The sequence below is a fragment of the Streptomyces litchfieldiae genome, assembly GCF_031845365.1.
In the GTDB taxonomy this organism is placed as follows: Bacteria; Actinomycetota; Actinomycetes; order Streptomycetales; family Streptomycetaceae; genus Streptomyces; species Streptomyces litchfieldiae.
Genome location: NZ_JAVREL010000012.1, coordinates 56858 through 170338, shown reverse-complemented (window position 1 = coordinate 170338; position 113481 = coordinate 56858). Strand labels below are relative to the sequence as shown.

At 72.2% G+C, this 113481-nt stretch carries 107 protein-coding genes, 4 tRNA genes and 1 pseudogene (2 of these 112 only partly in view); 47 read left to right on the top strand and 65 right to left on the bottom strand.

Going from position 1 to position 113481, the window contains the following annotated elements:
• Positions 1–640, bottom strand: partial view of an ABC-2 transporter permease gene (locus tag RM590_RS20935; RefSeq protein WP_394813919.1) — the 5' portion only. It extends 356 nt beyond the left edge of the window; the window shows 640 of its 996 coding nt (coding positions 1–640); its start codon is at positions 638–640; the stop codon falls past the left edge of the window.
• A gap of 71 nt (positions 641–711) precedes the next feature.
• Between RM590_RS20935 and hrpA the strand changes: the two genes are divergently transcribed.
• On the top strand, positions 712–4629 hold the full coding sequence (hrpA, locus tag RM590_RS20930) for an ATP-dependent RNA helicase HrpA (RefSeq protein ID WP_311706179.1): 3918 nt from the start codon (positions 712–714) through the stop codon (positions 4627–4629).
• A 66-nt stretch (positions 4630–4695) separates the two neighbouring features.
• Positions 4696–4770, top strand: a tRNA-Asp gene (locus tag RM590_RS20925).
• A gap of 329 nt (positions 4771–5099) precedes the next feature.
• Here RM590_RS20925 and bldC read toward each other — a convergent pair.
• Together bldC and RM590_RS20915 are read right to left on the bottom strand one after the other, a co-directional pair.
• Positions 5100–5306 carry a developmental transcriptional regulator BldC gene (gene bldC / locus RM590_RS20920; RefSeq protein ID WP_019431930.1) on the bottom strand — a complete coding sequence of 69 codons (207 nt, stop codon included), beginning with the start codon at positions 5304–5306 and terminating at the stop codon, positions 5100–5102.
• Positions 5307–5741: 435 nt separating this feature from the next.
• A complete protein-coding gene (locus tag RM590_RS20915) occupies positions 5742–6584 on the bottom strand; it encodes a hypothetical protein (RefSeq protein WP_311706178.1) in 843 nt (280 codons plus the stop codon).
• A 121-nt stretch (positions 6585–6705) separates the two neighbouring features.
• Here RM590_RS20915 and RM590_RS20910 point away from each other — a divergent pair, with 121 nt between their 5' ends.
• Positions 6706–7899 (top strand): Leu/Phe/Val dehydrogenase, encoded by a 1194-nt coding sequence (locus tag RM590_RS20910; protein ID WP_311706177.1) that lies wholly within the window; start codon positions 6706–6708, stop codon positions 7897–7899.
• A 246-nt stretch (positions 7900–8145) separates the two neighbouring features.
• Complete coding sequence (locus RM590_RS20905; RefSeq protein WP_311706176.1) at positions 8146–8412, top strand: DUF3073 domain-containing protein; 267 nt, start codon at positions 8146–8148, stop codon at positions 8410–8412.
• An 87-nt stretch (positions 8413–8499) separates the two neighbouring features.
• Here the strand turns inward: RM590_RS20905 and purM are convergent, their stop codons facing one another.
• The 3 genes from purM to RM590_RS20890 form a co-directional block, all read right to left on the bottom strand.
• On the bottom strand, positions 8500–9579 hold the full coding sequence (purM, locus tag RM590_RS20900) for a phosphoribosylformylglycinamidine cyclo-ligase (RefSeq protein ID WP_311706175.1): 1080 nt from the start codon (positions 9577–9579) through the stop codon (positions 8500–8502).
• Between the two features lie 21 nt (positions 9580–9600).
• Positions 9601–11145: an amidophosphoribosyltransferase gene (purF, locus tag RM590_RS20895; RefSeq protein WP_311706174.1), complete on the bottom strand. Its 1545-nt coding sequence runs from the start codon at positions 11143–11145 to the stop codon at positions 9601–9603.
• A 78-nt stretch (positions 11146–11223) separates the two neighbouring features.
• The gene (locus tag RM590_RS20890; protein WP_311706173.1) at positions 11224–12030 is read right to left on the bottom strand and encodes a sterol carrier family protein; all 807 of its coding nucleotides are present in this window, start codon (positions 12028–12030) and stop codon (positions 11224–11226) included.
• Between the two features lie 114 nt (positions 12031–12144).
• Here RM590_RS20890 and RM590_RS20885 point away from each other — a divergent pair, with 114 nt between their 5' ends.
• The 3 genes from RM590_RS20885 to RM590_RS20875 are packed head-to-tail and all read left to right on the top strand — an operon-like array spanning position 12145 to position 13449.
• Complete coding sequence (locus RM590_RS20885; RefSeq protein ID WP_311706172.1) at positions 12145–12597, top strand: YbhB/YbcL family Raf kinase inhibitor-like protein; 453 nt, start codon at positions 12145–12147, stop codon at positions 12595–12597.
• 14 nt (positions 12598–12611) lie between these two features.
• On the top strand, positions 12612–12929 hold the full coding sequence (locus RM590_RS20880; RefSeq protein WP_311706171.1) for a DUF2795 domain-containing protein: 318 nt from the start codon (positions 12612–12614) through the stop codon (positions 12927–12929).
• A gap of 10 nt (positions 12930–12939) precedes the next feature.
• On the top strand, positions 12940–13449 hold the full coding sequence (locus RM590_RS20875) for a hypothetical protein (protein ID WP_311706170.1): 510 nt from the start codon (positions 12940–12942) through the stop codon (positions 13447–13449).
• A gap of 13 nt (positions 13450–13462) precedes the next feature.
• On the opposite strand, the gene purL is transcribed toward RM590_RS20875, so the two are convergent.
• From purL to purS, 3 genes are read right to left on the bottom strand one after another with little or no spacing between them, the layout of a single operon-like run.
• Positions 13463–15775, bottom strand: a complete 2313-nt coding sequence (purL, locus tag RM590_RS20870) for a phosphoribosylformylglycinamidine synthase subunit PurL (RefSeq protein WP_311706169.1) — start codon at positions 15773–15775, stop codon at positions 13463–13465.
• Positions 15775–16452, bottom strand: a complete 678-nt coding sequence (gene purQ / locus RM590_RS20865) for a phosphoribosylformylglycinamidine synthase subunit PurQ (RefSeq protein ID WP_311706168.1) — start codon at positions 16450–16452, stop codon at positions 15775–15777. The genes purL and purQ overlap by 1 nt, the downstream gene beginning before the upstream one ends.
• Positions 16449–16700, bottom strand: a complete 252-nt coding sequence (gene purS / locus RM590_RS20860) for a phosphoribosylformylglycinamidine synthase subunit PurS (RefSeq protein WP_311706167.1) — start codon at positions 16698–16700, stop codon at positions 16449–16451. The genes purQ and purS overlap by 4 nt, the downstream gene beginning before the upstream one ends.
• Positions 16701–17040: 340 nt before the next feature.
• Here purS and RM590_RS20855 point away from each other — a divergent pair, with 340 nt between their 5' ends.
• From RM590_RS20855 to RM590_RS20825, 7 genes are all read left to right on the top strand, one after another.
• Entirely contained in the window at positions 17041–17370 is a 330-nt protein-coding gene (locus tag RM590_RS20855) for a histone-like nucleoid-structuring protein Lsr2 (protein WP_311706166.1), read from the top strand.
• Positions 17371–17458: 88 nt separating this feature from the next.
• A tRNA-Gly gene (locus RM590_RS20850) sits at positions 17459–17533 on the top strand.
• A 41-nt stretch (positions 17534–17574) separates the two neighbouring features.
• Positions 17575–17647: transfer RNA gene (locus RM590_RS20845), tRNA-Gly, on the top strand.
• Positions 17648–17808: 161 nt separating this feature from the next.
• Entirely contained in the window at positions 17809–18714 is a 906-nt protein-coding gene (locus RM590_RS20840; protein ID WP_394813923.1) for an ABC transporter ATP-binding protein, read from the top strand.
• On the top strand, positions 18711–19508 hold the full coding sequence (locus tag RM590_RS20835) for an ABC transporter permease (RefSeq protein WP_311706164.1): 798 nt from the start codon (positions 18711–18713) through the stop codon (positions 19506–19508). The genes RM590_RS20840 and RM590_RS20835 overlap by 4 nt, the downstream gene beginning before the upstream one ends.
• Complete coding sequence (locus RM590_RS20830) at positions 19490–20749, top strand: sensor histidine kinase (RefSeq protein WP_311706163.1); 1260 nt, start codon at positions 19490–19492, stop codon at positions 20747–20749. The genes RM590_RS20835 and RM590_RS20830 overlap by 19 nt, the downstream gene beginning before the upstream one ends.
• The gene (locus RM590_RS20825) at positions 20746–21369 is read left to right on the top strand and encodes a response regulator transcription factor (protein WP_311706162.1); all 624 of its coding nucleotides are present in this window, start codon (positions 20746–20748) and stop codon (positions 21367–21369) included. The genes RM590_RS20830 and RM590_RS20825 overlap by 4 nt, the downstream gene beginning before the upstream one ends.
• Positions 21370–21592: 223 nt before the next feature.
• On the opposite strand, the gene RM590_RS20820 is transcribed toward RM590_RS20825, so the two are convergent.
• The 5 genes from RM590_RS20820 to purD all read right to left on the bottom strand — a co-directional run bounded on the left by RM590_RS20820 (position 21593) and on the right by purD (position 28059).
• The gene (locus tag RM590_RS20820) at positions 21593–22270 is read right to left on the bottom strand and encodes a nucleotidyltransferase domain-containing protein (protein WP_311706161.1); all 678 of its coding nucleotides are present in this window, start codon (positions 22268–22270) and stop codon (positions 21593–21595) included.
• Positions 22271–22335: 65 nt separating this feature from the next.
• The gene (locus RM590_RS20815; RefSeq protein WP_311706160.1) at positions 22336–23250 is read right to left on the bottom strand and encodes a phosphoribosylaminoimidazolesuccinocarboxamide synthase; all 915 of its coding nucleotides are present in this window, start codon (positions 23248–23250) and stop codon (positions 22336–22338) included.
• Between the two features lie 92 nt (positions 23251–23342).
• Positions 23343–24875 carry a N,N-dimethylformamidase beta subunit family domain-containing protein gene (locus RM590_RS20810; protein ID WP_311706159.1) on the bottom strand — a complete coding sequence of 511 codons (1533 nt, stop codon included), beginning with the start codon at positions 24873–24875 and terminating at the stop codon, positions 23343–23345.
• A gap of 159 nt (positions 24876–25034) precedes the next feature.
• A complete protein-coding gene (locus RM590_RS20805; protein WP_311706158.1) occupies positions 25035–26567 on the bottom strand; it encodes a hypothetical protein in 1533 nt (510 codons plus the stop codon).
• Between the two features lie 205 nt (positions 26568–26772).
• A complete protein-coding gene (gene purD, locus RM590_RS20800; RefSeq protein WP_311706157.1) occupies positions 26773–28059 on the bottom strand; it encodes a phosphoribosylamine--glycine ligase in 1287 nt (428 codons plus the stop codon).
• A 237-nt stretch (positions 28060–28296) separates the two neighbouring features.
• Here purD and RM590_RS20795 point away from each other — a divergent pair, with 237 nt between their 5' ends.
• Positions 28297–28923: an SLATT domain-containing protein gene (locus tag RM590_RS20795; protein ID WP_394813918.1), complete on the top strand. Its 627-nt coding sequence runs from the start codon at positions 28297–28299 to the stop codon at positions 28921–28923.
• Positions 28924–28939: 16 nt separating this feature from the next.
• On the opposite strand, the gene RM590_RS20790 is transcribed toward RM590_RS20795, so the two are convergent.
• Positions 28940–29590 carry a hypothetical protein gene (locus RM590_RS20790; protein ID WP_311706156.1) on the bottom strand — a complete coding sequence of 217 codons (651 nt, stop codon included), beginning with the start codon at positions 29588–29590 and terminating at the stop codon, positions 28940–28942.
• Positions 29591–29645: 55 nt separating this feature from the next.
• Positions 29646–30302, bottom strand: coding sequence for a GntR family transcriptional regulator (locus RM590_RS20785; protein WP_311706252.1), 657 nt, complete (start codon positions 30300–30302; stop codon positions 29646–29648).
• A 63-nt stretch (positions 30303–30365) separates the two neighbouring features.
• On the opposite strand from RM590_RS20785, the gene RM590_RS20780 reads away from it, so the two are divergent.
• From RM590_RS20780 to RM590_RS20760, 5 genes are all read left to right on the top strand, one after another.
• Positions 30366–30977: a DJ-1/PfpI family protein gene (locus tag RM590_RS20780; RefSeq protein ID WP_311706155.1), complete on the top strand. Its 612-nt coding sequence runs from the start codon at positions 30366–30368 to the stop codon at positions 30975–30977.
• Complete coding sequence (locus tag RM590_RS20775; RefSeq protein ID WP_311706154.1) at positions 30974–31453, top strand: MarR family winged helix-turn-helix transcriptional regulator; 480 nt, start codon at positions 30974–30976, stop codon at positions 31451–31453. The genes RM590_RS20780 and RM590_RS20775 overlap by 4 nt, the downstream gene beginning before the upstream one ends.
• A 93-nt stretch (positions 31454–31546) precedes the next feature.
• Positions 31547–33307 carry a protein kinase domain-containing protein gene (locus RM590_RS20770; RefSeq protein WP_311706153.1) on the top strand — a complete coding sequence of 587 codons (1761 nt, stop codon included), beginning with the start codon at positions 31547–31549 and terminating at the stop codon, positions 33305–33307.
• A 68-nt stretch (positions 33308–33375) separates the two neighbouring features.
• The gene (locus tag RM590_RS20765) at positions 33376–35400 is read left to right on the top strand and encodes a serine/threonine protein kinase (RefSeq protein WP_311706152.1); all 2025 of its coding nucleotides are present in this window, start codon (positions 33376–33378) and stop codon (positions 35398–35400) included.
• A gap of 144 nt (positions 35401–35544) precedes the next feature.
• Entirely contained in the window at positions 35545–37755 is a 2211-nt protein-coding gene (locus tag RM590_RS20760) for a serine/threonine-protein kinase (protein WP_311706151.1), read from the top strand.
• A gap of 83 nt (positions 37756–37838) precedes the next feature.
• Here the strand turns inward: RM590_RS20760 and RM590_RS20755 are convergent, their stop codons facing one another.
• Positions 37839–39122 carry an adenylosuccinate synthase gene (locus RM590_RS20755; protein WP_311706150.1) on the bottom strand — a complete coding sequence of 428 codons (1284 nt, stop codon included), beginning with the start codon at positions 39120–39122 and terminating at the stop codon, positions 37839–37841.
• 132 nt (positions 39123–39254) lie between these two features.
• On the opposite strand from RM590_RS20755, the gene RM590_RS20750 reads away from it, so the two are divergent.
• Positions 39255–40007: a diacylglycerol kinase family protein gene (locus tag RM590_RS20750; protein ID WP_394813917.1), complete on the top strand. Its 753-nt coding sequence runs from the start codon at positions 39255–39257 to the stop codon at positions 40005–40007.
• On the opposite strand, the gene RM590_RS20745 is transcribed toward RM590_RS20750, so the two are convergent.
• Positions 40008–40490 (bottom strand): GbsR/MarR family transcriptional regulator, encoded by a 483-nt coding sequence (locus RM590_RS20745; protein ID WP_394813916.1) that lies wholly within the window; start codon positions 40488–40490, stop codon positions 40008–40010.
• Between the two features lie 127 nt (positions 40491–40617).
• Here RM590_RS20745 and RM590_RS20740 point away from each other — a divergent pair, with 127 nt between their 5' ends.
• The 4 genes from RM590_RS20740 (at position 40618) to RM590_RS20725 (ending at position 45192) form a co-directional block, all read left to right on the top strand.
• A complete protein-coding gene (locus RM590_RS20740) occupies positions 40618–41559 on the top strand; it encodes an ABC transporter ATP-binding protein (protein WP_311706149.1) in 942 nt (313 codons plus the stop codon).
• Positions 41556–43220: an ABC transporter permease gene (locus RM590_RS20735; RefSeq protein WP_311706148.1), complete on the top strand. Its 1665-nt coding sequence runs from the start codon at positions 41556–41558 to the stop codon at positions 43218–43220. The genes RM590_RS20740 and RM590_RS20735 overlap by 4 nt, the downstream gene beginning before the upstream one ends.
• Positions 43221–43406: 186 nt before the next feature.
• The gene (locus RM590_RS20730; RefSeq protein ID WP_311706147.1) at positions 43407–44009 is read left to right on the top strand and encodes a hypothetical protein; all 603 of its coding nucleotides are present in this window, start codon (positions 43407–43409) and stop codon (positions 44007–44009) included.
• A gap of 10 nt (positions 44010–44019) precedes the next feature.
• A complete protein-coding gene (locus RM590_RS20725) occupies positions 44020–45192 on the top strand; it encodes a class F sortase (RefSeq protein ID WP_311706146.1) in 1173 nt (390 codons plus the stop codon).
• On the opposite strand, the gene RM590_RS20720 is transcribed toward RM590_RS20725, so the two are convergent.
• From RM590_RS20720 to RM590_RS20675, 10 genes are all read right to left on the bottom strand, one after another.
• Positions 45114–45878, bottom strand: coding sequence for an alpha/beta fold hydrolase (locus RM590_RS20720; RefSeq protein ID WP_311706145.1), 765 nt, complete (start codon positions 45876–45878; stop codon positions 45114–45116). The genes RM590_RS20725 and RM590_RS20720 overlap by 79 nt on opposite strands.
• Positions 45875–47146, bottom strand: a complete 1272-nt coding sequence (kynU, locus tag RM590_RS20715; RefSeq protein ID WP_311706144.1) for a kynureninase — start codon at positions 47144–47146, stop codon at positions 45875–45877. The genes RM590_RS20720 and kynU overlap by 4 nt, the downstream gene beginning before the upstream one ends.
• On the bottom strand, positions 47133–47948 hold the full coding sequence (locus RM590_RS20710) for a tryptophan 2,3-dioxygenase (protein WP_311706143.1): 816 nt from the start codon (positions 47946–47948) through the stop codon (positions 47133–47135). Before RM590_RS20710 ends, kynU begins: the two co-directional genes overlap by 14 nt.
• Before the next feature lie 95 nt (positions 47949–48043).
• Positions 48044–48457: a DUF3151 domain-containing protein gene (locus RM590_RS20705; RefSeq protein ID WP_311706142.1), complete on the bottom strand. Its 414-nt coding sequence runs from the start codon at positions 48455–48457 to the stop codon at positions 48044–48046.
• Between the two features lie 55 nt (positions 48458–48512).
• Positions 48513–49535: a class II fructose-bisphosphate aldolase gene (gene fbaA / locus RM590_RS20700; protein WP_311706141.1), complete on the bottom strand. Its 1023-nt coding sequence runs from the start codon at positions 49533–49535 to the stop codon at positions 48513–48515.
• A 192-nt stretch (positions 49536–49727) separates the two neighbouring features.
• A complete protein-coding gene (gene pyrE / locus RM590_RS20695) occupies positions 49728–50270 on the bottom strand; it encodes an orotate phosphoribosyltransferase (RefSeq protein WP_311706140.1) in 543 nt (180 codons plus the stop codon).
• A gap of 11 nt (positions 50271–50281) precedes the next feature.
• Positions 50282–51097 carry an aldose epimerase family protein gene (locus RM590_RS20690; protein WP_311706139.1) on the bottom strand — a complete coding sequence of 272 codons (816 nt, stop codon included), beginning with the start codon at positions 51095–51097 and terminating at the stop codon, positions 50282–50284.
• A gap of 90 nt (positions 51098–51187) precedes the next feature.
• A complete protein-coding gene (locus RM590_RS20685; protein ID WP_311706138.1) occupies positions 51188–52111 on the bottom strand; it encodes an SRPBCC family protein in 924 nt (307 codons plus the stop codon).
• A gap of 40 nt (positions 52112–52151) precedes the next feature.
• Positions 52152–52979, bottom strand: a complete 828-nt coding sequence (locus RM590_RS20680) for a hypothetical protein (protein ID WP_394813915.1) — start codon at positions 52977–52979, stop codon at positions 52152–52154.
• On the bottom strand, positions 52976–53548 hold the full coding sequence (locus RM590_RS20675; protein ID WP_311706137.1) for a DUF2617 family protein: 573 nt from the start codon (positions 53546–53548) through the stop codon (positions 52976–52978). Before RM590_RS20675 ends, RM590_RS20680 begins: the two co-directional genes overlap by 4 nt.
• Positions 53549–53949: 401 nt before the next feature.
• Between RM590_RS20675 and RM590_RS20670 the strand changes: the two genes are divergently transcribed.
• From RM590_RS20670 to RM590_RS20650, 5 genes are all read left to right on the top strand, one after another.
• Positions 53950–55677, top strand: coding sequence for an ABC transporter family substrate-binding protein (locus RM590_RS20670; protein ID WP_311706136.1), 1728 nt, complete (start codon positions 53950–53952; stop codon positions 55675–55677).
• Positions 55678–55830: 153 nt separating this feature from the next.
• Positions 55831–57342, top strand: coding sequence for an ABC transporter permease (locus RM590_RS20665; protein ID WP_311706135.1), 1512 nt, complete (start codon positions 55831–55833; stop codon positions 57340–57342).
• A 15-nt stretch (positions 57343–57357) separates the two neighbouring features.
• Positions 57358–58335, top strand: a complete 978-nt coding sequence (locus RM590_RS20660) for an ABC transporter permease (protein ID WP_311706134.1) — start codon at positions 57358–57360, stop codon at positions 58333–58335.
• Positions 58336–59469 (top strand): ABC transporter ATP-binding protein, encoded by a 1134-nt coding sequence (locus RM590_RS20655; RefSeq protein WP_311706133.1) that lies wholly within the window; start codon positions 58336–58338, stop codon positions 59467–59469.
• Positions 59466–60500, top strand: coding sequence for an ABC transporter ATP-binding protein (locus tag RM590_RS20650; RefSeq protein ID WP_311706132.1), 1035 nt, complete (start codon positions 59466–59468; stop codon positions 60498–60500). The genes RM590_RS20655 and RM590_RS20650 overlap by 4 nt, the downstream gene beginning before the upstream one ends.
• 101 nt (positions 60501–60601) lie before the next feature.
• Here RM590_RS20650 and RM590_RS20645 read toward each other — a convergent pair whose 3' ends face one another.
• The 8 genes from RM590_RS20645 to RM590_RS20610 all read right to left on the bottom strand — a co-directional run bounded on the left by RM590_RS20645 (position 60602) and on the right by RM590_RS20610 (position 70307).
• A complete protein-coding gene (locus RM590_RS20645) occupies positions 60602–61366 on the bottom strand; it encodes an AfsR/SARP family transcriptional regulator (protein WP_311706131.1) in 765 nt (254 codons plus the stop codon).
• A gap of 103 nt (positions 61367–61469) precedes the next feature.
• Complete coding sequence (locus tag RM590_RS20640; RefSeq protein ID WP_311706130.1) at positions 61470–63407, bottom strand: TOMM precursor leader peptide-binding protein; 1938 nt, start codon at positions 63405–63407, stop codon at positions 61470–61472.
• Between the two features lie 2 nt (positions 63408–63409).
• Complete coding sequence (locus tag RM590_RS20635; protein ID WP_311706129.1) at positions 63410–65395, bottom strand: thioesterase domain-containing protein; 1986 nt, start codon at positions 65393–65395, stop codon at positions 63410–63412.
• Complete coding sequence (locus RM590_RS20630; RefSeq protein WP_311706128.1) at positions 65392–65532, bottom strand: hypothetical protein; 141 nt, start codon at positions 65530–65532, stop codon at positions 65392–65394. The genes RM590_RS20635 and RM590_RS20630 overlap by 4 nt, the downstream gene beginning before the upstream one ends.
• Positions 65533–65770: 238 nt before the next feature.
• A complete protein-coding gene (locus RM590_RS20625; RefSeq protein ID WP_311706127.1) occupies positions 65771–66085 on the bottom strand; it encodes an MTH1187 family thiamine-binding protein in 315 nt (104 codons plus the stop codon).
• Positions 66085–66672: a YbjN domain-containing protein gene (locus tag RM590_RS20620; RefSeq protein WP_311706126.1), complete on the bottom strand. Its 588-nt coding sequence runs from the start codon at positions 66670–66672 to the stop codon at positions 66085–66087. Before RM590_RS20620 ends, RM590_RS20625 begins: the two co-directional genes overlap by 1 nt.
• Positions 66673–66801: 129 nt before the next feature.
• Positions 66802–69390, bottom strand: a complete 2589-nt coding sequence (gene clpB / locus RM590_RS20615) for an ATP-dependent chaperone ClpB (protein ID WP_311706125.1) — start codon at positions 69388–69390, stop codon at positions 66802–66804.
• A gap of 122 nt (positions 69391–69512) precedes the next feature.
• Positions 69513–70307, bottom strand: a complete 795-nt coding sequence (locus tag RM590_RS20610; protein ID WP_311706124.1) for a trypsin-like serine peptidase — start codon at positions 70305–70307, stop codon at positions 69513–69515.
• 254 nt (positions 70308–70561) lie between these two features.
• On the opposite strand from RM590_RS20610, the gene RM590_RS20605 reads away from it, so the two are divergent.
• The 3 genes from RM590_RS20605 to RM590_RS20595 all read left to right on the top strand — a co-directional run bounded on the left by RM590_RS20605 (position 70562) and on the right by RM590_RS20595 (position 73847).
• Positions 70562–72559 (top strand): N-acetylmuramoyl-L-alanine amidase, encoded by a 1998-nt coding sequence (locus RM590_RS20605; RefSeq protein WP_394813914.1) that lies wholly within the window; start codon positions 70562–70564, stop codon positions 72557–72559.
• Positions 72560–72639: 80 nt separating this feature from the next.
• Complete coding sequence (locus RM590_RS20600; protein ID WP_311706122.1) at positions 72640–73197, top strand: TetR/AcrR family transcriptional regulator; 558 nt, start codon at positions 72640–72642, stop codon at positions 73195–73197.
• Positions 73197–73847 (top strand): phosphatase PAP2 family protein, encoded by a 651-nt coding sequence (locus RM590_RS20595; protein WP_311706121.1) that lies wholly within the window; start codon positions 73197–73199, stop codon positions 73845–73847. Before RM590_RS20600 ends, RM590_RS20595 begins: the two co-directional genes overlap by 1 nt.
• Here the strand turns inward: RM590_RS20595 and RM590_RS20590 are convergent.
• From RM590_RS20590 to RM590_RS20540, 11 genes are all read right to left on the bottom strand, one after another.
• On the bottom strand, positions 73825–74355 hold the full coding sequence (locus tag RM590_RS20590) for a TerD family protein (protein WP_311706120.1): 531 nt from the start codon (positions 74353–74355) through the stop codon (positions 73825–73827). The two genes, RM590_RS20595 and RM590_RS20590, sit on opposite strands and share 23 nt — an antisense overlap.
• A gap of 76 nt (positions 74356–74431) precedes the next feature.
• The gene (locus tag RM590_RS20585) at positions 74432–74890 is read right to left on the bottom strand and encodes a heat shock protein transcriptional repressor HspR (RefSeq protein ID WP_311706119.1); all 459 of its coding nucleotides are present in this window, start codon (positions 74888–74890) and stop codon (positions 74432–74434) included.
• A gap of 4 nt (positions 74891–74894) precedes the next feature.
• Complete coding sequence (gene dnaJ, locus RM590_RS20580) at positions 74895–76082, bottom strand: molecular chaperone DnaJ (RefSeq protein WP_311706118.1); 1188 nt, start codon at positions 76080–76082, stop codon at positions 74895–74897.
• A 42-nt stretch (positions 76083–76124) separates the two neighbouring features.
• A complete protein-coding gene (gene grpE, locus RM590_RS20575) occupies positions 76125–76799 on the bottom strand; it encodes a nucleotide exchange factor GrpE (RefSeq protein WP_311706117.1) in 675 nt (224 codons plus the stop codon).
• Entirely contained in the window at positions 76796–78652 is a 1857-nt protein-coding gene (gene dnaK / locus RM590_RS20570; RefSeq protein ID WP_311706116.1) for a molecular chaperone DnaK, read from the bottom strand. The genes grpE and dnaK overlap by 4 nt, the downstream gene beginning before the upstream one ends.
• 90 nt (positions 78653–78742) lie before the next feature.
• Complete coding sequence (locus RM590_RS20565) at positions 78743–79837, bottom strand: PP2C family protein-serine/threonine phosphatase (protein ID WP_311706115.1); 1095 nt, start codon at positions 79835–79837, stop codon at positions 78743–78745.
• 5 nt (positions 79838–79842) lie between these two features.
• Positions 79843–80592 (bottom strand): peptidoglycan recognition protein family protein, encoded by a 750-nt coding sequence (locus tag RM590_RS20560; RefSeq protein ID WP_311706114.1) that lies wholly within the window; start codon positions 80590–80592, stop codon positions 79843–79845.
• A 15-nt stretch (positions 80593–80607) separates the two neighbouring features.
• A complete protein-coding gene (locus RM590_RS20555) occupies positions 80608–81252 on the bottom strand; it encodes an NADPH-dependent F420 reductase (protein WP_311706113.1) in 645 nt (214 codons plus the stop codon).
• A 64-nt stretch (positions 81253–81316) separates the two neighbouring features.
• Complete coding sequence (locus tag RM590_RS20550; protein ID WP_311706112.1) at positions 81317–82306, bottom strand: LCP family protein; 990 nt, start codon at positions 82304–82306, stop codon at positions 81317–81319.
• Positions 82307–82377: 71 nt separating this feature from the next.
• A complete protein-coding gene (locus RM590_RS20545) occupies positions 82378–83868 on the bottom strand; it encodes a DHA2 family efflux MFS transporter permease subunit (protein ID WP_311706111.1) in 1491 nt (496 codons plus the stop codon).
• Positions 83865–84497, bottom strand: a complete 633-nt coding sequence (locus RM590_RS20540) for an NADPH-dependent FMN reductase (protein WP_311706110.1) — start codon at positions 84495–84497, stop codon at positions 83865–83867. Before RM590_RS20540 ends, RM590_RS20545 begins: the two co-directional genes overlap by 4 nt.
• A 221-nt stretch (positions 84498–84718) precedes the next feature.
• On the opposite strand from RM590_RS20540, the gene RM590_RS20535 reads away from it, so the two are divergent.
• Positions 84719–86875 carry a (Fe-S)-binding protein gene (locus tag RM590_RS20535; RefSeq protein WP_311706109.1) on the top strand — a complete coding sequence of 719 codons (2157 nt, stop codon included), beginning with the start codon at positions 84719–84721 and terminating at the stop codon, positions 86873–86875.
• A gap of 57 nt (positions 86876–86932) precedes the next feature.
• Positions 86933–87667 carry a Yip1 family protein gene (locus tag RM590_RS20530; protein WP_311706108.1) on the top strand — a complete coding sequence of 245 codons (735 nt, stop codon included), beginning with the start codon at positions 86933–86935 and terminating at the stop codon, positions 87665–87667.
• On the opposite strand, the gene RM590_RS20525 is transcribed toward RM590_RS20530, so the two are convergent.
• Positions 87664–88086 carry a DUF3574 domain-containing protein gene (locus RM590_RS20525; protein ID WP_311706249.1) on the bottom strand — a complete coding sequence of 141 codons (423 nt, stop codon included), beginning with the start codon at positions 88084–88086 and terminating at the stop codon, positions 87664–87666. The two genes, RM590_RS20530 and RM590_RS20525, sit on opposite strands and share 4 nt — an antisense overlap.
• Before the next feature lie 39 nt (positions 88087–88125).
• Here RM590_RS20525 and dcd point away from each other — a divergent pair, with 39 nt between their 5' ends.
• The 4 genes from dcd to RM590_RS20500 all read left to right on the top strand — a co-directional run bounded on the left by dcd (position 88126) and on the right by RM590_RS20500 (position 90309).
• Positions 88126–88701 carry a dCTP deaminase gene (gene dcd / locus RM590_RS20520; RefSeq protein ID WP_311706107.1) on the top strand — a complete coding sequence of 192 codons (576 nt, stop codon included), beginning with the start codon at positions 88126–88128 and terminating at the stop codon, positions 88699–88701.
• A gap of 290 nt (positions 88702–88991) precedes the next feature.
• Positions 88992–89065: transfer RNA gene (locus RM590_RS20510), tRNA-Gly, on the top strand.
• A 579-nt stretch (positions 89066–89644) separates the two neighbouring features.
• A complete protein-coding gene (locus tag RM590_RS20505; RefSeq protein WP_311706105.1) occupies positions 89645–90022 on the top strand; it encodes a DUF6247 family protein in 378 nt (125 codons plus the stop codon).
• Entirely contained in the window at positions 90019–90309 is a 291-nt protein-coding gene (locus RM590_RS20500) for a hypothetical protein (RefSeq protein ID WP_311706104.1), read from the top strand. The genes RM590_RS20505 and RM590_RS20500 overlap by 4 nt, the downstream gene beginning before the upstream one ends.
• Positions 90310–90578: 269 nt before the next feature.
• On the opposite strand, the gene RM590_RS20495 is transcribed toward RM590_RS20500, so the two are convergent.
• Positions 90579–90902, bottom strand: coding sequence for a helix-turn-helix domain-containing protein (locus RM590_RS20495; RefSeq protein ID WP_311706103.1), 324 nt, complete (start codon positions 90900–90902; stop codon positions 90579–90581).
• Positions 90902–91255 carry a type II toxin-antitoxin system RelE/ParE family toxin gene (locus RM590_RS20490; protein WP_311706102.1) on the bottom strand — a complete coding sequence of 118 codons (354 nt, stop codon included), beginning with the start codon at positions 91253–91255 and terminating at the stop codon, positions 90902–90904. Before RM590_RS20490 ends, RM590_RS20495 begins: the two co-directional genes overlap by 1 nt.
• Positions 91256–92047: 792 nt before the next feature.
• Between RM590_RS20490 and RM590_RS20485 the strand changes: the two genes are divergently transcribed.
• Positions 92048–92278 (top strand): FitA-like ribbon-helix-helix domain-containing protein, encoded by a 231-nt coding sequence (locus RM590_RS20485; protein WP_311706101.1) that lies wholly within the window; start codon positions 92048–92050, stop codon positions 92276–92278.
• On the top strand, positions 92275–92700 hold the full coding sequence (locus tag RM590_RS20480; protein ID WP_394813913.1) for a type II toxin-antitoxin system VapC family toxin: 426 nt from the start codon (positions 92275–92277) through the stop codon (positions 92698–92700). Before RM590_RS20485 ends, RM590_RS20480 begins: the two co-directional genes overlap by 4 nt.
• Before the next feature lie 715 nt (positions 92701–93415).
• On the opposite strand, the gene RM590_RS20475 is transcribed toward RM590_RS20480, so the two are convergent.
• The 6 genes and pseudogenes from RM590_RS20475 to RM590_RS20450 form a co-directional block, all read right to left on the bottom strand.
• Positions 93416–94057 carry an ABC transporter gene (locus RM590_RS20475; protein ID WP_311706099.1) on the bottom strand — a complete coding sequence of 214 codons (642 nt, stop codon included), beginning with the start codon at positions 94055–94057 and terminating at the stop codon, positions 93416–93418.
• Positions 94054–95565: an ABC transporter permease gene (locus RM590_RS20470; RefSeq protein WP_311706098.1), complete on the bottom strand. Its 1512-nt coding sequence runs from the start codon at positions 95563–95565 to the stop codon at positions 94054–94056. The genes RM590_RS20475 and RM590_RS20470 overlap by 4 nt, the downstream gene beginning before the upstream one ends.
• A complete protein-coding gene (locus RM590_RS20465; RefSeq protein ID WP_311706097.1) occupies positions 95562–96422 on the bottom strand; it encodes an ABC transporter ATP-binding protein in 861 nt (286 codons plus the stop codon). The genes RM590_RS20470 and RM590_RS20465 overlap by 4 nt, the downstream gene beginning before the upstream one ends.
• Positions 96419–97264, bottom strand: a complete 846-nt coding sequence (locus RM590_RS20460; RefSeq protein ID WP_311706096.1) for a cupin domain-containing protein — start codon at positions 97262–97264, stop codon at positions 96419–96421. Before RM590_RS20460 ends, RM590_RS20465 begins: the two co-directional genes overlap by 4 nt.
• Positions 97261–97812: an RNA polymerase sigma factor gene (locus RM590_RS20455; protein ID WP_311706095.1), complete on the bottom strand. Its 552-nt coding sequence runs from the start codon at positions 97810–97812 to the stop codon at positions 97261–97263. Before RM590_RS20455 ends, RM590_RS20460 begins: the two co-directional genes overlap by 4 nt.
• Positions 97813–98255: 443 nt before the next feature.
• Positions 98256–98463: pseudogene (locus RM590_RS20450) on the bottom strand (IS5/IS1182 family transposase); the annotation flags it as partial.
• A gap of 183 nt (positions 98464–98646) precedes the next feature.
• Here RM590_RS20450 and RM590_RS20445 point away from each other — a divergent pair.
• A complete protein-coding gene (locus tag RM590_RS20445) occupies positions 98647–99774 on the top strand; it encodes a beta propeller repeat protein (RefSeq protein ID WP_311706094.1) in 1128 nt (375 codons plus the stop codon).
• An 89-nt stretch (positions 99775–99863) separates the two neighbouring features.
• On the opposite strand, the gene RM590_RS20440 is transcribed toward RM590_RS20445, so the two are convergent.
• Positions 99864–100112 carry a transposase gene (locus RM590_RS20440; RefSeq protein WP_394813912.1) on the bottom strand — a complete coding sequence of 83 codons (249 nt, stop codon included), beginning with the start codon at positions 100110–100112 and terminating at the stop codon, positions 99864–99866.
• A gap of 233 nt (positions 100113–100345) precedes the next feature.
• Here RM590_RS20440 and RM590_RS20435 point away from each other — a divergent pair, with 233 nt between their 5' ends.
• Together RM590_RS20435 and RM590_RS20430 are read left to right on the top strand one after the other, a co-directional pair.
• Positions 100346–100870, top strand: a complete 525-nt coding sequence (locus tag RM590_RS20435; RefSeq protein WP_311706093.1) for a SigE family RNA polymerase sigma factor — start codon at positions 100346–100348, stop codon at positions 100868–100870.
• A 1-nt stretch (position 100871) separates the two neighbouring features.
• Complete coding sequence (locus RM590_RS20430) at positions 100872–101972, top strand: WD40 repeat domain-containing protein (RefSeq protein ID WP_311706092.1); 1101 nt, start codon at positions 100872–100874, stop codon at positions 101970–101972.
• A gap of 531 nt (positions 101973–102503) precedes the next feature.
• Here the strand turns inward: RM590_RS20430 and RM590_RS20425 are convergent.
• The 6 genes from RM590_RS20425 to RM590_RS20400 form a co-directional block, all read right to left on the bottom strand.
• Positions 102504–103493, bottom strand: coding sequence for a tetratricopeptide repeat protein (locus RM590_RS20425; RefSeq protein WP_311706091.1), 990 nt, complete (start codon positions 103491–103493; stop codon positions 102504–102506).
• A 23-nt stretch (positions 103494–103516) separates the two neighbouring features.
• Positions 103517–106015, bottom strand: coding sequence for an Hsp70 family protein (locus RM590_RS20420; RefSeq protein ID WP_311706090.1), 2499 nt, complete (start codon positions 106013–106015; stop codon positions 103517–103519).
• Between the two features lie 21 nt (positions 106016–106036).
• On the bottom strand, positions 106037–106588 hold the full coding sequence (locus tag RM590_RS20415) for a hypothetical protein (protein WP_311706089.1): 552 nt from the start codon (positions 106586–106588) through the stop codon (positions 106037–106039).
• Between the two features lies 1 nt (position 106589).
• The gene (locus RM590_RS20410) at positions 106590–107723 is read right to left on the bottom strand and encodes a hypothetical protein (protein ID WP_311706088.1); all 1134 of its coding nucleotides are present in this window, start codon (positions 107721–107723) and stop codon (positions 106590–106592) included.
• Positions 107724–107926: 203 nt separating this feature from the next.
• The gene (locus tag RM590_RS20405) at positions 107927–108994 is read right to left on the bottom strand and encodes a serine/threonine-protein kinase (RefSeq protein WP_311706087.1); all 1068 of its coding nucleotides are present in this window, start codon (positions 108992–108994) and stop codon (positions 107927–107929) included.
• Between the two features lie 26 nt (positions 108995–109020).
• Positions 109021–109776, bottom strand: a complete 756-nt coding sequence (locus tag RM590_RS20400; RefSeq protein WP_311706086.1) for an FHA domain-containing protein — start codon at positions 109774–109776, stop codon at positions 109021–109023.
• 483 nt (positions 109777–110259) lie between these two features.
• Between RM590_RS20400 and RM590_RS20395 the strand changes: the two genes are divergently transcribed.
• Both RM590_RS20395 and RM590_RS20390 read left to right on the top strand, forming a co-directional pair.
• Positions 110260–110499: a ribbon-helix-helix protein, CopG family gene (locus RM590_RS20395; RefSeq protein ID WP_311706085.1), complete on the top strand. Its 240-nt coding sequence runs from the start codon at positions 110260–110262 to the stop codon at positions 110497–110499.
• Positions 110496–110930, top strand: coding sequence for a PIN domain-containing protein (locus tag RM590_RS20390; RefSeq protein ID WP_311706084.1), 435 nt, complete (start codon positions 110496–110498; stop codon positions 110928–110930). Before RM590_RS20395 ends, RM590_RS20390 begins: the two co-directional genes overlap by 4 nt.
• Positions 110931–111393: 463 nt before the next feature.
• On the opposite strand, the gene RM590_RS20385 is transcribed toward RM590_RS20390, so the two are convergent.
• On the bottom strand, positions 111394–111804 hold the full coding sequence (locus tag RM590_RS20385) for a PIN domain-containing protein (RefSeq protein ID WP_311706083.1): 411 nt from the start codon (positions 111802–111804) through the stop codon (positions 111394–111396).
• Positions 111801–112022, bottom strand: coding sequence for a type II toxin-antitoxin system VapB family antitoxin (locus RM590_RS20380; protein WP_311706082.1), 222 nt, complete (start codon positions 112020–112022; stop codon positions 111801–111803). The genes RM590_RS20385 and RM590_RS20380 overlap by 4 nt, the downstream gene beginning before the upstream one ends.
• Positions 112023–112553: 531 nt before the next feature.
• Here RM590_RS20380 and RM590_RS20370 point away from each other — a divergent pair.
• A protein-coding gene (locus tag RM590_RS20370) for an MMPL family transporter (protein ID WP_311706081.1) crosses the window boundary here: on the top strand, positions 112554–113481 show its start. It continues 1319 nt past the right edge of the window; 928 of the gene's 2247 nt are visible here — the first part of the coding sequence; it begins with the start codon at positions 112554–112556; its stop codon lies beyond the right edge, outside the window.

Here is a 113481-nt window from a genome sequence, read left to right as displayed (position 1 = left end):
GCACCGCGTCCAGCACCCAGCCCACCACCAGCACGATGGCCAGGCCGCCCAGCAGCGCGTAGGCCGCGGTGGCCAGCGTCCGTTCCAGCGGGTTCAGGGCGGCGGCCTGGGCGCTCAACTGGACGGCGCCGAGGAAGCCGATGATCACGGCGGCGATGGAGATGTAGAACAGGGCCAGCCCCCGGGGGTCGCCGGGGTGGAGCGGCTTGAGGTCGGTGATCCGCAGATCGGTTCCGGCGGCGCGGGCGGCGGCGCGCGCGTCGCCGGTGAGCAGTTCGGCGACGGAGGCGCCGGCGGCGCTGGCGATGTCGAGCTCCGCGGCGCCGTTCCGGGTGCGCAGGATCGCGAACACCCGCTGCGCCTCCACGGCGTCCACAGCCTGTGGATAGTCCGGGTAATGGCGCGTATCGAGGGAGGCGGACAGCCGCCCGCGCAGCGCGTGGAGGAACGCCTCGTCGGGGGTGCCCACGACGGCGACAGGCAGATGGCGCGGCGTCGGCTTCGCCATCGCGTACGTGTAGGAGCCGGCGAAGAAGCCGGCCGCGGCGGCGGCGATCAGCACGATCACGGCGGCGGGCAGATAGGGGGACCGCCGGAAGGCCCGCCAGTGTCCACTCACTCGCCCACCATATGTGGACATAACACGCACAACACGCCCAGCCGGATAACGGCTCGCCGCCCCCGGTGGTGAGGTGAGACGCTTGGGTGCGTATGTCTACACACCCCTCCCCTGTATCGGACCTCGCCGAGCGCCTGCCCGGCTTGATGCTGCGCGACCAGCGGCGGCTCGGCCGGCGCCTCGACGGGGCCCGCCGCATCCGCAAGCCGGCCACGCAGTCCGCCGTGCTCGCGGAGATCGCCGAGGCCATCGAGGCCGCCGAGCTCCGCGTCGAGGCGCGCCGGTCCGTGGTGCCCAGGATCACGTATCCCGAGCAGTTGCCGGTCAGCCAGAAGAAGGACGCGATCCTGGAGGCGATACGCGATCACCAAGTGGTGATCGTCGCCGGGGAGACGGGCTCGGGCAAGACGACCCAGATCCCCAAGATCTGTCTGGAGCTGGGGCGCGGGGTGCGGGGCCTGATCGGCCACACCCAGCCGCGCCGGATCGCGGCGCGCACGGTGGCCCAGCGGGTGGCGGACGAACTGGGCGGCCCGCTCGGCGGCGTGGTCGGCTACAAGGTGCGCTTCACCGACCAGGCCGGGGACGACACCCTGGTCAAGCTGATGACGGACGGCATCCTGCTGGCGGAGATCCAGCACGACCGGGAGCTGCGCCAGTACGACACGATCATCATCGACGAGGCGCACGAGCGCAGCCTCAACATCGACTTCCTGCTGGGCTATCTCGCCCAGTTGCTGCCCCGCCGCCCGGACCTGAAGGTCGTCATCACCTCGGCGACCATCGACCCGGAGCGTTTCGCCCGCCACTTCCGGGACGGGCAGGGGCGGCCCGCCCCGATCATCGAGGTCTCCGGCCGCACCTACCCGGTGGAGGTGCGTTACCGGCCGCTGCTGGAGGAGGACGGCGAGGCGCCGGACCGGGACCAGATCACGGCGATCTGCGACGCGGTGGACGAGCTCCAGGCCGAGGGGCCGGGCGACATCCTGGTGTTCCTCTCCGGCGAGCGCGAGATCCGGGACACGGCGGACGCGCTGGAGAAGCGGAAGCTGCGGATGACGGAGGTGCTGCCGCTGTACGCGCGGCTGTCGCACGCCGAGCAGCAGCGGGTGTTCCAGGCGCATCCGGGCCGCCGGGTGGTCCTGGCGACGAACGTGGCCGAGACGTCGCTGACCGTTCCCGGCATCAAGTACGTGATCGATCCGGGCACGGCCCGCATCTCCCGATACAGCCACCGCACGAAGGTGCAGCGGCTGCCGATCGAGCCGGTGTCGCAGGCCAGCGCAAACCAGCGCAAGGGCCGCTGCGGCCGCACCAGCGACGGCATCTGCGTCCGGCTGTACTCGGAGGAGGACTTCCTCTCCCGGCCGGAGTTCACGGACGCGGAGATCCTGCGCACCAACCTGGCGTCGGTCATCCTCCAGATGAACGCGGCGGGGCTGGGCGAGATCGAGCGCTTTCCGTTCATCGACGCGCCGGACCACCGGTCGATCAAGGCGGGCGTGCAGTTGCTGGAGGAGCTGGGCGCGCTGGCCGGGGCGCGGCTGACCGACATGGGCCGCAAGCTGGCGCAGCTTCCGGTGGACCCGCGGCTGGCGCGGATGATCATGGAGGCCGACCGCAACGGCTGTGCCCGCGAGGTGATGGTGATCGCCGCGGCGCTGTCGATCCAGGACCCGCGCGAACGGCCCTCGGACAAGCAGCAGCAGGCGGACGCCAAGCACGCGCGGTTCCGGGAGGGGCCGGCCGAGGAGTCGGACTTCCTGGCGTTCCTGGCCCTGTGGACCTATGTGCGCGAGCAGCAACGGGCGCTGTCGTCCTCGGCGTTCCGGCGCATGTGCAAGACGGAGTTCCTCAACTACCTGCGGATACGCGAGTGGCAGGACATCTATGCCCAGCTCCGCTCGGTGGCGCGTTCGCTGGGCATCGAGCTGTCCGACCAGAAGGCGGATCCGACGCGGATCCATCAGTCGCTGCTGGCCGGGCTGTTGTCGCACATCGGGCTGAAGGACACCGAGAAGCACGAGTATCTGGGCGCGCGGGGCGCGAAGTTCGCGATCTTCCCGGGCTCGGCGCTGTTCAAGAAGCCGCCGCGCTGGGTGATGTCGGCGGAGCTGGTGGAGACGTCGCGGCTGTGGGCGCGGGTCAACGGGCGGATCGAGCCGGAGTGGATCGAGCCGCTGGCCGGGCATCTGGTGAAGCGCACCTACAGCGAGCCGCACTGGGAGCAGAAGCAGGCGGCGGTGATGGCGTACGAGCGGGTGACGCTCTACGGAGTGCCAATCGTGGCCCAGCGCAAGGTGAATTATGGCCGGATCGATGCGGAGACCTCGCGGGATCTCTTCATCCGGCACGCGCTCGTCGAGGGCGACTGGCGCACCCGGCACCAGTTCTTCCACGACAACAGGAAGCTGCTGGCCGAGGTCGAGGAGCTGGAGCACCGGGCCCGGCGGCGCGACATCCTGGTGGACGACGAGACGCTGTACGACTTCTACGACCAGCGCGTTCCGGAACACATCGTGTCCGGCGCCCACTTCGACTCCTGGTGGAAGAAGAAGCGCCAGGAGGAGCCGGACCTGCTCAACTTCGAGAAGTCCATGCTCATCAACGAGCAGGCGGAGGGCGTCACCAAGGCCGACTACCCGGACACCTGGGGTCAGGGGCGGCTGTCGTTCCCGGTCACGTACCAGTTCGAGCCGGGGGCGGACGCGGACGGCGTGACGGTGCACGTGCCGCTCCAGGTGCTGAACCAGGTCACGGCGGACGGGTTCGACTGGCAGATCCCGGGGCTGCGCGAGCAGTTGGTGACCGAGCTGATCCGGGCCCTGCCCAAGCCCGTGCGGCGGCACTGCGTTCCCGCGCCGAACTTCGCGCGGCGCTTCCTGGCCGAGACGCCGGAGCCGACGTCCGAGCCGCTGCGGGTGGCGCTGGCGCGCGGCCTGACGCGGATGACGGGCATCCGGGTGGCCGCGGAGGACTTCGACATGGAGCGGATCCCCGGGCATCTGCGGATCACGTTCCGGGTGGTGGACGAGCGCCGGCGGAAGCTGTCCGGGGACGCGGAGGACAAGGACCTGGAGGCGCTGCGGCAGCGGCTGCGGCCGAAGGCCCGGGAGGCGCTGGACCGGGCGTTCACCGCCACGGCCTCCGGGCTGACGGCGTGGACGATCGGAACGCTGCCACGCACGTTCGAGACGCGGCGCGGCGGGCAGCCGGTGAAGGCGTACCCGGCGCTGGTGGACGAGGGCACATCGGTCGCGGTGCGGCTGTTCGACAGCGAGGCGGAGCAGCGGGCGGCGATACGGCTGGGCACCCGGCGGCTGATCCTGCTCAACTTGCCGTCGGATCCCGGGAAGTTCGCTCAGCGGCAACTCGACAACGCGGCGAAGCTGACGCTGGCGAGCACCCCGCACGGCAGCGTGCCGGCGCTGCTGGAGGACTGTGTGACCGCGGCGGCCGACCAGTTGATCGCGGCGCACGGCGGGCCCGTGTGGGACCAGGAGGGCTTCACCAAGCTGTTCGACGCGGTGCGGACGGACATCGTCGATCTGACGCTGCGGATCGTGCGGCAGGTGCGGGAGGTGCTGACCGCCTGGCAGGCGTGCGAACGGCGGCTGGCGACGGTCACCAGCCCGGTGCTGCGCCCGGCGCGCGAGGACGTGCGCGCCCAGCTCGACGCGCTCGTGGGTCCGGGCTTCGTCACCGCGCACGGCGCGCGGCGGCTGCCCGATCTGCTGCGCTATCTGACGGCGGCGGACCGACGGTTGCAGCAGCTTCCGCATCAAGTGGAGAAGGACCGCGCCCGGATGGCGAAGATCCACGAGATGCGGGACGAGTACGCGTGGCTGCTGGAGCAGTTCCCGCCCGGCCGGCCGGTGCCGCCGGGGGCCGGGGAGATCCGCTGGCTGATCGAGGAGCTGCGGGTGAGCTACTTCGCCCACGCGCTGGGCACGTCCCAACCGGTCTCCGACAAGCGGATTCTCAAGGCCATCGACGCGCTGGTGCCCTAGGTGAACAGGGGGTTGGCGGATTGGCCTGGTGGGCGGGCGCTGGGGTAGAGTCTCGCTCGCACACTTGGTCCTGTGGAGCAGTTTGGAGTGCTCGCCACCCTGTCAAGGTGGAGGCCGCGGGTTCAAATCCCGTCAGGACCGCGCTCCGTCAGCCCGGATCCCCCACAAGGGGATCCGGGCTTTCCTGTGTGGGTAGGAAGAGAGTGACCTTGCCCACTACCGCAAGATCATCGGGGCAGGCAAGGCACGGGAGGTGTGACGGGAGTCACGGAACTTGATAGCGCGCTGAGCTCGTTCGACCCCGTAGAGACACCCGCCAATTTAATATGTGCAATTGCACGGGCCCCCGGACCGCGTTCGGGACACAAAGAGATCGCGCCGGACCCGGCGGAGTCCGACGCGATCTGAAGCCAAGCGGGCCGGGGTGGGGGCCCCGGAGCCTGGATTGTCGTGCGATTGTGCTGCGTTGCTCAGGCCTCGCCACGCTGCTGCGGGATGCCCGCGAGCAGTGCGCGCACCTCCGCTTCACGGTAGCGGCGGTGCCCACCGAGCGTGCGGATAGACGTGAGCTTGCCCGCCTTTGCCCAGCGTGTGACCGTTTTCGGGTCAACGCGGAACATCGTGGCAACCTCAGCCGGGGTCAGCAGCGGCTCGGCATCAGGGGTGCGAGCGGTCATGAGCGGCCTCCTCGGGAGAACCGAACCATCACGGTTCTTTCCTCTAAATTCTGCACCTTGACCCGCGTTGCCCGAAATGGCAGACGGGGGTCGAGTCGGTTATAGGACGAACGGCTTGTCCTCGGCACTACAACTACACCATCCGTCCAGCCGGGTCGGCCAAACCGATGGAATTGCCCTCTCAGGTGTTCAACCTCGGCGGAAGCCGACTGGACCATGCCATAGCGGACAGTCACGCGACCGTAACGATCCGTCACTCCGTGATGACTCGTCATCAGCCCCGCCAAGCAGCGCAATACCGATCTATCCCCCCTTGGCCGGACGGATAGAAGGAGCCCCTCCGAGCTCCTTGTCCTATTTTGACACGAGGAGACTACTTCTTGGCAAGAGTTCCTTACAGTGCCATCCATCACGCTTGGGGCTTTAGTCCCTTGATCAGTTGGCGAACTGGCGCTCCCTGATCGACATCCAGCGGTCGGTCAGCTCCTCGTAGAGCCTGCCCGCCCGCTCGACGTCGCCCGCGGCGAGCGCCGCGAGACCCTCGGTCACCTCGGCCACCGAGCGATCTTCCGCCAACTGGTCTTCCGGAATCGTATAGATCAATCCCCCGTAGTCCAGTTCGACAAGTGAGCGGGGGTGGAATTCCTCCAGCCACCGCCCCACGTCCGTCAGCGCCTCCCCCAGCGGCCCGTGCGGCATCGCCTCCCGGACCGCGCGCAGCCCCCGGGCCACCCGGCGCCGCGCCTGGACCATCGGCGCCCGGTAGATCAGGCTGGGCCCCGCGTCCCCGGCCGGCCCGTCCCCGGCCTTGCGCAGGATCCGTTCCTCGTCCGAGAAGAGCGCGAACCATCTCACCGGCACATGCCACAGCGCCGAACGGATCCAGGGCCGGGCGTCCGGATTCCGCTCCCGCCACGCGGCGTACTCGTCCGCCGCCCGCCGCCGCACCCCCGGCGGCAGCGCCGCGTCCAGCACCGACTCCGGCATCAGCCAGTGCCCCACCTCCGCCAGCGCCTGCCACGAGCGCAGCCGCGTCCGCCAGGGACACACGCACAGCACGCCGTCCACCCAGGCCACGAACGCGTCCGCGCTCTCCCGGGCGGGGGCCACCCGCGGCGGCACGGACAGCAGCCCCGCCAGCGCCCCGGCCACCTCGTCCTGCGCGGTGGGCAGCCGCTCGCGCCGGGCGTACTCGGCCCAGTGCGCACGCTCCGGCTCCGGGAATGCCGCGAGCGGCTCGTACACCCGCAGATACGCCGCGTACGGCACTTTCGGCACTCGACCCTCCCACTCCCGGACCACCCCGGACGCCGGCACCGGCGGTGCCACGCCCGATCGTCTCAGGGTGCCGAACCCGCGGCACCCCACCGCCCGCAATCGCCGTAGTCTCATCCCAACAATGCCCTCCCAACCCCACGGGGAGCATCCGCATCGACGTACAGGAGTCACCACCGTGACTGACGTGGGTCCCGTAGTCAGCGTCGATCACGCCGGCGAACCGGGCGTGCTCGACACCCTCTTCCGCTCCGAGCAGGGCGGCCATGAGCAGGTCGTGCTCTGCCAGGACCGGGCCACCGGCCTCAAGGCCGTGATCGCCGTCCACTCCACCGCCCTGGGCCCCGCCCTGGGCGGCACCCGTTTCCACCCCTACGCCGACGAGGCCCGGCCCGAGGAAGCCGCCCTGCGCGACGCCCTCGGCCTCGCCCGGGGCATGAGCTACAAGAACGCGCTGGCCGGCCTGGAACACGGCGGCGGCAAGGCCGTGATCATCGGCGATCCCGATCTGATCAAGACCGAGGAACTGCTGCTCGCCTACGGCCGGTTCGTGGCCGCGCTCGGCGGGCGCTATGTCACCGCCTGTGACGTGGGCACCTACGTCGCGGACATGGACGTGATCGCCCGCGCCTGCCGGTGGACCACCGGCCGCTCCCCCGAGCACGGCGGAGCCGGGGACTCCTCGGTGCTCACCGCCTTCGGCGTCTTCCAGGGCATGCGCGCCTCGGCCGCGCACCGCTGGGGCTCCCCCGACCTGGCGGGCCGCACGGTCGGCGTGGCCGGCGTCGGCAAGGTCGGCCACCTGCTGGTGGACCACCTGGTGGCGGCCGGCGCCCGCGTCGTGATCACCGACGTCCGCCCCGACGCCGTACGCCGCGTCCTGGCCGCCCACCCCGCGGTGACGGCGGTGGCGGACACCCGGGAGCTGATCACCACCGCCGGGCTGGACGTCTACGCCCCCTGCGCGCTGGGCGGCGCGCTGAACGACACCACCGTGCCGCTGCTCACCGCGGGCGTGGTCTGCGGGGCCGCCAACAACCAGCTCGCCCACCCCGGCGTGGAGAAGGACCTGGCCGACCGTGGCGTCCTCTACGCCCCGGACTACGTGGTGAACTCGGGCGGCGTGATCCAGGTCGCCGACGAGCTGAACGGTTTCGACTTCGCACGTGCGAAGGCAAAGGCGGCGGGGATCTACGACACCACGCGGCAGATCTTCGAGCGGGCGGACACCGAGGGAGTGCCCCCGGCGGTCGCCGCGGACCGGATCGCGGAGCACCGGATGGCGCAGGCGGCGGGCGCTGAACGCGCGTTTACGTAAGACATGTCACCCCCCTCGGGCGAGTCGCGCGGCGAAAGAAGGTAAAATCGCCGTTGACCAGCAAAGAGAGGTCCATCGGGTGGCGTGCGCGCGCCCCGGTCCTGCGGACGGCGTACCGTAGGCTCGCGGAAGCAGGTACGGTTGAAGGCCGATGGATCGGGCTCTCGTCCGAGGGCTCGCTCTCAATCATGAACGGATGTCAACACTCCGGGGCCGTTGCGCCCCGTCGTTGAGGGGGTCGAGCCAATGGGGCGCGGCCGGGCCAAGGCCAAGCAGACGAAGGTCGCCCGCCAGCTGAAGTACAACAGCGGCCGGACGGACCTTTCTCGCCTGGCCGAAGAGCTGGGTGCATCACCGACGCCGGACCAGCCGCCGAACGGCGAGCGGTTCGAAGACGACGATGATCTGGACGACGACCTGTACGCACGGTACGCGGAGATGTACAACGACGAGGAGGACGACGATGACGGAGAGCCGTCGTCCGACGCCTCCTCGAAACGGCGCGGCGCCTGACACGCATCTCTGACAGACGAGACAGACTCCGACCCGGTCCGGCTTCGCCGGACCGGGTTCAGTCCTGGGTGGGCCCGCACGGACGCCTCAGGCCGCATAGTCTCCGGTGAGGCCGGCGCCGCCGCCCGGCAGTCCGGGCCCGGCCTCGGCGATCTCGCCCGCCACCCAGGCGGGCAGATTCCGCTCGGCCAGCAGGGCCAGCGCCGGCGCCACGGAGTCCTGGGGCACGACGGCGACCATGCCGACCCCCATGTTGAGCGTCCGCTCCAGCTCCTCGCGCTCCACGCGTCCCACGCTCCCCACGGCGTCGAAGACCGGCGGCGGGGTCCAGCTCTCGCGCCGCACCCGGGCGTGCAGGCCGTCGGGGACGACCCGGGCCAGGTTGCCGGCCAGGCCGCCGCCCGTGACGTGCGCGAAGGCGTGCACCTCGACGGCCTCGGCGAGCGCCAGGCAGTCCAGGGAGTAGATGCGGGTGGGGTGGAGCAGCTCCTCGCCCAGCGTCCGGCCGAAGTCGGCCACGTCCCGGTCCAGCGCCCAGCCGGCCCGGTCGAAGAACACGTGGCGCACCAGTGAGTACCCATTGGAGTGAAGGCCCGAGGCGGCCATCGCGAGGACCGCGTCGCCGGGCCGGACGCGGTCGGCGCCCAGCACCCGGTCGGCCTCGACCACCCCGGTGGCGGCACCGGCCACGTCGTACTCGTCGGGCTCCAGCAGCCCGGGGTGCTCGGCGGTCTCGCCGCCGACCAGCGCGCAGCCGGCCAGCACACAGCCCTCGGCGATGCCCTTGACGATCGCGGCGACCCGTTCGGGATAGACCTTGCCTGCGCAAATGTAATCGGTCATGAACAGCGGCTCGGCGCCGCAGACCACGAGGTCGTCCACGACCATGGCCACCAGGTCCTGGCCGATGGTGTCGTGGACGTCCATCCGCTGGGCGATGGCGACCTTGGTGCCGACGCCGTCGGTGGCCGAGGCGAGCAGCGGGCGGCGGTAACGGGTGAGGGCGGAGGCGTCGAAGAGCCCGGCGAAGCCGCCGAGGCCGCCCACGCTCTCCGGCCGCTGGGCCTTGGCGACCCATTCCTTCATCAGCGTCACGGCGGTCTCGCCCGCCTCGATGTCGACGCCCGCCGCCGCGTAGCTGGCGCCGGGCGGCGTGTTCTCGGTCATGGGGAATCTCTCGCGTCGGTGTTACGGGCGGCGCAGCGCGTCGGCCGCGCCCGGGCCGGTCGTCAGCAGGGCCCGGGGGGACTCCCCCTCCGGCCGCTGCTCCAGCACGTCCTTGCCGAGGACCGCCGGGTCCGGCAGCTCCATCGGGTACACGCCGTCGAAGCAGGCGCGGCAGAGCTTGGTCTTCGGCAGCGTGGTGGCCTCGATCATCGAGTCCAGGGAGATGTAGGCCAGCGAGTCGGCGCCGAGGGAGGTGCCTATCTCCGCCACGGACAGGCCGTTGGCGATGAGCTCGGCGCGGGTGGCGAAATCTATGCCGAAGAAGCAGGGCCACTTGATGGGCGGCGAGCTGATCCTGACGTGCACCTCGGCGGCGCCCGCCTCGCGGAGCATGCGGACCAGGGCGCGCTGGGTGTTGCCCCGGACGATGGAGTCGTCGACGACGACCAGGCGCTTGCCCCGGATGACTTCCTTGAGCGGATTGAGCTTGAGCCGGATGCCGAGCTGCCGGATGGTCTGGCTGGGCTGGATGAACGTCCGGCCCACATAGGCGTTCTTCACCAGGCCGGAGCCGTAGGGGATGCCGCTGGCCTCCGCGTATCCGATGGCGGCCGGCGTCCCGGACTCCGGCGTGGGTATCACCAGATCGGCCTCGACCGGAGCCTCGGCCGCCAGCCGGCGGCCCATCTCCACCCGCGAGAGGTAAACGTTCCGCCCGGAGATGTCCGTGTCCGGCCGGGCCAGATAGACGTACTCGAAGACACAGGTCCGCTGCTTTGCTTCGGCGAACCGTGTGGAGCGCAGCCCGGCCTCGTCCACCGCGATCATCTCGCCGGGCTCGATCTCGCGGACGAGCGAGGCGCCGACGATGTCCAGGGCGGCGGTCTCGGAGGCGACCACCCAGCCGCGCTCCAGCCGGCCGAGGACCAGCGGGCGGATGCCCTGCGGGTCGCGGGCCGCGTAGAGCGTGCCCTCGTCCATGAACACGAAGCTGAACGCGCCCCGCACCCGGGGCAGCACCAGGGGCGCGGCCTCCTCGACGGTCAGCGGGGTGCCGTCGTCGCCGCGCTGCCCGGCGAGCAGCGCGGTGACCAGGTCGGTGTCGTTGGTCGCGGCGACGCGGTGGCGCGGGCCCCGGCCGCCGGGCAGGGTGGCGACGAGCTCGGCGAGCTCGGCGGTGTTGACCAGGTTCCCGTTGTGGCCGAGGGCGATCGAGCCGTGGCCGGTGGCGCGGAAGGTCGGCTGGGCGTTCTCCCAGGTGGACGCGCCGGTCGTCGAGTACCGGGCGTGGCCCACGGCGATATGGCCGCGCAGGGAGCCGAGAGAGGTTTCGTCGAAGACCTGGGAGACCAGGCCCATGTCCTTGAAGACCAGGATCTTCGAGCCGTCGCTCACAGCGATGCCCGCGGACTCCTGTCCGCGGTGCTGGAGTGCGTAGAGCCCGAAGAAGGTGAGCCTCGCGACCTCCTCGCCCGGGGCCCAGACACCGAAGACGCCGCACGCGTCCTTCGGGCCCTGCTCACCGGGGTCAAGGTCGTGGCTGAGTCGTCCGTCACCACGTGGCACGACACCGAGTCTAGGCCAGGTCCCCGGGGCGGAGAGAACCCCTGATGGTGAGACATGCCCCATACCGACCGGATGCGGTCAGCCGAGCACGGGCAGTTCCGCCGCGAGGGCGCCGACCCGCTCGCCGCTCGCCCGCAGCCGCCCGGTGGCCGTGACCGCCGCCCAGGTGGTGCGCCCGGTGGCCAGCCGCAGCCAGGTGACCGGGTCGGTCTCCACCACGTTGGGCGGGGTGCCGCGGGTGTGCCGCGGCCCGGGCAGGCACTGCACGGCGGCGAACGGCGGGACGCGCACCTCGGTGGAGGCGCCGGGCGCCTTGGCGGCGAGGGCGTCGGCCAGCACCCGGACCGTGGTGGCCAGGGCGTGCCGGTCCATCCGCACCGGGCGGCCGGTGGCGCGCGTCAGGTCGTCGCTGTGCACGGTCAGCTCGACGACGCGGGTCACCGTGAAGTCCAGCGCCCGCATCGCGCCGAACCGGTGCGGCAGCAGCACGTCCTCCCGGACCGCCGTCTCCAGCACCGCCTCCAGCTCCTCGGCGGCGGCGTCGATCGCGGCCACCGGGTCGGGCATGGCCGCGGCGTCCGCCCGGGTCCTCTCGTCCAGGTCGCCGGCGACGCCGGCGGTGGACACCGCCCAGTCGTTCAGGTCGACCGCCGCGCGGGTCACGGGCGGCGCCGGCTCGGCCAGCAGCCGCGGCAACGCGTCCATCTGGCCCGCGACATGGGCCAGCAGCGTGTGCACGTCCCAGCCCGGCAGCCCGGACGCCGCCGTTCGCTGGTCCTCCGTCAGCTCCCGCGCGGCCAGCCGTACGAACTCCACCTGCGCGAGGAGCGCGTCGCGGACCCGGTCGGGGTGGTGGGCGCGGGGCTTGCGCCGGACGGCAGACATAGCACGGAGCTTACGACGATCGACGGCCGGGGGCAGGAGCCCGGGGGGCACCGGCGCGCGGGCCGCCGGGCGGGACGGCTGAATGGGTCGGGCCGCGCCGGGTACTCCGGCGGCATGGCTGGAATCCGACTACAGAGCAGCGCATTCAACGATCACGCGCCCATCCCCGGGCGCTACGCCAAGGACGGCGACAACGTCTCGCCACCGCTGAGCTGGTCGCGTCCCCCGAGCGGCACGCGGGAGCTGGTGCTGCTGTGCGAGGACCCGGACGCGCCGTCGGGCACGTTCGTGCACTGGCTGGTCACGGACATCGATCCGAACAGTGACGGCGTGGACACGGGCAGGCCGCCGCCCGGCGGCAACCCGCACACCAACGGCTTCGGCGACCGGGGCTGGGACGGACCGCAGCCCCCGGTGGGCGACCCGGCGCACCGGTACTTCTTCCACCTGTACGCGCTCCCCGAGCACGTTCCCGTCCCGGAGGGCGCCTCGGCGGCGGAGGTGCACCGGCTGCTGGACCGCCGGCAGCTCGCCAGCGGCACCCTGATGGGGCTGCACCAGCGTTGAGGAGGTGGTGCCGCATGGCGCCGACCGATGTGAACGAGATCCTGCACGCCGTGAAGGACGTGGACTTCCCCGCCGACCGGGACGAGCTGGTCCAGGAGGCGAAGCGGGCCGGGGCCTCCGAGCCCGCGGTGAAGGCCCTGCGCGGCATCCCGCCGGAGAGCTACGCCAACCGCGCCGAGGTGGCGCGTTCCGTGCGGCTGCCCGCGGACGCCGACATGGACCTCAGCCCGGCACAGCGCGCCCAGCAGGCCCGCAAGGGCGGCCGGCGCGGACAGGCGGAGCGGCTGCGGGACGTGCGCAAGCCCCCCGTCGACGAGGAACTCGACCGATAGGAGACGTCGCATGACGAGCAAGAAGATGGAGGGCAACGTCGAGCAGCGGCGGCGCGCCGCGCTGGACGCGGAACGCGCCGGCGAGCGCCCCAGCGCGCGCGGCGCCACCACCGGCGCCTCCAAGCAGCGCACGCACCGGCCGTCCCGCTCCTCGCTCACCCACGAGGAGAAGACCGACCCGATCCACCGCGGCAAGCAGCGCCGGGAGGCCGAGGAGCGGGCCGAGGCCCGCGGGCAGCCCCCGCCGGCGCCGCCGACGGAGCCGAAGTTCCCCGGGCGCGGCAGGCCCGGTTACGGACCCGAGCACGAGCGGGTCTTCGAGGCGCTCGGCGTCGCGGAGCGGCGGCACGGCGGCGAGGGGGTGTACGCCACCGAGATCGCGCGCACGGCCAAGCTGCCCGACGAGCAGACCCGCCTGCTGCTGCGCGACCTGGTGGCCGTGCACGGCCTCGTCACCGAGCTCCAGGGCACGGACAGCCCGGACCTGGGCGCGCGGTACGAGACCAAGCCGCGGCGTTGAGCCGCTGTGCCCGTTAACCGAAGAGTCCCGGGAGCGTCCGCTCATGGGCCTCGCGGAGCTCGGCGAGCGGGATCGTGAACTGGCCCTGGAGTTCGATCGCTTCGCCGTCCACCACGCCGACGCGGGCGGCCGGCAGGCCGCGCGCCGCGCACATGTCCGTGAAGCGGACCTCCTCGCTGCGCGGCACCGCGACGATCGCGCGGCCGGCCGACTCGGAGAAGAGGAACGTGAACGGGCTCAGGCCGTCGGGAACGACCAGCCGCGCGCCCGTCCCGCCCCGCAGGCACGACTCGGCCACGGCCTGGATCAGGCCGCCGTCGGACAGGTCGTGGGCCGCGTCGATCATGCCGTCCCGGGAGGCGGCGATCAGGATCTCGGCCAGCAGCCGCTCCCGCTCCAGGTCGACCCGGGGCGGCAGCCCGCCGAGGTGGCCGTGGATCACCTGCGACCAGGCCGAGCCGCCGAACTCCTCGGCGGTGTCGCCCAGCAGGTAGATCAACTGCCCCTCGGTGCGGAACGCGATCGGCGTGCGGCGCGTGACATCGTCGATGACGCCGAGCACGCCGACCACCGGAGTCGGGTGGATCGCGGTGTCGCCGGTCTGGTTGTAGAGGGAGACGTTCCCGCCGGTGACCGGGGTGCCGAGCGTCCGGCAGGCGTCGGCCAGCCCGCGGGTGGCCTCGGCGAACTGCCACATGACGGCCGGGTCCTCGGGCGAGCCGAAGTTCAGGCAGTCGGTGACGGCGAGCGGGCGGGCGCCGGTGGCGGCCACGTTCCGGTAGGACTCGGCGAGCGCGAGCTGCGCGCCGGTGTACGGGTCGAGCTTGGCGTACCGGCCGTTGCCGTCGGTGGCGATGGCGACGCCGAGGTTGGTCTCCTCGTCGACGCGGATCATGCCGCCGTCCTCGGGCTGGGCCAGCACGGTGTTGCCCAGGACGTACCGGTCGTACTGGTCGGTGATCCAGGACTTGGCGGCCTGGTTGGGCGAGGCGGCCAGCCTCAGCACCTGCGCGCGCAGCTCGTCCGGGCCGGCCGGGCGGGGCAGCCGGGCCGGGTCGTCGGCCTGGAGCGCGTCCTGCCAGCCGGGGCGGGCGAACGGCCGCTCGTAGACCGGCCCTTCATGGGCGACGGTGCGCGGCGGCACGTCCACGATCTGCTCGCCGTGCCAGAAGATCTCCAGCCGGTCGCCGTCGGTGACCTCGCCGATGACCGTCGCGATGACGTCCCACTTGGCGCAGATCTCCAGGAAACGGTCCACCTTGTCCGGCTCGACGACGGCGCACATCCGCTCCTGCGACTCGCTCATCAGGATCTCCTCGGGGGAGAGCGAGGAGTCGCGCAGGGGAACGGTGTCCAGGTCGACCCGCATGCCGCCGGAGCCGGCCGAGGCCAGCTCGGAGGTGGCGCAGGACAGGCCCGCGCCGCCCAGGTCCTGGATGCCGGCGACCAGCTTCTCGGCGAAGACCTCCAGGGTGCACTCGATGAGCAGCTTCTCCTGGAACGGGTCGCCCACCTGGACCGCGGGCCGCTTGGCCGGGCGAAACGGCTCGTGGCGCGCAGCGCCTCCGGTGGGGGTGGAGGTGGGCGACGGGGGGGCAAAGGTCTCGGAGGCCAGCACGGAGACGCCGCCGATGCCGTCGCCGCCGGTGCGGGCGCCGTAGAGGATGACCTTGTTGCCCGTGCCGGACGCCTTGGCCAGATGGATGTCCTCGTGCCGCATCACGCCCACGCACAGGGCGTTGACCAGGGGGTTCCCCTGGTAGCAGGGGTCGAAGACGACCTCGCCGCCGATGTTGGGCAGGCCGAGGCAGTTCCCGTAGCCGCCGATGCCGGCGACGACGCCGGGCAGCACGCGGCGGGTGTCGGGGTGGTCGGCGGCGCCGAAGCGCAGCGGGTCCATCACGGCGACCGGGCGGGCGCCCATCGCGAGGATGTCGCGCACGATGCCGCCGATGCCGGTGGCCGCGCCCTGGTAGGGCTCGATGTACGAGGGGTGGTTGTGCGACTCGACCTTGAACGTGACGGCGTAGCCCTGGCCGACGTCCACGACGCCCGCGTTCTCGCCGATACCGACGAGCAGGGCGTCGCTGGCCGGGGCCTTCTCGCCGAACTGCCGCAGATGGACCTTGCTGGACTTGTAGGAGCAGTGCTCGGACCACATCACCGAGTACATGGCGAGCTCGGCGCCGGTCGGGCGGCGGCCGAGGATGGTCCGGATGCGCTCGTACTCGTCCTGCTTCAGGCCCAGTTCGGCCCAGGGCTGGGCGGCGTCGGGGGTCTCCCCGGCGTGCTTGACGGTGTCGAGGTGGGAGTGCGGTGCGGGCATCAGGCGTCGACCAGCTTCTTGAGAACCGAGGTGAAGAACGGCACGCCGTCGGCGGTCGGGCCGGTCAGGGCCTCGATGGCGTGCTCCGGGTGCGGCATCAGGCCGACGACGTTCCCCGCCGGGTTGCAGATGCCGGCGATGTCGCGGCGGGAACCGTTCGGGTTGCGCTCCAGGTAGCGGAACACCACCCGGCCCTCGGCCTCCAGCTCGTCCAGGGTGCGCTCGTCCGCGACGTAACCGCCCTCGCCGTTCTTCAGGGGGATGGTGATCTCCTGGCCGGCGGTGTAGTCGGCGGTCCAGGCGGTCGTCACGTTCTCCACGCGGAGCCGCTGGTCCCGGCAGACGAAGTGCAGGTGGTCGTTCCTCGTGAGCGCGCCGGGCAGCAGGTGTGATTCACACAGCACCTGGAAGCCATTGCAGATGCCAAGAACGGGGAGACCGGACCGGGCCTGCTCGATGATCGTTTCCATCACGGGTGAGAAACGGGCGATCGCGCCACAGCGGAGATAGTCGCCATAGGAGAATCCGCCGGGCAGGATCACGGCGTCCACCTGGCGCAGATCTTTGTCCCCGTGCCAGAGCGCGACGGGCTCTGCGCCGACGAGCTTTACCGCGCGTTGTGCGTCTCGTTCGTCGAGTGAGCCGGGAAATGTGACGACTCCCACACGAGTGGTCACGACACCTCCTCCACCCGTACGTCGAAGTCCTCGATCACGGTGTTGGCGAGAAAGGTCCTGGCCATCTCCCGGACGCGGTCGAGGACGGTGTCGTCGACCGGTCCGGCCAGCTCCAGTTCGAAGCGCTTGCCTTGGCGGACGTCCACGACGCCGTCGAAGCCCAGCCGGGGCAGTGCGCGCTGCACCGCCTGGCCCTGGGGGTCGAGGATCTCCGGCTTGAGCATGACGTCGACTACGACGCGAGCCACTGGTACTCCCGGTGGTGGTGCGGTGGTGTTGTTGCTTGACGCTGCACCGCTCAGCGTACCGGGCCGGGAAATCTACACGGGTAGATAAGGGCGCTTCGGTCACGTTAAGGTATCGAGGGCGGAAACCCCTGCAAGAAACGTGCCGGAAAAAGTAGGGTCCCCGGTGCGGGATGACGCATGGCGGAATTCCGCCCCTTCGCATTACCGCGCCGGGCGCAGTACAAATAAAAGAACCATACTCGCGAACTAGGGGAGCGCCGGCGTCGCTGCACGTGAATCAGCGGTGACCTGCCCGGGCACCGCCGCAGGACAGCGAGCCCTCCCGGAAGGACCGATATCCGTGGCACAGCGTGTAGTGGTCAGCCTCGCCGATGACATCGACGGCGGAGAAGCGTCGGAAACGGTCGCCTTCGGACTCGACGGGAAGACGTACGAGATCGACCTCAGCTCGCACAATGCGGAGAAGCTGCGGACCACCCTCGCGCCCTATGTGGAGGCCGGCCGGAAGCGGGCGCGGTCCGGGAAGACCTTCCACCACACCGCCGTGGCCCCCGACCCCAAGGCCGTGCGGGCGTGGGCGGAGTCCAACGGCTTCGGCGTGCCGGCCCGCGGCCGGATCCCGAAGAAGGTCTACGACGCCTTCAATGAGGCGCACGCGACTGTCCATTGAGCCGACTTGCCATGAACCCCGGTTGATCGGCTAGAGTCTGAAGCGCGCCGCGGGGCAGGGCCGAGAAGGCCGGAACCCCGGGAGCCGCGCGGGTGTAGTTCAGTAGCAGAACACCCTCTTTCCAAGAGGGAGGCGCAGTGTGCGATTCCTGTCACCCGCTCCAGCCACTGGCTCGGTCTCCGGATCGGGTATAGTGAGCGTCGTGCGGACGTGGCTCAGTTGGTAGAGCATCACCTTGCCAAGGTGAGGGTCGCGAGTTCGAATCTCGTCGTCCGCTCGGGAAAGAGGCCCGGTCCTGATGGACCGGGCCTCTTCGTTATGCAGCTCGCAGCGTCATCTCCCGCGCCCTTCGCGCTCGTTGACATTTGTCATCGCGCCGCGTGACAGCCCGCACTGCCACGTGGCCGGTGCCGCCGGGAGGCTGGGGGCATGGACACGATGATCGAGGCGCGCGGCGTGCGGCGGCGCTATGGAGGGGACGGGCCGGACGGCTTCGAGGCCGTCCGCGGCATCGACTTCTCGGTGGGCGACGGCGAGGTGTTCGCGCTGCTCGGGACGAACGGCGCGGGCAAGACATCCACGGTCGAACTGCTGGAGGGGCTCGCCACCCCCAGCGCCGGCGAGGTCCGGGTGCTGGGGCACGACCCGTTCACCGAGCGTGCGGCGGTGCGGCCGCACACCGGGGTGATGCTCCAGGAAGGCGGCTTCCCCAGCGACTTGACCGTGGCGGAGACGGCCCGCATGTGGGCGGGCTGCACCACGGGTGCCGGGCCGGTGGCCGAGGTCATCGACCTGGTGGGGCTCGGCGACCGGGCCGGGGTCCGGGTCAAGCAGCTCTCCGGGGGCGAACGGCGGCGGCTGGACCTGGCGCTCGCGCTGACCGGCCGGCCCCGGGTGCTCTTCCTGGACGAGCCGACGACCGGCCTGGACCCGCAGGCCCGGCAGGAGACCTGGCGGGTGGTGCGGCAGTTGCGGGACGAGGGCGTCACGGTCCTGCTGACCACGCACTACCTGGAGGAGGCCGAGGCGCTGTGTGACCGGCTGGCCATCATGAGCGAGGGCCGGATCGTCATGTCCGGCACCCCGGACGAGGTGATGGCGGCGCGGCCGGCGCGGATACGTTTCACGCTGCCCGAGGGGGTGGATCCGGCGCTGCTGCCGCTTCCGGAGCGGGTCGAGGTGCGGGGCCGGGAGGCGGAGGCGCACACGTCCGAGTTGCAGCGGACGCTGACCGGGCTGCTGGTGTGGGCGCGCGACGCGGGGGTGGAGCTGGCCGGGCTGGAGGCCCGGGCCGCCTCGCTGGAGGACGTCTTCCTGGCGGTGGCGCGGGAGGGGGCGCGATGAGCGGAACGTGGTCGCCGGCCCGGATCCCGGACGCCGGCGCGCGGCGGCGGATGCGGGCGCTGGGGCGGGCGGAGATGACGTTGCTGCTGCGCAACCGCACCGCGCTGTTCGTCGCGCTGCTGATGCCGGTGGGCATGGTGGGCATGTCCTGGTCGTCCTCGCGGGAGCTGGATCTCGCGGGCACCGGGCTCAGCCGGGGCGAGGCGGTGCTGACCGGCGGGGTCGGGCTGGTGCTGGTGATGGTCGTCTATCTGGGCCTGGTCCCGACCTATGTGGCGCGGCGCGAGGAGCGGGTGCTCAAGCGGCTCCGCACCGGGGAGCTGACGGACGCCGAGATCATGGCGGGGACCGCGCTGCCGGCGGCGGCGCTGGCGGTGGCCCAGTGCGTGGTGCTGGTGGCCTCGGGCTCGGTGGTGCTGGACGTGGCGGCGCCGCGGCAGGTGCCGTTGCTGATCGTGGGGCTGGTTATGGGCGTGGTGCTGCTGACGGCCTGCGCCGCGGCGACCGCCTCGTTCACGCGGACGGTGGAGAGCGCGCAGATCACCGGCCTGCCGCTGCTGATGGTCTCGGTCGTCGGCTCGGGGCTGTACGTCCCGCTGGAGGTGCTGCCGGACCGGGTGGCGGACGTCTGCCGACTACTGCCGCTGACGGCCGTGGTGGAGCTGATCAAGGGCGGCTGGCTGGGCGGTCTGGACGGGACCGGGCTGCTGCGGGCGCTGGGCCTGGCGGTGGCCTGGACGGCGCTGGCCGTGTTTGCTGTACGGCGGTGGTTCCGGTGGGAGCCACGGCACTGACCGGGGCGGCGGAAGGGGTCCTCGCGATGCGGGCGTTCGGCTGGCTGGAGACGTTCCGCCGGTCCAGTCAGCGCACGCGCGTCCATCAGTACTGCCGGTACACGCTCTACGGCCTCAGCGTGATGGAGGCCGGGCTGATCGCGGCGATCCTGGTGGCGGTGGCCGACGAGAGCGAGCTGTGGGCGCTGGCCGCGGTGGCGGTGCTCTCGCTGTGCCGCCCGGTGCTCGGGCTGCTGCTGACCCGGGCGGCGCTGCCGCACTATCTGGGCGACGAGCGGCGGCCGGTGCGGCTGCTGGCGGCGTTCTGCGCGGTGACCCTCGCGGGGATCGGGATGACGACGGCGGCGGTGGCCGCCGGGGCACTGCCAAACGGCGCCGTGTCGCTCGTGATCTACCTCGGCGCGTACTTCGCGGGCCCGGTGCTGCTGGCGCTGCCGCTGGCCCGGGGCAGCGGGCTGGCCGCGGTGCCGGCGGTGGCGAGCGCCGCCGCGGGGTTCGCGCTGCCGCTGCCGGGCGGCGTTCAGGTGTGGGCGGCCGTGGCGACGACGCTGACCGCGGCGGTGCTGGGCGGCGCCTACCGGGCCACGGGCTGGACGATGCGGGTGGTGGACCGGCTGGACGCGGCGCGGGAGACCGAGGCGCGGCTGGCGGTGGCGGAGGAGCGGCTGCGGTTCGGCCGGGATCTGCACGATGTGCTGGGGCGGAACCTGTCGGTGATCGCGCTGAAGAGCGAGCTGGCGGCGCAGCTCGCGCAGCGCGGCTCGGCGGCGGCGGTGGACCAGATGACGGAGGTGCAGCGGATCGCCCGGGAGTCGCAGCGCGAGATCCGGGAGGTGGTGCGCGGCTACCGGAAGGCGGATCTGCACGGCGAACTGGCCGGTGCGCGCGGGGTGTTGGAGGCAGCGGGCATCGCGTGCGGCATCGAGGACGCGGTCGGCGGGCTGCCCGCGCGGGTGCAGTCGGCGCTGGGCTGGGTGGTGCGGGAGGGCACGACGAACGTGCTGCGGCACGCGGAGGCGGCGCGTTGCACGGTGCGGCTGCGGCGGACGGCGAGCGGTGAGGCGGTGCTGGAGATGGAGAACGACGGGGTGCGGGCGGACGCCGCGCCGGGCGGGGACGGCACCGGCCTCGCGGGGCTGCGGGAGCGGCTGGCGGCGCTGGGCGGCTCGCTGAGCGCGGGGCCGGCGAGCGGTGGCACGTTCCGGCTGACCGCGCGGGTGCCGGCGGAGGGGGTCTCGTGAGCGGCGCGGCGGGCGGGATCCGGGTGCTGCTGGCCGACGACGAGCATCTGATCCGGGGCGCGCTGGCGGCGCTGCTGGCCCTGGAGGACGATCTGACGGTGGTGGCGGAGGCGGCCTCGGGGCCGGAGGCGCTGGCGATGGCCCGGGCGCACCGGCCGGACGTGGCCGTTCTCGACCTCCAGATGCCGGGCGCGGACGGGGTGTCGGTCGCCCGGGCGCTGCGGTCGGAGCTGCCGGGGTGCACGACGATGATCGTCACCGGGCACGGGCGGCCGGGCCATCTGAAACGGGCACTGGCGGCGGGGGTGCGCGGCTTTCTGCCGAAGACGGTGTCGGCCCAGCGGCTGGCGGAGATCATCCGCTCGGTGCACGCGGGCAACCGTTACGTCGATCCCGAGCTGGCCGCCGACGCGATCAGCGCGGGCGACTCGCCGCTGACGGCGCGCGAGGCGGAGCTGCTGGAGCTGGCCGCGGACGGCGCGCCGGTCACGGAGATCGCCGCGCGGGCGGCGCTGGCGCCGGGCACCGTGCGGAACTACCTCTCCTCGGCGGCGGCCAAGCTGGGCGCGGAGAACCGGCACGCGGCGGCGCGGATCGCGCGGCAGCGCGGCTGGATCTAGGGCCTGTATCGAGTTCCCGCCCGGGCCCGCGACGCCAGTCACGGCACCTCGCCGCTCCCCCAGACTCCGTCTGGGAGGTGCCCCCAGCCGAATCGCGCGAATACGGCCGGGTATGAGCTGCGATCCGGTGCCTTGCTGGGGGTACCTCCCAGGCCCCCAAGGGCCTGGGGGGGCACCGCGTCTGACGCCGCGGGCTGATCCGACCGGGAACTCGATACAGGCCCTAGGGACCTTCTCCGGAGAGGGAGCGGCGGCGGACCGAGTGCAGCCAGGACTCGACGCGGGCCGTGTCGGGATCGACGGGCAGCGGGCTGTCCGGCAGGGCCCGGTCCAGGCGGACGCCGAGGGCCTCCTGCCAGGCGGTGATCTCCGGCCAGGTCAGCTCGCCGCGGCGGACGGCCAGCAGCCGGTCGCGGTCGGGGCCCGTGTCGGTGGTCAGGGTGCCGGTCTCCAGCAGGGCGGCGCCCGCCGCCAGCAGGCGCAGCATGTGCGCCACCGGCTTCCAGCGGGGCTCGGCGTCCGCCCGGGCCCGGGCGAGCTGGCTCCTGGCGAAGGCGCCGTAGGTCCGGTGGACGCGGCGGGAGAGAAACGCGGGGGCCAGCTCGCGCAGTTCGGCGCCGAGCGGGGTGATGTGCTCGACCAGCGGGCTGTACAGGACCTCCAGCAGGTTCGGGTTCCCGGTGAGGGCCAGCATGGCGAACCGTTCGACCTCCCAACTGAACTGCTCCGGCTCGGGGCCGTCGAGGTGCGTGGGCGGCTTGGTCAGGCTCCAGAAGTCCTCGGTGGGCGCGACATAGACGCCGCGCCGGTCGGTGTCGGAGCCGGCGACGGCCAGTCCGAACGCGCGTGAGCCGACCACGACGGACAGGATGGTGTGCCGTTCGACCAGATGCCCCCACATGCCGTTCATCGTGGCCGGGCGCGGCGGCGCGGGGCCAGCCGTTTTCACCGCGCCCGGCGGGGGCCCTACTGCCAGGCGACGCCGGTGAGCAAACGGTACGCCTCGGTGTAACGGGCGCGGCTGGCGTCGACGATCTCCTCGGGGAGCGCGGGCGGCGGGGTGGCGGCGGTGGGGTCCCAGCCGGCGGCCGGGGAGGTCAGCCAGTCGCGGATGAACTGCTTGTCGTAGGACTCCTGGGGCCGGCCCGGCTGCCAGGTGTCCCGGGGCCAGAACCGGGACGAGTCGGGCGTGAGCACCTCGTCGGCCAGGATCAGCGGGTCGTCCGGGCCGGCGTCGGGGGCGCGGCCGAACTCGAACTTCGTGTCGGCCAGGATGATCCCCCGGTCCCGGGCGATGTCGCGGGCCCGGCCGTAGAGGGCGAGGGTGGCCTGGCGAAGCTGGGCCGCGGTGTCGGCGCCGACCTCGCGGGCGACCTCCTCGTAGCTGACGTTCTCGTCGTGGTCGCCGACGGCGGCCTTGGTCGCAGGCGTGAACAGGGGCGCGGGCAGCTCGGAGCCGTCGACCAGGCCGGGCGGCAGCGCGAGGCCGCAGACGGTGCGGTCCCGTTCGTACTCCTGCAGGCCGGAGCCGGTGAGGTAGCCGCGGGCGACGGCCTCGACGGGGATCATCGCCAGCGAGCGGCACACCATGACGCGGCCCGCCCAGTCGTCGGGGGCGCCGGGCGGCGGGTCGGTGGAGATGAGGTGGTTGGGCGCGAGGTCGGCCAACTGGTCGAACCACCACAGCGTCAGCCGGGTCAGGACGCGGCCCTTGTCCGGGATCTCCGTGGCCAGGACCCAGTCGAACGCGGACACGCGGTCGCTGGCGACGAGCACGAGGTCGCCCGACTCCGTCCGGTAGAGATCGCGGACCTTCCCGGTGTGCAGGTGCACCAGCCCCGGGACCTGGACCGGCTCGGGCTTCTCAACGAATCCTGGCACTGCGCCTCCTGGGCAACGTGGGTCGATGGGGCGGCGCCGTCCATTGTCCCGCAGGCGGCCCTCCCTTCCGGTACCGGGTGCACGCGGCGGGCTCAGTCGCGTTTGCAGATGCGGTCGAGCAGATTGGCCGTGGCCTTCTGGATGCGGGGATCGACGTGCCCGGGCCGGCCCAGCGCCGGGGACCAGGCGAACGTCCCCGAGGCGAACACCCAGGCGCCGCTCGGCGCGCGGTACAGCGACGTCTCCTGATGGCGGCGGGCACCCGACACGTCCCGGTACGGGGAGTGCGCGAGGAGGACGCGGCTGACCGAGTCGGGCAGCGGGGTGCGCGGGTAGTACCGGTCGGCCTCGCCCGCGACCAGGCCGGGCAGCTCGTCGCCCTCCCGGGCGCCGGTGGCCTCCCACAGCCAGTGGCCGGCGTTGCGCACGATCAGCGGATGCGGGCGGGGAACGCGGCCGGCGTACTGGATGCCGAGCAGCAACTGCTCGGGCCGGCCCTGCTCGCGCCACAGGGCGGGCCGGCCCGGGCCCTGGCGTTTGCGGCAGCTCAGCAGCCGGTCGCTGTCGCCGGAGGGCAGCGGCGCGAGCGTCACCTGCCAGTACATGGTGTTCGCGGAGAGGAACACCAGCGAGGTGCCGTTGTCCCGGGCGGTCTCCACGGCCTGCCGCATGGGCTCCGACCAGTACTCGTCGTGGCCGGAGAAGACCAGGCCGCGGTAGCGGGAGGCGTCGACGCGGCCGGCGTGCAGGTCGCGCGCGGTGGCGTAGGCCAGGTCGTAGCCGTAACGCTCGGCCCAGCGGATGAAGTCGTAGGCGTGCCCGGCGTGCAGCGGCAGCCCGGAGCCCGCGTAGGGGCGGTCGAAGCAGACGGTGATGGCCGCGTTCTGCTCGCCGAGCAGCCGGCCGCCGGTGTCCCAGGCGTGGTAGAGGCTGGCGCCGGCGCGGCCGTCCTCGGGGAACAGGTTGTACGCCTGCCAGGTGACGTCGGGCAGGACGAGCAGCAGGTCGGCCGGGTGGTCGTCGCGGATGGTGAACGGGACGTGCGAGCGGAACTCCCCGTCCGCGGTGGTCAGTACGGCGACATAGCAGCCCGGCAGCCAGTCGGGCGGCACCTGGAGCCGCCAGGACAGCCACCAGTGGTGGCAGGAGACGGTGCGGCCCGCGACGAGCGGCGGCGGCTGGCGGATGCCCATCAGCTTGGGGCTGCTCAGCAGCAGCTTGGCGCCCTCGCCGCCGAAGTGGCCGATGCGGTAGACGTCGATGGTGAACTCCCGCGGCGGGTCCACCGTGACGCGGAAGTCCAGCGTCGCGCCGGGCGCGGCCACGCCCTCCGTCACAAAGCCCTTGATCTGGCAGCCCACGTCGTCGGCCGCGCGCAGATTGACCGGCGGCCGGGCGGGACGCCGGGCGCTCGGGTGGGGGTACCTCCCTCCCCCAGACTCCTCCCCCGGACTCCGTCCGGGAGGTGCCCCCAGGGGGGACCCCCATGCGGGGGAAGCCGCGCCGGCGCGCGGTCCCTCGCCGGCCCGCTCCCAGGGCAGCGGGCCCTGGCCGAACGGATCGGAGACCGCGTGCGTGAGCGCGCCGGACTCCCAGCGCCGGACATGCTCCGTGCTCTCTCTCAAGCTCCCCTCCCTGCACCCCGGGCCGTGCCGGATCCCAGCACATCACAGCTGGCGAGCGAGGGGTCACCGCTCGTCACCGCGTCGTGTGGGGGTGATTGCCTGATATTGGCCCCGGGGGCGAAGTGTGTCGAGCCCTCGCGGGAGGGAATCGCCGCCCTCTCACACCAGCCGCACAGGCTTGTCCTCGCGGACCCCGGCGCCGGTGAGCCAGTCCCGCAGCGGGCCGGGGTCGCCGTCGTCCACCAGGCTGTGCACCGGCGCGAACAGGTCCTGGCGGCGGTGGCCGTCGGCGAGCAGCACCGGGCCGTCCAGCCAGTCCAGGCCGGGGGCGGCGCCGGTGGTGTCGGCGGCGGCGCAGCAGACCGCGGCGCAGACATGCTCGACGAGCACCTCCCGGTCGCTGCGCGGCGGCGCCGGGGGGAACGCCAGCGGCGCGCCGCCGGGCGGGCCGTCGTACCCCCCGGAGCAGGCGGCGTCCGCGCCGAGCCGGGCGGCCAGCGTCTCGGTGCTGTCGGCGACGGCGGCCTCGGCAAGGCGCTCCAGGGCGCAGGCCAGGGTCGGCGTCTCGGCGGCGTCCAGGACAGTGAACAGCCGGGCCGCGCGGTCGCGCCAGATCCGGTCCACGACCTCCTCCGGATAGGCCGCCCAGTCCACCGGCGCCCAGTCGGCGCGGCGGCCGGCCGGCCCCCCGTGGAAGAGGCGGGCGGCGAGCAGGGAGATCTCCTCGTCCACCGCGCCGGGCTCCTCCAGCAGATCGCAGGCGGGCCGCTCGCCGAGCCGGGCGGCGAAGCCGTCGGCGAGCCGGTCGCGGCGGGACAGCTCGGTGAGGGCGGCGACCACTCCGGCGTCCAGCCGCCGGGGCCAGCGGCCGATGCGCCAGGCCGGCATCGCGACGCGGGTGAGCAGCCGGTCCCAGCCCGCGTAGGCCAGCCCGACCTGCTCCTGGGCGGCGATCCGCAGACCCTGGTCGACGTCCTGGGCGCGCGCGGAGGCGGCGACGGCGACGCCGCGCTCCATCTCCGCGCCGTGCGCCGCCGAGACGCGCAGCAGCAGCCGGGCCACCCGGCCGGCGAAGGCCAGCAGGGGGTGACGCAGGGCCGAGACCCCGGCGGCCAGGCCGGCCGTCGCGTCCCAGGCGCGGACGCAGCGGCGGGCGGAGGCGATGTCGGGGTGGCCGGAGGGCCCGGTGCCGGCGACGACGGGCGCGAGCACCGCGCGCAGCTCGGCGACCCGCATCCACCACAGGAACGGCGAGCCGATGACCAGCACGGGGGCCGGGCGCCCTGCCGCGTCGGGGGCCGAGCCGGGCGGCTCCTCCAGCCAACTGTCGCAGTCGGGGGTGAGGGCGATGCCGCTGGGCGGCGGCACATCGAGGCAGTGGGCCAGGTCGCGTATCAGGCCGTGCAGGGCGGGCGCCGCCCGCTCGGGCACCTCGATGGTGGGCGTGACGGCGGGGCGGGCCCGGGCGATGAGCGCGCCGGTGGCGGCGGCCACGGCGGCGCAGACGCCCGCCAGGGCGGCCATCGGCCAGCGCAGCGCGCCGGCGGCCCCGGCGGCGCCCGCCGCGAAGAGCACGGCGGCGACGGCGGCGGGCAGCAGGGCGAGGGCCAGCGCGCTGTTGCGCACGCGGAGCACGGCCAGCGCGTGGTCGCGTGCGGAGAGTGCGGCGTTCCGCGCTGTGCGCTGCACCATGCCCCTGCCCTCCGCTGTCCGACGGCGCCCGGCCGGTCACCCGCCGTTGTGCCCACTGTCGCACCGGCGACCGACACCGCAACGCGCGGTGAGCCGATCGTCGTAGGACGCGCGGGTACCCCCGGAAGGACGGATGACACGGCCGAAGACGTTGCGCCGCACCCTAGTTGGGCGTGGGTGGCTCGTCAGTGAGTCACCGGATTCGTCACTCGATGGTGGGGCTTTGGGGAGAGGACGGAACCGAACCGGCCGCCTTCATCGCGATGTCGGTCCGGTGGTGCGAGCCGGCCAGCCGGACCCGGTCGACGGAGCGGTAGGCCAGCGCCCGCGCCTGCGCGAGATCCGGCCCGGTCGCCGTCACGGACAACACGCGCCCGCCCGCGCTGACCACGCGCCCCTCCGCGTCCCGGCGCGTGCCGGCGTGCAGCACATAGGCGCCCGGGCCGTCCTGCGCGGCGATCTCGTCCAGGCCCTCGATCGGGTCCCCGGCGCGCGGCGACTCGGGATAGCCCTCGGCGGCGATCACCACGGTGACGGCGGCGCCGTCGTCCCAGCGCAGCGGCGGGAACTGGGCCAGCTCGCCGGTCGCGGCGGCGTGCAGCAGCCCGGCCAGCGGCGTGCGCAGCCGGGCCAGCACGACCTGGGTCTCGGGGTCGCCGAACCGCGCGTTGAACTCGACCACGCGCACCCCGCGCGAGGTGAGCGCCAGCCCGGCGTAGAGCAGCCCGGAGAACGGGGTGCCGCGCCGCCGCATCTCCTCGACGGTGGGCACCAGAACGGTGTCCAGGACCTCCTCGGTCAGCTTCGGATCGGCCCAGGGCAGCGGCGAATAGGCGCCCATGCCACCGGTGTTGGGGCCGGCGTCGCCGTCGTGGGCGCGCTTGAAGTCCTGGGCGGGCTGGAGCGGGACGACGGTTTCGCCGTCGGTGACCGCGAACAGCGACACCTCCGGCCCGTCGAGGTACTCCTCGATGACGACGCGCTCGCACGACCGGGCGTGCGCGCGGGCGTGCGCCAGGTCCTCGGTGACGACGACGCCCTTGCCGGCCGCCAGGCCGTCGTCCTTCACGACGTACGGCGGGCCGAACGCGTCCAGCGCGGCGTCGGCCTCCCCCGGGGTCGTGCACACATACGCGCGGGCGGTGGGCACCCCCGCGGCGGCCATGATCTCCTTGGCGAACGCCTTGCTGCCCTCGATCTGGGCCGCCTGCCCCGACGGGCCGAAGACCGGGATGCCCGCGGCGCGCACGGCGTCCGCGACGCCGGCCACCAGCGGGGCCTCGGGCCCGACAACGACGAGCTCGGCGCGCAGCCGGCCGGCCAGCTCCGCGACCGCGGCGCCGTCCAGGGCGTCCACCGGGTGCGGGGTCGCCACCTGCGCCGTGCCGGCGTTGCCCGGGGCACAGTGCAGTTCGGTGACGGCGGGATCGCGGGCGAGCGCGTGGCACAGGGCGTGTTCGCGGGCACCGCCGCCGATGACAAGGATTCTCACGGGGCCCCAGCCTAACGGCGGCCGTCGCCGGCGCACTCTTTCGGGTGAGGGGGCGGCATGCCGGACACCTCACCGCCCGCTCCTTCTGGCCGGAAACGCGGCCGGTGTACCGGTCACCGCGCCCGGCGGCGGGCGGGTCCGGCCGGCCTGAAACACGGCTACAAAGGTGCCTCCCCGCCCGTCGTCGGGGTTCGTTTTGTGGATGTATGCCGTCGGGTCGTCGTTGGGAGTGCGAGGGTGAGCCAGCCGGAGATGCAGCCGGAGGGGGCGGACGGCGCCGATCGGCTGGCGCCGCTCTACGCCCGTGCCGAGGCCGAGGCGCTGCGCACCGCCGAGTGGTATCTGGCCGCCCGCGTGGGGAAACGGCGCGCCGCCCGGCTGCTGCGCTGCGGCGCGCTGCTCGGGGCGGCGGGCGGCGCGGTGCTGCCGCTGCTGGGCATCGACGGCCGGTGGGGCTGTCTGTCGCTGCTGGCCGCCGCGGCGTGCGTGGCCTGCGACCGGTATCTGGGGCTGACCTCGGGCTGGATGCGCGACGTGGCGACGGCGCAGGCGGTGCGGCGGCGGCTGGAGACGCTGCGGTACGACTGGGCGGCGGAGAGCATCCGGGACGGCGGCGAGGAGGAGGCCGCCGAGCGGCGGCTGGGGGTGCTGCGGCGGTTCTCGGAGGACGTGACGGAGCTGGTGCGGGTCGAGACGGCGGACTGGATGCGGGAGTTCGGCCCGTGCGGCACCACCGTCGCCGACCCGGCGCGGACGCCCGCGGCGCCGCCCGGCCCGCCGCCGCGCCGGCCCCGTTTCCCGGGCGAGCCGCAGCCCGGGATGCGCCCGACGATGCCGCGCCAGCGCCCGCCCGAGACGGCCTGAGGCAGCCTGAGGCAGGTCAGCTGAAAACGATCATCGAGCCCTGGGCCAGGCTGCGGGTGGCCGCCGCGTGCAGGCCGAGCCAGACGTGGCGCTCCCGGGCGAACGGCCCCTCGCCGTAGCCGGGGAGCGCGGCCGGCTCCTCCAGGCGGGTGGGGCGGGTCGGCGGGTCGGGCGCGGGGGGCGGGTTCAGCGGGTTGATGTCGAGCACCGGCGCCACCGCCTCCAGCTCGCGCAGCAGCCCGTGGCTGGAGCCCAGCGGCCCGCCGCCGGCCAGCAGCGACTCGTTGACCAGCGGGTGCGGGAAGTCCACCGGGACGTACGCGCCCGCGTGGTCGAAGTGCCAGACGAGGTGCGCCTGCTGCGCGCTGGTCTCGAACATCTCCAGGAGCTGCTGGTAGTCGCCGTCCAGCTCGTCGGCCGGGGTCACCGGGAGCCCGCTCAACTGGAGCAGGTAGGCGCGGCGCAGCAGATGCAGCGCGGCGTAGTCGAAGCCGGCGATCGGGGCGACCGTGCCGGACATGCCGGGGACGTAGCCGTAGACCGGCACCGGCGGCAGGCCGGCCTCGGCCAGGGCCCGGTCGTATTCGGCGAGCTCCTCGGCGAACGGGTTGTCGGGGCTGTGGCACAGCACATCGACGAGGGGGACGAGCCACAGGTCACAGGCCACGTAACGGCTCTCTCTCGGACGGGTGATGCGGCCAGCGTAGAGCCTCCAAGCCGACTCAGGCGTCGGCGAGTTGTGCGGCGAGCGCCAGGACGTGGGCGCGCTGGGCCGCGAGCAGGGCGGCGATCTCGGCGGTGTCGCGGCGCTCCACGGCGTCGGCGAGTTCGAGGTGGCCGGCCCACAGCCGGCCGGCCAGCCGGGTCTGGCGGCGCAGCAGGGGCACGGTGAAGGCCCAGCAGGCGACACGCAGCCGGTCCAGGAAGTCGCCGATGTGCGGGTTGCCGAGCAGCCCGTCCAGCTCGCGCCAGAAGCGCAGGTCATAGGCGATGAGGATGTCCAGGTCACCGGCGAGCGCGGCCTGCCGGGCGGCGGCGGCGCGGCGGCGGATGGAGGTGAACGCCTCCGGCATCACGCGCGGTGGGCTTAAGCCCGGCTCGCTGTGCAGGATGCCGTCCCTGACCAGCCGCTGGGCCTCGATCATGTGCCGGAAGTCGGCCAGGGAGAACCGTCTGATCCGGAAGCCGCGGTGCTGCTGGACCTCCAGCAGGCCCTGCGCGGAGAGATCGACCAGCGCCTCGCGCACCGGCGTGGCCGAAACGCCGTACTGCTCGGCTATTTCCCGCACGGTGAACTCCCCGCCGGGGGCGAGCCGTCCGGCCAGGATCTCTTCGCGCAGCGCGTCGGCGAGCTGCTCGCGCAAGGTGCTCCGTTGAATCACGGCGGTCCAGCCTAGCCCCACCCATTTGACAGCATGCTGCCCATATGACAGCCTGCTGTCATGACTGAGAACGCGCAGACCCCGACCGTCCACCTCGCCGTCTACGACACGCTGGCCGACTGGGAGGCCGGCCACGCCATCGCCGAGCTGAACCGGCGCGGCCACCGGGTGGTGGCCGTCGGCGTCACACCGGAGCCGGTGACCACCATCGGCGGGCTGCGGATACTGCCCGACATGACGCTGGAGGAGCTGCGGCCCGAGGACAGCGAGCTGCTGATCCTGCCCGGCGCGGACCTGTGGCTGACGGGCGACGCGCTCGCGCCGTTCGGCCGGGCGGCGCGCGCGTTCCTGGCCGCGGGCGTGCCGGTCGCGGCCATCTGCGGCGCGACCGTCGGCCTGGCCCGGGAGGGGCTGCTGGACGACCGCGCGCACACCGGCGCGGCGGCCCAGGTGCTGGCGATGAGCGGTTACGCGGGCGGCGACCGGTACCGGGACGCGGACGCGGTGACCGACGGCGACGTCATCACCGCCGGGCCGACCGACCCCGAGGCGTTCGCCCGGGAGATCCTGGCCCGGCTCGGCGTGCTGGAGCCCCATGTGCTGGACGCCTGGTTCCGGCTGTACGCGCACTCCGACGCGGCGGCGTACGAGATCGTGGCGGCGGCCGGATGAGCGCGCCGGACGAGGAGGGGCCTGCCCCGGGCGAACGGGGCGTCCAGCCGCTGCTGTCCGGGACCGCGCTGGCCGTCTTCCGGCTCAACGGGCAGTTCCTGTCCGTGGCCGAGCGGCTGGCACGGCCCGCCGGGCTGACCGCCGCGTGGTGGCAGGTGCTGGGGGCGGTGCTGCACGAGCCGCTGCCGGTGGCCGGCATCGCGCGCGCCATGGGCATCACCCGGCAGAGCGTGCAGCGGATCGCGGACCTGCTGGTCGACCGCGGCCTCGCGGCCTACGAGCCGAACCCGGCGCACCGCCGCGCCAAGCTCCTCACGCCCACCGCCGAGGGCCGGGCCGCGGTGGAACGGATCGGGCCGGGGCACGCGGAGTTCGCCGCCCGGCTGTGCGAAGCGCTCGGCGGCGAGGCCGAGTTCGCCCGGACGCTGGACGCGCTGACCCGGCTGTCCGAAACGCTGGACGGCCTGGCCAACTGACCAACTCCCCGGCCGCGCGCGGCTGCCCGACCGTCCCGGAGGCCGTATCCTCGTCGCCACCTGATCGCGCGTACCCGGGGGAGGACCAGCCGCATGCAACCGCTCGCGCCCGGAGACCCACGGGCCATCGGCGGATACCGCCTGCTCGCCCGGCTCGGCGAGGGCGGCATGGGCCAGGTCTATCTGGCCCGTTCGGAACGCGGGCGCACCGTGGCCGTGAAGACGATCCAGCCTGCGCTGGCGCGGGAGTCCGACTTCCGGGCGCGGTTCGCCCGGGAGGTGGCCACCGCCCGGCTCGTGGGCGGCGAGTGGACCGCCCCCGTGCTGGACGCCGACACCGAGGGGCCCGCCCCCTGGGTCGCCACCGGCTATATCGCGGGGCCCACGCTGCACCAGGTGGTGGCGGAGGACCACGGCCCACTGCCGGAGCGCTCGCTGGCGTTCCTCTCCTTCGGGCTGGTCCAGGCGCTGCGCGACATCCACCGCACCGGGCTGGTCCACCGGGACCTCAAGCCGGCGAACGTCATGATCACCATCGACGGGCCGCGCGTCATCGACTTCGGCATCGCGCGCGCCCTGGACGGCGGCACCTCCGGCGGCCTGACCCGGACCGGCGCGGTCATCGGCTCGCCCGGCTTCATGTCGCCCGAGCAGATCCGCGGCCTGCGGCTCACCCCGGCCAGCGACGTCTTCAGCCTGGGCACCGTGCTGGCCTACGCGGCCACCGGGCGGCTGCCGTTCGGAACGGGCGACAGCGGCGGCCACGCCCTGATGTTCCGCATCGTGGAAGAGGAGCCGGATCTCGACGGCGTGCCCGGGGCGCTGCGCGAGCTGATCTCCGACTGCCTGGCCAAGGCCCCGGAGGACCGCCCCGACATCGCCGCGCTGCTGGAACGGACCGGCGCCGACGTGCCCGAGGGCCCGTGGCTGCCCGCCGAGGTGCTGGCGCAGTTGGGCCGGCACGCGGTGGCGCTGCTGGACAGCGAGGACCCCGCGGCCGGCGGCGGCCCGCCGCCCACGGTCCCCGGCCCGGCGACGCCGCCGCCCGCGATGCCCGGGACCGCGGTGCCGACGCTCGTTCCCGGCGCCCCGGTCCACCCGCCCACCTATCTGGAGGCGCCGCCGGTCCACATCCGGCCGCCCACCACCTATGGCGCGGTCTGGCCGCAGCCCGGCCCGCCGGCACCGGCCGAGCCGACGCCCGAGCCGCGCCGGCTGTCCGGCGCGGCCAACCTCCTGACAGCGCTGTTCGCCGCGCTGGCGGTGGTCGCGGCGATCGCGGCGATGCTGCACCTCCAACTGCTCGGCGACCTCGACGAATGGCAGGTGGACACGCCCTATTTCGGCGACCTCGACGACAACGAGGCGGCGGAAAGCCGGAAGACGACGCTGGACGCGTTCGAGGTGGTCTGGGGATCCGTTCAACTGGCCATCGTCGCCGTCTGGCTGTACTGGTTCTGGCAAGTCCGCCGCAACGCCGAGGCGTTCGCGCCCGGCCGCATCCGCTACCGGCGCAGCCGCGCGCTGCTGTTCTGGCTCATCCCGGTCGCCAACCTCGTGCTGCCCAAGCAGATCGCCGACGACATCTGGCGCGCCTCGCACTCGGCGCCACACCCGCGTACGGCCCTGGTCACCCTCTGGTGGGCGCTGTCGCTGGGCTACCTGCTCTTCACGGCCTTCGTCAGCGCCGATCGCTGGCACGAGGCGGACACCTACGCGTCGGCCCGCACCCGGGCCACTCTGGGGACAGTCGAGCAGGTGTGGTGCCTGCTGGCGGTGCTCACCGCCGTTCTGTTCGTCCGGCGGCTGACCGCCATGCAGCACGCCCGGATCACCGCGCGCGGACCCGCATAGGACACCGAGGCGTTCACCTCTATCCTCGGTGAGGCAACCAACGACACCATCGGGGGAGTCTGCTCCACATGGAACGGCTGATGCCACAGGACCCGAACCGCATTGGGCAGTACCGCCTGCTCGGCAGACTCGGCGAGGGCGGCATGGGTCAAGTGTTCCTGGCCCGTTCGGAGCGCGGACGCACGGTCGCCGTCAAGACGATCCGGGCCGCGCTGGCCCAGGAGCCCGACTTCCGACGGCGGTTCGCGCAGGAGATCACCGCGGCGCGCCGGGTGGGCGGGCGCTGGACCGCCCCCGTGCTGGACGCGGACACCGAGGCCGCCACCCCCTGGGTCGCTACCGGCTACATCGCCGGGCCCTCGCTGCACGAGGTCGTCGGCCGCGACTTCGGCCCGCTGCCCGAGCGCAGCGTGCGCCTGCTGGCCAACGGCCTGGCGCACGCCCTGCGCGACATCCACGGCGCGGGCCTGGTGCACCGGGACCTCAAGCCGTCCAACGTGCTGCTCACCATCGACGGCCCGCGCGTCATCGACTTCGGCATCGCCCGCGCCCTGGAGATGGCGCCCGGCGAGGGGGTCACGCGCACCGGCGCCACCGTCGGCTCCCCCGGCTTCATGTCGCCCGAGCAGGTGCGCGGCCAGCGGCTCAGCCCGGCCAGCGACATCTTCTGCCTCGGCTCGCTGCTGGCGTACGCGGCCACCGGGCGCACCCCGTTCGGCGCGCTGGACTCCGGCGTGCACATCCTGATGTTCCGCATCGCCGAGGAGGCGCCCGACCTCACGGGCGTGCCCGAGGAGTTGCACCGGCTCATATCCGCCTGCCTGGCCAAGGACCCGGGGAGCCGGGCCTCGATCGACCAACTCCTCGCCGCCACCGCCCCGGACGGCTCGCGCGAGCCCTGGCTGCCCGGCGCGCTGGTCGCCCAGCTCGGCCGGCACGCCGTGGAGTTGCTCGACTCGGAGAACCCCGAGAGCCGCACCGACAACCCGGTCATCCCCCCGGCCGCGCCCGCCGACTCCGCCCGGGCCGGCGAGGCCGTCGGTCCCACCGCCGCCGACTCCGGGCCGACGCCGCCCGCCCCGGCCCCGCCGCTCGCGCCCTCGTGGCCCTCCTCCGCGTCGCCCCAGCCCCGGCCCGCGCCCGTTCCCTCGCCCTACTCCCAGCCGAGCGGCGCCTACCGGCCGGCACAGCCGTCCATCCCCTCCCTCGGCGGCTTCGGACCCTCGCCCTACGGCACCGGCAACCAGACCACCCAGCCGCCGAGCCGGCCCCGGCGCGTGGTCCCGATCGTCTCGGTGATCGCCGTGCTCGTGGTGATGGCGATCCTCGGCGTGGTGGTCGCGATCCAGGCCACCGGCGGCGACGGCGGCGACGACACGGCCGTCGACGAGGGCTACCTCGGCGCCTGGCAGGGCGAGTACACGACCGAGAGCGGCGAGGTGCGCGAGCTGCGCTTCGAGATAGGCCAGGGAGCCGAGGGCGAGATCATCGGCGCCGCCTATACGCTCAGCCCCCGCATTCTGTGCGCCTACGAAGTGCGGCTGGACACGTTCACCGACACGCTGGCGTTCACCGAGCAGTCCAACTGGAGCGTGCCGCAGGACCAGATCGACGAGACCTGCCGCGACAATCCGACCGTCCAGACGCTGAGCCTGTCACCGGACGGCCAGGAGATGCAGTGGACGTACAACAGCCAGCAGGCGACGCTCACCCCCGCCCCGGCGGCCTCCGAGGAGAACGTTCCGACGACGCTGCTCGGCGAGTGGCGGGACGAGTGGGAGGACGGCGAGAACGACATCGCCGGCGAGGACATCCTCACCATTTCCCAGGGCTCGATCGGCGAGCCCGTCCTGCGCTACGCCAGGACCGAGAACGGCGAGCCCACCTGCACCTGGGAGAATCACCTCGTCCAGACCGGCGACCGCGAGATCACGCTCGGCCCGGACACCCTGGCCGAGACGGGCGAGGGCGCGAACTGCGAGGTCTACGCGGGCTTCCGGCTCTGGCACGAAGAGGGCGACGACGACACGATCAAGATCGTCTGGCTCGACGAGCCGGACAAGGACCCGGCCGAGTACGAACGCAACGATTAGGTGTGCCCCATGTCACGAGTTGACACGGGCCCGGGCCGTACGGCCGGACCGGGAACCGATCACGGTTCGGACTCTGTCCTCCTCGGTGTGTACAGGCGCCCGTATTCTCATGAGGCTTACCGGAGCGAAGAGGAGTAGCACAGCATGAAACCGCTCGGGCCAACTGATCCTCAACGAGTCGGCCAATACAGGCTGCTGGGGAAATTGGGCGCCGGCGGAATGGGCAGCGTTTATCTCGCCCGCTCCGACCGCGGGCGCACGGTGGCCGTCAAACTGGTCCAGCCGGAGCTCGCGGCGCAGCCGGAGTTCCGCCGCCGCTTCCAGCAGGAGGTCGACGCGGCCCGCAGGGTCGGCGGCGAGTGGACGGCCCCGGTCCTCGACTGTGACACCGAGGCCGGGACGCCGTGGGTGGCGACCGGTTACGTGGCCGGCCCGTCGCTGCACGAGGTCGTCGCGCACACCTACGGCCGGCTGCCCGAGCGTTCGCTGCGCATCCTCGCGAACGGCCTGGTCAAGGCGTTGCGCGACATTCACTCCGCGGGCCTGGTGCACCGGGACCTCAAGCCGTCCAACGTGATGATCACCATCGACGGCCCGCGCGTCATCGACTTCGGCATCGCCCGCGCCCTGGAGGCCGGCGGCGAGGGCCTGACCCGCACCGGCGCCGCCGTGGGCTCGCCCGGTTTCATGTCTCCCGAGCAGTGCCGCGGCGAGGTGCTGACCGCCGCGAGCGACATCTTCTGCCTCGGCTCTGTGCTCACTTTCGCGGCCACCGGTTCGACTCCGTTCGGCGACGCCAACAGCGCGATGACCGCGCTGATGCTGCGCATCGTGCAGGGCCAGCAGGATCTGTCGGGCGTGCCCGAGGGCATCCGCGCGCTGATCGAGCGCTGCCTCGCGATGGAGCCGGGTGACCGGCCCTCGCTGGAGGAGCTGCTGGCGCTGACCGAGTCCGACGACGATGACGAGGAGCCCTGGCTGCCGGGCGCGCTGGTGGCCAAGCTCGGCCGGCACGCCGTGGAGCTGCTGGACTCCGAGGACCCGCTCCAGGCGCCGCCGAAGCCGGCGATGCAGCCGCCGCCGGCCATGCCGAACGTCCCGCCGACGCCGGCTCCGCCCTCCTCCATACCCAGCCCGCCCCCGCCCTCCGGCATGCCCATGGCGCCGCCGACGCCCACGCAGTACAGCGTCCCGGCCACGCCGCCGCCGAGCCCGCCGCCGCCGAACGCGGGCGTGGACGGCATGGCGACGATGACCTCGGCCGCGGCCGTCCCGCCGGGCGGCTACGGCTATCCGCAGGCGCAGAACAATCCCGCTTACGGCTATCCGCACGCGGCGGGCACCCCCGGCTACGGGTCGCCGGTGCCGGAGGTGCAGGGCCCGTACGGCGGTGGCTACCCGCCCGGCCCCGGTGGCCCGGGCGGACCGGGCGGCCCCGGCCCCGGGCACGGGCACGGCGGCGGGCAGCGGAAGAACATCACGTGGATCATCGTGGCCGCGGTCGCGGTGTTCGTGCTCGCGGCGGGCGTGGCCGTCGTCGCCATGAGCGGCGGTGACGAGGACCCGGACCCGAGTCCGACCGCGGGCCCCTCGACCGACCCGACGACCGAGCCGCCGACCGACCCGACCACCGAGCCGCCGACCGACCCGCCGACCGACCCGGAGGAGGACGCCACCGTCGGCTACGAGTACATCGGCGCCTGGGAGGGCGAGGTCCTCGACGAGAACGGCGACCCGAACGGCTGGTTCCAGCGGATCGAGATCAACGAGGGCTCGGCCGGCGACACGGTGACCACGCAGTGGACCCTGCTCAACTCCCTGCTGTGCACGGAGGAATCCTCGCTGGTCTCCTCCGACGGCGGGCTGGCCATCACCGGCACCGGGATCACCAGCACCTCGCCGTCCACGGACTCCTCCCGTTGTGAGCCCTACGGCGACCAGACCATCGAGGTCAACTCCGACGGCGGCCTGACGTGGACCGCCGGGTCGCTCTCCGCGCACCTCCAGATGGCGTCGCTCGGCACCGACGGCGACGGCATCCCGCTGGCCATCTACGACAACGCCTACACCTCGTCGGAGTACGGGATCACCTTCGAGTACTCGGCGTCGGCGGGCGAGCTGGCCGTCACGTACTCCAGCGACTCCTGCACCTGGGAGGCGCTGATGGTGTCGCGGGCCGACGACGATGTGTCGATCAAGGTCGGCCCGGGCGAGGCGACGTCGGGCGACTGCGACCCGCTGCCCGCCTACACGATCTCCTGGGACGAGGTGGAGTACCTGTCCGAGGCCGAGGAGCTGCGGTTCGAGCCGTGGGGCGGCGACGACGGCGGGTTCACCGCGGCCCTGACCGGCTGAGCGGCCCCGGCGGTCGAGCGCGAACGGGCGCGGGCCGGGTGCGTGGTGAACACGCGCCCGGCCCGCGGCCGTTGTACCGCCCCTTACAGGAACGAGTTGATCTGGATGGTCTCGTCGCGGCCGGGGCCGACGCCGATGGCCGAGATCGGGGCACCGGAGAGGTCCTCCAGCGCCCGGACGTACCCCTGCGCGTTCTTCGGCAGGTCCTCGAAGGAGCGCGCCTTGGTGATGTCCTCGGTCCAGCCCGGCAGATAGTCGTAGACGGGCTTGGCGTGGTGGAAGTCGGTCTGGTTGTAGGGCAGTTCCTCCACGCGCCGGCCGTCGATCTCATAGGCCACGCAGACCGGGATGCGCTCCCAGCCGGTGAGCACGTCCAGCTTGGTGAGGAAGAAGTCCGTCAGGCCGTTGACCCGGGTCGCGTAGCGGGCGATCACCGCGTCGAACCAGCCGCAGCGCCGGTCGCGCCCGGTCGTCACGCCGAACTCGCGGCCGATGCGGCGCAGCGCTTCGCCGTCCTCGTCCAGCAGCTCCGTGGGGAACGGGCCGGCGCCGACGCGCGTCGTGTACGCCTTGAGGATCCCGATCACGCGGCTGATCTTCGTCGGTCCCACGCCGGAGCCGGTGCAGGCGCCGCCCGCGGTCGGGTTGGACGAGGTGACGAACGGATAGGTGCCGTGGTCGACGTCCAGCAGCGTGCCCTGGCCGCCCTCGAAGAGGACGACCTTGCCCTCGTCCACCGCGCGGTTGAGGACCAGCACGGTGTCGCTGACGTAGTCCCGCAGCCGGTCCGCGTAGCCCAGCAGCTCGTCCATGACCTGGTCGGCGGCGATGGCGCGGCGGTTGTAGAGCTTGGCGAGGATCTGGTTCTTGTGGTCGAGCGCGGCCTCGACCTTCTGGCGCAGGATCGATTCGTCGAAGAGGTCCTGGACGCGGATGCCCTGGCGGTTGATCTTGTCGGCGTAGGTCGGGCCGATGCCGCGGCCGGTGGTGCCGATCTTCCGCTTGCCCAGGAAGCGTTCGGACACTTTGTCCAGCGTCTGGTGATACGGGGTGATCAGGTGGGCGTTGCCGCTGATCAGCAGGCGCGAGGTGTCCACGCCCCGGGCGCCCAGGCCGTCCAGCTCGGTGAACAGCACCGCGGGGTCGACGACGACGCCGTTGCCGATGACCGGGGTGCATCCCGGGGAGAGGATCCCGGACGGCAGCAGGTGCAGCGCGTACTTCTGGTCCCCGACGACAACGGTGTGGCCGGCGTTGTTGCCGCCCTGATAGCGCACGACGTAGTCCACCGAGCCACCCAGCAGATCGGTGGCCTTTCCTTTGCCTTCGTCACCCCACTGAGCGCCGAGCAGCACGAGTGCGGGCACAGGCGTACACCCCTTTCGAGCGGGGCATCTACGCAAGGGCTGCCCCGGATCGACGAAACCCCTGGCGCAATCGCGACAGGGGCTCTTGCACAGAGAGCTTACGGGAGACGCAGCCGGGAGGCGAACAGTCAGGTGCTCATCGTCATCGACCCGACGGCGCGGCGGACGGACGGGGAATCGGTGCGGATCGCCAGAGATGTCCTGAGCGCGGGGGCGGGCGAGGTCAAGGTATGCGTGCTGGAGGGACCGCACGCGCTGACGCGGGTGCTGGCTCGCAGGAACGGCCGGCGCGTGGTGATCGTCGGCGACGACGGCGCGCTGCTGCGGGCGGTGCGGCTGCTGCATCGCACCGGCGAACTCGGCACCAGCCCGCTGGCCATGGTGCCGGTGGGGCCGGGCCCTTCGGTGGCCGTGGCCCGCGCGCTGGGCGTGCCGACGGACGCCGTCGCCGCGTCGCGCGCGGTGCTCACGGGCACGGACCGGCGGCTGGACATGCTGACGGACGACGCGGGCGGGGTGGTGCTGGGGCCACTGGGGATCCCGGCCCCCAGGTCGCGCTCCTCGGGGGCGACGGGGCTGTGGTGGCGCACGGTGCACCGGCCGCGGCAGCGGCTGCGGGTGGAGGCGGACGGCCGGGTGCTGGCGGATGTGGACCGGCCGGTCGCGGGGGTGTCGGTGCGGGCGGCGAACGGGCTGGCGGAGGTCGTGGTGCGGCCGAGCCCGGCCGGGGCCGAACTGTCGGCGCGGGCCACGTCCGTGACCGTGTCGGGTCCGGCGTTCAGCTACCGCGCCGACGCGCTGGACCAGGGCCCGACCCGGGCCAGGACCTGGACCGTGCGCCCGGGGGCGCTGCGTCTGACGGTGCCCGCCGGCGGGCCCGCCTGATCAGGCGGGCGGCCGGTCACCGTGGTGGCGGGCGCGCCAGCGGTCGAGGATGTCGTTCATCTCACGCTGGAGGAACTCCAGGAACTCCGCCGCCTCGGACATCCGCCGGCCGGCCGGCGACCCGTCGCCGACCACCTCGACCCCGGAGCGCATGGTGGTCGTCCAGCGGCTGAGGATGGTGTCCCGGTTGGCCATCGCCTCGTACCAGAGGTCGTGATGGAGGCGGTAGCGCTCCCGGCGGGAGCCGGGCTGGCGCTCCCGGCTGACCAGGTGCACCTGGGCGAGGTAGCGCACGGCGCCGGAGATCGCGGCCGGTGAGATCTGGAGGCGCTCGGCCAGCTCGGCGGAGCTGAGCGTTTCCTCCTGCGACACGAGCAGGCAGGCGAAGACCCGGGCGGCCATCCGCTGCATGCCGGCCTCGGTCATGTCGGCGGCGAACCGCTCGACGAAGGCCGCCATGTCCGGTGTGTAGGGCTCGCCCAAGGGCTGATCATCCGCTCTTCGTGACATCAGATTGTGATCAATCACCGTGCCATCCTCCCATTCCCTCCCTCACATTTTGACGCTTCCTTAGCTTCACAAATTTGTGAAACAACTGTAGGTTCAGAACATGACCAAGGCAACCAACGCCATCACCGTCTCCGGCCTGGTGAAGACCTTCGGCCGGACCCGCGCTCTGGACGGTCTCGACCTGGAGGTGGAGACCGGCGAGGTGCACGGCTTCCTCGGGCCCAACGGCGCCGGGAAGTCGACGACCATCCGCGTCCTGCTGGGCCTGCTCCGCGCCGACTCCGGCTCCGCCGAACTGCTCGGCGGCGATCCGTGGAACGACGCGGTGCAGCTCCACAAACGGCTCGCGTACGTCCCCGGTGATGTCGAGTTGTGGCCGAACCTGAGCGGCGGGGAGGCCATCGACCTGCTCGCCCGGCTGCGCGGTGGCCTGGACAGGGAGCGCCGGAAGGACCTCATCGAGCGCTTTGACCTCGACCCCACCAAGAAGGGCCGCACCTACTCCAAGGGCAACCGGCAGAAGGTCGCCCTGGTGGCCGCCCTCGCGTCCAACGCCGAGCTGCTGCTCCTGGACGAGCCCACCGCTGGCCTGGACCCGCTGATGGAGGTGATCTTCCAGGACGTCATCGCGGAGGCGAAGGAGGCGGGCAAGACCGTGCTGCTCTCCAGCCACATCCTGGCCCAGGTGGAGAAGCTGTGCGATCGCATCAGCATCATCCGGCTCGGCAAGATCGTGCAGTCCGGGACGCTCCAGGACATGCGCCACCTCACCCGCACCACCATCGAGGCCCAGACGAACCAGCCGGTCACGGGCCTGGCCGAGCTGCCCGGGGTGCACGACATCCGCACCGAGAAGGGCCAGCTCCACTTCAGCGTCGACGGCACCCATCTCGACGCCGCCGTCCGCAAGCTCTCCGAGTTCGGCGTCCGCAGCCTGGTCAGCCACCCGCCGACGCTGGAGGAGCTCATGCTGCGCCACTACGGCGACGAGCTGGGGGCCCTGGAGGGCAACGGACAACACCACGCCGGAGCGACGCGATGACCGCCGCGACCGCCACCCGCCCCCCCGACACGGCGCCCGCCCCCCAGTCGCACGGACGGGGCAACGCGCTGGCGGGCACCGGGGCGCTCCTCCGGTTCAACCTGCGCCGGGACCGGATCCGGCTGCCGGTGTGGATCGGCGCGCTGTTCCTCGTCACCCTCTCCTCGGTCTCCAGCCTGGAGTCGTCCTACCCGGAGCCCGAGGACTGGGCCTCGATGAAGGACACCCTGGGCGGCCCGGCCGGGCTCGCCATGTCCGGCCCGGAGCACTACCTCAGCGGCGAGTACAACTTCGGCGCCATGACGGGCCACCAGTTCATCGGCTTCATGGGCATCATGGTCGCCATCATGAGCGTGCTCACGGTCGTGCGGCACACCAGGACCGAGGAGGAGACCGGCCGCGCCGAGCTGCTGCGCTCCAACGTGGTCGGCCGGCACGCCCACATGGCCGCCGCGCTCACCGTGGCCGTCGCCGCCAACCTGGTGCTCGCCCTGCTGCTGGCAGCCGGGCTCGGCAGCCAGGACCTGGCGGGCATCACGAGCAGCGGCTCGGTGCTCTACGGCGCGACCAGCGCCGCGATCGGCATCAGCTTCGCCGCCATCGCCGCCGTCACCGTGCAGATCACCGCGTTCTCACGCGGCGCCTCCGGCCTCGGCATGGCCGCCATCGGCGTCGCGTACGCGCTGCGGGCGGTCGGCGACGTCGGCACCGACGCGTTCTCCTGGCTCTCCCCGATCGGCTGGGCCCAGCGGACCTACGTCTACGTCGACGACCGCTGGTGGCCCCTCCTGCTGAACCTCGGGCTCATCGTCGGCGCCATCGCCACCGGCTTCTTCCTCAGCACCCGCCGCGACGTCGGCGCCGGGCTGCGCCCGCCGCGCCCCGGGCGGCCCACGGCCAGCGACGCCCTGGCCCGCCCGGTCGGCTTCGCGCTGCGGCTGCACCGCGGCGTGCTGATCGGCTTCGCCGCCGGTGCCGCGCTGTTCAGCCTGATGTACGGCTCGATCCTGGGCGACGCCGAGGAGCTGCTGGAGGACAACGACCAGCTCCGCGAGACCGTCGAGCGGCTCGGCGGCGACATCGTGGAGTCGTTCGCCTCCGTCGTCATGTCCCTCCTGGCCATCGTCGCCGCGGCCTATGTGGTGATGGCCACGCTCCGGCCGCGCGCCGAGGAGACGGGCGGCCGGGCCGAGCCGGTGCTGGCCACCGGGCTGTCCCGCACCCGCTGGGTGGGCAGCCACCTGACCGTCGCGCTGATCGGCGGCACGCTCATCATGCTGCTGGCCGGAGTCGGCTTCGGCATCTCCGGCGCCGCCTCGGCGGACGACGGCGACCTGATGTGGAAGCTCATCGGGGCGTCGCTGGCCTACGCGCCCGCCCTGTGGGTGACGGCGGGCATCTCGGTGACGCTGCTCGGGTGGTTCCCCAAGGCGTCGGCGGCGGCCTGGGTCGTGCCGGCCTACGCGTTCTTCGTCGTCTACCTGGGCGAGCTGACCGACCTTCCGGACGCCCTGAGCAACCTCTCGCCCATCGGCCACGTGCCGCAGGTGCCGGCCGCCGACCTGGAGTGGACGCCGCTGCTGGTCATGACCGCGCTGGCCGCGGGGCTCGTCTGGCTCGGCCTGCTGGGCTTCCGCCGCCGGGACCTGGAGACCAAGTAGCGGGAGAGACCGGGGAGTTCCGGACACCCGAAGAGACCGGACACACGAAGAGAAAGTGGGCACCTGAGTGCCCCTCAGACGGCCCGGCCGCCCCTTCCCCCGGAGGCGGCCGGGCTCCTTCGTGCGGAGCAACGAAGCACCCGGAGAGACCTCCTCGGGATGCGCGCACGGTCACACACTGTTCGCATGAGTGACAACCCGTCACGCCACCTCGCGTACGGCAGACGACCGGAGGTCACTCATCCCATGAAGTCCCTGCACCGTTCCGCCAGCCGCCTGTCCGCGACGGCCGTCGCCCTCACCGCGCTGAGCCTGGGCCTGGCCGGTCCCGCGCTCGCCCAGGACGACGCCAGGCCCGCCGCGGGCAACGTGTCACCCCTCACCATCTCGCCCAGCTCCGGCGGCGCCGGTACCACGGTCACCGTCAAGTCGTCCTGCCAGCCCAGCGGCCCGGCCACCTCGGAGGCGTTCCAGCAGAGCATCACCCTGCGGCAGAGCAACAGCCAGTGGATCGGCACCGGCCGGATCAGGACCAGCGGGCTCCAGGTCGGCCGCACCTACCCCGTCACCGTCCGCTGCACCGACGGCGTCACCCTCAGCACGTCGTTCACGTTCACCTCGGGCACGCCCAGCGGCGGCGCCTCGGCCGGCTTCGGCGGCGGCGCCGGGGCCGGGAACGGGGGCGGCGCACAGGCCACCGCGCTGGCCGTCGGCGGCGGCATCACGGTCGCCGGCACCATCGGCTATCTGTTCCTCGCCCGTCGCCGCCGCGCCGGCAACCACTACTGAGGGGCGCCGCGTGCCCGTCATCCCGGGGCTCGGCCGGCTGCGCCGGCTGACCCGGCTCGCGTCGGCGCCGCGCCGGCTGTGGGAGCGCGGGCGGGGCCTGACGGCCGGCCCGGTCACCCGCGCCGGCGCCGGGCTCCGGCGCGCCGCCGTGCCGCCGGTGACGGCCGTGCGGGCGCCGGCCGTTCGGATCCAGCGAGCGGTCGCCGGCGCCCTCGCGGGCCGGCTGCCCACGCGGCTGCCGATCAGGCTGCCGGCCCGCCCGGCGCGTCCGGCCCGTTCCGCCCGTTCTTCCGGTGCGGCGGTCCCGGCCGCCGGGGCCGCCGCACCGGAAACGGCGGAGGAAACGGACGCGGCTGAGGAAACGGCGGCGGTGCCGGACGCCGCCGTCCTCGCGCCGCCCGCCGGCCGGACCCGGCAGCAGCGGCTGTCCACGCGCAGCCGGCGGCTGGAGGCCACGGCCGCCGCCGCGGCCGTCACCGCCGGGCTGCTCGCCGGGATCTTCGCGCCCGGCGCCGGCGACGGAGTGCGCGAGGCCCGCGCCTCCAGCAGCATCGCGGAGGGCGTCTCCCGCCCCGGCGCGGTGGACGCCCCGGCCGCCGCCCCCGACGCGGGATCCACGGCGGACCTGGACGCCTCCATATCGGGCCAGCCGTCGGTCGTGGTCGCCCCGCCACTGCCGAGGTCCGATCCCCTTCGGGTGCGCATCCCCCAACTGGCCACGGACGTCGAGGTCTTCGGTGCCGACCTCGCCCCGGACGGCGGCCCGCCCTCCCCCTCGGAACAGGACGCGATGCGCGCCGCCTGGTACGCCGGGGGCGTCGCCCCGGGCGAACGCGGCGCCGCCATTCTCGTCGGACACCTGGACACATACAGCGGCCCGGCGGCCTTCGCCGGCCTCGGCTCGCTCCGCCCGGGCGAGAACATCGAGATCGACCGGGCGGACGGCCAGACGGCCGTCTTCACGGTGGACTCGGTCGAGCAGTACCCGAAGTCGGACTTCCCCGACCAACGGGTCTACGGTTCGGTCGACACCCCGCAGTTGCGGCTGATCACCTGCGGCGGCCGGTGGACGCAGGACGGCGGCTACGACTCCAACATCGTGGCCTACGCCCGGCTCACCGCGAGCTTCAGCTCGGCGAGCAGCCAGCCGGCGGCGCCGGTCCCGGGCACGAACATGCCGTAGTGGCCCACCCCGGGCAGCCGCTCCAGCCGCGCGCCGTGCCGCGCGGCATAGGCGTCGGACAGCTCGGGCGGCACCTGCCGGTCGGCGGCGCCGTGCACCAGCAGCACGGGCGCCGCCGGCCGGGGCAGCAGCAGCGGGTCGGTGACCGGCAGCAGCTCGCCCAGCCGGTCGCCGAGGAAGTCCCCCACCGCGCCCCGGCCGAGCCCGAGTTCGGCCGCGCGGCCCAGCCCGCCGACCGCGGCCACCCCCACCGTTCGCGCGATCCGGGCGGGCGCGGAAACGGCCGCCCACAGCGCGAGCTGCCCGCCGGCCGAGTGCCCGGCCAGCACCACCGGCCCCGTGCCGGGCAGCGCGGCGAGCCCCGCCGCGACATCGTCAAAGGTCGCCGGCCAGCCGCCGCCCCCGCCCGCCCGGCGGTACTCCAGCAGCGCCACCGGCACGCCGAGCCCGGCCAGCGCCACCGCGAACGGCACCAGGTACGCGCGGTCGTGGGCCTCCCGCCAGAACCCGCCGTGCAGCAGGGCCACCCGGGGCGCGCCCGCCCCGTACACGTCGATCACCTGCGCCGGACCCGGGCCGTACCGCACCGTCCGGTGCGGCCGGGGCGCCGGACGCGCCGCGAGCGCCCCGGCGAGTTCGGCCAGCTCCACGGCGTCCTGCCCGGTCTCCGGCTCCCCCGCGCTCACGGGTGCGCCGCCGCTTCCGACAGCGCCCGGCCCAGCTCGCGCGCCGCGCGCTCGGCGTCGGCGAAGGAGGTGTAGAGCGGGGCAAAGCCGAAGCGCAGCAGGTCCGGCGGGCGGAAGTCGCCGACCACCCCGCGCGCGATCAGCCGGTCCATCACCGCGGCGGCGTCCGCGCAGCGCAGGGCGATCTGGCCGCCGCGCCGCCGGTGCTCGACGGGCGTGACCAACTCGGCCGCGCCCGGCCGCACATGGACGGCGACCCGGTCCAGGAAGAAGTCGGTCAGCGCCAGGCTCTTCGCCCGCACCGCGGCGAGGTCCACCCCGTCCCAGACGCCGAGGGCGGCCTCCAGCGCGAGCAGCGACAGGATGTCCGGGGTGCCGACCCGGCCGCGGGTCACGCCGTCGGCCGGGGTGAACGCCGGGGCCATCGCGAACGGTTCCGCGTGCGCGTTCCAGCCGGGCAGCGGGGAGTCGAAACGCTCCTGGTGCGCCGCCCGCACATAGAGGAACGCGGGCGCGCCCGGGCCGCCGTTGAGGTACTTGTAGGTGCAGCCCACCGCCAGGTCGACCCCGTGCCGGTCCAGGTCCACCGGCAGCGCGCCCGCGCTGTGGCACAGGTCCCAGACGGCGAGCGCCCCGGCCGCGTGGGCGGCGGCGGTCAGGCCGGGCAGGTCGAGCAGTTCGCCGGTGCGGTAGTCCACGTGGTTGACCAGCACGGCGGCGGTGCGGGGGCCGACCGTCGCCGGGATCGCGGCGGCCGGGACGGCGCGCAGCGCACGGCCGGTGAGCCGGGCGGCGGAGCCGGCGATATAGCCGTCGGTGGGGAACGACGCCGCGTCCACGACGATCTCGTCCCGGTCGTCGCCGGCCAGCCGGACCGCCCCGACCAGCGCCTTGAAGAGGTTGACGCTGGTGGAGTCGCCGACAACGACCTGGCCGGGCGCGGCGCCCAGCAGCGGCGCGACGAGGTCGCCGACCCGTTCCGGCGCGGTCCACCAGCCCGACTCGGTCCAGGAGCGGATGCGCAGCTCGCCCCACTCGCGCGCGATGACGTCGGCCAGCCGGCCGGGCACGGCGCGCGGCAGGGCGCCCAGCGAGTTCCCGTCGAGGTAGACGGTGTCGTCCAGCACGAAACGGTCGCGCAGCGCGCGCAGTTCATCGGCGGCGTCGAGCGCGGCGGCGTCCCGTTCGGCGGCGTTCTGTTCGGCGGCGTTCTGTTCGGCGGCGTTCTGTTCGGCGGCGGAGCCGCGGTGCGCCTCAGACGTCGCCACGAGCGCTCCACAGCTCGGGGAACACCCAGCGCGAGGCCCGCTTCTCCAGCCAGGCCACGCCGGGCGAGCCGCCGGTGCCCGTCTTGCCGCCCATGGCCCGCCGGGTGGCGGCCAGATGGTCGTTGCGCCAGCGCCACACCAGCTCGGCGACCTCGGTCAGCGCCTCGCCCAGCCGCAGCAGGTCGCCGCCCTCCGGCGCCCGCGCGTAGATCCGCCGCCAGGCCGCCGCCACCGCCGGGTGCGGCTCGTACCGCTGGGCCGGGTCCCGGCCCAGCACCTCCCGCGGCATGGGCTCGCCATGGCGGTGCAGATAGGCCAGCGCCTCGTCGTAGAGGCTCGGCTCGCCCAGGGCCTTGGACAGCTCGGCGTGCGCGCGCGCCGTGCCCCGGTGCGGCACCAGCATCGACGCGGACTTCTCGCCCAGCAGGAACTCCAGGCGGCGGTACATCGCGGACTGGAAGCCGGACCCGTCGCCCAGCGCCGGGCGGTAGGCGTTGAACTCGCGGGGGGTGAGCCGGGCCAGCGGCTCCCAGGAGGCGTTCAGCGCGCGCGTCTCGGCGACTGAGCGGCCCAGCGCGGCCAGCGCGTCACCGAGCCGGTCGCCGCGCAGCGCGTCGGCGGCCGTACGCCACTCGTGCACCAGCACGGTGAACCACAGCTCCATGACCTGCGTGGTGACGAGGAACGCCATCTCGCCGGGGTCGTCGGTGAGCGGGTGCTGAAGGTGGGTGAGCACATCAGCCCTGACATATTTCTCGTAGGGGGTGGCGTCCTCGCCGAAGTCGGTCACCGGTTGCGACATCGTTGTCTCCTCACGGCTCGCTGCGCACGTCAGCGTACGTCCGGGCATGCGAAAGGCGCCCCGGGTCGTACGGGGCGCCTTCGGTGCGTGGGGCGTCAGGACAGCGTCTCGGCCGCGGTCGGCGAGCTGTCCCGGAGGAACTGGGTGCAGCGCTCGTACTCCTCCTGCTCGCCGATGGCCTGCGCGGCGCGGGCCAGCGCGTGCAGGGCGCGCAGGAAGCCCCGGTTCGGCTCGTGTTCGAACGGGATCGGGCCCTGGCCGCGCCAGCCGTTGCGCCGCAGCGCGTCCAGACCCCGGTGGTAACCGGTGCGGGCGAACGCGTACGACTCGACGGTGCGGCCCTCGGCGAACGCGTCGTCGGCGAGCTGCGCCCAGGCCCGGGAGGAGGCCGGGTACTTCGCCGCCACCTCGGCCGGAGCCGTGCCGGCCGCGAGCAGTTCGCGGGGCTCCGGGTCGTCGGGCAGGTGGGTCGGGGGCGGACCCCCGAGCAGATTCTCGTGAATGGCCATGTCGTCCAGTCTGCCGGTTGGCCGGGCGAAGGGCCGACAGGCCCCGGCCCGGCGCCTACTTCAGCCGGGTGCCGGTGGAGCGCAGGTCGGCGCACGCCTTGGTGACGCGCTCGGCCATGCCGCCCTCGGCCAGCTTGCCCCAGCTCCGCGGGTCGTAGGTCTTCTTGTTGCCGACCTCGCCGTCCACCTTGAGCACGCCGTCGTAGTTGCGGAAGACGTGGTCGACGATGGGCCGGGTGAACGCGTACTGGGTGTCGGTGTCCAGGTTCATCTTCACCACGCCGTTGTCCAGCGCGGTGGCGATCTCCTCCTGAGTGGAGCCGGAGCCGCCGTGGAACACGAAGTCGAACGGGCTCTGCTTGCCGTACTTGGCGCCGACGCCCTCCTGGAGGTCCTTCAGCAGCTCGGGGCGCAGGACGACGTTGCCCGGCTTGTAGACACCGTGCACATTGCCGAAGGAGGCGGCCAGCAGGTAGCGGCCGCGCTCGCCCAGGCCCAGCGACTCGGCGGTGCGCAGCGCGTCCTCGACCGTGGTGTAGAGGGAGTCGTTGATCTCGTGGCTGACGCCGTCCTCCTCGCCGCCGGTCGGGGTGATCTCGACCTCCAGCACGATCTTGGCGGCGGCGGCGCGGGCCAGCAGCTCCTCGGCGATCTCCAGGTTGTGCCGGAGGGTCTCGGCGGAGCCGTCCCACATGTGCGACTGGAAAAGCGGGTCCTCCCCGCGGGCGACGCGCTCCTCGGAAACGGCCAGCAGCGGACGGACGTAGCCGTCCAGCTTGTCCTTGGGGCAGTGGTCGGTGTGCAGGGCGATGTTCACCGGGTACTTCCGGGCGACCACGTGGGCGAACTCGGCCAGCGCCGTGGCGCCGGTGACCATGTCCTTGTGGTACTGGCCACCGAGGAACTCGGCGCCACCGGTGGAGATCTGGACGATGCCGTCGCTCTCCGCCTCGGCGAAGCCGCGCAGCGCGGCGTGCAGGGTCTGCGTCGAGGTGACGTTGATGGCCGGGTAGGCGAACTGGCCGGCCTTCGCCCGGTCGAGCATCTCGTTGTAGACCTCGGGGGTCGCGATGGGCATCTGTCCGCTCCTTGGAGTCTGTGTTGCGTTCGACTGCCCGAATATCCTCCCAGACGACCGGGCCCGCCGGGACAGCGCGCGACAGTTTCACGTGAAACCACTACGCTCCGTCATCGGCGCTGGCCATGCCGGGTCCACGGACAGCGAAAGGCACCGGCGGAACCCCTCACCCGCCGGTGCCCAAGACGGGCCTTAGCCCTCCGCAAGACCCAAATCGTCCATGGTGTACGCCGTGCGATACACCAGCCCTGCCTGCTCCACGGCCGCCGCCGCGCCGCGGTCCACGATGACGGCGACCGCGACCACCTCGGCGCCGGCCTCGTTCAGCGCCTCAACGGCGGTCAGCACCGAGCCGCCGGTCGTGGAGGCGTCCTCCACCGCCAGCACCCGGCGGCCTTGGACGTCGGGCCCCTCGATGCGCCGCTGAAGGCCGTGCGCCTTGCCCGCCTTGCGCACCACGAAGGCGTCCAGGCGGCGCCCCCGGGCCGCCGCTGCGTGCAGCATCGCGGTGGCCACCGGGTCCGCGCCCAGGGTGAGCCCGCCGACGGCGTCGTACTCCAGGTCCTCGGTCAGGTCGAGCATCACCTGCCCGACCAGCGGCGCGGCCTGTCCGTCCAGGGCGACCCGGCGCAGGTCGACGTACCAGTCCGCCTCCCGGCCGGAGGAGAGCACCACCTTGCCGTGGACGACGGCCTTTTCCTTGATCTGCCGCAGCAGCTCGTTCCGCACGCTCATGGCACCCGACCCTATGCCAGCCGGCGCCAGGTCCAGGTCGTCGAGATCTCCAGCGGCTCCAGCTCGGTGACCAGGCGCGGATGGGTGTTGAGCCCGTTCGGCGGCCCGGACTGCGGCTCGACGCACACCGCCTCGGGCAGCTCGTCGTAGACGACCACCCACTCGCTGCGGCTGGTGACCGTGAGTTCGAGCTGGCCGGGCCAGGTCAGGGTGACGGCGACGCCGTCCGCCATGCCGAAGCAGTCGTCCCAGGGGCCCGGCTTGGGGTCCACGCGGTGGCCGGTCGGCAGGTGGTCGGCGCCGCGTTCCTCCTGCCAGTCGGCGGTGAAGGCGATCTCGACGTCCGGCCCGCCCGGGGTGAGGTTCCGCAGGAACCACGGGTGCCAGCCGGCCTGCGCGGGGAACGAGTCGCCCAGCGTCTCCACGCCCAGGGTCAGCGTCACCCCGCCACCGTCCTCCGCGAGCGCCACCTCCTGGCTGACGCGGCCCGCGTACGGCCAGGGGTCGGTGAGCTCGCAGATGAGGGCGGCGGAGGTGACGTCGGCCCGCGCGGTCCGCCACGGCCGGTGCCGGACCGTGCCGTGGATGGCGTGCGGCCCCGCGTCCAGCGGCATCTGGTGGACGATGCCGCCGTTGCGGAACTGCCCGGCCCGGGTGCGTCCGCACCAGGGGGCCATGACGAAGGAGCCGAACCGCTCGCCTTGGCGCAGCAGCTCGATGCCGTCGATCACCAGCGAGGAAATCCGGCCGCCCTGATCGGGGCGGAGGGTCAACTCGGCGTCGGCGGCGCGGAGTCGTACTCCGCGATCGGTGTCGTGGGTGGTCACCCCACGACGATAACGATCTGATGTAGGTAAATCATAGCGGCGCCCTCATCCTGGACACCGGGAGTCCCGGAGACCACTCGACCAGGGCCGTCAGCGCCTCCGGCGCAGGATCCGTGTGACCACGATCACCGTGGCCAGCGCCACCGCGGCGGCCGGAGCGGCCCAGCGCAGCGCCGCCGCGGCACCCGGCGCCGACCCCGGCGCGGGCTCGGGGGCGTACCGGCCGCGCGGCGGCGCGTGGTCCACTTCTTCCGCGCTGCGCCCGATCATCGTGCGCCGGGCGAAGTCCGCCTCCGGCTCCGGCAGCGCGATGCCGTCCTCGTCCTCGGCCGGGCCCCGCAGCGGCGAACGCCCGGCCGCGGCCAGCACGTCGTCGTCCTCGTCGTCGAGGTCCGCGTCGATATCCGCGTCCAGCTCCGGGTCCAGTGAGGGCGGCGGAAGGTCCCGCTCCGGCACGCCGCCGAGGAAGCCCGGCTCCGGCTCGGGCTCGGGGGCGGCGGGAATCCCGGGGATGGCGCGCTCGTTGTCGTCGGGCTCGCCGATGCCGCCGGCCGTCGGCGTGGGCTCCTCGGCCAGCGCCAGCTCCTCGGCCAGCGACTCGGCGAAACGATCCAGCAGGCGGCGGGCCGCCGCCTGCCGCTGCCCGGTGGTGAACTCGCCGAGGCGGCCCGTGGACTCGACCGTGCCGTGGAAGCGGAGCGTGGTGCCGGTGCCGTCCGGCACCGGGCGCGGCATCACGGTGAGCGTCACGGTGGCGGAGCCGGCGCCCCGCGCCTCGGTGGCCCGGCCCTCGACGGTGAGCCGGCCGCCGTCCTCGGACCAGGTCCAGGTCAGCGTGCCGCGGTAGGTGATGGAGGAGGAGCCGATGCGCACCCGCAGCCGCCCGGCCGGCGCCGCCGGATCCGCCTCCGGGTCGAGGTGGAGCCCCGGCACACAGCGGACCGTCCGCCCGGGCTCGGCGAACGCGCTCCGCACCATCTCGGCGGGATAGGGCAGGAAGACCTCGTGCTCCATGGCGCGGAGCCTACCCACTGGATGGCGCATAAGGCACCGGTCACGGCAAAAGCACCACCCGGGCGGTGGCCCGGTCGTGCGGGGTCTCCGGCGTGGTGACCGGCGGGTCCCGGCTGATCCGCTCGGCCGCCGCGCGCTCCAGCGGCCCCACGGCGGCGGCACACCCCAGCAGCACCGCCACCACACCGACGTTGAGCAGGAAGAGCCGGCGCCGGCCGCGCCGGGTGAGGTCGCCGCGGAAGAGCCACAGCACCACCATGGCGCCGGCCAGCGCGTTGACCACGCCGGTGCACAGCGCCGCGTTGAGCTGGCCGAGCAGCGGCAGCAGGAGAAAGGGGAACGCGAGCCCGCCGAGCAGCGCGCCGACGTAGTCGGCGGCGGACAGGTCGGCCACCGCGCGCCCCGCGTCCTGCTCCCGGATGCGCTGGATCAGCGTCATCAGCAGGGGCATCTCGGCGCCGATCAGCACGCCGATGGCCAGGGAGAAGGCGATGAGCATCGGTCTCGCCTCGCCGAACCACAGGAAGCACACATAGAGAGTGGTCGCCGAGCAGCCGCCGACCAGCGCGAGCAGCGCCTCGATCAGCCCGAAGTTGACCGAGGGGCGCACCCGCAGGCGCTTGGCGCCCAGGGATCCGAGCCCCATCGCGAAGACCATCAGCGACAGCACGATGGACGTGTGCGTGACGGTGTCGCCCACCAGGTAGTCGGCGAGCGCGATGAGTTCGAGCTCGTAGACGAGGCCGCAGGCGGCGCAGACGAAGACGGCGGCGAGGACAAGTGAGCGCCCGACCCCGGCCGATACCGGCAGCACGGCGACCGGAGAACGCTCGACAGTCGGGCGCTCGGCTTCGGGCGTGTCGATCATGAACCGAACGTTACGTCACACTTCGGGTTCGACCTGTCACCCACAGGAGTGGACTTGGCGGAGTCGGTGGCGCCGCCCACGCGGGTGCGGGTGGCCACCAGGCGCCGCTCCTGCGGATACGCGTGCCAGGTGCGCCAGTGCACCTGGCCGCCCCGGCGCTGGGCGAGAAGCGCGGTGAACGCGTTGGGATCACCGGGGAAGAGGCCCGCGAGCCCGTGCGGGTGCTCGGCGACCAGGGCCAGCAACTCCTGGGCGCGGCCCGCGAACGAGCCCGCGCTGAGCGTCTCCACCCGGGCGGCGAACTCGTACTCGAAGTTGCCCAGGCGCCTGGACACGCCGAGCGGCAGCGGGGTGGTGCTCCCGGGCATGCAGGCGACGGTCTCGGAGCAGGTGCCCTCGTTGCAGTCGAGCAGTACCTGGTGGGACGCGCCGAGCACCCGCAACTGCACCTGGGCTCCCGCCAGTTCGAGAACGAGGGTGGCGAGGGACGGCAGTGGCTCCCGGCCCAGGGCCCAGGCCAGGTCGCCCGCTCGGGTGTCGGTGAAGGGGGTGTGGATCGTCGTGAGCATGGGTCGGCTCCCGCATGCACGCAGTTGAGGGTGGTGCGCCCGACCCTCCGGAGACAACGGGACCACCGAATCACGTAACACGCCGCCGCCACAGGGTTTTTACCCAACTTCGGCAGCTTTCCATCCCGTCGGGGACAGGGTGGGTCAGGTGTTCATCAATCGCCCGCCCGCAATCCGAACATTTATGCCCGGTCGACGCGCGAAGACCCCGGCGAATAGGCCCGGTTGGTGGGCAAATGCGACGGAATGCCGGTCACGGCGCGGCGTTCTTCACATCTCGGCTGCACAACGACCACTCCGGTGCACTTGTTACCGCCTCCCGCTGTGAGGAAGCTCTCGGGAACTTCACACCCGAAGCCACAACATCGCGGAAGGCCCGATAGATGAGGCGATTCGGCAGAATGTCGAGGCTCGTCGCGGCCACGCTCGGAGGCGTCCTCGTCCTCTCGGCGTGCGGCAGCGACGACGACGAAGGCGAGTCCAACGACGAGGGCGGCGGCGGCCCCAGCGGCACCATCACCTACGCCATGGCCCAGCCGTTCCAGGCCTACAACAACACCACCGCGTCGGCCAACACCGTCGCCAACGGCCAGGTCACCGAGTGGGTGCTCTCCGGCTTTTGGCACTTCGGCAACGAGGACGGCCAGTTGGTGGAGGACACGACCTTCGGCACCTACGAGAAGACCGCGGACGACCCGCTGACCGTGGAGTACACGATCAACGAGGAAGCGGTCTGGTCCGACGGCGAGTCCATCGACTGCGACGACATCATGCTGTGGTGGACCGCGCAGAGCGGCGCCTTCGACGGCCTGTTCTCCGCGGTGGGCACCGACGGCGTGGAGGACACCGCCAAGCCGGAGTGCGCGCCGGGCGACAAGTCGTTCGCGCTGGTCTACGACACCCCGTTCGCGGACTGGATCTACAACGGTCCCAACCACGGCAACCAGACCATGCTGCCCGCCCACGTCGTCGCCGAGCAGGGCGGCCTGACCAGCGAGGAGTTCCTCACGGCGCTCCAGGGCGACGACCCCGCGCCGCTCCAGGAAGCCGCCACGTTCTACAACGAGGGCTGGACGATGGCGGGCGGCCTGCCCGACCCGGCGCTCATCCCGTCCTCGGGCCCGTACATCATCACCGACTTCCAGCCGGAGCAGTCGGTCACCCTCACGTACAACGAGAACTACTGGGGCGACCCGCCGGCCGCCGAGGAGATCGTCATCCGCATGATCGCGGAGGAGGAGCAGGTCGCGGCGCTCCAGAACCGCGAGGTGGACATCATCGAGCCCCAGCCCACCGTGGACCTGGCCGAGCAGATCACCTCCGCCTCCGACATCGAGTCCCAGGTCGCCGAGGAATACACCTACGAGCACCTGGACTTCAACTTCAACGACGGCCCGTTCGCCGACTCGCTCCCGCTGCGCCAGGCGTTCGCGCTGTGCGTGCCGCGCGAGACCCTCGTGGAGAACCTGATCCGCCCGGTCGTCCCCGACGCCCAGGTGAAGGACGTCCGCAACGTGGCGCCCTGGGACCCCGGTTACGAGCAGGCCGTCGAGGCGTCGGCCGCGTCCATCGAGGAGTTCGGCACCCAGGACATCGAGCGCGCCCGGCAGATCCTGGAGGAGGAGGACGCCGTCGGCACGACGGTGCGCCTGGCCACGCTCGACAACCAGCGCCGCAACGACGCCGGCACGCTGATCACCGAGGCGTGCAACGAGGCCGGCTTCAACATCGAGTTCACCGCCGAGCTGGACTTCTTCGACAGCCGGCTGCCGGAGAACCGCTGGGACGTGGCCATGTTCGCGTGGTCCGGCTCCCCCGACCGGTCCGGCTGGAACTCCACCTTCCGCTCCGTCACCGAGTGCACCCCGGACGGCAAGGGCAACAACAACGGCTGCTACTCCAACCCCGAACTCGACGAGCTGCTCGACCAGGTGCTCCAGACCTCCGACCTGGCCGAGGCCGAGCGGATCACCGCCGAGATCGAGGCGCTGCTGTGGGAGGACATGGTGACGATCCCGCTCTACCAGCACCCGGGCATCACCGCCTGGAGCCCCGGCGTGGAGAACGTCGTTCCCAACCCGTCGCAGAACGGCATCGCGTGGAACGCCTACGAGTGGAGCAGGGTCTGACCGGCTGACGCCGTCGTGGCGTCCGACGAGTAACGCCAGGCAGGGCCGGGGGACCGCAACTCCCCCGGCCCCGCTGGCCGCTTGGGTCCCCTCTCCGCCGACCGTCCCCAGCGGTCCCGCGCCCCCGTCCCCCATCCCCCAGGAGTACGCGCCATGCTCGTCTTCATCCTGCGGCGGCTCTTCGTCTCGGTCTGGGTCTTCCTCGCCGCCACGGTGGTGATCTTCTTCCTGGCGGTGAATGTCAGGGACCCGCTGGCCGAGGCCAGGCAGTTGCCCGACAACGCCCGGGAGGCGGCGATCGCGGAGATCCGCGAACGCATGCACCTGGACGACCCCGTCCTCGTCCGCTACCTCCGCTGGCTGGGCGACGCCGTCACCGGTGACCTCGGCGTCAACCGCCAGGGCCAGGATGTCAACGCCATGCTGGAGGGCGCGTTCACCGCCACCCTGCAACTGGTCACCGGCGCCACGGCCATCGCCATCGTCGTCGGCATCACCATCGGTGTGATCTCGGCGCTGCGGCAGTACACCGCTCTCGACCAGACCGTCACCTTCGTCGCGTTCGTCTGCTTCTCCCTGCCGGTCTTCTGGGTCGGCACGCTGCTCAAGCAGTTCCTCGCGCTGGACTTCAACGACTGGCTCGCCGACCCGGAGATCTCCCCCCTCTTCATCGGCGGCATCGCGCTGATCACCGGCCTGGGCTGCGGCTCCCTGGTGGTAGGGGACCGCCGCGCCCGGCTGTCGGTGTTCGCCGCCACCACCGCCGGCATGGCCGTGCTGCTCGCGGTGCTCTCCGCCACCGAGTGGTTCGCCGAACCCGGGCTCGGCCCCGGCGTGATCGCCCTCTCCGCGGCCGGCGGCGCGATCGGCTTCACCACGCTGGTCAGCGGGCTGGAGTGGCAACGCCCGCTCCAGGCCGCGTTGTTGGCCGCCGCTCTCGGCGTGGTCGCCTCGTTCGCCCTGGACCCGGTGCTGGACGACCCGACGCTGATCACCATCGGCGGCCTCGCCGTGCTGACCGTCGCGATCTGCGCGGCCGTGGGCTGGCTCCTCGGCGGCGCGCTGCACCGCCGTTCCGCCATCCCGGCCACGGTGCTCACCGGCCTGTTCACCGGCGCGGTCATCTTCACCGACCGGATGCTGTGGAACTTCGACAACTACAGCGAGTCGGTCGGCGGCCGGCCCATCTCCACCGTCGGCGCAGAAACCCCCAACTACGAGGGCACGTTCTGGGAGAGCGGCCTGGACTCGTTCGGCCATCTCGCGCTGCCCACGCTCGCGCTGGTGCTGCTGTCCCTCGCCACCTACACCCGCTACACCCGCGCCAGCATGCTGGAGGTGATGAACCAGGACTACGTGCGCACCGCGCGGGCCAAGGGCCTGAGCGAGCGCGCGGTGATCACCCGGCACGTCCTGCGCAACGGCCTCATCCCCATCACCACGCTGGTCGCCTACGACATCGGCGCCATCCTCAGCGGCGCCGTGGTGACCGAGGAGGTCTTCGGCTGGTCGGCCATGGGGCACTTGCTGTTCACCGGCATCGCCCAGGGCGACCCGATGCCGATCATGGCCTTCTTCATCGTGGCGGGCGGCGCGGTCGTGGTCTTCAACATGATCGCGGACATCGCCTACGCCTTCGTCGACCCCCGCATCCGGCTGTCGTAAAGGAGCGAAAAGGCCATGACCAACACGGTTCTCAGGGACCCGACGCAGTCGGCCGCGCAGGGCATGACGATCGTCGCCCGCTCCCAGGGCCAGCTCATCCGCCGCCGCTTCCTGCGGCACCGCGGCGCCCTGGCCGGGATGGTGCTGTTCCTCCTGGTGGTGGGGCTGGCCGTCACCTCCATCGGCGCCGGCCCGATCCCCGGCTGGTGGGACAAGGAGCCCACCGCCACCGGCTCGGTCACCGGCGGCGGCGACCCGACCCTCTCCGTGCTGCCCGGCTTCCTGGGCGGCGGCGGGATGCACCTGGGCGAACACCCCTTCGGCCAGGACAACGTGGGCCGCGACTACTTCGCCCTGACCATGCGCGGCACCCAGGTCTCGCTGGTGATCGCCGTCATCGTCGGCCTGGTCGCCACGCTCGTCGGCACCGTGATCGGCGCGACGGCCGGCTACTTCCGCGGCTGGACCGAGGCGGTGCTGATGCGGCTCACCGACGTGGTGATCGCCATCCCCACGCTGCTGATCGCCGGGCTCATCGGCGTCATCGTCGCCGACAAGGGCATCGTGCTCTTCGCGGTCTTCCTCGGGCTGGTCCTGTGGACCCAGATCGCGCGGCTGGTGCGCGGCCAGGTGCTCTCGCTGCGCGAGAAGGAGTTCGTGGAGGCGGCCCGCTCGGTCGGCACCCCGGCCGGCCGCATCATCTTCAAGCACATCCTGCCCAACACGATGGGCATCATCATCGTCGCCGCGACGCTCGCCATCGCCAGCGCCGTGCTCACCGAGTCCGCACTGTCCTTCGTCGGGCTCGGCGTGCAGCCGCCGGACACCTCGCTCGGCCGGCTGATCACCGACTACCGGTCGGCGCTGTCCGTCCGGCCCTGGCTCTTCTACTGGCCGGGCCTGTTCATCGTCGCCATCGCGCTGTCGGTCAACTTCATCGGCGACGGCCTGCGTGACGCCTTCGACCCCCGACAGACCCGGGTGCGTGACTGAATGTCCCTGACTCCTGCCACCCCAGACGTGCCCGCCCCGGCCGGCCCCGGCACCGCCGCCGTGACCGAGGCGGCCGAAGAGGTCCACACCGCCCGGACCCTGGCCGACTCCCGGCCGCCCGGCGACGAGGTGATCCTCGCCGTCGAGAACCTGACCGTCGAGTTCCCCACCGACGACGGCGTCGTCCGCGCCGTCCGCGGCGTCGACTACGAGCTGCACGCCCGCGAAGTGCTGGGCATCGTCGGCGAGTCGGGGTCCGGCAAGTCCGTCTCCTCGATGGCGGTGATGGGCCTGCTGCCCGGCAGCGCCCGCGTGCGCGGCAGCATCCGCTACCGCGGCCAGGACCTGCTGACCATGCGGCCCAAGGAGCAACGCGGCCTGCGCGGCCGGAAGATCGCGATGATCTTCCAGGACCCGATGACCTCGCTCAACCCGGTCCGCACCATCGGCGACCAGCTCGCCGAGGCCGTTCTCGCCCACCATCTCGTGCCGCGCAAACAGGCGCTGGGCCGGGCCCGGGAGATGCTGGAGCTGGTCGGCATCCCGCAGGCCGGCCGGCGGCTGGGCGCCTACCCGCACGAGTTCTCCGGGGGGATGCGGCAGCGCGTGATGATCGCCATGGCCATCATCAACGACCCCGACGTCATCATCGCCGACGAGCCCACCACCGCCCTCGACGTCACCGTCCAGGCGCAGATCCTGGAGAAGCTGCTGGAGGTCAAGGACGCGGTGGACGCCGCGATCCTGCTGATCACCCACGACCTCGGGGTGATCGCCGGCATGGCCCACCGCACGCTGGTGATGTACGCGGGCAAGCCGGTCGAGATCGGCGACACCGACGACGTCTTCTACGAGCCGCGCATGCCCTACACCGCCGGGCTGCTGGGCTCCATCCCCTCGCTCGACGGCGAACGGGACGTCCGGCTGCGGCCCATCACCGGCAGCCCGCCGTCCCTGATCAGCCTGCCGCCCGGCTGCCCGTTCTCCCCGCGCTGCCCGCTGGCCACCGATGTCTGCCGGGAGACCGAGCCGCCGCTCGCGGATGCCGGCGGTCGTCATCTCGCCGCCTGCCACCACAGCGACCAACTGGCCGAGGCGGCCGACGCCACCGCGTTCTTCAAGGAGGAGCGATGACCGCGACACCGCAGCTCGCCAAGGAGCCGGCCGGCGACGCCGAACTGCTGCGGGTCACCGACCTCGTGGTCAACTTCCCCGTGCGCGGCGGCGGTCTCGTCCGCCGCGTCACCGGGCAGGTCCAGGCCGTCAGCGGCGTCTCGTTCGCCGTCGGCCGGGGCGAGACGCTCGGCGTGGTCGGCGAGTCGGGCTGCGGCAAGTCCACCACCGGGCGGGCCGTGCTCCAGCTCATCCGGCCCACCTCCGGCTCGGTGACCTTCGAGGGCCAGGAGATCACCGGCCTCACCGGGGCGCGCCTGCGGCAGGTGCAGCGCAGCGCGGGCATGGTCTTCCAGGACCCCTACGCCTCGCTCAACCCGCGGCTGCCGGTGAACGACATCGTCGCCGAGCCACTGAAGGTGGCCGGGCGCTGGCGCGACGGCGGCAAGGCGCGGGTGGCCGAACTGCTGGAACTCGTGGGGCTCAGCCCCGAGCACGGCAACCGCTACCCGCACGAGTTCTCCGGCGGGCAGCGGCAGCGCGTCGGCATCGCCCGCGCGCTGGCCCTCCAGCCCCGGCTGCTGGTCCTCGACGAGCCGGTGTCCGCGCTGGACGTGTCGGTCCAGGCCGGCGTGGTCAACCTGCTGGAGGACATCCAGGACCGGCTGGGCGTCGCCTACGTGTTCATCGCGCACGACCTGTCGGTCGTCCGGCACATCTCCGACCGGGTCGCCGTCATGTACCTGGGGAAGGTCGTGGAGACCGGCAGCCGCGACGACGTGTACGAACGGCCCTCCCACCCGTACACCCAGGCGCTGCTGTCGGCCGCGCCGCTGGCCGACCCCGTGAAGGAACGCCGCCGGCGCCGCACGGTGCTGACCGGCGACGTGCCCAGCCCCCTCGACCCGCCCAGCGGCTGCCGGTTCCGCACCCGCTGCTGGAAGGCGCGGGACATCTGCGCCACCGAGGAGCCGGCGCTGACCGACCGCGGCACCGGGCACCCCGTCGCGTGCCACTTCGCCGGGGAGCCCGGCGGACCCGGAACCCCGTAAGTCCCCACGGGGCGCGGCCTGTCCGGCGGGAGTGCGGGTTCCCGCCGGACAGACCCCGCGGTGGCGCCCCCGGGCCTCCCACGCCCGGCGGGGCCACCGGCTCATGAGGCGGGCAGCGGGCGGTGGCTGAGGATCGCCTGCTGCATTCCGCGCAGCCGCGGCCCGGGATACAGGCCGCGGTCCACCAGGTGGCGGTTCGCCTGCTGATAGACGGCCAGCGCCGCGCTGCCGTCGCCAGCCTGATGCAGCGCCCGCATCAGCAGCTCGTACGCCGTCTCATCCGTCGGCTGGCCCAGCAGGTGCTGGCGCAGCAGGTCCTGTGCCCGGGCCTCCCGGCCCGACTCCAGCCACAGCCCGGCCAGTTCGAGCAGCGCCCGCCGCCGGTGGCCGTTCATCCGCGCCACCCAGCTCTCCAGCACCGGGCCGTGCGGGATGCCGCTCAGCGCCGGGCCGCGCCACAGGTCCAGCGCCTCCTTCAGCAGCGCCGCGCGCTCCTCGGCGGCGGTGGTGCGGTCGGCCCGCTCCAGCAGCTCCCGGAACGTGTCCGCGTCCAGCCGCGCGTCCCGCAGGACCAGTTCGTAGCAGCCCAGCATCGTCCGCACCGCGTCGGCGCCCAACTCCCGACGCAGCAGGCGGATATAGCTGCGGATGTTGGCCACCGCCGAACTGGGCGCGCGGCCCTGCCACAGTTCGGCGACGATCCGGTCCAGCGGCACCGGCCCGTCCGCGACGAGCAGCATCGCCAGCAGCGCGGTCGGCTTGGGCCACATCGGCCGCGCGGCGGCGCCGTCCCGGGTGAGGGAGAACGGTCCCAGCAGCCGGAACGCGCAGGCCGGGGACACGGAGATCGCGAGGGGCGTGGACACGTAGGTCTCCGTTCTCTCTCCGGATGAGCGACGCGCCGAATCCTGCCGGACCTTGCTGAGAGAAAACTTGACAGAAGCTGACTGACGGCTGTGCAGACCGCCTTCACGGTAACGGATGGGGGTGCGGGTTCACCTCCTCCGGCGCGAGCGGCCGGTCCCGGTGGCCCAGCCGGACCGGCGCGGCGGGCAGCCGCGGCAGCCCGGTGACCCGGCGGTGGGCGTGCCCGAACGTCAGCGGCAGCGCGCCCGGCACCAGCACCTTGACGCAGCGCAGCCCGCCGGCCCGGTGCTCGGCCGCGGTCTGGTCGACCACGATGACGTCCATGCCGTGCCGGGTGAAGCGCCGCACCGCCTCGCGCAGGTTCTCCCGGAGGTCGTCGGCGGCGAACCCGCCGGGCTCCTGGCCGATGTCCGCCGTCTTGCGGCTCGGCTGGGCGGCGGTGAGAAAGTCCAGCCGGGCCGCCGCGCCCGGGTTCGCGTACAGCAGCGCGTGGTCGTCCATCCCGCGCACCAGCGCGGGGTCGGCGGCCATGCGCCGGGCGCGCGCCGTCTCGTCCTCGTCGGCGTAGCGGCCCAGCAGCGTGGTCAGCGCCGGGCTCAGCTCGTGCAGCGCGCCGCTGATCGCCGTCTCGGGATCGGCGTGCGAGCCGCCCGCGCAGACCAGGGCGGGCCTGCCGTCGTCGGCCGGGTTGACCGCCATCGCCCAGACACAGGGGATGCCCTGCTCGGTGGAGATGTCGAACGCCCGCACGCGGTAGCCCGTTTCGGCCCGCACCGTGGCGGCCAGCAGCGGCACGGTGCGGTCGGCCGCGGTGCTCAGCTCGATCTCCGGGGCCGGCAGCCGGGCGTACCAGGTCAGCAGGAACGCGTCCCGTTCGGCCACCTCCAGCAGCCCGTACAGGATCGCCTCCTCCAGACTGCCGCCCAGCGCGCACCCGTTGGACGTCTCGTAGACGAAGCCGCGGCCCGCCTCCCGGTACGCCAGCGTCTCCGGCACCAGCAGCGGCTCGCCGCGGGCGAACGACCAGCCCCACACCCAGCGCAGGGGCGCCTCGGGCGAGAACGGCTCGAACGGGAAGCCGCGCAGCGCGTACTGCTCCGGCGTGTGCACGCCCACGGTCGCCGGGTCCACGGCTCGGTCGCCCAGCTCCGCCAGGCTGGCCACCACCGCGGTGCCGCGCCCGCCGGGCGAGCCGCCGTACCGTTCCACCGCCTCCAGCAGCGCGGTCAGCCGGCTGGCGCGGTACGTCGCCGCGCGGCCGTGGCCCGCGTCGCGGCGGCCGGAACGGAACCCGACCGGCGCGGAGGTCACCACCAGCCCGCCCGAACTCCGGCCCTCCAGCGTGCCGATGAGCCCCACCTGCTCGTCCACATAGGTCTCGGTCAGCGCCGGCAGCTCCTCGCCGATCGCCCGCGTGCGATAGGTCCCCGGCCGGTACGCCGGGCGGGCGCGCAGCTCCGGCACCGCGCGCTCGGCGGTGTCCTCGGGCACGCCGCCGCACACCGGGCAGAGCGGGTCGGGCAGGAACGGGTGGCGGGAGACGGACAGTTCGTCCAGGGCGACGCGCAGCAGCGCCCGGCGCGTGCGCGGCTCCCCGGCGGCCGGGTCGCTCAGCCGCTGGGCCTCCTCGGCGACCAGCCCGCCGACCAGTTCGGCCGCGCCCCCGGTCAGCCAGGACGAGGGGCGGGCGGCCAGCGCCGCGCCGTGCCGCTGCCGCACCAGGTCCCGTTCCGCCTGGTCGGGCCGGATGCGGCGGGCGCGGTCGGCGGCGCAGTCGGCGCAGCCCGCGGCGCCCGGCTCCTCCAGCGGGCCGATCACCGCGTGGCTCAGCTCGGTGCGCACCGGCAGCCAGGCCATGCCGTGGTCCGCCGCCGTGCGCCGGGCGGTGGCGTGCAACGCGGTGTCCCAGCCCTCGTGCACGGCGACCAGCAGGGCGCGCGACCCGGCGGGCGCGCCGCCCCGGGCGAGGATGGCGTCGTGCAGCGCCCCGCCGGAGCCGAGCACGCAGAGCCGGGGGCGTTCGCGAGGGGGACCGGGCATCGTCACACCACCACCACGTGGACGAGGTACGGCACGCGTTCCACGATGGCCGGATCGTGGTCGAGCGGGACCGCCACCGCGGTGCCGGCGATGGTGCGCAGCCGGGCCGCGACCGCGGCGACGCTGAGCGCGGCGGGCTCGGCGGGCTCCGCGGCCGGGCGCGGCTCCTCCCCGCGCAGCACCCGCGGCAGTCCGGGCACCACCGGCCAGGGCGCGTAACCGGCCTGGTGGTGGGCGCGGGCCTGCACGGCGAGCAGCACCTGCCGCAGGCCGTCGGTGAGCGCCGTGCCGGCGGTCAGGCCCGCGCCGCAGGCGAGGGTGACCGGGCCCTGACAGAACGCGAACGTGGGGACGCCGAGCGGGCCGGTGATGTCGAAGACATCCGGCAGCTCGCCCAGTTCGGCCAGGATGTCGCGGCAGCGGGCGCCGTCCTCGTCCAGCGGCACCTCGTCCAGCGCCACCGGCGGATAGGGGCGCGCGGTCTCCCGCAGCCGGAACACGGTCAGCCGGCGGCAGTGCGCGAGCAGCCCCGCGGTGACCGCCTCCTGCCAGTCGTAGCCGCCGACCACCGCCGAGTACGGGTCGGCGGCCGGCCGCCAGGGCCGCAGCCCGGGGAACGCGTCGGCCACCGGGATCCGGCGGATCCGCGTGGGGTCGGCCAGCTCGTAGCCGGGCACGGCCGGACCGCCCCGGCGGCCCGGCTCGTCCGTTCCCTCCTCCGGCAGCAGGCGCGGGTCGAACCGGCCGGCCGCGTACCGGGCCAGCGCGGTGAGCGCGGCCTGGCCGCGGGCCGTCTCATAGCCGAAGCCGACGCCGGTCGCCGTGACCGCGGGCCGCTCGCGCACCACCGCCTGGCTGACGTGCAGCGGCGACTGGGCCCAGGCGGTGTCCGCGTAACGGAAGACGCCCAGCCGCTCGTCGGCGCAGTCCCCGACACGCTGGGCCAACTGCCGCTCGGTGAGCCGCATTCCACGGCGCAGGGCGCGTATCCGCTCGTGGAAACCGGCCCGGGGGCGCGCGGGCAGGGGCAACGCGCTGGGGTGCGGCGGGAATGTGCGCGTCCGGTTCGTCAGGGTTTTCAGGTCCACGCCGGTCAGCCGCGCGCGTGCGCCGGGCGGCACGGCCTCGGTGAGCGTGCGGAACGCGTCCCGCACCAGCCGCGCGGCCACGGCGGTCCCGGCGGCCGGGCCCGGTTCGGCGGGCGCGGACCGGGCGGCCGCCGGCTCCAGCCGGGGCCAGGCGGCGGCCCAGTGGCCGGGCGCGCCGTCGTCGCCCGCCCAGGTCTGGAGCGGCACCAGCCAGGCCTCGGCGCCATGGACGACGACCTGGGCCAGGGGCACCCGGGCGGCCCGCGCGGCGCGCTCGATCAGCAGCGCCCGCTCGGGCCGCTGGTCGCCCACGTGCAGCACCAGGTGGACGTGGTTCAGCAGGGCCGCCGCCGCCCCGGCGTCCGCCGGTTCGGCGGCCGGGGCCCAGGTGAGGCCCTGGCCGGAGTCCCGGGCGCACCACTCCGGTTCGGGGGCGCCGTCGAACGCGGCGACGCGCACGGCGCGCAGCCCCGAGGTCAGCGCGGCCCGGGCGACCGCCGCCAGCAGCGGGCCCTCCCCGGCGACGAGGGTGCGCAGCGCGCGGTACCGGGCGAACGCGGCGGCGGCGCCCTCCCGGTGCCAGCCCAGATAGGAGATCTCCGGCGCGTACTCGCGGGCCTCACCGGCGGTCAGCTCCGCCGGTTCCGCCGCGCCCGCCCGGGTGAGCAGGCCCGCGTCGGTGAGCCGCAGCACGAGCCGTTCCACCGTGTCGCGGTCGCGCGGGGAGAGCCCCTCGGTCAGCTCGGCCAGCGTGCTGCCCTCGGCCAGCTTCGGCACCAGCCGGTCCAGCCAGCGGGCGGTGGACCGCCCGGCCAGCCGCACCGGACCGCGCGGCGTCAGGATGTACGCGCCGTCCGGGGTCGTGGCGTGATAGGCGTCCCGCCGCAGGACGAGCCTCATGCCGCCGCCCCGGGCGCGTTCGCGATGCGTCGCTTCATCAGGTGGAGCACTCCCACGTGTTCGGTCACCAACACACAACGCTGCCCGAGGGTTTCGTCGTGATGCGTATCGGTGTCAACATCCGTCACGTCCGCCACCGGCTGGCTCCTTCCCCCGTCGGGAAACGATGCCCGCAAGCATGCCCCGGGTGGCTGGTCGGCCACCTTGACAGGTTCTGAAACGCCGCTTCCGGAGCTCGTCCTCCATGCGGAGCAGACGGGCCGTTCGGCGACCGGCCCGACAACGATGAACCCCTGGGCCGGGGAGGGATGACGCGTGGAGTGGGATAGGCTCGCCCGCTTCGCCGAGCCCGGGCGGCGGCTGGTTTTCCGAGTGCTAGGCGGAGGTGTCCCGGGGTGGCTCGGCCAGCAGGCGTTCGACGCGTTCGACCTTGCTAGTGAGGCCGTCGGTGACGCCGCTCCTGAGGTCGGCCTTCAGCACCAGGCTGACCCGGCCGGCGCGAGCGGAGACCGCCTCCACCGCCCGCTTGACCACGGCCATCACCTCGTCCCACTCGCCCTCGACGCTGGTGAACATGGCGTCGGTCCGGTTGGGCAGCCCGCTCTCCCGGACCACCCGGACGGCCTCGGCCACCTCCTCGCCGACGTCCTCACCGGTGCCGATGGGCGTCACGGAGAACGCGACGATCACTAGTCGTCCCCGCCGGGCTCTTCGTGCGCCTCCGGCTCCGCCGGACCGGCCGCGTCCGGCCCATCGGCCGCGTCCGGCTCGTCCTTGTCCAGGCCGAACCGCTCCACCAGCCACTTGTCGAACTCGCCCGCCGCGCGCACCCAGCTCACCACGCTGGCCACGAAGTGGTCGAAGCCGACGCCGGCGCCCAGCAGCAACTGGAAGTCGCCAATCAGCCGGACCGTGCCGTCATCGCCGGTGTGCGTGTAGACCTTGGGCCAGAGGGTGGAGTGGTTCCACTCGTCGATGTTCTGCAGGAGCCGCGGCTTGTCCTCGATCGTGTGGGGCCGGTCGTAGAAGGTCCGCACGGTCAGCACCCGCTGCCGCTCCTCCCCGCGGAACATGAAGTAGACGCGGAAGTGCTTCCACGGGGCGACGACGTCGCCCTCCTTGTCCTCCACGTACTTCAGCTTCATGCGCTCCAGGAGCTGCTTGACCAGGTCCGGGTTCGGCATGATCGGGCCGGTGGGCTTCCTCGCCTGCTGCGGCTGGCCCTGCTTGTCCGGCTGGCCCCCGAAGTTCGGGATCGCGGACGGATCGACAGACACGGGATGGGTCCCTTCATACGACTGCTCGTACACCTTCGGAAGGCTCCCCCATCCTCTCCCATCCCCGCCCGGGTCTGGCAACAGGAGGGCGGGGACGGGATGGGGGCCCGGCGCGGCGGCCGCGCGGGCTCAGCGCTCGGCCGTTATCGACAGCCCGCCGTCCAGGGCGGCGTCCACCCGGACCGTGTCGCCGTCCCTGACCTCGCCGGAGAGGATCTTGCGGGCCAGCGGGTCACCGATCGCGGTCTGCACCAGCCTGCGCAGCGGCCGGGCGCCGTACGCGGGGTCGTTCCCCTCGTCCGCCAGCCAGCGCAGCGCCAGCTCGGTGACGTCCAGCTCCAGCCGCCGGTCGGCCAGCCGCCGCTGGAGCGCGTCGATCTGGAGCCGCGCGATGCGGCCCAGCTCGTCGCCGCCGAGCGGGCGGAAGACCACCACGTCGTCCAGCCGGTTGAGGAACTCGGGGCGGAACGCGGCGCGCACCGCCGCCAGCACCTCTTCCCGCTGCTCGTCGGGCTTGGCCAGCGGGTCGATCAGGTGCTGGCTGCCGAGGTTGGAGGTGAGGATGAGGATGGTGTTGCGGAAGTCGACCGTCCGGCCCTGCCCGTCCGTGAGCCGCCCGTCGTCCAGCACCTGGAGCAGGATGTCGAAGACCTCGTGGTGGGCCTTCTCCACCTCGTCCAGCAGCACGACGGTGTAGGGGCGGCGGCGGACCGCCTCGGTGAGCTGGCCGCCCTCCTCGTAGCCGACGTAGCCGGGCGGGGCGCCGACCAGCCGGGCCACCGAGTGCTTCTCGCCGTACTCGCTCATGTCGATGCGGACCATGGCGCGTTCGTCGTCGAACAGGAACTCCGCCAGCGTCTTGGCCAGTTCGGTCTTGCCCACGCCGGTCGGGCCGAGGAAGAGGAACGAGCCGGTGGGCCGGTCCGGGTCGGCGATGCCGGCCCGGCTGCGGCGCACCGCGTCGGAGACGGCCACGACCGCCTCGGTCTGGCCGATCAGCCGCCGGCCCAGCTCCTCCTCCATGCGCAGCAGCTTCTCGGTCTCGCCCTCCAGCAGCCGGCCGGCCGGGATGCCCGTCCAGGAGGAGACGACGTCGGCGATGTCGTCCGGGCCGACCTCCTCCTTGACCATGGTGTCGCGCTTGGCCTCCTGCTCCGCCTCGGAGGCGGCGGCCAGCTCGCGCTCCAGCGCGGGGATCTCCCCGTACAGCAGCTTGGCGGCGGCCTCGAAGTCGCCGTCGCGTTGGCGCCGTTCGGCCAGGCCCCGGGCCTCGTCCAGGCGCTCCTTCAGCTCGCCGACGCGGTTGAGCCCCTGCTTCTCCTTCTCCCAGCGGGCGGTCAGGCCGCGCAGCTCCTCCTCGCGGTCGGCCAGCTCGCGGCGCAGCCGGGCCAGCCGCTCGCGGGACGAGGCGTCGGACTCGTTCGCCAGGGCCAGCTCCTCCATCCGCAGCCGGTCCACCGAGCGCTGGAGCTCGTCGATCTCCACCGGCGAGGAGTCGATCTCCATCCGCAGCCGGGAGGCGGCCTCGTCCACCAGGTCGATGGCCTTGTCCGGCAGGAAGCGGGAGGTGATGTAACGGTCGGACAGCGTCGCGGCGGCCACCAGCGCGCCGTCGGCGATCACCACCTTGTGGTGCGCCTCGTAGCGGCCCTTCAGACCGCGCAGGATGGCGATGCTGTCCTCGACGGTGGGCTCGGCGACCAGCACCTGCTGGAAACGGCGCTCCAGCGCGGCGTCCTTCTCGATCCGCTCGCGGTACTCGTCCAGGGTGGTCGCGCCGACCATGCGCAGCTCGCCGCGGGCCAGCATGGGCTTGAGCATGTTCCCCGCGTCCATGGCGGAGTCGCCGCCGGCGCCCGCGCCGACGACGGTGTGCAGCTCGTCGATGAACGTGATGATGCGGCCGGCGCTGTCCTTGATCTCGGAGAGGACGGCCTTCAGCCGCTCCTCGAACTCGCCGCGGTACTTGGCGCCCGCGACCATGGCGCCGAGGTCAAGCGAGACCAGCCGCTTGTTCTTCAGGGACTCGGGCACGTCGCCCTTGACGATGCGCTGGGCCAAGCCCTCCACGACGGCGGTCTTGCCGACCCCGGGCTCGCCGATGAGGACCGGGTTGTTCTTGGTGCGGCGGGAGAGGACCTGCACGACGCGGCGGATCTCGTGGTCCCGGCCGATGACCGGGTCGAGCCGGCCCTCGCGGGCGGCGGCGGTGAAGTCCGTGCCGAACTTCTCCAGGGCCTTGTAGGTGCCCTCGGGGTCGGCGGTGGTGACGCGCTGCCCGCCGCGGCCGGCCTCGAACGCGTCGAGCAGCTTGCGGTCGGCCGCGTTCTGCGCGGTGAGCAGCTCCGCTGTCTGCCCGCCCTTGGCGGCGAGGCCGATCAGCAGGTGCTCGGTGGAGACATAGGAGTCGCCCAGCTCCTTGGCGCGCTGCGCGGCGTCGGCGATGACGGCCAGCAGCTCGCGGTTGGGCTGGGGCTTGGCGACGGACGCGCCCTGCACGCGGGGCAGCCCGGCGAGCAGCCGCTCGGCGCCGGAGCGCAGCGCGGCCTGGTCGGCCTGGACGGCCGCGAGGAGGTCCTGGATGTTCTCGTTGTCCTGGCCGGTGAGCAGGGCGAGCAGCAGATGTGCCGGGGTGATGTCCGGGTGGCCCCCGGTGAGGGCGCGGTCGTTGGCCGCGCTGATCGCGTCCCGGCTCCTGTTGGTCAGCTCGGCGTTCACTTCTGCGGTGCCCCTCCGTGAAATCCAAACGTGAGTCTGCTAGACGCAACGTGCGATAAGTTGAGTCTATTTCACTCAAGCGGGATCCGGAGCGCCTCTGCGCCGGGCCTTGTCGCACCCTTTCAGCTTCCGCCAGCGGCCGTGAAGAGCTCTCTCGCCTCCTCCGGGAACGGGCGCCCCACCACATCCCCCTCGCCGCTGCCCACCGACATCACCGCGACCACCGTGCCGGACTCGGTGGCCTCGTCGTAGTGGGTGAGCCAGGGGCCGCCGCTGGATCCGGCGGTGAGGTCGCAGTCCTTCAGGAGCAGCCCGCCGAGGTTCGGCGCCTGGGCCTCGCCCTCGAACAGCACATCCGTCCGGCCCGCACAGTAGTGCAACGACTCCCCGTCGTACGGCGCGGCGGCCGGATAGCCCAGGACGGCGACGTCGTCGCCCTCGCCGACCGGCTCGAAGACCAGCCGGTTGGCGCCGTGGACCTCCTGGACCGTCCGGCCGTCCTTCTCGCCGACGGTGAGGAACGCGTAGTCGTGCGGCAGGATCGCGGACGTCTCCTGGGAGACGTCCCACCCGGCGGGGGTGTGGAACGCGGTGACCGGCCAGCCGTCGGCCCGGTAGCTGTCGCGGCCGTGGTCGTAGGCGGGCACGAACCAGACCTCGGCCGGCGGCTCGGGGCTGGCGCCCGTGCGGACGCAGTGCGCGGCGGTGGCGATCACGCTGCCGTTGGGGGCGTCCACCACGGCCCCCGAGCACAGTCCGAGCCGGCCGTCGCCCGCGTCCCAGATCAGCTTGCCCACGGTGCTCACCGGACCGGCCGCCCAGGGGTCGGCGGCGACGGCCGGCGGGGCGCCGAGGGCGAGCAGGACGACGGCGACGGCGAGGGCGGCGGCGGGTATCCGCGCACGCGGGAGATTCATAGGGACACCCTGTGATCACAGCGCGCTCATGTCCAGCTACTCTGCGCCGAACGGGTGGGTGCCGCCGGATCATTGATCTTTCGCGGCAAAGAATCGGCAAAATCCGCCCTTCCACCACCGGTTGAGACCAGTGCCGCGCCGCAGGCGGCGGACGCGGCGCGCCGAAAGCCCGGGGGACCGCCACGGAGGTGCAACTTCGGTGTATCCCGGGCGCATTGACGGCGTCACCGCCGACCACCAGCATGCTCATGCTCATGGCGCACCCAGCCCAGCCCTCCGGGAGGCCCGCCTTGCGAGAATCCAGTCCCCAGCGGCCGAGACGCGCCCGCCGCGCGGCCGTCGCCACCGCCGCCGCGGCCGTTGCCCTGCCCCTGCTGTCCGGGAGCCCGCCCGCGGGCGCCGACTCCGACGCCACCGCGCTGCAAGAGGCGTTCGCCGACGCGGCCGAGGAGTACGACGTGCCGGAGAGCGTGCTGCTCGGCGTCTCCTACCTCCAGTCCCGGTGGGACGGCCACCGCGGCGCGGCCAGCGTGTCCGGCGGCTACGGTCCGATGCACCTGACCGACGCGGAGACCGCGCTCGCCGAGGCGGGCGAACACCACGGGCACGGCGGCGAGGACCCGCGCGGCGACGAGTCCCGCCCGCTGGACCCGGCCGAGCCGGAGCCGGCGTCCGCCTCCGCGCTGCCCGCCGCGTTGCGCACGCTGCCCGAGGCGGCGGAGCTGACGGGCCTGCCCGCCGGCGAGCTGCGGACCAGCGAGGCGGCGAACGTGCGCGGTGGCGCGGCGCTACTGGCCGCCGCCCAGCGCGAGTTGGGCCTGCCCGCCAGCGACGACCCGGCCGACTGGTACGGCGCGGTCGCCGCCTACGCGGGCGCGGAGACGCGGGAGGCCGCGGAGGTCTTCGCGGACGAGGTCTACGCCGTGATCAACGAGGGCACCTCCCGCGTCACCGCCGAGGGCCGGCGCGTCGTCCTCGAACCGCTCGCGGTCACCCCGGTCACCGCGGCCGCCGACGGCCTCGGGCTGCCCGCCGCGCCCCGGGACCCCGAGGTCGAGTGCCCCCGGTCGGTCTCCTGCGAGTGGATCCCGGCGCCCTACGAGGAGCTGGGCGACGGCGACTACGGCAACCACGACCTGGCCGACCGCCCCGCCTCGCAGGCCATCGACTACATCGTCATCCACGACACCGAGGCGACCTGGCAGACCACCCTCGACCTGGTCACGGACCCCACGTATGTCTCCTGGCACTACAGCCTGCGCTCCTCGGACGGCCACATCGCGCAGCACCTGTCGAACGAGGACGTGGGCTGGCACGCCGGCAACTGGTACGTCAACGCCAACTCCATCGGCCTGGAGCACGAGGGCTTCCTGACCAGCCCCGACGCCTGGTACACGGAGGCGATGTACCGCACCTCGGCCCGGCTGGTGCGGTATCTGTCCCGGCAGTACGACATCCCGCTGGACCGCCACCACATCATCGGCCACGACAACGTCCAGGGCCCGGTGAACGCGAGCGTCGCCGGGATGCACACCGACCCCGGCCCGTACTGGGACTGGTCGCACTACTTCGAGCTGCTGGGCGCCCCGTTCCGCCCGACCGCGGGCCCGGGCGGCGGCATCGTCACCATCGCGCCGGACTACGACAGCCACGCGCCGGTGTTCACCGACTGCGGCGGCAGCGGCAACCCCTGCGCCCCGCACGGCTCCGCCGCCGTCCGGCTGCACACCGCGCCGGACGCCAACGCGCCGCTGGTCTCCGACATCGCCACGCACCCGGGCGACGGCCGGTCCTCCACCGGCGTCAACGACGTGGGCGCCCGCGCCACGGCCGGGCAGCAATTCGCGGTGGCCGGCCGGGAGGGCGACTGGACCGCGATCTGGTACCTCGGCCAGCAGGCGTGGTTCCACAACCCGGCCGACGCCCCGACCGCGGTGAACGCCCGCGGCTGGGTGGTCACCGGCAAGGACGGCGCGGCCACCATCCCGGTCTACGGCCGGGCCTATCCCGAGGCCGCCGCCTACCCGGCGGACGTGCCCGCGCAGCCGGTGGTGCCGCTGGCGTACCAGATCCCCGCCGACCAGGAGTACGTGGTGGGGCAGCGGACGGAGAGCGAGTACTACCGGGCCGTCACCTTCGACCCGGCGAACCATCAGGTCGTGCGCGGCGAGGTGTACTACCAGATCCAGCTCGGCCACCGCATCGCCTATGTCCGGGCCGCTGACGTGGAGGTGCGCCGCTCCGGAAGCTGATCCCGCGCGGCAACGCGACCGCGGGCGGCGCCCGTTCGGCTCCGGGCGCCGCCCGCACCCGCGCCACTACACTTCCGCCGATGAGCCGGAAGCCGGTCCTCAGGGACCACATCGCGACCTCCGTCCTGGCCGCCGCCGCCGTCGTCCTGGCCGAGCGCGGCGACGCGGCCTCCATGGCCGACATCGCGAGCGCCGCCGGCGTCGGCCGCGCCACGCTGTACCGCTACTTCCCGACCCGCGAGGCGCTGCTCGCCGCCCTGGGCCGCAGGGCCCTGGACGAGCTGACCGACCGGATCGAGGAGGCCGGGCTGGAAACGGTCCCGGTGGCCGAGGGCATCGCGCGGCTGACCCGGGCCTTCCTGGGCACCGGCTGCCGGTACGCGGCGTTCCTGCGCACCGGGCCCAAGCCCGCCGACGCCGACGAAATCCAGGCACAACTGGGCGCGCCGCTGCTCGCGTTGCTGGCGCGCGGCGCGGCGGACGGCACGTTGCGCGCCGATCTGTCGCCCGAGGTGCTGCTCGCGTTCTACGGCGGGCTGATCGAGTCGGCGATGCCGCTGGCGGCGCCGGGCGCGCTCGGCGTGGAACGGGCCAGCGCCGCGACGACCGCGTTCTTCCTCAACGGGGCGGTGGCCTGATGCCGCCCCACCGCCTGCTCGCCGCCTCGGCCGCCGCCGTGCTGCTCGCCGCGCTGATCACGGTGGTGACGCTGCGGGACGGGGTGCCGTTCGGCATCGACCGCGCGCTGCACGACTGGACGCTGGAGAACCGCACGGCGGGCGGGATCGACGTGTTCCGGTTCATCACCGACACCGGCAACCGCGTGGTGCCGTATCTGCTGGCCATCACGGCGGGCGTGCTGACCGTGCCCCGGGCGTGGCTGCTGGGCGCGGTGGCCGGCGTGGGCGCCCTGGCCACCGCCCAGTTCCTCCGCTACCTCCTGGTCAACGCGGTGGACCGGCCCCGGCCGCCCGAGGAGCACTGGCACGCCCACGTCAACAACCCGGCCATGCCCTCGGGCCACGCCACCACGTCCGCGCTGGCCGCGATCGGGCTGGCCGCCGCGCTGCTGCCGTACTGCCACCGCGTCGCGACCCGCGCGCTGGCCATCGCGGTGCCCGCCGCCTGGGCGGTCGCGGTCGGCGCGAGCCGGGTCTATCTGGGCGTGCACTGGCCCACGGACGTGCTGGCCGGCTGGCTGCTGGCCACCATGCTGACCTGTCTGGCGCTGCCCCCGCTGGGCCGCGCGCTGAACAGGCGGCAGGTCAGGCCGGCCCCGCGCCCATGATCCGGGCGAACTCCTCCGGGCCGGCGTCGTATCCGCGCACGGCCGGGGCGAACGACCAGGCGCCGGAGTCGTTCCGGATGAACTGGGCGACCGTCGCCGCCGTGGAACCGGCCACCCCGGCGAACTCGTCGGTCGCCAGCTCGGTGTAGCCCTCGGCGACGCGGACCTTGGCGCCCGCCACGTCCGCGAACGTCTTCCGCCCGCCGCTCTGCTGGATGGCCACCCCGACGACCACCCGGCCGTAGACCTCGGCCAGCCGGTCGAACTCCAGGGTCATGACCTCGTCATAGCCGAAGCCCTGACCCGTTCGGCTGTCCCGGCTCAGCGTGATGGTGCCGTCCGGCGAGCGGCTGTCGAAGTGCACGAGGTAGACGGGGTCGCCGAACGGGTCGTCGGCGCGATAGGTCCCCGCGATGATGTCCAGATCCGTGGCGGGCCGGCCCGAGGGGCTGGGGTCCCACCTGACCTGCACCTCGACCTTGCCGAGCCCCTTGCTGGGACCACTCATCGCTTCCCCTCCAACGGCCGTGACGCTGAACCCGGTTGACCATGGTGCCAGACCGGCGCCCGGCCCGGGGAGACGGTCAGCGGCCGCCGTTGCCGTCCGGGCGCCAGACCACGATCGCGGCGGACTGGCGCACGTCCTGATAGGGCACCAGGTCGCGGCGGTAGGACGCGTGGACCTGGGCCTCGCGCTGCCGCATGGCGACGGCGGCGCCCTCCACCGCCTGCTGGAGCTCGACCACCTTCGCCTGGAGCGCGGCGACATGGGTCTGAAGCTCGATGATCCGCTTGATCCCGGCGAGGTTGATCCCCTCGTCCTGGGACAGCCGCTGCACCTCGCGCAGCAACTGGATGTCGCGCGCCGAGTAGCGGCGGCCACGACCGGGGGTCCGGTCCGGGCAGACCAGACCCAGCCGGTCGTACTGCCGCAGTGTCTGCGGATGCAGCCCGGAGAGCTGAGCCGCGACGGAGATGACGTACACCGGAGTTTCGTCGGTCAGTTCGTAGGGGTTGCTGTTCTGTCCGTTCCGGCCGTTCATCTCGTTACTCTCCCTTCGCGGCCTCGAACAGGCCTGCCCGAGGGTCCTCACCCTCCGCGGCGGCGCGGTACTCCTCCAGGGCCTTGCGTGCCTTCTCCCCCAGGTCGCGCGGCACGGCCACTTCGATGGTGACCAGCAGATCGCCCCGGGTGCCGTCCTTGCGCACCGCGCCCTTGCCGCGCGCGCGCATCGTGCGTCCGCCGGGGGTGCCCGGCGGCAGCTTGAGCGTCACCGGGGGACCACCGAGCGTCGGCACCTTGATCTCACCACCGAGCGCGGCTTCCGGGAAGGTCACCGGCACGGTGACCGTCAAGTTGTCCCCGCGCCTGCCGAAGACCGGGTGCTCGTCCACGTGGACGACCACGTACAGGTCCCCGTTCGGGCCGCCGCGCTCGCCGGGCGCGCCCTTGCCGCGCAGCCGGATGCGCTGCCCGTCGTCCACGCCGGCCGGGATCCGCACCTGCATGGTCCGCGAGCTGGTCGCCCGCCCGCTGCCCCGGCACACCGGGCACGGGTCCTGCGCGATCAGGCCCCGGCCGCGGCAGTCCACGCACGGGTCGGTGAGCGAGAAGCCGCCCCCGCCGCCGCGGCTGACCTGCCCGGTGCCGACACAGGTCGGGCACACCCGCGGGGTGCCGTTCTTGTCGCCGGTGCCCGAACAGGTCTTGCACGCCGCGCTGGAGGACATCCGCAGCGGCACGGTCGCGCCGGCCACCGCCTCGGTGAAGCTGAGCGTCACCTCGGACTCGATGTCCTGGCCGCGCCGCGGCTGGGTGCGCGTCCCCGCGCCGCCGCGGTTGAACAGCCCGCCGAAGACGTCCCCGAGGCCGCCGCCGAAGCCGCCGGCCCCGGGCCCCGCCGGGCCGCCGCCCGGCTGGGGCCCGCCGCCGAACAGGTCGCCGAAGTCGAAGTTGAACTGACCGCCGGCGCCCGGCCCCGGGCGGAAGCCGCCGTTGCCGAAGAGGGCGCGCGCCTCGTCGTACTCCTTGCGCCGCTTGGGGTCGCCGAGCACGTCGTACGCCTCGGAGACGTCCTTGAAGCGCTCCTCGGACTTGGCGTCGCCCTTGTTCGCGTCGGGGTGGTTCTCCCGGGCGAGCTTCCGGTACGCCTTCTTGATCTCGGCCTCGGTGGCGTCCTTCGGGACGCCGAGAACCTTGTAGAAGTCCTTCTCGATGAAGTCCTTGGTACTCATCCCCGGCGTCCCTCCTTCCACGTCGGCGCTCTCACCGCGGCGTCAGCCCTCGTCCGGGCCACCGCCGTCGTCCTTCTCGGGCGCACTCTCCTCCTGTTCGGCCGGCTTGCCGGGCTGGGGCTCGGCGACACCCACCCGGGCCGGGCGGATGGTGCGCTCGCCGATGCGGTACCCCGGCTGAAGGATCTGCACGCACGTCGTCTCCGTGACGTCCGGCGAATAGCTGTGCATCAGGGCCTCGTGCACGGTCGGGTCGAAGGGCTCGCCCTCCTTGCCGAACTGCATCAGCCCCATCTTCGCCGCGACGACCTCCAGCGACTCCGCCACCTGCTTGAAGCCGCCGACCAGTTCGCCGTGGTCCCGGGCGCGGCCGATGTCGTCGAGCACCGGCAGCAGCTCGGTCAGGAGGTTGGCCACGGCCATCTCCTTCACGGCGACGCGGTCGCGCTCCACCCTGCGGCGGTAGTTCTGGAACTCGGCCTGGAGCCGCTGGAGATCCTGGGTGCGCTCGTTCAGCGCGGAGCGCGCCTGGTCCAACTGCGCGGTCAGGGCCACCTCCTGGAGGTCCTGCGCCGCCGCCTCCGGCGACCCGTCACCGCCCGGGCCGGCCTCCGCGCGTTCGTCGGAGGCCGGTGTCTCGGCGGGCACCTCGGACTTCGCCGCCTCGGCGTCGGGGACCTCGGACTCCTTGTCGAAGCCCTGCGGGTCCTGGGTCACGCCGCACCACCCTTCGGCTTGTCGTCGTCCACGATCTCGGCTTCCACGACGTCCTCGTCGGCGCCGGGCGCGGCCGACTCGGTGCCGCCGGCCGACTGGCCGCCCGCGGCCTGCGCCGCCTGGGCGTCGGCGTACATGGCCTGGCCCAGCTTCTGGCTGGTGGCCGCGACCTTCTCGGACGCCTCGCGGATGGCCGCGGTGTCCTCGCCCTTGAGCTGCTCCTTGAGCTCCGCGACGGCCGCCTCGACCTCGGTCTTGACGTCGCCGGGCACCTTCTCGGAGTTCTCCTTGAGGAAGTTCTCCGTGGTGTAGACGAGCTGCTCGGCCTGGTTGCGCGTCTCGGCGGCCTCGCGGCGGCGGGCGTCCTCGTCCGCATACTGCTCGGCGTCGCGCATCATCCGCTCGATGTCGTCCTTCGGCAGCGCGGAGCCGCCGGTGACGGTCATCCGCTGCTCCTTGCCGGTACCGAGGTCCTTGGCGGAGACGTGCATGATGCCGTTCGCGTCGATGTCGAACGTGACCTCGATCTGCGGGACGCCGCGCGGCGCCGGGGGCAGGCCGGTCAGCTCGAACATCCCGAGCTTCTTGTTGTACGCCGCGATCTCGCGCTCGCCCTGGTAGACCTGGATCTGCACGGACGGCTGGTTGTCCTCGGCCGTGGTGAAGATCTCGGAACGCTTGGTCGGGATCGTGGTGTTGCGCTCGATCAGCTTGGTCATGATGCCGCCCTTGGTCTCGATGCCGAGGGACAGCGGGGTGACGTCCAGCAGCAGGACGTCCTTGACCTCGCCCTTGAGCACACCGGCCTGGAGGCTGGCGCCGATGGCGACGACCTCGTCCGGGTTCACGCCCTTGTTGGCGTCCTTGCCGCCGGTCAGCTCGCGCACCAGCTCGGCGACCGCCGGCATACGGGTGGAACCGCCGACCAGCACCACGTGGTCGATCTCGGACAGGTGGATCCCGGCGTCCTTGATCACGTTGTGGAACGGGGTCTTGCAGCGCTCCAGCAGGTCCGCGGTGAGCTGCTGGAACTGCGCCCGGGTGAGCTTCTCGTCCATGTGCAGCGGGCCCTCGGCGGACGCCGTGATGTAGGGCAGGTTGATCGTGGTCTCGGTGGACGAGGACAGCTCGATCTTGGCCTTCTCCGCGGACTCGCGCAGCCGCTGGAGGGCCATCTTGTCCTTGGACAGGTCGACGCCGTGCGCGTTCGCGAACTGGCGGACCAGGTGATCCACGACGCGCTGGTCCCAGTCGTCACCACCGAGGTGGTTGTCACCGTTGGTGGCCTTCACCTCGACCACGCCGTCGCCGATCTCCAGCAGCGAGACGTCGAAGGTGCCACCGCCGAGGTCGAAGACCAGGATGGTCTGGTCGTCCTTCTCCAGGCCATAGGCGAGGGCGGCGGCCGTCGGCTCATTGACGATGCGGAGCACGTTCAGACCGGCGATCTCGCCGGCCTCCTTGGTGGCCTGCCGCTCGTGGTCGTTGAAGTACGCCGGGACGGTGATCACCGCGTCGGTGACCTTCTCGCCCAGGTACGCCTCGGCGTCCCGCTTCAGCTTCTGCAGGATGAACGCGCTGATCTGCTGCGGGTTGAAGTCCTTGCCGTCCAGGCCGATCTTCCAGTCCGTGCCCATGTGGCGCTTGACGGAACGGATCGTCCGGTCCACGTTGGTGACCGCCTGGCGCTTGGCCACCTCGCCGACCAGCACCTCGCCGTTCTTCGCGAAAGCGACGACGGACGGCGTGGTCCTGGCGCCCTCGGCGTTGGTGATGACGGTGGGCTCACCGCCTTCGAGAACACTGACGACGGAGTTCGTCGTGCCCAGGTCGATGCCGACCGCACGTGCCATTTCGGTATCCTCCAGCTACTAGCTTGAGTGCGACTGACTCAAGAGTGCCGCAGGCCCGTCCCTCGGTCAAATGTCCTGAGCCTTGTCGGCTCAAGTTTGTGGCCTGTCGAGGCTCAAGGCCAGCAGGGCGACGTCATCGGTGATCGCACCGGCGTACTCGGTCACATCCCGCCACACGAACTCCACCAGCCCCAGAGGCGGCACCTGCCCCGGTGGCCACTCGTGGCCCAGCCGGCCGGCGAGCCGTTCCGGCAGCGGATAAAACTCCCCCGACGCGTCCCGCGCCTCGGTCACCCCGTCCGTGTAGCCGAGCAGCACGTCCCCCGCCCGCAGCGACACCGCCCGCGCCGCCGCCGGCGAGGGCTGCCCCGCCCCGAGGCCCAGCGGCGGCGCCGCATCGGCCGACAGCTCCCGCGCCTCGCCGCCGCGCACCAGCAGCGGCGGCGGATGCCCGCAGTTCACCAGCCGCACCTGCCGGGAGCCGGGCGGGAACTCCAGCAGCAGCGCCGTGGCGAACAGCTCCGACGGCTGCTCGTCCGCGTTGTTCGCCGCGTCCACGACCAGCCGCCGGTCCAGCCGGGCGGCCACCGCGCCGAGATCCGCCTCGTCCAGCACCGCCTCCCGGAACGCGCCCAGCAGCGCCGCCACCGTGGCCACCGCCGCCAGGCCGTGCCCCTGCACGTCCGCCACCAGCGCCCGCACCCCGAACGGGCTGGCCCGCAGGTCGTACAGGTCGCCGCCGACCAGCGCCCCGACCTGCGCCGCCCGGTAGAGGCCGGCGCACCGGACGTCACCGACCCGTTCCGGCAACGGCGGCAGCACGGCCCGCTGCACGGCCTCCGCCACGTTCCGCACCACCACGAGATCGCGGAGGTAGCGGCTCCGGATCCAGGAGACCAGCACCCCGCCGACCGAGATGGCGCCCACCGCGCCCAGGTCGGCGTCGTCCACGTGCGGCGGCCGGGTCGCGGGCAGCACCAGCAGCAGCAGCGCCGCCACGCCCAGCAGCGCCGTCATGCGCGGCCCGTAGATCAGCCCGGTCAGCGGCGGCAGCGCGGCGAACAGGAACGCGAGCTGCACCCACCCGGGCACCACCCACTCCACCACCCCCGTCACGATCAGCAGCACCACCGGCAACGCCCGCAGCCAGCGGGGCATCAGACCGGGGGCTGCGGGCGGCGGCATGGGCCTCAGGTGCCCGCCGCGATGCGCACCCGGGCGGCCTCGTCGCGAATGCGGGGCAGCTCGGCGTAGAGCGCGTCACCGGGGCAGTGCGTCTGCACGATGTCGCGGTGGCCGGAGATCACCGCCAGCTCGGCCGGGTCGCCCTCCGGCACCCGGCTGTCGTCGTTCGTGGAGACCAGGCGCACCTCGCCGCGCGGATCGGTGCCCGGCCGCAGCTTCCAGGCGGCGATCTCGGCGATCGCGGTCACCAGCGCCTCGGGCACCCCGCCCGCGTCGGCGAAGTCGCCGAGCGCCGCGATGCCGACGCTGTCCATGTTGAAGCCGGTGGTGTGCGCCCCCAGCACATAACGGTCCAGGCCGCCGGCCCGGCCCTCGTAGATCGTGCCGCACTTGTCGACGACGAAGTTGTAGCCCAGGTCGTCCCAGCCCATCCGGGTCACGTGGTCCGCGTGCATCGCGCGCAGCATCTCCGGGGCGTCGGCGCAGTCGTAGTCGTCGGGGTGGTTGGTGTGGTGGATGAAGACCGCCCGGGCCGCGCCGGTGTAGGTGACGTCGTCCCGGCGCAGCTCCTCGTCGGCGCCCCAGACGGCGCGGGAGACGACGGTGGGCCGGGGGGCGGCCTGCTCGACGGCGGGCAGCGGCCGGCGCGCGGGGCGCGGCGCCTCCGGCTCGGCGGTCAGCGGCGGGGCGTCCCACGTCACCACGACGGCCAGCGGCAGGACCGCGGCCCACACGGCTATTCGGCGTGACCACACGTCGGCCTCCCCGGGTCAGGGCAGGATCTTGATGGCGCTCGACCAGTTGAGGTTCAGGCGCTCCTGGACCGCCATATGGAGGAACTGGAAGCCCTCCAGCTCGCGGGCCCGGCGCAGCGGGCCGACGTCCAGCGGGCGCAGCCCGCCGCCCGTGGCCAGCTCGGCGACGGCGTTCTTGCCGGCCTCGTCGTCGCCCGCGATGAACACGTCCAGCGGCTTGCCGGCCACCTGCCCGGCCAGCAGCGCCGTCGCGAACGTCGTGTTGAACGCCTTGACCACCGGCGCCCCGGGGGCCGCGTCGGCGGCGATCTGCTCGGCGGCCGAGGTGCCGGGCGGCACGGCCAGCGAGTCGAAGGTGGTGAAGTCCACGGGGTTGCAGATGTCCACGACGACCGAGCCGGTGAGCGCCGTGCCGTACTCGGCGACCACGTCGCGGCCCTTGGGATAGGGGAGGGCCAGGACCACCAGGTCGGCGTCCTCGACGGCGATGGCGTCGGACTGCCCGACATCGCCGTCAGGCGCGGCCTGCCGCAGCTCGTCGGCCAGCGCGGCGGCCTTCTCGGGGGTCCGGTCGATCAGCCGGACGGTGTGCCCGCCGGCCAGCGCGATGGTCGCTATGCCCCGGGCCATGGCGCCCGCGCCCACGATCGTCACAATCATTTCTCCATGCCAGCACGGCCCCCGTTACGCCGCATCTCGGTCGAAAACGGCCGAGAACGGTCGCTCAGGCCGGCCGGGGCAGCGCCCGGTCCTCGCGCAGCGCGGCGAAGAACCGGCCGGCGGCCGGGGAGTCCAGCGCGAGCCGGTCCGGCTCGCCGGGGTGGGGGACCGTGGGCACCGTGTGGAACGTCAGCCCGTCGTCCGGTACCGCCTTGAGGGCGTCGGCCAGGTCCTTCAGCTCGGTCAGCGAGTCCAGCCCGGGGCTGGCGGTGATCGCGGAGGTCACGGCCCGCAGCACGGGGTAGAGCTTGGCGGGGTTGCCGAGCGTGCCCCGGTCGGTGATCCGGTCGTACACCAGGCCCAGGAACTTCTGCTGGCGCGCGAGCCTGTTCAGGTCGCTGCCGTCGCCCACATGGACCCGGGCCCGGACAAAGGCCAGCGCCTGCTCGCCGTCGAGCAGGTGCCGGCCCGCCGCCAGGTCGTACCCGACGTTCGGGTCGTGCTCGGCCTCGGCCAGCTCCACCTCCACCCCGCCGACGGCGTCCACCACCTCGGCGAAGCCCTCGAAGCCGAGCACCAGGTGCTCGTCCACCCGCAGGTCCGTCAGCCGCTCCAACGTGCGGATCGTGCAGGCCGCGCCGCCGTACTGGAACGCCCAGTTGAACTGGGCCCGCCGCGCCGGGCTCCGCTCGCCCTCCGCCGTCTCGCAGGCCGGGATGTCCACGACGATGTCGCGCGGCACGTTCACCGCCTCGGCCCGCCGACCGTCCCCGGACAGGTGCAGCAGCAGCACCGTGTCGGAGCGGGCGTTGCCCGTGCCCGAGCCGAGGTCGTGGCCGATCACCAGGATGTTCCTCGCCTCGCCCCCGGCCTCCGCCGGCCGGCCGGCCGCGTTCCGCTCCAGCGCCCGGGCGGCGGCGTGGTCGGTGCGGATGTTCCCGTCCAGCCGCTGGTACGCCCACAGCGCGGTGCCCGCGGTGAGGGCCAGGAGCACCCCGAAGGCGAGGAGCAGCCACCACAGGATCCTCTGACCGCGCGTCATCTGGCCAGCCACGACAGCACACCCTTCCGGCTCGCTTTCGCACCATCCTGCGTGGCCGGAAGGGTGTTATGAGAGGTTTGGGATTATTTGTCGACGGCTTCCTCCGATCGGACGCGGGCCGGCGCGCCAATCGGCTGACCCTTCGGCCCGGCAGACTGACCGGCCGGCCGGGCCGGCCGCCGCGCCGACACCAGCAGCGCGGGCAGCGCGGCGGCGGCCAGCGCGGCGATGCCCCAGACGTAGGTGTGCTGGAACGCGTCGGCCGCCCGCGCCTGCCCGTCGAGCTGCCCGGCCAGCACCATGGACACCATGGCGGGCCCGATGGAGCCGGCGACCTGCGAGTTGATGTTCAGCAGGGTGCTGGCGGCCGGCGCGTCGCCGGGCGCCAGCGCGCGGGTGGCCGCGGCGATGCTCGGCATCATCACCATCCCCACCCCGACGCCCGTCACCGCCAGCGCCAGGCCCAGCCGGGGATACGGCGTGCCCGTCTCGGCCTGCACGGCGAACGCGGTCAGCCCGGTGGCCGCCAGCAGCACGCCCGGCAGCACGATCAGGCGCGGCGCGACGCGGTCCACCATCCGCCCGGTGATCTGCATGGTGATCCCCGCGGCCAGCCCGAGCGGCGCGCCCAGCAGCCCGGAGGCCGTCACCGAGGTGCCGCGCACGTCCTGGAAGTACATCGGGCCCAGCAGCATCGAGCCGAAGTAGCCGGTGACGAAGAGGAAGAGCGTGGCCGCGCCGACAGCCAGCGGCCGGTGCCGCAGCAGCCGCAGGTCGATCAGCGGCTCGGCGGCGGTCAGCCCGCGCACCACGAACGCGGCGACCAGCACCGCCCCGATCAGCACGGGCCCGGCCACGCCGGGGTCGGCGAAGCCGCCCCCGCCCTCGCTGGCCCGGGTCAGCCCGAAGATCACGGCGGCCAGGCCAGGCGAGAGCATCAGCAGCCCCGGCACGTCCAGGCGCCGCCCGGGCCGCGGCCGGTCCGGCGGGAAGACCCGGCCGGCCAGCGCCACCGCGACGGCGCCGACGGGCACGTTGATGAAGAACATCCAGCGCCACGAGACCTCGTCCACCAGCCAGCCGCCCAGCACCGGGCCGGCCACCGGGCCGACCAGGATGGGCAGGCCGAGGATCGACATCAGGGTGCCCTGTTTCCCCTCGGCCGCGGCGGCCTGGAGGATGATCGCCATCCCGACCGGCATGACCATGCCGCCGCCCAGCCCCTGGAGGACGCGGAAGGCGATCAGCGTCTCGGCGTTCCAGGCCAGCCCGGCCAGCGCGGAGCCCAGGGTGAACAGCGTGAGGGCGAGCATGTAGAGGCGTTTGCTGCCGAAGCGGCCGATCGCCCAGGCGGTGGCCGGGATCACCGCGGCGAGGGCCAGCGTGTAGCCGGAGGCCACCCACTGGATGGTGGTCAGCGGCGCCCCGAACTCGCGGGCGAGCGGGCCCAGGGCGACGTTGACGATCGTGGTGTCGAGCACGGTGGTGAGCGAGCCGAGAACGATCACGGCGGCGACGCCGTACAGGCTCCTGGGCGCGGCGGTCGCGCCGGCGGCGGGCACGGGGGCGCTCATGCCGCGAAGGGGCGCGTCGAACGGGCCGCGCGCAGTGCGTCGCCCCACCACGCGAGCTGGTCGAGCATGGCCGTGGCCGCGCCCTCGGGACCGGCGGGCTCGGCCAGCCGCCCCTGGTCGTCGAACTGGTTCCACACGAGGTGGAAGCTGACCGTGTCCCGCACGGTGACGGCGTGCAGCTCGGCGAAGACGACCCGCAGGTGCTCGACGGCGCGCAGGCCGCCGGACAGGCCGCCGTAGGAGACGAAGCCGATGGGCTTGGCGTGCCATTCCTCGCGGTGCCAGTCGATGACGTTCTTGAGCCCGGCCGGGTAGCTGTGGTTGTACTCGGGTGTGATGACGACGAACGCGTCGGCGGCGTCGAGGCGCGCGGTCAGCGCCGCGCCGCCCGGGCCGGGCGCGGCCATGTGCAGCGGCAGTTCGGCGTCGCTGCCGGCCAGGTCGACGACGTCCACGGTGAGGTCCGGCCGGGCGGCGGCCCGTTCGGCGAACCAGCGCGCCACGGTCGGGCCGAACCGGCCCTCCCGGACGCTGCCGGTGATCACGGCGAGCCGCAGCGGCCGGCCGGTGGCCGCGCCGGTGGTGACGTTCGCCGCGGGGCTGACAGTGGCGGAGAGACTGGCGGGCATGGTCGGAGTCCTTGTCCGTCGGAGTGGGCCGGCCTCGCGGCCGGCGGGGACGGAACCAGACTGGGACTTGAAGTTAAGTTGAAGTCAAGTGGCGGCACATGACTCGGGTGCGCGACGCGGGATGCCCCGTTAAGTTACCGCCTAGTAGTATGGCGCTGGGCTATCTTGCTAGCCCCTGCCAGCACCTGTCCGCCCCCTGCCCGCAGGTTCGAGGAGCCACCATGCAACTCGCCGCCATCGTCGTCACGCTGGTGCTCACCGCGGTCGCGATCGCGCTGTTCGGCCGGGCCACCCTGCACCTGGTCCGCTTCCTGCGCCTGGGCCAGCCGGTCCCGGAGGGCCTGCGCACCGACGACCCCCGGCAGCGCACCCTCACCGTCGTCCGGGAATTCCTGGGCCACACCCGGATGAACCGCTGGGGCGTCGCCGGCGTCGCGCACTGGTTCGTCGCGATCGGCTTCTTCACCCTCGCCCTCACGATCGTCCAGGCGTTCGGCCAGCTCTTCCAGGCCGACTGGACGCTGCCGGTCGTCGGCGGCTTCGTGCCGTACGAGATGTACATCGAGTTCATCGCGGCCATGACGGTGCTCGGCATCGTGACGTTGATCACCATCCGGCTGCTCAGCCTGCCCTCCCGGGCCGGCCGCAAGAGCCGTTTCACCGGATCGACCTTCTGGCAGGCGTACTTCGTCGAGTACGTCATCGTCATCATCGGCGCGGCCATCCTGCTGCTGCGCGGCCTGGAGGGCGCGCAGCACCACGTGGACGGCTACGAGCCCGCGTACTTCGTGACCTACCCGCTCATCGCCGCGTTCGACGGGCTGTCCACCGGCGCCCTCCAGAACCTGGTCTACCTGGTGGCCATGATCAAGCTCGGCACCACCATGGTCTGGGCGATCACCCTCGCGCTGAACACGGACATGGGCGTCGCCTGGCACCGTTTCCTGGCCTTCCCCAACATCTGGTTCAAGCGCAACGCGGCCGGCGACACCGCGCTCGGCGCGCTGCTGCCGATGACCTCGGGCGGCAAGCCCATCGACTTCGAAGACCCTGATGAGGACGCCCAGTTCGGCGTCTCCCAGATCGAGCACTTCTCCTGGAAGGGCCTGCTCGACTTCTCCACCTGCACCGAGTGCGGACGCTGCCAGTCCCAGTGCCCCGCCTGGAACACCGGCAAGCCGCTCTCCCCCAAGCTCCTGGTCATGTCCCTGCGCGACCACGCGCACGCCACCGCCCCCTACCTGCTGGCCGGCGAGACCCCCGAGGAGGGCGCCCGCCCGCTGGTCGGCACCGCCGAGGAGGGGGGCGTCATCGACCCCGACGTGCTGTGGTCCTGCACCACCTGCGGCGCGTGCGTCGAGCAGTGCCCCGTCGACATCGAACACGTCGACCACATCGTCGACATGCGCCGCTACCAGGTCATGATCGAGTCGTCCTTCCCCAGCGAGGCCGGCACGATGCTGAAGAACCTGGAGCGCAAGGGCAACCCCTGGGGCCTGGCCAAGAAGAAGCGCCTGGAGTGGACGACCGAGGTCGACTTCGAGGTCCCGGTCGTCGGCAAGGACGTCGAGGACCTCACCGAGGTCGACTACCTCTACTGGGTCGGCTGCGCCGGCGCCCTGGAGGACCGCGCGAAGAAGACGACCAAGGCGTTCGCCGAACTGCTGCACATCGCCGGCGTGAAGTTCGCGATCATGGGCGGCGACGAGGCGTGCACCGGCGACTCCGCGCGCCGGCTGGGCAACGAGTTCCTCTTCCAGCAACTCGGCCAGCAGAACGTCGAGACGCTCAACGCCGCCTCCGCCAAGAAGATCGTCACCACCTGCCCGCACTGCTTCAACACCATCGCCAACGAATACCCCCAGCTCGGCGGCGCGTTCGAGGTCATCCACCACACCCAGTTGCTCCAGCACCTGATCGACGCCGAGCTGCTGATCCCCGTCACGCCGGTCGAGGGCCTGATCACCTACCACGACCCCTGCTACCTGGGCCGCCACAACAAGGTCTACACCCCGCCCCGCGAGATCATCGGCCGCGTCCCGGGCCTGCGGAACGAGGAGATGCACCGCCACAAGGAGCGCGGCTTCTGCTGCGGCGCCGGCGGCGCCCGCATGTGGATGGAGGAGCGGATCGGCAAGCGCGTCAACGACGAACGCGTCGACGAGGCGCTCTCCCTCGACCCGGACATCGTCTCCACCGCCTGCCCGTTCTGCCTGGTCATGCTCTCCGACTCGGTCAACGGCAAGAAGAACGCGGGCACCGCCAAGGAGGACCTGCGGGTCGTGGACGTCGCCCAGCTCCTCCTGGAGTCGGTGCGCACCCCCACCGCCCCGGCGGACGCCGAGACCGGCACCCCGGAGCCCGAACCGGCCGCCTGAGCACCCTCCGGGACGTCCCGGATACGGCGGGCCCCGGAAGGCGGTACGTTCATAGGCGTGGCCGTATTCAGAAGAAGGCGCGACGAGGAGCGGTACCCCCAGCCCTACCCGCCTCCACAGCCGTACGGGCAGCAGCCGTACCCCGGGGCCCAGCCGGCCCCGGACCCCTACGCCGCCGGGGATCCCTATGGGGCACCGGATCCCTACGCGCAGTACGGACCTGGCCCCGACGCGTCCGCGCCGCCCCCCGAGCCGCCACTGCCCTGGCGCCCGCTGCTGACCGGCGTCGTCTTCCGCCCGAGCGCCACGTTCTGGCGCATGCGGGACTACCCGATGTGGGGCCCGGCGCTGATCGTCACGTTCCTCTACGGCCTGGTCGCCGTCTTCGGACTGGACGAGACGCGCGAGTCGATACTCGACACCACGGCCTCCACCGTCGCGCCCTACCTGCTGGTCACCGGCGTGGCCATGGTGCTCGGCGCGCTCGTCCTGAGCACCGTCACGCACAACCTCGCCCGGCAGGCCGGCGGCAACGGCCTGTGGGCGCCCACCGCCGGCCTGGCCATGCTCATCATGACGCTCACGGACGTTCCCCGGCTGGCCCTGGCCATCTTCCTCGGCGGCGCCGACCCGGTCGTCCAGACCCTGGGCTGGGCCACCTGGCTGTTCGCGGGCGTGCTGTTCACCATGATGGTCAGCCGCTCCCACGAGATCGCCTGGCCCCGCGCGCTGGCCGCCTCCGCCATCCAACTCCTGGGCCTGCTCATGCTGGTGAAGCTGGGCACGTTCTAGAACGCGACCCGCACCCGGTCGTCGACCCGCGCCACGGACTCCTGGCCGAACCGCTTCAGGTACTCCGCCCGGATCTCCTCGATCTCGCGGTCGCTCTCGCCGCCGTCGCCGGCCGGGTAGTAGAGCACCAGCTCATAGCTCCGCTCCCGCTCGATCACCCCGTGCTCGTCCCGCCACTGCCCGTAGCCCTCCTGCACGGTCAGCCCGTCGGGAAAGCGCGGGGTGACGAAGTCCCCCAGGAACGACCGGAATTCGGCGTCGGTGACCGCCTCACCACCCCCCGGCCGCGCCGTGCCGAACAGCAGCCGCGTCTCCTGATACGCCGATGCGCCGGCCGCCGCCGGCTCCTCCTCCAGCGCGGCATACGCCGCGGTGCTCCCGCCGCCGGCGACGAGCAGAGCGGCCAGCAGGAAGGACATGGACCTCGTGGCCACAGCCACCTCCGGTAACCTCGGGGCGTGCTTCTGTCAGACAAGGACATCCGTACCGAAATCGACGCGGGCCGGGTACGGATCGATCCCTTCGACCCAACGATGGTCCAGCCGTCGAGTATCGACGTGCGGCTGGACCGTTACTTCCGGGTCTTCGAGAACCACCGCTACCCCCACATCGACCCCGCGGTCGAACAGCCCGACCTGACCCGCGTGATCGAGCCACCGGGCGACGAGCCGTTCATCCTGCACCCCGGGGAGTTCGTGCTGGCATCGACCTACGAGGTCATCTCCCTCCCCGAGGACCTGGCCTCCCGCCTGGAGGGCAAGAGTTCCCTGGGCCGCCTGGGCCTGCTGACCCACTCGACGGCCGGCTTCATCGACCCCGGCTTCTCGGGCCATGTCACCCTCGAGCTGTCGAACGTGGCCACGCTCCCGATCAAGCTCTGGCCCGGCATGAAGATCGGCCAGCTCTGCCTCTTCCGCCTGACCTCCCCCGCGGAACGCCCCTACGGCTCAGCGGGAGTCGGCTCCCGCTACCAGGGCCAACGCGGCCCGACCCCCTCGCGCTCCTACCTCAACTTCCACCGCACCACGATCTGACCCCACCGGCACGGCACTCCGCAGCCGAGCACACCGAGGACACCGCAACAACCGCCCGGGCCCGATACGCTCACTCCCGAGCTGCTGCATGGGAAACCGCGACGTGGTGAAGACATGACCTTCGGCACAGCGGACGGTGGTGGTCAACGCTTTCCTCTCCCTTGCCACTTGACGACGATCGCCACATTAAGGGATGAAGCCGACACACCCCGGGGCGGCACTCCGACGTGTACCGCGAGGTCCCCGATGGGGTAGGGTATGCACACAGAACGGCCACCCGGCCGCTCAGCGCGGGCGTAGTTTAATGGTAGAACATGAGCTTCCCAAGCTCAGAGCGCGAGTTCGATTCTCGTCGCCCGCTCCAACGGTTAAGGCCCAGGTCAGGGACATGATCCCCAACCTGGGCCGTTGTGTTGTCGACATTGGTCAGAGGCGTCGCGTGCCAGAGTCAACGCCACGCTTTGAGGGTGTCCTCAGTCAGTCGGCAGCCAGTATCACCATCACAACGAGAGCAATTGCCCCGACCAACCACAGTGGCAACCCCGTCTTGGTGAAGCGACCTTGACGGTCCCGAGGGGGCAGTCGTCTCTTCGCCATGTGCCTCCCCTCCGCGTCAACGGGTACGTCTCCGAGAGTGACTGCGGCGCCGTTGACGGACAAGGACGCGAACCAGCCGTGACATGGACCCCGAGGTCGGCCGTACTGCGCTGTCCGCATTACGGACCGCACGTAAACGCCTCCAGGGCGGAGGTCATCTCTCGGCCCGCAGGGGGACGCAGAGAGACCCCCTGGCCCCCGAGGGGGGTAGGCAACCACTGCTACCTTCACTCCATATACGGTGACCGATCCGACCGTCTCGGCTACTCACCGTGTCGCTTGAGTTTCCCGCTATCGTCAGACCTGGTGACGGACCGCCGAGAGCCAAAGACAAGGAGGCACCCGCGTGACGACCGCATCTGACTCCTCAGCCGCCGTTCCCCCGACCCCACAGCCTGCCAGCACGCCCGAGGACCTGCGTGCGGCTCTCTCACTGGTGGCGCCGAGGGCTCTGCCCACGTTCGACGCCGAACGTGCCGTCGCGCTTCAGGAAGCTCGCAAGCAGGTGAGCGCGGCCCCCATGCGCCGCTTCGTGGGTCAGTGGGCCCTGTACGTCGCGGTCGAGCGTCACGCCGATCGCGCGGCACGTCTGCGGGTGTTGGAGGCGCGTGCCGCCGAGACCGACGACCTGACCGAGGCCCGTGCCATTGCTGCCGAGATCGGCAGCATCATCGACACAGCCGTTGCCGAGGCCGGTATTCAGCGCGGGCAGAGCGCCCTGTGAGCGACAAGGAACAGTGGCGGTGGGAGTACGACCCCGACGCCGAGCACGTCAACTCGGGCCTGCCCTCACATATCGTCACCGAGGTCGAGCGCCTGGCTGATGAACTGGTGGCCCTCGCCGAGGTCGGTGTCGACGTCACCGACCTCGGCACAGGCCCGAGCCACGGCGGCCCTGGTGGGCTTCGCCGTATCCCGCTTCTCGCGGACGGCTGGTTCTTCGCCCTTCCCGTGCCCCGGATCAAACTCATCGCCATCGTCCGAATCATCCCGCCGTTCGCCGATCTCTGACTGGCGCGATTGCCAACTCGGCAACCCGCCCTCGTGCCAGATGCGTGCCAGAACGGGAGGGGAACCACGGTCAACAACGGACACGCCAGAGCCTCTGGGGCGCCCGGCCGAGGTGACATTCACGCTGCTCAGGCACCGCATCGAGGTCATTTGGCACGGTGATTCCCAAGCTCAGAGCGCGAGTTCGATTCTCGTCGCCCGCTCCAGCATGAACCCCCCAGGTCGGCGACCTGGGGGGTTGTTCGTTGATGAGTCGGTGTGTGCGATGTTCAGGCCGCGCGCGGGGTGAAGGTGATGCGGGAGTCTTCTGCTGTGAGTGCCACGTTCAGTGAGCCGTCCAGGGCCTTGGCGAGGCGGCGCAGCAGCGGAAGTGTCGGCACGGTGTCTCCACCCTCGATGCGCGAGATCTGCGGCTGCGTCATCGCCGCGCGCTCGGCCAGCTCGGTCTGGGAGAGGCCAAGTTCGACACGGCGGTCGTAGATCGCCTGGCCGAGGTCGCCGGCGAGGCGGGCGTCGATGTACTCCTGGTCATACTCCACGGTTTCACCGAGAAGCTGCTTGGTGCGACGCGTCTTCCACTGGCTGTGGTTCATCACGCCTCCTTGACGCGGTCGTAGGTGTGCTGGGCCGGGCCATGCTCGGCCTCGCAGGCTTTCTGGGCCTGGTGAGCTCGTTCGATCTCTGCGGCTTCATGCATCCTGGTCTTGCGGAAAACGGTAAGCAGCACGATCCGCCGACCCGGGGCGAGCCAGTAGGTGATCCGGACGGCATCGCCGTCAAGCGCCATCCGCAGTTCACGCAGCTTGCCACCCAGGTGCCGCGAATACGGCTCACCGAGCGTTGTGGGCTCGGCCAGAAGTCGGTCCGCCTTGTCCTCGACACGACGGTAGAGACGGAACGGGAGCAGCTCCAGCCAATCCCGCACCTCGGGCTCGACCTCGATCACGTACCGCCCCCTTCATGCACTCAACGGTATATGCAATTGACTACATACCGCAAGGTCATCCACGACAACGGGCGAGCTCCGCGACCTCAACAGCCCCGGAAAACAGCGCCGACGACACACGGCCCAGCTGGTCCGCGCCAGCGCCCGGCAGTAGCCGTGGCGCCGCTCACAGCGCCCCGCCCTCCCGATTCTCCGATGTCAGGCAGCCTGCGTGAGTGCGGGTGGCGCGAGGGCTGGGCGTTGAAATGCACTAATTGCCCGCCTCGCGCCACTGTCGCACCAGTAGAGGTGGCAAAACACGGACAACCGGGGCACACGACGACGGCGCCCGATGGTCGCGCCCCTCACCACCACTGCAAGCGGCTGACCCGCGCGGACCCATTCGAAGCGCCGGTGATTCCCAAGCTCAGAGCGCGAGTTCGATTCTCGTTTCGCCCGCTCCAAGAGTTGAAGCCCAGGTCAGGGACATGATCCCCCACCTGGGCCGCTGTGTTGCCCAGACCGATCCCCGGGTCTTACACCGGAAGCGACCGGACCCGGCCCGGCGAGTTCCTACCGCTCGGTGGCCGGCCGAGCGTCAGGCGCGGCTGCGATCTCCCGCTGGCACTCAGGACCAGAAGGCTGATCGGCCGGCCAGCGGGATGGCGGGCGAGAGCGGCGGCATTGCGGACTGGTCCCAAGACGACCGCCCAGACGCGGAGTCTCGTGGCCCAAGCCAGGCACAGGGGCAGAGCCCAGGGCATGCACCCTCGTTTGACTGCACTATGACTGCATTGACGCTAGAATGCAGTCATGACTGCCTTCACCATCAGAGAAGTACCCGACGACATCGCCTCCCGCCTGAAGATCCGCGCCGCTGAAGCCGGCCAGTCCCTCCAGGCCTACCTCCTTGCCCTCGTCACACGGGAAGCCACCCAGCCCACCCTTGCCGAGATCGCGCAGCGCGCCGAGCAGTACGCGGCCAGTGAGGTCGACAACAATGATGTGCTCGCGCTCATCGACGAAGGACGAACCGCACGTTGATCGTCATTGACTGCTCAGCCGTCATCATGTTCCTCACCGACAGCGGGGCCATCGGCCAGCAGGTCCGCGCCCGCGTCGCCCGGGAAGACACCCTGCACGCTCCCCACCTCCTGGACACCGAAGTCGTATCCGCGCTCCTCGGCATGGCACGCGGCACAAGAAGCGGCATCCCCAAACTCGACAAAGCTGTTCTGGACGAGAACATCAAGACATACAGCGCCCTGCGCATCGACCGTCATGAGGCAATGCCCCTGTTGCCACGCGTCCGGGTCCTGCACGCCAACCTGTCCGCCTATGACGCCACCTACGTCGCCCTCGCCGAGACCCTCGGCGTCCCCTTCATCACCACGGACGCCAGAATCAAGCGCGGCATCCGGAAGCCGCGATGCGCGATCGAGGTCATCGGCGTCGAGAAGAACTGACCTGACTGCTCGCAGAGTCGTGTCACCGTCCGCAGGACGACGCCTTGGTGCCGTCATCGCGGGCCCGTGGGTCGAGGCGGCCAAGGTGAAAGGGCCCGCTCTCCGGCACGTCCGGCAAGCGCAGCGCCATGCCCGGTGCGTGCCGTCAGGGCGGCCGGTCACGATCAACAGCGGTTCCCAGCCGTGGGCCAATCAGTCGCCGAAGTCGGCGTTTCACCAGGTCAGCGGCCCAATGACCTCCGGAAGCTCAGTGATTCCCAAGCTCAGAGCGCGAGTTCGATTCTCGTCGCCCGCTCCAGTAGTGAAGGCCCAGGTCAGGGACATGATCCCCAACCTGGGCCGTTGTGCTGACCAGGCATCGGGCGGTCTTGAAAATGCTGTGTTCCTCGGAGTCTGACGCATGCCGTGCGACGACGCGGTGGTCGGCGTCATCGTGCAGCACGACCAAGCCGCGGCCGCCGCATCCGGGTGGAGGTCCGTGAGCATCTCCAGGATCTCGCCGTACTCGCGGGCTCGCTCGAAGCCGCGCGTCGGTGCTGCTCGGCGTAGAAGTGGAGAGCGAGATTGACCGCCTCCTTCTTCGTTCTCGCCTTGGGGAGCTCCATGCATCACCGACATCAGCGGTGGCCGCCGCGCCCAGGTGACTCGGCAAGACGGGCGGGAGGGGCGGCCCGCCGCGGTCGCGGTCACCGGCGGCCGAACTGCGCAGAAGCCCTCAGCGCCACCTGGGACGCCGTGGTTCCCGGCCGCAGGCGGCCCAGGCCGTGACGGCCAGGGCCAGCAGCAGCGCCCATGCCAGGTGGGCTCGTTCCCGCCCGTCGCCGCCGGCCGGTACGAACAGCGTCAGCTCGTCCGGCGGCAGTTCGGCCGCCGACACGATCAGCGCCAGGAGCGTCCCCGCGACGGCCGGTCCGGGGCTCGTCATCCCGGTGAACCGCACCGCCATCGAGGCAAGTGCGAACGCCATGGCGAACAGCGCCGCGGTCTCCAGCGTCACCGTGCCGACCGGCAGGCCAAGGCCGGCCGCTCCCGCCACCCCGAGTACGGTCACCCACCAGACGGTGGCCAGGGGCAGGACGAGTGACAGCCGCAGCACCTGCCGCACCGCGCGCGGCACCGGCAGCACCGCGGTGGTCTCCCTGGCCGGGTCGTCCAGCACGAACGCCACGCCCAGGGCTCCGCAGAGCGCCGCCATCCGCAGCAGGGTGAGCGCGGCATCGGGGCCCACGTCGGGTGCGGTCAGCCTGATGACGACGGCCAGCAGCAGCCCGAGCCCACCGGCCGCGGCCAGCAGCCTCCAGGGCAGGCTCCGGGCCTTCGGCCACAGCAGCGCCCGTTTCACCGGACCCGCCGTCATACGCAGCCCCATTCGCGGTCGGCGGCCGTCTCGGCCCGCACCGGGACGCCGAGCAGCTCGGCCGCGCGGTCGGTGGAGGTCGCCGGCGCGGTCAGCTCCGCCCAGGACGCCTCAACCCGCCGGGCCACCTGTTCCGTGGGCTCGTCGAGCAGCGCCCGGAGGACGGCGAATTCGCGGTCCGGGACGGTGACGGAGCGGACGGGAGCCAGAATCACGGCCCCGCCGCCATGGACGCGCGCCTGGGTCCTGGCGAACTCGGCCTCCCCGTCCGGGGTCGCCCGGATCGCCAGCCACATGATCACGATGCCCTGCCCGCCGCAACGCGCGCCGCGGTCGGCCTCGTCGTCCGCGACCAGCCCTCGGGCAACGCTCGCGGCGAACTCCAGCCGCCGTTCACCGCCCCATGCCGTGCTCGCCGTCACCTCGCCGGGCGGCCCGGGCGGCAGATCGTGGACGCCTGTGAGCCCGTCGAGCGCGTCGACCCGCTGTCGAACGGTGAGTTCGCGCGTCGCGGCCGGGGCGCCGGACACCGCCCTGACCTCCTCGGTGATCGCCTGCCACTCATCGATCCAGGGCGTGAAATCGGGGAACGCGCAGTACGTCGTCACGTCCCGCCGCACGCACACCTGCGCCGCGGCCGGATCGCCGGTGGCACGTGCCCTGGCCTCGACCAGCGCCTCCGACGGCCCGGCACCCTGCGCCACCGCCCCGACGAGCGTGCCCGCAAGCGCCACGAGGGCCGTGCCCCGGACGGGTCCGGAGCGTCCGCCGCTCAGCAGCGACGCGCCTGCCCCGGCCAGCAGCGCCAGGCCCACCAGGTACAGCGCATGCCAGTTCGCCGGCCGCCCCACCAGGTCGGCGGGCAGCGGCAGCTCACTCTCGTCGATGGCGATCGGCGCCAGCCAGCGCCAGCCGCTCGTCGTCACCGAGAGGCTGAGCTGGACAGTGAGGAGCACCAGCACAGCCAGTGGTCCGGCGAACGACGAGCGGACCAGCCGGCCCAGCAGCACACCGAGCACACCCAGGAGGACAACCACAAGGGGGCCCGTCACCAACTCGGCGAACGACGCGTGCCCCACCGCGCCCGGCCGCATCGCCTCCCGGGTGAACTGCCCTGCCACGATCACGGCGACGGCCAGCGCGAGCGGCAGTGTCGACAGACTGTGCGCCGTGTTCCGCTGCCACGCCGTCACCACCAGCACCCCGAACTGCGCCTCCGTGCGGTGCCGCCGGGCACGCAGCACCGCCGAGTTCGCCGCCACGAGCCCGGCGAGACCGACGAACAGTGGCCCGTACTGTGTCTCCCGGCCCACGTCCTGCAACACCGGATGGCCGACGGCCCCGGCGGCCCGCCACACCGTCAGGGCCACGTATGTCGTCATCGCGACGACGACCAGCGGGTGCGACAGCAGCCGTCGTGCCTCCGTCCGGGCCAGCGCGAGCACCGCGCGCCGCCGCCCCACCGCCGGGCGCTCGATCGACGGCACCGGCCTCTCCAGCAGCGTCATGCCGCCACCTCCGGCCGACCGCCGAGCACCAGCAGATAGCCGTCCTCCAGCGTCGGCTCGACGAGCCGGGCACCGGCCGGCGGCTCACCGAGGTTGCGGAATTCGCCCGTTCCGGTACGCCAGCCGACCAGCGCGCCCGGGTCCCGTTCCGCGCCGGACCAGACCCGGCTTTCCGCCCGCGCCACCAGTTCGGCGGGGGTTCCGTCGAACCGCACCCGCCCCCTGTCCAGAACGACCACCCGGTGGCACAGCATCGCCACGTCCTCCGTCTGATGCGTCGAAAGGAGCACGGTCCGGTTCTCCCCGGCCTCGGCGATCAGCTCGCGAAACCGCATTCGCTGCTCCGGGTCCAGGCCCACCGTCGGCTCGTCGAGCACCAGGAACCCGGGATCGCCGACCAGCGCGGCCGCCAGCGCCACCCGCTGACGCATGCCGCCGGACAGCGCTCGTATCCGTTTGCCCCGCTGCTCCGCGAGTCCGACGGCGTCCAGCACCCGCCGCACCTCCGCGTGCCGAGCCCGGCGGTCGGTCAGTTCCTTGAGGATCGCCACGTAGTCGACGAACTCGAAGGCCGTGAACCCCGGGTGGAAACCGGGCTGTTGTGGCAGATAGCCCAGCAGCCGCCGAGCCTGGACGCGCCCGTGCACCGTGCTCGGGTCCTGGCCGAGGATGGTCAGCGCGCCCCGATCGGGTGGCATCGCGGTGGCCAGGATCCGCAGCAGCGTCGTCTTGCCGGCGCCGTTGGGGCCGAGCAGGCCGGTGACGCCCCGATCGAGCCGCAGCGACACGTCGTCCAGGGCCAGCCCTCCGCGATAGCCGAGACTGAGTCCAGAGGCCGAGATGGTGGGTGTTGTCATGACAGCCTCCTGGCTGTGCCCGGGAAGGACGCGTTGAGGTGACGGCCGCTGTCGAAGCGGTCCCGCCCGGCCATGAGCGTCACGGTCGCGACCAGCGCGACGGCCAGGGCCGCCAGTTGGCCGACCCCGGTGAGGGGGAAGGGCGGGCCCTGGGTCAGCGGGCGGCAGATCAGCAGCACGGTCACCCACCCACAGCCGACGAGAACGGGCGCGGCGACCGGCCCCAGCCGGGGCATCAGCGACAGCCCCAGCGAGGTCAGGGCCAGTGCGGGCAGTGGCCAGCCGGCCATGACGACCCCCGACGTCGGCATGACCAGGCTCGCCACCATGGCGGCGGGCACCGTCGTGGCGAGCACGGCGGCCGTTCGCACCAACAGCAGCCGGAACGTGTGCAACGGGGCCACCACCGCCATCTCGTGCGTAGGGTCGAGAGCGGGTCCGAAGGAGATCGCCACCCCCGCCAGCGGCAGCAACGGCGCCGTCGACAGCAGGAGCAGCGGCGTCGCCGCACGCCCGACGACGACCCCCAGGGACAGGGTTACGACGACGGCGACAAACCAGGACGTGCGCAGTACCGGGGTCGCGGCCAGCAGCCGGGCGGTGTGGTCCGGCACCCCCGCCCGGACGAGCAGCGACTCGGCGCGGCTGCCGTGCGGGGCGTCCAGTTCGGCGTCCAAGCGCGCCCAGCCGGCGTCCAGTTCCGCTGGATCGGTGAGGGCGCGCAGTGCCGTGCGGCACTCCGCGCATCTGGCCAGATGGGCGTCCACCGACCACAGCCACGGTGGTGGGAGTTCACTCGCCGCGTACGCGCGCAGCTCGTCCTTGGACATGTGCGACGTCATGCCAGCTCCTGACGCAGTTGCCTTCGGGCGCGCATCGCCCGGGTTTTGACGGTTCCGGGCGGAACGCCGAGCAGGGCGGCGGCTTCGCGGGTGCTCAGGCCGTCGATCACCGTCGCCTGGAGAACCGCCCGCAGTTCGGGAGAGAGCCGGGCCAGCGCCCCGGCCAGGTCGCCGTGTTCGAGTCCGACCAGCACGTGGTCCTCGGCAGACGCCATCTCACCGTGGCGCAGGCGGGCCAGCGCCTGACGCAGCCGCCCGCGTGCGCCGTCACCCCGCAACGCGTCGACGAGCCGCCGCGACGCGATCCGCCACAGCCACCCGGCCACGTCGCCGTCGTGCCGGTAGCGCGCCTTGCCGCGCCACACCGCGAGAAACGTCTCCTGGACGACGTCGTCGACGAGAGCCGGATCGGCGCACCGCCCGCGCAGCCGGGCGACGAGCCATGGCGCGTACCGCCGGTACAGCTCCTCGAACGCGCGCCGATCACCGTCCGCGGCGGCCCGCAGCAGTTCCCCGTCACCGCGGCTCTCACCGCTCGTATCCGTCACGCCCCTTCATCGGACAACGGCCCTCCATCGGTTCACGGTCGGCGGAAACATGCCTCGGAGAGGACTGCGCGTGACGCGCACGGCCGCACTGGCTTGCGCAGCGTCGCCTGTCCGTCCTGGGTGAGTTCGGGCGCTCGGTTGCCGTCGCGCCGCTCCCCCCACCAGCAGAGGCGGTCAACCATGGACAACCGGGGCGCAAGACGACCGAGTCCAGGGATCGGGACCGTCAAGACCTCATGCGGCTGACCTGCGAAACGCAACCGAAGCGCCGGTGATTCCCAAGCTCAGAGCGCGAGTTCGATTCTCGTCGCCCGCTCCAACGGTTAAGGCCCAGGTCAGGGACAAGATCCCCAGCCTGGGCCGTTGTGTTGTCCAGACCTCTCCAAGTCCCTCGCACCACTTGAGAGGGCGGTATGAGAGTTGATGCCCGATTCGCTGCTTCATCTGGGGAACGAACCCGGTCTGCGCGGAGTGCGCTCCACGATCTCCACCTCGATGCTCACCTGCTGGCCGTGCGCGACGACGGCGTTCTCGTGCGCCGACGCGGCCACCGCGATCACCAGCCCCAGGACGTCAACGGCCAAGCCGCGCTTGCGGCCCGGTATTTTTCCCGGCCGCATCACGCCCCATCGTCTGCGGGGGCACACCGGCCGGCTGCCCCGCCAAGGGCGAGCGCCAGGACCACGACGACTTCTGCATGCACGTGGCGCGCGAGAACGAACACGAAGGTCCATCACATTGGCTTCCACCGCGTACAACCTGACAGCCCTGCGGCTGCATCAATAACTTCAGGAGGCTCCGTCGCCGGACGTGCCTGTGATCAGTGGAGTGTGGATGTCGAACTTGACGGTAGAGCGGATTGAAGATCGAGATCTGCCGGCTGGACGCCTGCGGTGGGCGATCGGAGCCTCGGCTCTGACGCTCGTCTGGACTGCCATGTTGGCGATACCGGCTTCGAGCGCGGCAGCGCCGAGCGTCGATCCGTACAGCTGGACCGAGACGCCGATCGGTCAGCCGGGCCTCATGATCGAGGACGTCGACGCCGCCGACGGTGTCGCCTGGGCCGTCGGGTCCGAGTCCGGCGAGCGACTGGTGGCGCTGCGACGTGACGGCGACACCTGGACCGACGCGACGCCGGACGTCTCAGGAGCCAACCTCGTGGAGGTGGCCGTCGCCGCTGCCGACGACGTCTGGGCGGTCGGCTGGGATGGTTCAGCCGACGAGGGCATGACCAGTCCGCTGGTGCTGCACTGGGACGGCACGACGTGGGCGGAGATCCCGAGTCCGGCTGAGATCGGCGCGTTCGATGACGTCGTCGTGGACGCGGAAGGCACTGTATGGGTGACTGGCTGGGCTCGGATCGGCTCCGCCGAACCCGCTGTCGTATACCAGTACGCCGACGGTGAGTGGACCGAGTACGCCGACGGTCTGGAGGGCGCGATCAATGGCAACAGCCTGACGGTGCTGGCTCCCGACGACGCGTGGCTGGCCCTCAACCCCGGCCTGGCACATTTCGACGGCACTTCCTGGACCATGGTCGAGGAGTTCCCCGCCGACGGATCGCAGATCCTGAGCGGCATCGCCGCTGTCGACGCCACCGACATCTGGGCGGCGGGTCATCAGTACACCGGGGGCGCGATCCAGCCGATCGCCTGGCACTACGACGGCTCGGAGTGGAGCGAGGTGCCGACGCCGAACGTCTCGGCACAGGTCTACGACGTGACGATCGTCGAGGGGCACCCCGTTGTCGTCGGCGAGGAACTCGATCGTGACTGGGCCTCGACCCCCCTGGTGCTCACGACCAAGGCCGGCGCCGAGCGTCCAGGACTGGTCCAGGTCGCGGGTCCGACCACGGACGCGGTTGTGTTGACAAGTGCCGACGCCGATGCCGGACGGCTTTGGGTGGCCGGCGGAAACATCGACGTATTCACCGGCTTCGCCGCCTACACGGAGCTTCCATGAAATGAATGGGCACCGCCGACCGATGTGGTGGACATCGGCCTCGATTCGTCAGCGGGGTTCGGTCGCTGATCGGTTCGGCGGTTCGCCCGTTATGCCCGGATCACCCGGCGGACTGCCGAGATCAGCTGGGTGACCATGCCCTGGGTGGCCACCGCGTCGTCGAACACCGTGGAGTCCTCCGAGGACCGCTGCGGCCGGCGCCGGAAGCAGGTCAGCAGCGACGGGTCGAACGCGGTGTCGTACAGGCCCAGCCCGCACGCTGCCTTCCACCGCGGATTGCACCGCGGCTTCAGCACGGTCACCACGTCCGAGGTCCCGAACAGGCTCTGCGACACCACCGTTGAGTGCGGGGTACATGTCCGCGAACGTCTCCGGCGTCAGCAGCCGCGGGGCCAGAACCAACGATTTTCAGTGATCTCCTGGGCCGCACCGTGTCCGCTCGCTGACGGCCGGGGTGGGGTCTGTTCAGGGCCGCTCGCTGGACACGCCCCGGGTGAGCGGACCTGCGTGGCTGACACAACCTCCTGACGGCCGCCGGAGTCAGGCCAGATGAAGGGGGTGGCGTACGAAAATGCACACCGAGACCGGCGGCATGAACGCATTGGCGTTTGAGGAGTATGCCGGCGTCATCTGGCCGTCGCTCTACCGCAGTGCGTATCTGCTCACCGGCAACCACGCAGATGCCGAGGACATCGCTCAGCAGACGTTGCTGAACGCGTATCGCTCCTGGTCGCGGGTCATCCGGTCGGACTCGCTGGACGCGTACTTGCGGCGCGTGCTCACCAACGCGTTCTTGTCGGCCCGCCGCCCGAAGAAGCGGCGGCTGGAGCTGTTGACCGCCACCCCGCCCGAGCCCGACGTCGCGCAGCCGCCGCACGCGCCCGAGGACCGGTTGATGCTCTGGCCGCATGTGACGTCACTGCCGCCGCGCCAGCGCGCGGTGATCGTGCTGCGCTATTACGAGGGCCTGAGCGAGCAGGAGATCGCCGACGCCCTCGGCTGCTCGCGCGGCAACGTGAAGTCCACCGCACATCACGCCCTCAAGACGTTGCGAGCCGCTCTCTGCTCGGAACGCACCGACGGGAGGGAGAACTGACATGAGTGCCGACGTCGAAGAGATCCTCAGGCGCGAGTTCCGCGAGGTGGCCTCCGGCCTGCGGGTTCCGGCACGTCCGCCAATGCCGCAGGAGTCGGTCCGCAGCCAGCGCCTCTGGCGGCCACTGCTGGTCGCCGCCGTGACCCTCATCGTCGTGGGTGCGGTCGCCGTGGTGTCGTCGTACCGGGACGACGGGAGACCGCGGCCGGCGACGTCGCCCACAGAGAGGCCCTCTGTCCGTCCCCTTACAGCTGACGCGCCGACGGTACCCTACGTGTTCGACAGCCGCTTGTACGTCGGGGGAGAGCAACTGCCTGGGTCCTGGTGGACCGTGAACCAGGCCGGTGGCGCCTGGGTCGCGCAGCGCGACGACGACACCTGGTGGTGGGGCACCGGTGCCGAGGAACGCGCCATCTCCGGCACGGTGATACTGCAGCCTCGGCTCTCTCCCGACGGCAAACTGCTGGCGGTCGGCACCACCACGCAGAACGGCGGGCAGGTGCTGCTCATCGACACGCAGTCCGGTGAGACTGTCAACACCCTGCAGATTGATGCGACCGGGCCGGACGATCCGAACGCTCTCGGGGTCGTCGCGGTCACCGAGGACACCAAGGTCTTCCTGGAGAGCGACAGCCGGCGTCTGATGTGGCTCGCGGCCGCGGGCGACGAGACTGTCGACCTCGACATCACCGCGCCCGACCAGTGGGTGCGGGCCAGCACCACCGCCGGTCTGATCGTGTTCGACGGCGCCAAGGACGGCGAGCGCGATGCGTCATACCTGGCGGAGGCCTCCGACTCGGGGACGCTGCGTCGGTTGCGGACACTGCCGGGCGAAGACGTCGAGGTCAGCCCGTCCGGCACGTGGCTTGGGTACGGAGGTGCCTGGGGCGGCGAGTCCCAGACGGTTCCCGAGATCACGGCGCAGACGGTCGACGGCAGCCGACAGCTCACACTGCGGCCACCCGACAACCGACAACTCCTCCTTATGACCTGGGAGGACGATGACCTGCTGCTCGCCGAGTTGCACACCGACGGAAGCCCGACGGGACTGGCACGATGCAGCATCCGCGAGGACGACTGCCTGGTGATCGACGTCCCATGAGCATTCCCGCTCCGGACAACGGAATCCGCCCGGTCCACACCATCAGGCGCCGGTGCCGTATCAGCCCAGGAAGGTCTGGCTCCGGCCCTTCGCGTCGGACGGATTTACAGTGGGGGCCCATAACCTTGTGGCGCTGAAGAAGACGACTGTCATGACCGCCGGGACTTCAGAGCGGTCACCCCGCTCACCGACAATCACGCCCTTCGGCTTCTGCCCGACGACCTGTAGACCCGCCTGCCCCCGTGCCAGATGCGTGCCAGAACAGCCGGGTAACCACGGTCGACGATGGACACCGTGAAGCACGCGGGCTCCCCGGGCAACGTGGCGTTCGTCGCGGTCAGAGGGCATACGCTGGCCGTTACGCACGGTGATTCCCAAGCTCAGAGCGCGAGTTCGATATCACGACACCGTCCGCATCGCGAGACGCCTTCCACACGCCCCGGCGGCCCTCACCACCGCGCTCTTCGAGGAGGTGAGTGTCGGGTGCACGGGCCGGCGGCAGGATGACGAACGGTCCTGGCCGGCATGCTGCTACGCCGGTGTAATCACCACGGTGACCGTCCGGTTCCTCTCGGCGCTCTCGTACGGCGCGTCTCGCTGATCCGCGCTCGCGGTGGTGAACTCGGTGAGGGATTTGCCGCTGGCCGCGCTGAGCTCACGGGCAGCGATGAGCGCGCGCCACAAGGAGACGACGGAACCGCCGCTGGACGGGGCGCCGGGGACAGTGGCGGCATGGCCGAAGATCTCGACGCGCACTTGGCGCCCGGCCAGGCGCTCGCCGAGAACGGCGAGCCGATCGGCGCCGGTCGTGGTCAGCTCAGCGCCCTCGGAGAAGAGCCCCTCCGTGAAGGCGACTTCCACGGAGTCTTGGCGGACCACGGGGTGCAGGCCCGGGGCCTGAAGCGCGCGGGCCAGCGCGTCGGCCGCCGCCGCCCGGCGAGCCTCTTCGCGGGCCCGCTGCTGTGCGAGCTCCGTCTCGCGTTCTGCTTCGAGGCGCTGAGCGATCTGCTCCGCCTGCTCGGCCGGCAAGGCACTGTGCCGTGTGGGCGGTCCGCCGTCGGTGCCGTCAATGAGCGCGGCCGCTCCCGCCGCGAGGGCGGTCACCGCGCACACTGCGGCAGCCAGTGCCGTATGCGTGCGGTGCCGGGCGAACGCCGCCCGCGGGCCGCCGCGGCGGAGGCGCTCGATGCGCGCCAGCCCGGCCAGGGCCGCCGGATCCTGAGGGTGCCGCTCCTGGACGCGCCGCCAAGCCGCCGCCGCCTCGGTCAGTTCGCCCCGCTGAGCGTGCACGCGGGCAAGCAGGTCGAGCACGTCCCGATGTCCGCCGACGGCGGGATCATCGGCGGACCGCAAGAGCCGTAGGGCTTCGTCCAGGTCGCCGGAACGGGCCGCCGCTCGGCTGCGGGACAGCACAAGCGCGGGGTGGAGCGGTGTCCCGGTCGGGACCGTTCCGTCGGCCTCCGTGCTGGCGGAGAGGTTCGCTCCGGGCCGGGCACCGAAGGAGACGCGGGTTGTGGTCACTTTCAGCTCCTTTGTCCCAGGGGTTACTTAACCCCGCCGGTCTTCCGCTCGACCTCGTCCACGACCCCCGGCGGCAGCAGTCGACGCAGTCGCTCGTTGACACTGGCGAGGGTCCGGAGATCCCCCGCGGCGACGGCCCGCCGCCCCTGGAGGATCGCTGCGTCCGCCTGGGCACGCGAGACCATCTCGTCGCGCATCTCGGCCAGCGCGTTGAAGACCAGGTACTCCCACTGGTCGGTGCGGCGCAGCAGCTCGACCTGAAATTCCCTGGCCCGCTTGATGAGCCGCCGAAGGTCCGCCGGAGTGGCATCCTCACCGAGCGCACTTGCGCGTCCACGCAGGTTCTGGAGCTCCCGTCGGTCGGACGGGCCCCCGCCGGCCTGCTCAATGATGTCCTCGCAGACGCTCAGCAGATCCCACAGCTCGCGCTGAAGTCCGGGAACCTCGATGCCCTCCTCGATGTCGTCGAGCTGGGCCTCGATGTCGCGGATCCGGCGGTCACTGGTGACGGCCGCGCCGGTGTCGACAGCCGCGGCGTCCACCTCCTTGCGCAGTTGGGGAAGGGTGTTCTGGTCCGCGAGGTCCTCCAGTTGAGTCCTGGCCCCTTCCGCGTACGCGTCCTCGGCCTGGTCTTGGAGGCCACGCAACCGCTGCTCCAAGTCGTGCAGGCGGTCCACAAGCTCGTCGTGTTCGGGCGGCAGCAGTTCGGAGCGGTTGATCGTCGCCTCGAACTGCTGCTGCACCAACGGGATGTCGGCGGTGACGAGGACCTCCCGGTTACTCGCATGGATCTCGAAGGTCACCTCGACCTCACTCTCCGCGGGCAGGTCGATGCGAACGTCCCGCGGGCGGATCTCCAGCAGACCGACCCGGGTGTTGCGGTCGGCGCGTCGGCGCTCGCCCTCCAACAGGGGGATGCGGATGACAGCGTCCGGCTCGGACCGCCGCAGCGGGATGGTCGTCCGGTACGTCTTCGTCACAATGGCCGGCAGCGCCGTGCCCTTGCGGAGCAATGGGTCGAACGTGCCGTCGGCCTTGCCGATGCCGAGGGTGCCGGTGAGCACCGCGTCGCCGGGGACGACCGTGGCGTGGGTGATGGACAAAGTGTCCCCGGCCAGCTTCTGCCGGGTGCCGGAGGCGTCGGTGAGCTCCACGGTGAAGCGGGACTTGGTTTGCTCGTCGATGGCCACCTCCGTGTAGAAGGCGCCGTCCTGGCTGAGTTCGGTGCGCGGGCCGCGGAAGGGCGGGTGCCCGTCCGGGTTGCTCAGGGTGACGGCATACTGCGTCCAGTCCACCGTGCTGCCGCTGCTCAGCCTGCCGGAGACCGGAATCCCGGTGGTGTCAACGGACTGCGCCGGGTAGGTGAGTTCCACCGTGAACTCGCCGGGCGCCGCCTTCCGCGGCTTCCGCGGCAGCCGGACGGTACGGGCGAAGACCGCGGCGCCGCGTGCCACCACGGTGGTGGGGTCCTGGCTGTGGTCGACGGGGATGCCGGGGCCGTCCACCGGGTCGGCCAGTAGTTCGCGCAACCCCGGGCTGAGCGTGGCCCCGCCGACCAGGAGCAGCCGGTCGATGTGGTCGGGGCGGAGTGAGCTCTCGGCGAGCGCATCGCGGCACAGCTTGACCGCGCGGGTGTAGAAAGGCAGCGCGAGGTCGTCGAGGGCGCCCCGCGTAAGGGTGTACTCGAAGGGCTCGGTGCCGCCGTCACCGTCCTCGATATCGACGGAGATCTCGATCGAAGCCGTCCGGGACAGCGCGATCTTGGCGTTCTCCGCCTCCAGCTTGAGTTTGGCGAAGCTCTTGCGCCACCGCCGGTCGCTTCGGGCGAAGTCGGGCAGTCCCAGGTCGCGGCGGACTGCGGGGACCAGCAGGTCGTCTACGAGGGCCCAGTCGATGAGCTTCCCACCGAGGTACGGGTCGCCCGCGTGCTGGATCAGTTGCAGTTCGCCGTCGCGCTTGCTCATCACGGCCGCGTCGAAGGTCCCGCCGCCGAGGTCGAACACCATCCAGTAGGCGGAGTCCGAGGCGTCCTGAACGCCATACGCGATCGCCGCGGCCGTGGGCTCCTGCACCAGCGGGCAGTGGTCGCCGAGGCCAGCCAGGGCCGCGGCGGCTGACGTGGCGTTGTTCTGGTTGAGGGCGAAGGAGGCGGGGACGGTGATCACCGCCGCCTCCGGCTGGTACCCGTACTCGACGGCGGCGTCCTGGCGCAGCGACTTGAGCACCTCGGCGGACAACTGCTCGGGGGTGAGCGACACACCGGTGCGCTGGAAGCTGCGGTGGGCGCCCGCCGCGCCCATCTCCAGTTTGAACTCGGCGTAGGCGTTGTCCGGATCGCTCTCCGTGCGCTCTCGGGCCCGCCTGCCGACGTGGATCACGCCTTCCTTGGGAATCCAGACGGCGGACGGCGTGTAGTCCCAGCCGTCGTTGTTCTTGATGATGTGTACGCCGTCGTCCTCCGCCACCGCGATGGCGCTGTTGGTGGTGCCGAGGTCGATGCCGAAGTCGATGGTTTCACGCACTGCCCTGACCTCCTTGGTCGTTCATGTGCCGGGGATCTGCTCGGGTGCGGGCCTGCCCACGATGACCTGGCCCATCTGAATGCGTTCGCCGCGGAAGTAGACGGAGGGCCGTACGGTCTCCAAGACCACCTCGCCGGTCAGTTCCGGCATGTCCTGGAACATCAGGACCTCAAGGGACAGGCCGGAGTCGAACGGTGCGCCGTCGTGCTCCTGGATCTCCAGTCCGTCGTCGGCGAGTGCCTGACGGCTTGCATGGACCTGACGGCGTACCTGCCGCAGGTCTGCCGCCGAGAGCGCGCCGATGTCCTGGTCCAGCTTGCGCAGGGCGCGCCAGATGCCGGTGGCGGCGCCCACCAGCGCGTCGGAGCCGGGGCTGTCCGAGGTGTCGGCCCGGCCGGCGAGGGCCTCGGCGGCCTCGACCCGGGCGGCCTCGGCCTCGGCGAGGACGTCCGCGACCCAGTCGGCCTGGGCGGGGGCGAGAAAGGGGCGCGGAACGCGAAACTCCGGTGGATGCCGCAACTGAGCGAGAGCATCGCGTACATGGCGCACTCGGCGGCGAGCCCGGGAAGTCATCTCATGCTCCTTCATGCCCGCTCAATTCCAGGAGGTGGCTGATATAGCCGATGACCACGAACGCGCCGAAACCCGCGATGATCGCGGGCGCTGGTCCCACGACGGCTGCCAGGACGAGCACTGCGGCGATCCCCAGCAGGAACAGCACACAGCCGATGGTGTCGCGGCGTCGGTTGGTGCTGACCTCCGGCACCGGCCGCCCCCTGACGCGGCCGGGGCTACCGAACTGCTCGCGAATGGCGGCCCAGTTCCGAAAGATGTGGCCCTCGTCCCGCTTCGGGGCGAAGTCGTGCGCCTTCTCCACGAGGCCGAGCATCGTGTCCCGCTGCTCTGCGGTCGGCCTGATGTTCAAGTGATAGTGCTGGAGCGCGACCGCCAGGTTGTTCAGCGTGACGGCGACCGCGTGCGCAATCTGCTCGTGGCGCCATTCCGGGAGGAACGCCCGTAAGACATCGAGCTGTTCGAATTCAGGGACGACCCGCTGCCGCAGAATCTCCGCGGCGTCCGCATACCGCCGCGCTTCCTGCATGCCCTCCGCCGCCAACAAGCCGTCCCTGATCTTCTCTGTTCTTTCCTCCAGGGTCTCCTCGAAGAGCTCGGAGATGTGCGTCGAGAAGACGGCGATCCGCGCCCACTCCTCGGACACATCGGCCAGCCGTTCGCCGAAGGCCGGCTCCATGGCCAGTTCCAGGAGCGGGGACACGAGCAGCTTGGGCAATCCGGCCAGGAAGTCGTCAGTCGTGTGCTCGCCGAGCCTCGGATCGTTGAGTGCTCTCATGCGGTGGGTGACGTGCTCGCGGAACTCCGCCCGCGCCAGCAGCGTTCCCCAGCCGCTCGCCGCGCCGCGCCACAGCGCGCCGAGTTCTTTCGCGGGGACCGTCAGACGTCCGGCCTCCACCTCCAGAGCCTTGGCATGCAGACGCACCACCTCATCGTGGTCGTCGTGCACGGACCGGGGGCAGCCGCAGCCAAGGTCCGCCTCCCCCCACCGCCATAAGAGCTCGTCCACCAGCCGCCGCCGCGGGTCCTGAAACTCCTCGAACGCCGCGCGAACCTCCTCCTTGCGGTACCGCCCTACCAGGGGCGATTCCGCGTCTCCCGGCCACGTCTCCTCGATCGCCAGCCGGGCCTCCAACTGCTGCCTGTGCCGCCGTACCACACGGCCCTGAGCATCGGCGGGCAGCCCGGTGACGGCGAAGACGTTCCTGCGGTACAGCCGTACCCCGGCCAGGTCCGCGAAACGGGACAGGTCCCCGGTGCCGCGTCCGACAGCGTCCGACTCACGCGCCCCGCCACCCACTGTCTCCTCGTACATCCTTCCCCCCTGCGTCGCGCCGTTCACATGACCACTCCCCTGCGCCACGTCATGAGCCTTGCCATGTGCCGCTGCCGGAATCGGGGATGGCGGCTGATGACCTCTTCCAGCTGATTCGCCGCGTCCTCCAGCCGCCCGGGCACTCGGGAAAGAGCCACGGCTGCCCGGACCAACTCCTCGACGGACTTCTCCGCCACGGGGGAGCCGTGCCGCGGTGGCCCCATCTGAGTCACGTCCCCCGCGCCGGACCGCGGTCGCAGGTCCGAGGCGCGCTCCGCGACCGTGCGCGCCGTGGCGGGCCTGTCACCCGGATCAATCCGCAACATGTCCGTGACCAGCCGGTCCAGTTCAGGACCGACGTCGTCATTGAACGCGCTCGGCGGCAGCAGCGGGCGGTTGAACCTCTCAAGGGAGAAGGACTGCACCGGATCGCCGCCGTTGTACGGGAAACGATTGGTGAGCAGGAAGTACGCGATCGTGCCCAGGGCCCACACGTCCCCGGCGCACGAATAGCCCCGGCCACAGCGCAGCACCTCGGGTGGCATATAGGCGACAGTGCCCTGGGCACTGGCCGCCATCGTCGCCGGGTCGGTCTCCTTGGCCAAGCCGAAATCGCTCACCTTCACCCGCAGCCCGGACTCGTCGTAGGTGATGAGCAGATTGGCCAGGGACAAATCCCGGTGCACGATGGGGTGCTGCCGCTCGTGGGCGACGGCCAGCCCCTCGGCGGCCTGCCGCAGCACCGCCGTCACCTCACCGACCGGCACCACGCCCGAGTGCGAGGCGACCAGCCGCTCCAGGCTGCCGCCCGCCACATACTCCATGGTGATGTAGCCGCGCATGCCCTCGGATGTCTGCACAGTGCCGGCGTCAAACACGCGGATGATGTTGGGGTGCCCGAGGGTGGAGAGCATGCGGGCCTCGTCGAGCATCTTGGAGGTCGCCCCCAGCGAGGCCACGTGTTTGAAAAGCTTCAGCGCCTGCCAACCGAGGATGTGGTGCCGGACCCGGTACACCTCGGCGAACGCGCCCTCACCCAGTCCGCGGTCCACCACGAGTCCCGCGTGGACCCGCTGCCCGCGAGTCAGCAAGGTACCTTCCGCACCGGTCGGCCCCCTCATTTCCGCACCTGCCCCCAGTACCCGGGTGGGGCTGCCAGGTATAAGTACAGTCGGTACCCGATGGTGGGGACGGTCTCCAGAATCCGGGGGTTTGCCGGGTCGGGCTCAATGCACCGGCGCACCGCGCGCACGACGCCCGCCAGGTCCGTCCGGTCATAGCTGCGGCCCGGAAGCCACTCTTCACGGGTCCTCCAGAGCGCCGTGATCAGTTCGTCGTGGTCGCAGGCCACCGCCTCGGCACCCGACAGCCCGCTGCTGCGCGACACCATGTGGCGCAGCAACTGGTGTCCCTTGGGCCGCAGTCCCTCGACGAGGGTCTCCTTGTCGCCCTCGACCCGGTACACCCGGCTGCCCACGGGGTCGTAACGGATGCTCGGGCGGGACGCCCCCGACCCGGACGCCTCGGGGCGACGGGGTGCGGGCCGGGTCGCATGCGCGTCAACGTAGGTCAGCCGCCAGTAGAGCAACTGCTCGTCGTCCACCATGTCCCCAAGAACCAGCAGAGTGTCGCCGTGCTTCAGCAACTCCCGGCCGCGCAACGGCCGCATCTCGCTGCCTGGGATGTCCCGTAGCAGCAATGTGCCGTTCCTCGCCTGGTCGGTAACCCACCACTGACCGTGCTCCAGGTCCAGGATGCAGTGGAGTCGGCTGATCCAACCCTGCGGATCGGGGGCGAGCACGATGTCCGGTTCGTGGTTCGGAGCGGCGCGGCCGACGGTGTACTGGTCACCGTCCAGGACGTAGACGCGCACCCTTCCAGCAGGAGAGGTCACCTTCAGTTGCGCCGATCGCACTGAACACTCACCTCCGCGCTCTCGTTCCGCTCCGTCTCGTTCGCCTCACCAAGTCTGCTGACGGCGCCCGCAGGTGGCCATGGAAGGGAAGTGGAATCCGGATGGAATCGAACAGCACGTCACCGGACGGCACATCGCAAGCGGGCACCTACCGATCGCACGAGGCAGGGAATGACTCGGGCGACAGCGCAGTACCGCGGGACACCCAAGCACACACACCGCCGCGTCAGCACCCAATTCGCCTGAAGATAGGGGTGGGTTGACGGGTGAATCGGCCAGAAGCACCCTACTGCGGCAGCCCGGGGACCCCTCCCGGAAGGGAGCGGACGCCGTGAATCGGAATCACCGTCCTTGAATTCCGCCTCCCCCTGGCCGTGGAGTACCTGGCCCCGGCTGCTGGCCGGACACCGCCGCCGGTTATGGCTGAGGCACCATAACCATGTGGCCTTGAAGAAGACGACCGTCATGGTCGACGAGGAGGACCTCGCACTGATCAAGGAGGCCGCGGCCCGGGAGGGTCGGCCGGAGTCGGAGTACTTCCGGGAGGCGTTCCACCTGGTGGCCCTGCGCACCCGGCGATGGGACGAGGAGTGGGACATCCCCAGCCTGGACTTCGGAAGACCGGTCACGGCCGAGAAGATCGACCGCGCGGTATCGGACGGCGTGGCGGACGCCGAGTGATCGTCATCGGCGACACCTCCGGGCTTGTCGCCGCCCTCAATTCCTCGGATCCCGAGTACGAAGCCGCCCGCACCGCCATGCGCCAGGCGGCGCTCACCGTGGTGTCACCGCTGGTCGTCCTGGAGATCGAGCACATCACCACCCGCAACGTCGACCGCAGAGCGACACACGCGGTGAACGACTGGCTGCCGGCCCAGGAACGCACCGGGCGTGTGGCCATCCCCGAGTTGACCACCGACACGCTCCGCAAGGCCCGCATGGTCCAGAACCGCTACGCGGCCCTGCGACTGGACCTGACGGACGCGGTGAACGTCATCCTGGCCGAGGCGTTCGACACCGAGATCATCCTGACCCTCGCCAGCCAGGACTTCAGAGCCGTCGCCCCGCTCACCGGCAACCACGCCTTCCGCCTTCTGCCCGACGACCTGTAGAGCCACCCGACCCCGTGCCAGAACAACCGGAGAACCACGGTCAACAACGGACACCGCGAAGCGCGCGGGGTCCCCGGCCAGGCGGTGGCCGAGCAGCCGGTGATTCCCAAGCTCAGAGCGCGAGTTCGATTCTCGTCGCCCGCTCCAACAGTAAAGGCCCAGGTCCCACTACCTGACCATCGAACAGGGGCGACGACATTCCAGCACGACGTCCAAGCCAACACGCACAAGCTGCGAGAAAAGTCTCCACACGCACCTCCGACAAGCACATCGGAGAAGTGGGACTCGGTGTCCATCCGAGCTGACGGTTCCGTGATGGCCATCCGTCTCCGGAACGAATGACGCGGGGCAGACCGCGTCCGGCGCCGAACCACATCGACGTTCCCTGCTCCATCCCGTCCGGCCCCGGTTCTTTTCCCGCATGTCCCCCGGACGCCGCCTGGGCCGTTGCCCTACCGGAGCGTCAGACCGTTTCGAAGATGCTGTGCTCGTCGAAATCCGACGCATGCCGCGCGACAACGCGGTAGTCGGCATCGTCGTGCAGCACGACCAGGCCGTGGTACGCCGCGGTCGCGGCGATCATCAGGTCCACGGGCGAGGCGCTTCGATGCTCTCCGGCCTGGGCCATGCGATGTTGCACCGCCGCCACCCAACGCCCCGTGTTCTTCGGTACCGACACATCGGGGTAGAGGTCCGTGAACATCTCCGTGATTTCGCTGTACTCGCGCATGTCCCGGGCGCTGTACAGGAACTCCGTGCGCTGCGGGTAGCACGATGCGATGGCACCGGCGTCGATTGCGTCGTGCCACGCCGACTGCAACTTCGGTTCGCGCAGCAACCGGATGAGCCCCGAGGTGTCGAGCAAGTACATCATCGGCTGCGCTTTTCCTCCTCGTGCAGCGTCTCGGCGTCCTCGACAGCGCCCCACTCGTGTGCCCGCTCGAAGTGCCGGGTGATGCGAGCCGCACGTTCCTGCTGCTCGGTGTAGAAGCGGAGAGCGAGATTGACCGCCTCCTTCTTCGTTCTCACCTTGGAGAGCGCCATGGCTCGCCGCAGGGCGTCATCATCGATGTCGATCTGCGTCACGGTCACTGCCGCACCTCCCGGAGTGTTGGTGATGTACATTGCATTGTACGCCATCCACATCCCTACCGGGTGCCGCCGAGCACGGCCGTGTCAGATGTGCGCCAGAACGGGCCGGGAACCGCGGCCGATGACAGACACGGCGAAACCCGAGGCAGGCCCGGAAGGTGTCTGGCGTGGCGCACCACTCGGGTCGCTGTCCGAGCCTGACCACCGGTCGCCGTGGCCGGCCGCTGTGACCTTGCGGGCCGCCCGAACGCGGGCGTCGAGGCCCTGCGCCTCGGCCTCACCGACGCGGTGAACATCGTCCTTGCCGAGGCTTGCGACACCGAGATCATCCTGACCCTCGACCGCCGCTCCTTCCGCCCCGGCCCGGCACGGCCTGGTGCGTACGCACCAGGCCGCGTGCGTGGCTGGTCCGGGAGCACCAGGCGAAGACGGCAGCGGGGGACGATGCCCCGCGGGGCGCCGGAAGGGAGTGTGGGAGGCGCGTGAATCTCACGCGTTTCCCTGCCTAGCGGTGTCTGGAGTGATCGGCGAATGGCGATATTTCTTTACCGGATCGGACGGTGGTCCTTCCGGCGGCGGCGGCTCGTGCTTCGTCTGTGGCTGGGTGGCCTGCTGCTGGCCGTCGTCGCCGCCGCCGTGGCGCCGGCCGGGGAGGAAGAGGACCTCTCCATGCCCGGCACCGAGTCGCAGCAGGCGTTCGACCTGCTGGACCAGCGCTTCCCCGAGAGCAACTCCCAGGGTGCCGAGGCCCGTTTGGTGTTCCGGGCTCCCGACGGGCAGCAGGTGACGGCCCGGGAGAACAGGGCGGCCGTCGAGAGCGCGCTCCGCTCGCTGGACGGGGGCGATCAGGTCGCGTCGGCCACCGACCCCTATGAGACCGGCGCGGTCAGCGAGGACGGCACCATCGCCTACTCCACGATCACCTACACCGCGGACACCGCCGACCTGACCGAGTCGACGAAGAACGCCCTCGAGGACGCCGCCGACCAGGCCCGGGACACGGGGCTGACCGTGGAGATCGGCGGCTCGGCCCTGGACGCGGAAGAGGAACCGGGCGGTACGACGGAGATCATCGGTGTGGCGGTGGCCGCCGTCGTGCTGGTTGTCGCTCTCGGGTCGCTGGTCGCGGCCGGATTGTCCCTGCTGACCGCCTTCGTGGGCGTGGCCATCGCCTTCGGCCTGGTCTCCGCGCTGGCCGTTCCGCTGGGCCTGACGTCCACCGTCGCCATCCTGGCGCTGATGCTGGGGCTCGCGGTCGGCATCGACTACGCGCTCTTCATCACCTCCCGCTTCCGCGACGAGCGCGCCCGGGGCAGCGACCCGGAGGAGGCCGCCGGCCGGGCGGTGGGCACAGCCGGTTCCGCCGTCGTCTTCGCCGGCGCGACCGTGTTCATCGCCCTGGCCGGTCTCGGGGTCGTCGGAATCCCCGAACTCACCAGGATGGGTCTCGGCGGCGCGG

What these genes read in the sequence shown, in the direction of transcription:
- hrpA (WP_311706179.1), top strand. Translation starts at nt 712, where the DNA reads ATGTCTACACACCCCTCCCCTGTATCGGACCTCGCCGAGCGCCTGCCC.
- bldC (WP_019431930.1), bottom strand. Translation starts at nt 5,306, where the DNA reads ATGACCGCTCGCACCCCTGATGCCGAGCCGCTGCTGACCCCGGCTGAG.
- RM590_RS20910 (WP_311706177.1), top strand. Translation starts at nt 6,706, where the DNA reads ATGCCCTCCCAACCCCACGGGGAGCATCCGCATCGACGTACAGGAGTC.
- RM590_RS20905 (WP_311706176.1), top strand. Translation starts at nt 8,146, where the DNA reads ATGGGGCGCGGCCGGGCCAAGGCCAAGCAGACGAAGGTCGCCCGCCAG.
- purM (WP_311706175.1), bottom strand. Translation starts at nt 9,579, where the DNA reads ATGACCGAGAACACGCCGCCCGGCGCCAGCTACGCGGCGGCGGGCGTC.
- RM590_RS20890 (WP_311706173.1), bottom strand. Translation starts at nt 12,030, where the DNA reads ATGTCTGCCGTCCGGCGCAAGCCCCGCGCCCACCACCCCGACCGGGTC.
- RM590_RS20885 (WP_311706172.1), top strand. Translation starts at nt 12,145, where the DNA reads ATGGCTGGAATCCGACTACAGAGCAGCGCATTCAACGATCACGCGCCC.
- RM590_RS20880 (WP_311706171.1), top strand. Translation starts at nt 12,612, where the DNA reads ATGGCGCCGACCGATGTGAACGAGATCCTGCACGCCGTGAAGGACGTG.
- RM590_RS20875 (WP_311706170.1), top strand. Translation starts at nt 12,940, where the DNA reads ATGACGAGCAAGAAGATGGAGGGCAACGTCGAGCAGCGGCGGCGCGCC.
- purL (WP_311706169.1), bottom strand. Translation starts at nt 15,775, where the DNA reads ATGCCCGCACCGCACTCCCACCTCGACACCGTCAAGCACGCCGGGGAG.
- RM590_RS20840 (WP_394813923.1), top strand. Translation starts at nt 17,809, where the DNA reads ATGATCGAGGCGCGCGGCGTGCGGCGGCGCTATGGAGGGGACGGGCCG.
- RM590_RS20835 (WP_311706164.1), top strand. Translation starts at nt 18,711, where the DNA reads ATGAGCGGAACGTGGTCGCCGGCCCGGATCCCGGACGCCGGCGCGCGG.
- RM590_RS20820 (WP_311706161.1), bottom strand. Translation starts at nt 22,270, where the DNA reads ATGTGGGGGCATCTGGTCGAACGGCACACCATCCTGTCCGTCGTGGTC.
- RM590_RS20805 (WP_311706158.1), bottom strand. Translation starts at nt 26,567, where the DNA reads ATGGTGCAGCGCACAGCGCGGAACGCCGCACTCTCCGCACGCGACCAC.
- RM590_RS20780 (WP_311706155.1), top strand. Translation starts at nt 30,366, where the DNA reads ATGACTGAGAACGCGCAGACCCCGACCGTCCACCTCGCCGTCTACGAC.
- RM590_RS20775 (WP_311706154.1), top strand. Translation starts at nt 30,974, where the DNA reads ATGAGCGCGCCGGACGAGGAGGGGCCTGCCCCGGGCGAACGGGGCGTC.
- RM590_RS20770 (WP_311706153.1), top strand. Translation starts at nt 31,547, where the DNA reads ATGCAACCGCTCGCGCCCGGAGACCCACGGGCCATCGGCGGATACCGC.
- RM590_RS20765 (WP_311706152.1), top strand. Translation starts at nt 33,376, where the DNA reads ATGGAACGGCTGATGCCACAGGACCCGAACCGCATTGGGCAGTACCGC.
- RM590_RS20760 (WP_311706151.1), top strand. Translation starts at nt 35,545, where the DNA reads ATGAAACCGCTCGGGCCAACTGATCCTCAACGAGTCGGCCAATACAGG.
- RM590_RS20740 (WP_311706149.1), top strand. Translation starts at nt 40,618, where the DNA reads ATGACCAAGGCAACCAACGCCATCACCGTCTCCGGCCTGGTGAAGACC.
- RM590_RS20735 (WP_311706148.1), top strand. Translation starts at nt 41,556, where the DNA reads ATGACCGCCGCGACCGCCACCCGCCCCCCCGACACGGCGCCCGCCCCC.
- RM590_RS20730 (WP_311706147.1), top strand. Translation starts at nt 43,407, where the DNA reads ATGAGTGACAACCCGTCACGCCACCTCGCGTACGGCAGACGACCGGAG.
- RM590_RS20710 (WP_311706143.1), bottom strand. Translation starts at nt 47,948, where the DNA reads ATGTCGCAACCGGTGACCGACTTCGGCGAGGACGCCACCCCCTACGAG.
- RM590_RS20705 (WP_311706142.1), bottom strand. Translation starts at nt 48,457, where the DNA reads ATGGCCATTCACGAGAATCTGCTCGGGGGTCCGCCCCCGACCCACCTG.
- fbaA (WP_311706141.1), bottom strand. Translation starts at nt 49,535, where the DNA reads ATGCCCATCGCGACCCCCGAGGTCTACAACGAGATGCTCGACCGGGCG.
- pyrE (WP_311706140.1), bottom strand. Translation starts at nt 50,270, where the DNA reads ATGAGCGTGCGGAACGAGCTGCTGCGGCAGATCAAGGAAAAGGCCGTC.
- RM590_RS20685 (WP_311706138.1), bottom strand. Translation starts at nt 52,111, where the DNA reads ATGGAGCACGAGGTCTTCCTGCCCTATCCCGCCGAGATGGTGCGGAGC.
- RM590_RS20680 (WP_394813915.1), bottom strand. Translation starts at nt 52,979, where the DNA reads ATGATCGACACGCCCGAAGCCGAGCGCCCGACTGTCGAGCGTTCTCCG.
- RM590_RS20675 (WP_311706137.1), bottom strand. Translation starts at nt 53,548, where the DNA reads ATGCTCACGACGATCCACACCCCCTTCACCGACACCCGAGCGGGCGAC.
- RM590_RS20670 (WP_311706136.1), top strand. Translation starts at nt 53,950, where the DNA reads ATGTCGAGGCTCGTCGCGGCCACGCTCGGAGGCGTCCTCGTCCTCTCG.
- RM590_RS20665 (WP_311706135.1), top strand. Translation starts at nt 55,831, where the DNA reads ATGCTCGTCTTCATCCTGCGGCGGCTCTTCGTCTCGGTCTGGGTCTTC.
- RM590_RS20660 (WP_311706134.1), top strand. Translation starts at nt 57,358, where the DNA reads ATGACCAACACGGTTCTCAGGGACCCGACGCAGTCGGCCGCGCAGGGC.
- RM590_RS20655 (WP_311706133.1), top strand. Translation starts at nt 58,336, where the DNA reads ATGTCCCTGACTCCTGCCACCCCAGACGTGCCCGCCCCGGCCGGCCCC.
- RM590_RS20650 (WP_311706132.1), top strand. Translation starts at nt 59,466, where the DNA reads ATGACCGCGACACCGCAGCTCGCCAAGGAGCCGGCCGGCGACGCCGAA.
- RM590_RS20640 (WP_311706130.1), bottom strand. Translation starts at nt 63,407, where the DNA reads ATGCCCGGTCCCCCTCGCGAACGCCCCCGGCTCTGCGTGCTCGGCTCC.
- RM590_RS20635 (WP_311706129.1), bottom strand. Translation starts at nt 65,395, where the DNA reads ATGAGGCTCGTCCTGCGGCGGGACGCCTATCACGCCACGACCCCGGAC.
- RM590_RS20610 (WP_311706124.1), bottom strand. Translation starts at nt 70,307, where the DNA reads ATGAATCTCCCGCGTGCGCGGATACCCGCCGCCGCCCTCGCCGTCGCC.
- RM590_RS20605 (WP_394813914.1), top strand. Translation starts at nt 70,562, where the DNA reads ATGGCGCACCCAGCCCAGCCCTCCGGGAGGCCCGCCTTGCGAGAATCC.
- RM590_RS20600 (WP_311706122.1), top strand. Translation starts at nt 72,640, where the DNA reads ATGAGCCGGAAGCCGGTCCTCAGGGACCACATCGCGACCTCCGTCCTG.
- RM590_RS20595 (WP_311706121.1), top strand. Translation starts at nt 73,197, where the DNA reads ATGCCGCCCCACCGCCTGCTCGCCGCCTCGGCCGCCGCCGTGCTGCTC.
- RM590_RS20590 (WP_311706120.1), bottom strand. Translation starts at nt 74,355, where the DNA reads ATGAGTGGTCCCAGCAAGGGGCTCGGCAAGGTCGAGGTGCAGGTCAGG.
- RM590_RS20585 (WP_311706119.1), bottom strand. Translation starts at nt 74,890, where the DNA reads ATGAACGGCCGGAACGGACAGAACAGCAACCCCTACGAACTGACCGAC.
- dnaJ (WP_311706118.1), bottom strand. Translation starts at nt 76,082, where the DNA reads ATGAGTACCAAGGACTTCATCGAGAAGGACTTCTACAAGGTTCTCGGC.
- dnaK (WP_311706116.1), bottom strand. Translation starts at nt 78,652, where the DNA reads ATGGCACGTGCGGTCGGCATCGACCTGGGCACGACGAACTCCGTCGTC.
- RM590_RS20565 (WP_311706115.1), bottom strand. Translation starts at nt 79,837, where the DNA reads ATGCCGCCGCCCGCAGCCCCCGGTCTGATGCCCCGCTGGCTGCGGGCG.
- RM590_RS20555 (WP_311706113.1), bottom strand. Translation starts at nt 81,252, where the DNA reads ATGATTGTGACGATCGTGGGCGCGGGCGCCATGGCCCGGGGCATAGCG.
- RM590_RS20545 (WP_311706111.1), bottom strand. Translation starts at nt 83,868, where the DNA reads ATGAGCGCCCCCGTGCCCGCCGCCGGCGCGACCGCCGCGCCCAGGAGC.
- RM590_RS20540 (WP_311706110.1), bottom strand. Translation starts at nt 84,497, where the DNA reads ATGCCCGCCAGTCTCTCCGCCACTGTCAGCCCCGCGGCGAACGTCACC.
- RM590_RS20535 (WP_311706109.1), top strand. Translation starts at nt 84,719, where the DNA reads ATGCAACTCGCCGCCATCGTCGTCACGCTGGTGCTCACCGCGGTCGCG.
- RM590_RS20525 (WP_311706249.1), bottom strand. Translation starts at nt 88,086, where the DNA reads ATGTCCTTCCTGCTGGCCGCTCTGCTCGTCGCCGGCGGCGGGAGCACC.
- RM590_RS20495 (WP_311706103.1), bottom strand. Translation starts at nt 90,902, where the DNA reads ATGAACCACAGCCAGTGGAAGACGCGTCGCACCAAGCAGCTTCTCGGT.
- RM590_RS20485 (WP_311706101.1), top strand. Translation starts at nt 92,048, where the DNA reads ATGACTGCCTTCACCATCAGAGAAGTACCCGACGACATCGCCTCCCGC.
- RM590_RS20475 (WP_311706099.1), bottom strand. Translation starts at nt 94,057, where the DNA reads ATGACGGCGGGTCCGGTGAAACGGGCGCTGCTGTGGCCGAAGGCCCGG.
- RM590_RS20470 (WP_311706098.1), bottom strand. Translation starts at nt 95,565, where the DNA reads ATGACGCTGCTGGAGAGGCCGGTGCCGTCGATCGAGCGCCCGGCGGTG.
- RM590_RS20465 (WP_311706097.1), bottom strand. Translation starts at nt 96,422, where the DNA reads ATGACAACACCCACCATCTCGGCCTCTGGACTCAGTCTCGGCTATCGC.
- RM590_RS20460 (WP_311706096.1), bottom strand. Translation starts at nt 97,264, where the DNA reads ATGACGTCGCACATGTCCAAGGACGAGCTGCGCGCGTACGCGGCGAGT.
- RM590_RS20445 (WP_311706094.1), top strand. Translation starts at nt 98,647, where the DNA reads ATGTCGAACTTGACGGTAGAGCGGATTGAAGATCGAGATCTGCCGGCT.
- RM590_RS20435 (WP_311706093.1), top strand. Translation starts at nt 100,346, where the DNA reads ATGCACACCGAGACCGGCGGCATGAACGCATTGGCGTTTGAGGAGTAT.
- RM590_RS20430 (WP_311706092.1), top strand. Translation starts at nt 100,872, where the DNA reads ATGAGTGCCGACGTCGAAGAGATCCTCAGGCGCGAGTTCCGCGAGGTG.
- RM590_RS20415 (WP_311706089.1), bottom strand. Translation starts at nt 106,588, where the DNA reads ATGACTTCCCGGGCTCGCCGCCGAGTGCGCCATGTACGCGATGCTCTC.
- RM590_RS20385 (WP_311706083.1), bottom strand. Translation starts at nt 111,804, where the DNA reads ATGATGTACTTGCTCGACACCTCGGGGCTCATCCGGTTGCTGCGCGAA.